Origin of the sequence: Pseudoalteromonas sp. MMG005 (assembly GCF_018101015.1) — a bacterium.
In the GTDB taxonomy this organism is placed as follows: Bacteria; Pseudomonadota; Gammaproteobacteria; order Enterobacterales; family Alteromonadaceae; genus Pseudoalteromonas; species Pseudoalteromonas aurantia.
In genome coordinates this window covers 57,672-173,014 of record NZ_JAGJEK010000012.1, presented here as the reverse complement: position 1 = coordinate 173,014, position 115,343 = coordinate 57,672, and the positions used below count along the sequence as shown (strand labels likewise).

Below are 115,343 nucleotides of genomic sequence, written 5' to 3'. Positions count from 1 at the left end.
ATCAAAATCAGTTCGTGCAGCTAAGGGCGCAGTTGATGCAATTACCAACGCAGACTTAGTTTTAATTGGACCTGGTAGTATTATATCGAGTGTAATGCCACCACTATTAGTTAAAGAAATTGGTGATGCGATTGAAAATACCGCTGCATGTAGAATTTTTATTGAAAATATTGCAGAAGAAAATAGCGTTGCTCGGTCTCTTAAAGGAGAAACGATCATCGACTGGATGCAAGAAAAGCTAGGTTATCAATTCTGTGATTTAAGTATTTCTCCACAGGCAATCGAAGAAATAGTTGTGCACTGTGACGAGCTAAATGATACTCAGAGTACGCAGCATAACATAGAGCAGCTAAGCCATGTTTTCTCTCAGTTGCTAAAACTGCCACTTAGCACTAAGGTTAACTCAACATGTACCATTAATTAACTTGTATGCATCAGTAAACGTGACGGTACTTTGCTGATGAGCAGCTGCAATCAAAGCTGTAACTTCATCACAAACACCGACAGTTTTTATCTGATGCTCAATTTTTTCACATAGTTCGGCTAATTGCAGAGCACCATAACTTCGACTACTGCTTTTTAAACTATGTGCTGTAATTTGAAGTAGGTCGCAGTCATTCGATGTAGTCAGCCTTTTTATTAAAACTTGCGACTCACTTAAATAAACACCTAAAAGTTGTGCGGCAAGCTCTTCGCCAACATCAACTTGGAGTTGAGAATAGGTCGTTAAATCTATCATGTATACCCCTGGAGTTAGATATGAAATATGACGTTGTATTATTTGTTGATTCTTCAATATTCGGCGGTATTGAGTCTCACTTAGTAGAGCTTGCTAAATTATTACAGCGCAAAGGCGTTATATGCAAAGTCCTATTTTACCAAAACCACGATAACCAACTATTTTACAATAAGCTAGAATCTAACAATATTCAATTTGAATTTTTAAATGGCTCCATTTCAAGTTTAAAATCGGCATTTGCGAGTTTTTCAAATGACACCGTAGTTCACACCCATGGGTACAAAGCCGGTATATTGGGCAGACTAATGTGTAAGTATCTAAAAGTACGTTGTATCAGCACTTACCACGCAGGAGAAACGGGTCAAGGAATGGTTAGGCTTTATAACATTTTGGATAAATTAACCGCACGACTTTCTATTAATTTCGCTGTATCAAAACGAATTAAAAACCAGTTAAAAGAGGCGGAAGTACTCGACAACTTTATTGAAACGACCCCATTGGCAGTCACAAGCTCTACTTATCACAGCGCGAACAAGCTAAAAGTAGGTTTTGTTGGGCGGTTTTCATACGAAAAAGGCCCAGACAGGTTCATTGAAGTTGCAAACCACATGGTCAAACAAAACATGATCGAGTGGCATATGTTTGGTGATGGAGATATGCAGAAAACACTTGATATACCAGAACATGTTGTGTGTCATGGAGTGGTCCCATCTGAAAAAATTTGGAAAAATATTGATGTGTTATGCGTAACCTCGAGACAAGAAGGATTACCAATGGCTATTTTAGAAGCAATGAATCATGGCGTTATGGTCATTAGCTTAGATGTAGGTGCTGTCTCAAACGTCATTACAAACAACCTAAGTGGTTGGGTCATGCCGGCCTATGATGTTGATTTATTGACAAGAAAAATTGACGAAATAACGAAAATCGCCCCAGAAAATTTGATTATGATGAAACAATATGCACATAGCATTGTGGCGCAAAGATTCTCGGGCCATGCACAGTGGACACTTTTACATGAAGCGTACTCAGGTCAGTGCCCATCCCGCATATAATCATTATGCCTGTGCGTCTTCCCAGCCCTTGATTTTACGATAAATTGTAGAAGGGCTAACATCTAACAAGGCTGCTGCTTTTGGAATATTGCTTTGGCAAAGCGCTATCGCTTGCTCTATATACCGCTTTTCTATAACCCATAGAGGTTCAATATCTTGCATCGATCCCAACGTCGTTCGCTGTTCTAAACTTGAATTATCAACGCTTCTAGTAGTTGGTGCTAACGGAGCCACATTAAGGGCCGATTGCACCAAAGGTTGAGCATTGGTGTTTTGCGAACTCAGTAAAGCAGGCACCATATCCAGATCAATCCATTCATCTGGGTTGAGCACTAAGGTATTACGTACGGTGTTCTCCAATTGGCGAACATTACCAGGCCATGTGTAATCTAAAAAAGCCCGCTTAACATCGTCAGAAATACCTTTATAGGGATGTGATTCTTCTTTACTAATTTTAAAGAATAACGCCTCAGCAATTTCAATGATATCTCTTCCCCTCTCTCGTAAAGGGGGCAAATTTATCGGGATCACGTGAAGACGATAATAAAGATCTTCTCTAAATCGACCCGCTTGTACCTCTAGTAATGGATCCCTATTTGTGGCACAAACAAAACGAACATCTACCTTAGTTTCTTTTTCACTCCCAACTTGCTGATAACAGCCCGTTTGTATAAAGCGAAGAAGTTTGCTTTGCAAATTTATATCCATTTCACAGAGTTCGTCTAGAAATAAAGTCCCTCCATTCGCTTGACCAGCAGCTCCTTCTCTATTTGCTATTGCACCTGTAAATGCCCCTTTTAAATGCCCGAATATTTCGCTTTCTATTAAGTCTTTAGGAATTGCGGCACAGTTGAGAGCAATAAAGGGTTTACTGGCCCGAGGTGATGCTTGATGTACCGCTTTTGCACATAGCTCTTTACCTGTCCCGCTTTCTCCGGTTATAAATACGGTTGCTTTACTGGCTGCTGCTGAATTAATGATTTGATAAACGGATTGCATGGCGCGAGAACTGCCTATTAAGTCAAAAAAGCGTCCATTCTCATATGTTGCTTGATATTTTTCGACCGTACTTTTTAGGTCTTTTAACTTCAGAGCATTATTTATTGTGATCCTAAAGCGGTCAGCTTCTATGGGTTTTTCTAAAAAGTCATTGGCGCCAAGCTTTATGGCTTGTATTGCCATTTCTTTAGTCGCATGCCCCGTTAGAACTATAACTTGCGGCTGATCATCACCTTGTAAAGAAGAAAGAATATCCAGCCCATTCATATCTGGTAGCATGACATCTAGTAGAATAAGATCAGGCGTAAATTCAGCAATGGTAGCCAAAGCATCTGCACCTGTGGCTGCAACCCGTGTTGTCATCCCTGTTGGGATTAAATACGACTGGTACATCAAAGCCAGAGACTCTGTATCTTCAACTATTAGAATTTTTGGCGGCATAGGCAACTTCCTTCTTTTTATGCTTATGAATTTATTATAACTAATTAATAACGATTAGCGATGCATCGTCAATCTCTTTTGTCAAACTAACTTGAGAATTGTGCCAAAGTGTAGATGCAAATTCGCTCTGACTCAAAGATAGATTAGGTAAGATTTGTTTAAGTTGCAGTAACTCGCTTTCATCTGTTTCTCGATTATCAAACAACCCATCGGTATAAACCAAAATATGTAATACATCCTTTAGTGACACAGAGTAAACTTCGTACTGATGTTCAGATGACAATCCTAATAACGGGTCTACACCGGCTAACTCACTTAATGTCCCATTTGACTTTATTACTATCGGCGGCGGGTGCCCTGCATTCAGCCAATAAAAATGCCCGTTTGAAACATATCCTGCAAGCAGAGTGACCAAGCTATTTTTACATAACTGCTCTTCATATAACGCTTGATTAAGCGTATTGAGCAATTCATTACAATTTGGTTTGCTTGCCAAAAAACCGCGGACAAACCCTTTAATCGCAAAACTTTCTTTTCTCGCTTGAATGCCGTGCCCCATCATATCACCTAAAATAAATCCATTTTGTTGATTTGGGATAGGCATAAAGAAATCACCGCCATCACCTACCTCGATTGAGCCAAATAAATGGGCATTAAGGCCCTCATTTAGTCGGTAATTATCGATACTACGTGGCGCTTCTATTTGATACTCAAACGCTTTAACCCTATTCGTCACTCGCTCTAAACTTTGCAGTAATCTAATTTTTTTAACTGGCTTCACTAAATAATCGTCAATACCCAAACGGTTTATACGGGTAATCGTATCATCAGAATCTGTGCCTGTTAGCATGACTACGGACAGTGTACTCCTATGATCAGAACCATTTAACTTCGTAAGCAATGGTTCTGATGTTTGCTTTTGTAATTGGTAATCCAAAATCAATACCTGTACATCATGCAGTGTGATCGCTTGCCAAGCCTCACTCAACTCTTGGCAAACGATTACGTCATAGTCGTCTTTTAGGTATGCATTTATTAATGCCAGTTGAGCAAGATCGTCGTCAACATAAACGGCTTTAGGCTTATTCTTGCCTTGGGTTAGTGGTATAGAAAAGTGGTTTTTACTACGCTTGCTCGTGTATGCCGCTTTTGGAAAATAATGCCTTATAAGCTCAACACCCATTCCTCCCTCAACTAGTATGCCGCTGTTAATATCCCAATCAGATTCATTACATGCAAATAAATCGTAAGGCGTTAAATTATCAATCACTTCTAATGTGTAATCTCCTGTTTTGTTTCGTGTTATGAGTAACACAATCGTTTCATCTTCTCCCTTACTATGCCGTAAAAGGTTCGTTAAATACTCAGTTATAACGAGCCCAGCAGCATCAAGGTCATCACTTAATACGGCTAACCCACTCAAAACATGTTTAAGAACGTGCCGGATCTCAGTAACAGCGGGTGCGATTAAACTGAAGCGTCTGTGGTATATTGGTTCGTTCATGATTGACTTATAATTAGTGTGGATGAAATAGCCAAGTTTGACGATTTACCTTGTTAATTAAAAATTGTGTTATTCTTGGCCAACGGTTTCGGTGTCGCTCTAATGCGTTAATGAGTTTTTCCCCTAAAGGTGCGAAATGATGTTGCGTCACTACGACTCTTACGTGTTGATGTCCACCTTGTTTAATATTTTTAATACTGGTGCATAGCGACTCTTCATCATTTATGCCCAAACCAACGGTTACAATTGTCATATCACTACACAAGCTCAGCGCATGTAACGGCACGTTTCCCCTATTCATTTTTGTCGCCGGTGACATATCTAAAAGAATATAATTATACTCTTGGGAAAGTCGCTCGACGGCTTCTTTCATAACTTGTTTATTTTTTGCAGACTCCAAATTAGATAGATTTTGCATGGTTAGCAAGTCGACTTGATTATGCTCAATAATATTCAATTGACAGGTAATATCGCTGAAACACCATTCAGGACCCGTAGGTTGCGCAATTTCATCTAACTTTAGGGGGTTTATTGGATTTAAATCGATAATTAATACACGGTGTCCGTTCGCTTTAAACCGTTGAGCTACACTTGCGCATACAGTTGAAGAGCCTGAATTGCCCTCAAGTGAAATAAATGTGACACATCGAGCGTTGTTATCAATAATTTCATTACCAATATCTTCAACTTCTTGATATTGATGAGGAATAAGGTTCATAAGCCCACCACTAATGCTATAATAGTTATAAAATCAACAAAGTTATCTTTAAACTGACTCATTAAGTCTTGGCCTTTATCTGGTATGTATAGCGTATCTCCAGCTCTGAGTACCGGTATATTTACTGAGTTTGGATTTTTCACAAAAGCTTCTAAGTCAAAAACCCGTGAACGCTCTTTACAACATGAATGATTCACAACCACTATTTTGTCAATTAATGCAGACCCTGTTGGCCCGCCAGCTTCAGCGAGTATATCTAACAAAGTCATGGTGTCATCAAAATTATAGCGCCCTGGCTTTTGAATTGCCCCCATAATTCTTACCACTTGTTCCTTTGGTTTTCGCAACCAGTCTTTAGTTTTTTCAGGGACAAAAATAGTGTCTCCAGGTAGAACATTAGGAAACAGAGTTTCATCTCCTGTTTCAAAATATAATGCTAAATCGAGCTTACTCACTCTGGCTTTATCTTCATTTCTATGTGTCACTCTAATGTTTTTTATATCCGCGTTGCCATTTGGTCCATCGGCCGCTGCCAAGATGTCTATGAAGTGCATATTGTGATTAAATGAATATCGCCCTGGAGACCCTACCTGACCCATAATATATATTGACTTGCTTGACTCTTGACGGATCCATTGTGATTTATTATCAGCAGGATCTACCGGTAATTCTTCCACAATCACTGTGTCACCTGCTTGTAGACTGGGTAAGGGTGTTTTCCCATCCGATATCGTGTACTTTTCTAAGTCAAATCGCTTCGTTACCTCTCCATTTCGTACTATTTTAATATCATTAATGTTGGCACCTTTTGTTGGGCCTCCTGCATGACCTAATAGATCTGTAAAGTCCATCTCCTGACTCCACTCATATCTACCTGGAGAGAAAATTGCGCCAATGATTTTAATAGCCCGACTCGGCGGAATTTTTAACCAACTTTTCTCGTTTAAATCTGTTTTTTCCGGTACAAAAATAACGTCTCCAGGGTTAAGCAAAGGGATCTCTGCTGAAACAATCCCTTCACTGTATCCTTGCAAATCAAATAAAATATTTTCTCCAGCAGGTGTTAAAATTCTAATTTGTCGGGTTTCTGCAAACCGTGTTGGGCCGCCTGCATTCGCCAATATATCGAGGAAATTGATATTATCGGGTGCTTCATACGCCCCCGGCTTCTGGACTTCCCCCATAATATAGACTGTCCGCGCAGTGGTATTTACATCATCCACCATGATAGGAACGTAAATGGTTGAACCTGCTTTTAAATCAGGCATATTGTCTTTATTTGGTTTATCTAAGTATGCTTTTAAGTCAAATACTTGAGGGGTCTTATCGACAATAACTCTGATTTTTGTAACATCAGCATATCGAGTAACGCCTTCGGCTCGCATTATGGCGTCTAATACACTCATATCGTCTTTAAATGAAAAGCTACCAGGGTTATGTACTTCCCCCAATAGGGTAATTGCGCTGCCTGCGCTAGCATCCCCGGTTGCACTGAGAGTTTGCGCATCAAAGTCTATTTGCACATTACCAAGTAAAGGGGATACCGGCACGAATACGATATCTCCACTTTGTAAATTAGGGAGTATCTTGACATTGCCCGAGTCTAAGTAAGCCTTATAATCAAATTCAATAATAGACTCACCGCGCCTAATTTGAAGTCTATCAAGCTGCGCTCCTGGTTTTAACCCACCCGCTTTCGCTATTACAGTTTGAATGTTTCCATCAAAAGGGATGCTAATTTGTTCTGGTGCATTAACATAACCCAACACTGTTATGAAAATATCTTTGGCTCGTAGCTCTATATAAAAGTCATCCATTGCCCTATAAACATTTCCAAGCGTTATTTTCATCTCATTTTGGAATTGTTGAACTGTTTTACCAGAGGCTTGCACACGACCTACTTCTGGTAATACAATTGCCCCGTCTTTACCGACTTCAAACACGGCTTCAAATTCAGCTTCACCTGGGACGTAAAGAAATAACTTATTACCAATTTGAATTGTATCTGTACCCTTTGAGTGAGTATTAGCAGATATTAAAAACGACAATAATAAAACTAAGCAAAGAAACAGCCGCATAACATTACTCCTTAGTTGCTTTAATCACCTTTGTCCATTCAACTAACGATCCTGCTTTGACAGGTTTACCGTTGTTGATTTCCGTCAGTGATAAAATTATTGCTTCGACACGCCGATCAGAGTGTCGTTCTGCGTCACTATTACTTATATTGTTATATGGCTGTAAACTACCTTGTGTTAACGTTGTGATCGTCTGTTGTTGTACACCATACACACCAAGCCAGTGCTTTACGGTTTCAGCCCGTTTAAGTGCGAGTTCATAGTTGTTATCATGGTTACCCACTTTGTCTGTGTGTCCAACTAATAATATCGAAATATCAGAGACTTGCTTAATTAAATCCGCTGCTTGGGCTATTCTTCCCATATATTTAGGTGTGATTTGATAGTCATCAAATGCAAACTGGTTATCACTATTCAATAAGTCTGTTATTTGATTTTTAACTTTAACAGGCACTTCTTTCACGACTACTACATCATTATTAGGGGCACACTTCGTCATCGCTTGTACCATTTCAAAATGCCCTGAAAGTTGATTAAGACCATGGTAGTGAATGAGTAAATCATGTTCCGCATCGGCCCACATTTGTGCTGAAATTAAGCGGCGAATGCGATTTTCATAGACTTGTGCTTTTAACAGTTGTGCAGGCATACAATCACGGATCCCTTGAGCTTTTAGCAAATCGAGTTTCATCACAAGGTGCTCAAATTCGTTAGTAACAACATTTATGTCATCAGAAAATACGTGATCCGTATCACCCAAATGCTTTTTACCGTCCTCACTTTTATGCTGACTGTAATGTTCTGCCCAACCTCCTTGCCCTTCTTCAGGCCAAGAAGCACATCCGCCTATCATGACTATTACCGATAAAAATAGTGTTATGTGCTTCATAAATTCTCCTTGCTTACAATTCAAGCTGCTCAATGAAAGGAATCGTTTTGTCGACCCTTAGTAAACTCATTAATTTGAAGGGCTGCCCATTTACTTTTAACAAAGCAAGATTTTGTCCTTTCTTTTCAATTCGTTTGTATAAGAAAACCATAGCCCCTATACCTGAAGAATCAATAAATTCCGTTTCTGAAAAGTCTAAAATGATGTTTGTATTGTCACAAACAGCGAGTTTTTCAAACTCATCCCGAAAGCTATCCACAGTAAAGCCTGAAAAGTCGCGAGGTAAAGGTAAAACACGAGGGGTATTTGAGTAAGTTGCTTTAGTCATGATCATCACCAAGTTTATAATAGAAGTTATGATTACTATTACAACTATAGTGCCAACTTTGTACTTTAAACAATATGTTGTTTTATAAATAAATAATTGATAATTACTGCAAAATGCAAAGGAATTTAATAAAACTATTGCATTTTGCAAAGCAGATTGTCGTTACTGGCCTTTTCCTAATACAACAACCTGTATGGTTTTAAATAGTATGGTGAATTCCATTTTAATCCAACTCAAAGGTGATGACATACTTAATACATAGGCATAATCCCAGCCAATTTTACTTCTTGCATCTTCCACAGATTCATCATAACCATTCATTACTTGAGCAAGACCTGATATCCCAGGTTTCAACCCATAAGTTCTATGGCAAAAATACGGTATGGATTTCTCTAATTTAGCATAAAAAACAGGTCTTTCTGGTCGAGGACCAATTAAAGACATCTCTCCGATCAGCACATTCCAAAGTTGAGGTAATTCATCAATTCTCGTTTTTCGTAGGAACGAGCCGATGGGCGTTATACGAGGGTCGTTCTTACTGGCCCATACCGCGCCGCTTTTCGCTTCAGCATCCACCACCATAGAGCGAAATTTATATACATAAAATAATGACACAAATTCATCGGTGCTTTCACCGACTCTTAGCTGTTTAAATAATACCGGGCCTTTAGACGATAATTTAATCGCCATAGCTGCACCTAACATAATTGGTGACACAAGCAGTATACCGACGCTGGCTCCAATAATATCCAGTACCCTTTTCGCACACTTAACACCATTACATCTCGTTGTGGCGCTCGATACTCGTTTCCAAGGCGAATCAAAATACCCATATTCAAATTTCACAATACCTATTAAAGCTATCCAATAACTATTTAGTACATAAGCTATTTGGTCCAAAATGACCAATCGCTTTTTAGTGTTAAATAGAAACTTGAACAAACTGGTTAAATGGACAGCTAGCAGCCCACTGCTGACGATCATAGACCATTGTGTTTGATATATTATCACCTCAGCTATCAATGCAAGGTACATCCCTAGAAGGAGAATTGGCATCAAACCTCGTAATACTTTATGGGATAGGAAGTTAATACTTGTCCATCCTAACTTGAAGTTCATTAAAGGCATCAACAGTTTAATTTGTTGCCAATTCCCAGCTCCGACCCTCTCTCGGCGAGTGTAATCTTGTACTTGGTCGTCACAGTCACATTCGTACATGACCACCTCATCATTGATTATTGCATTGCCTCCGTGAGCCAATGCTCGCATCGACAATATAAAGTCATCGTTGATAGCATTTGGTTCCAGCACAGTCACTAATTCTGAACGCACAGCAAACATCGCTCCAGGTACTCCAATCACAGCACCTACATTAGACTCAAGCCTTTTTAGGGTATTTTGATATTGCCAGTAGGATTGCTGCGAAATTGGCGCTGAATCTTGTAGCGTATACTGACCCGTTGATACAGCCACGGCATTATCTCTAAAATCCTGCTCTATTTTATTCAGGGCATCAATACTTAACAGTGCACTAACGTCAGTAAACACCAATATATCGTATCTATCTCTAGTCATAGAAATCAACGTGTTTAAACCCGCGGTTTTGCCTTTATTCTCAATTTGCAAATGCAAATTGCAATGCACATTGTTAGACTCTAGCTGATATGAAACTGATTTCGCTAACTCATACGTGTTATCAGTACAACCATCAAAATAGATATGAATATCATATTTATGATTAGGGTAAAGTAATGACCCCAAATTATGTAGCTTTTCTTCTATATATTCAGCCTCATTATAGGCACACATCAAAATAGCAATAGTTGGTGTTTCAGTCTGGTTATCGCTAGGTTTAACTTCCCCCACACTATTATTTTTCATACTATTCATTAGTTTAAGTACAGCCATATACCCTATATGGTGATATATGGCCATCAGAATTAACACGAAAAACACAATTGCAAATATTGACATATTATTTATTCCTTATGCATTAAGGCCTCGGTATAATTGGTCGTACTGCGAACTCATTTGAGAAACATCCGCGATTGCGATTGCATGTGCTCGAATAGATGGACCACGTTCTAACTTTATCGCTTTAATAAGAGCAAATGGCAGGCCACTATGTGCTGTAGGGCTTAATAAAATTCCTTGTTTAGGTGTTAGGACTTCATGAATTCCTCCCACATCACTGGCAACAATAGGAAGCCCGCAGGCCATAGCTTCTAAAATTGACAGAGGTAACCCTTCTCGTTCAGAAAACAAACAAAAAACATTAATTGCTGAATAAAAAACCTGCATGTTTTGAACGTTACCTAAAAAGTGGACGCGTGATTCCAAGCCTAAAGAGGTAACGTGTGTTCGTAAACTTTGCTTTAAGCTCCCATCCCCCGCAAGTACTAAATGATAATCACTAGGGAGGTCTTTTAAGCTCGATATTAGCGCTTTATGACCTTTACCCGGCTCTAATCTAGCCGCACAACCTACGAGCTTGATAAACTTAGGTAACCCAAGTTGATATCTGGCATGTTCCATATTGATTGCAGCGAATTGAGTACAATCAATGCCATTTAAAATGGTGTTTTGTGTTGATATAGCAGTTCTAGACGTAAAATCATCGGCAACCACTTGCGCGTCTGCAACCCAATGGATAGCACATATACGATTTAGTAACTTTGTGATCACGCGTTGCTTGAAATTATTTAAGTACCATGCATCATGAATTGTCGATACATGTCTAACCTCCTTACGCTTTAAACAAGCTAAACTTGCATATAGCATAGGTCCAATATGATGACTGTGGATCACTTCAATTTTTTTCTCTTCGATGACCTTTATCAATTTATCTACGACTGATAACTCAAACTTTGGGTTTTTATCTAAAAAAATTAAATGCTCTTCCATTTCTTGTAGTTGTGGCCAATTAGCCAAAGATTCTACTTTACTGCCTTGTAGGGCGACAATCACACTGTTTTGTGCAAAACAACTCTTTTGCATTAATGTTACTGCCATTTTCTCCAGCCCACCAATTTTCAAATGTTGTACTAAATGTAATACTCTCATGATTCTTCACCTTCTATCTGTCGACTAACCACCTGACCATTTACAATCTGGTCTTGATCAAGTCTGATAATGGGTAACACCGTCAACACAGGTTGAGCGGCGAGCTTTTCAATCGTCGCCAAGTCTTTCAAATGACTATCACAAAGTGTTGCAACAAACACACAAGCAAATCCGGTAAAAATACCCAATATGACACCCACAATTGCTGATACTGATAACGCCGTGTTTATGGCTTTAGTAGGACTATATGCTCGCTCGATAGTTTTTACTTTGTCAGGTCCCTCATACTTCACTAACTTTCCTGTCACTTTCGCCATTTCATAACGACTTAACATGTCTTTATATAATGTTTGTTTTACATCATAATCACGCTCAAGCTTTCGTAACTGCTTTTCTATATCACTGGTGATAAGCAGCCGTTGACTCAACTTAGAAGTTTGCTCTGTTAACATATCAAACTCTTGTTGATGCTGTTGAACCATGTTTTTTGCGTCTTCAAGCGCTAAGATTTGCGATACTAATACTGTACTTTCTCCATTCGAACCGGTGGATAAAGTATTTGCCATTTGCCATAGCTTATCTAAGTCCGTCACGTCTAAGTCGGTTCCATGACTCAACAATGTTTGCTGGCGTTGTTTTAAGTTGGCCAACTCCCTTGTCTTTTCGATAACTTTACTGTGTTTATCGGTATATCTTGTTTTCAATAAGCTTAAATCTGACTCCGAGCGAATGATTTTTTCTTCAAGACGTCCCAAAATTGGGTTTGCTTGCCCTAATTTACTCGCGAGTGCTTTAAGTTTTGCTTCAGCGCCTGATAAAATGACAAACTTTTGCTGTTTATCATTTATGAGCTTATCCAGCATTTGGCGGTTGCTATTTAATACGTCAGGCAACGTATCACTGTAGGTGACTTTGAACTTAGCTAGCTCGTCTTCTGACTTTTCTAATTCGCCTCTTAAAGCATCTAGCTGCTGGTAGAAAAACTGTTCAGAGGTATCTAACGATGCTTTGGTTGGCGCCAATAAACGCTCAATGAATTTTTCCACTACTTTTTCTAAAATAAGCTTCATTTGCGAAGGCTCGTGCCACTTTAAGTGTATACGGACAAGTTCATCTCCTACCAATGAAAGGGACAATCCTTGTGATAGTTTTTGCTGCACTAAATCAATTTCATGAGAAGTTGGATCGTCAGATAATAAATTAGCTTCTTTTGCTACAGAAGTGAGTACTTTTCGACTTATGACCAAGGTACGAAGAGCTGCCATTCTATTGGATAGCTCAAACGAGAAGGATAAATCATCAAGAAAGGGGTTCAGTAATGATGATTCTTCAATTAAAATCGTTGCATGGTTGGTATATTGTTTTTGTGCTGTTGCGGCAAAAAAGAACACAACAAGAGGCACAATCAGTAAAGGCACAGCAAAAAGCTTCGCTCGGCTGTATAAAGCATACAGTGCGAGGTACATTAGTCTTTTTATTTGTTCTTTTACTAGCATGACTCCCTACCTATTACTTTTGCAAATTGCAAAGCACGATTGTCGTTCTATTCGCATAATGAGAAAAATATCCAATTCTTCGTGCTTCCCTTGTAATATTGCAGAGTCTAGACCACTTTTTATTGCTCACCCTGAAATGCAATTAATTGTTGTTCTACTGAGCGTGCTTTAGCACTCCAGCTATGATTTTTCGCCAAAGACGATTGTGTTTCTTTCCAACTTTTATTTAAAACTTGATTTAACGCAATTGCGGAATCAATACGCTGTATAAAGCCACTATAGGTTGAAGCAACCAATATCGTTTCTAAATATTTGTTAACAGCGGGAAAATTGGTAGATACTACAGGAGTACCTGCAGCTAAGTATTCTTTGAGTTTGAGTGGGTCGCATGCTTGAATTTGCTGGTTATCAACAAATGGTAAAATAGACACATCCCAATGCTGAGAAAACTCAGCAAGTCGTCGGTGTTCAACAGCTTCTATGTGCGTGACATTGTTAAATGACAATAATGAGTCGATGTTATGTGTGATAGTACCGACTAAAATCAATTCATAATTGGGTCTTTCCGTTACCAATTTGGTCAACAGATCAACGTCTAGCCATTCATTTATAGAGCCATAAAAGCCAACTTTAAACCGTGTAACATGTTTTATTTCGTGCGCTATGGTGGTTGGTTTTGTGAATAACTCGAAATTTACTCCATGGGTAAGCATATAAGTTTTATGCTTTGGCATCTTGTTATATAAATGCTCGCTGATCACATATATCAAGTTTGCTTTGGCAATCAACTTTTGCTCTATAGGCGCTATCATCTTATGGTCCACGCCGGCTAACGCTGAAAAATCATCGCCGCAATAGTAAACAACTTTGTCAATAGGCCGCACATTAATCATTGTGATCGCAGTTGGGACGCTAATCCAATACAAAATAGGCTCGTTTGAATCAAAACGCTTTTTAGCAAATACAAACTCGTTGAATGATTGTACGAAAATATTGTCATGCCATGGTAGTACCGCCAAGTTATAGACAGACGGCTGGTCATTTCTACTCGCAGCAACCCCGACCTGCGCTCCACCCTTTGATTGCCTGAAAAAATTCTTTGCCTTATTGAATACACGAGACAAATCTGTAAACCTTAGACTAGGTTTTCGCATCCCAACAGAATTTATCCAGTGAACGTCATGGTCTTTAGACAATTGCTTAAATAGATGCTGAGTGCTACTTGGATGAGCGCCCCAATCTTCTCCGAAAACGACAAATTTCATACTGTTACCTCTTGCGGGATCTGCTTCACTATTTTGGCTGGATTGCCAGCTGCAATGGTAAATGCAGGAACATCTTTGGTAACAACACTGCCTGCCCCAATTATGGCCCCCTCACCAATGGTTACGCCAGCAAGCACAGTCACTCCAGTACCAAGCCATGCCCCTTTCTTAATAATAATAGACCCTATTTGTGACTCACTATCAGGGAGCCCTTGAGCCCGCGCTTTAGCATCTATAGGGTGTCCAGGGAAGCCAGCTAGAAAAACACGACCCGCGAGTCTCACATCGTCATGTAGTTCGATAGTGGTACCGATTGAGAATGCATTTTGCCAGCCTACGTCAACGTTATTACCAATTTTCAAAGTAGCGACATGAGAATCACAGTAACGACCACAAAATGTACTAATACCAGACATTCGAACATCGTCACCGATATCAACATTGAGAGGGCCTAGCATCTGCGGCAATCCACAATACAAAGATAAGCGTTTTTTACTACCACCTACCTGACTTTTAAACAAAGGCGTATAATAAAAAACCCTTAAGAGCTCAGAAAACAGTATAATAAGAAAATGATGCAGCTTAAAAAGTAAATGGTGTATACCGGGTATAACAATCATTTGAGGGTTTCGGACTTTTTTTGCTAATTTAAATAGTTGTTTAGCTAATGCACTGTCACTATTTTTAAGCCATGTTTTGAGAGAAATTACCATAATCCTTTTCCTTAGCGTTGTCAGTAGCAAGCTTTTCTAAAGCAATAGTTAAAGATAAAATAATGTATAATGGCCAAGTAAATGCCTGAGTCAAAAATGTACCGGAGACCATAAACCCAATTAGCCCAGCTTTTAAAGCGTAGGCATTAATAGCGATTTTTGGGTCAAAGTTCAGTGAATTTCTAACAATTGTTCTGTTTAAACTTCTATAAATTCCCACAATTACCAATATAAACACCATAAGGCCAACAAATCCGGTTTCACCTAAGACTTGAAACCATGTGCTATGCACCGCATGATTTTTACCATCCCAATGCGGACTATAAAAGAAGTAATTTGAATAAAAATTATTCACCCCAACGCCTGTTAACGGGTTGCTCAAAGCCATATTAATTGCAGCTTGCCACGCATAAATACGGCCCATTGCCGACGCATCGACTCCTCCTTCTGCTGCACCGCCACTTTGTCTGTCTGTAATACCTGCGAAAATGACCATGACTAACATACCAACCGCACCGATTGCCCCTACAATTATGGGGTTTTTAACTTTTTGATAGACAAAAAAACTCAGAACGGCTGCTATACCCAATAACCCTCCACGACTTTGCGTCGCGATCACGCCACTGATCACTAAGACTAAACCCGTACAAGCTAAGATTCTCCGCCATTTATGGCCATTGCTATCAAATAACTCAGCCGCTAAAAACGACACAGGAAACATTAACACCAAAGATAAGTCATTTGGATCTCCCAACTGAGAGCGAATGTCTCTTGAAATTGTGACCCGAGTACCTTCAACCAGCCCGATGCCATTGGCCTTATTTTGCAACGCAACCAGCGCAATAGATGTTCCGGATAGCATAATACCAATACGAACTAAGTTGAAATGAGACAAAGTTGTCATCCACCAACTAATCGCGAATACCATAATGAAAACTTTGGTCAAAATTCCAGCCCAGTACTCTATTGCGAGCCCTCTGTTAGATGCCGCAAAAACACAGACAGTTAACCAAATAAAGAGAGCAAAAAATAAAATATGGCAGGAGTTCCAGTGAGGTTTCAATTGCTTTGTTATAAATAAGTGCCAAAAAATTCCGAGTAATGATGCAAGCGCCAACAATTTTGGGATCTTAAACGGCATAAGTACTGGAAAAGCTTCATGTAACCTGAAGTAACTAAATAAAATGAAGAGAATAACAAAGGCTGTGCTCACTCGTACTGCTGTAAATGCAGCAAAAGGCATGACAATTATGGCAAAAGCAGCGATGGGACCTATCGTTTTATACAGTACAAGTACTAATAATGCCGCCAACCCGCCACTAATTAATAGCTGATTTGCTTTTAACCAGTCAGACATAGGCTCCCCTTTTGGGAAGGTGTTTTATACACTGAGTCACTTCCGCGCTGTATTGCTTTGCCACAATGACAAGTAATACAACGATAATTACGGCCTGATAAGCGTAAATAAAAGTTGGTTGAATATATGATAAGCAAGTTAACGCACCTAGACTTAACCAAACAATAAATAAAGACTGAAACCTATAATCAACATACTCTAGCCTTTGACTCACTAATATAAAGGCAAAACAACGGACCACTTGAACTAAGAGCAAAGAGCTCACAACCCCGTCAACTTTATAAATTGGGATCAACCAAGAAAACATACTTACCACTAATACAGCACTTATCGCATTGATATACGTGACCCAAACCCCATTGCGATATTTATAGCATGCGATATTGAATATATCGCTATGATGGCGCAGCACGACAACTAAAATTAACCCTGTAAGCCACATATCATTGCCATAATAGCTCGCAGGTAACGTGACTTTAAATATAACTGGCACTACAACCATCATTAATGCACAGAGAATTAACCCTAAATTTAGACTTCGTAGCGCCATATATCCATACTCATTTGGTTCATTAGCGAGCACATCAAATCGTTTTGCAAACCACCACATTCTAATTGGTTCAAATGTGAATGACGTCATTAACGCAAATTGAGCAGCGACAAAATAGACTGCTAATGCTCTTTCGCCTTCTAATGCAACGATGAACCAATTTTCAGCACCATTAGATGCGTATAGGCACAGAGATGAAATTAAAATCGATGTTAAAAACAAGAGATGTCGAGATTCGATTTGCCATTTAAACTGCGTCAGTGTCTTTTTTATAAGGGGAATTAATAACCATAGTGCAGCAATTAAGACTAAAGAAGCAGATATTGCTCCCGAGAGCATCACTCCCGTTACCCCAAAACCCATAAACAACAACCCAATACTTAATCCAGTCTGAAATACTCCATGAACAACAGCCAAGTAACAATAGTGTTTAGCATTGCCAACTAATCGATAATAACTGTATGGAATAGCTAACACGGACGAAGCAAACAGGTTAACAGCTAACAATCTTAAATTCGTGAGGCCCACATTACCTGGTAACAAGTTCGTTATACTTTGAGTGAATACCAAGACCACAATCAAAAAAGCGAAGCAAACCCCTATACTCACAAGCAAACAATCGCGAAAAAATGCTATTTTTTGATTATCATCTTGGTAATGCTGACGAAATAAAAGCTCTGGTAACCCTAAACTTAAAAGTAGGGAGCACACAGCTGAAATTGTAACCAAAAAATTCAAACTTCCATATTCTTGTTGCGTTAATAAACGAGTAGCAATCGGCAGCATCAAAAAGCCCAAGCCTTTCAGTACCAACATAGCAACACCATAATACGCAACTTGCTTTAGTCCACTCATGCTTATTCCTTACTGCTACTATTAATCACTAACTTATAATGCCTGTACCCAATGAGAGAGCTTTTCGGCCTGTGCTCTAGCGTTAAAATGCTTAGTAACGAAACGCTTACCGTTTTGACCCATTGTAAATCGTTGGTAAGGGGAAAGTTCGCAAAAATCTGTCACTATTTTAGAAAGGCTCATAATATCCGATGGTTTACACTTGAACCCCACTTTCTGATTGACGATTTCTTTTGCTCCCATCAATTCTGTTGTTAGGACTGCTATACCGGAGCCCATTGCCTCTTTTAAAACGAGCGGCCCAGTATCCCGATCCCCATTTTTTGCAATACAAAACGGAGCAACTAATGCTGAATAGTTTTTTGTATTTTTAGCAATCCAAGCTGGCGGCTTACGACCTAAAAAGTTTACATTTTTTTCAATACCCAATGCTTCAGCCATAAATTTCAGGTCATTCATTAAGGGCCCATCACCCACTATGTCCAAAGTCACTTGATGCTGTACCAATACATTTTTTAACGCGGGCATTAAAAACTGTAATCCTTTTTTTTCTACCAACCGACCAATAAATAATAATTTCACATCGCTGTAAGCCGATGAAGGTGATTGATTGAAGCACTCTAAATTTATACCGCAATGAAGGAGCTTAACGCGACTCTGAGCATACCGACTAAATTGATTCGCCATATCTTGACAAACTGCCACTGAAAAATCACATAGAGAGAGCTTTTGTGGTATATCAGCTTGGTTGACATAAACGTCGTGGCCATGACCAATCGACGATACCGTAATGTTCGCAAGTTTTGCCCCCACTATGCCGTAGGCGAGTGATCCATGCATGAAGTGGCAATGAAGATGTTCAATCTCTGTTAACTTTATTATTTGAGCAATACTATTGCCATAAGCAAGAAGTGATGGCGTTGGAATGGATGCCATTTTCGATGCAGAGATATATCCCCGATATAAAGCTGATAAGTTGAGACAACCCATAATCAGTGATTGGTGAGAAGGCTTTGAGATTTCTACCACATCAACGCTTGGGCTTAAAACATCAGATTTTCCCATATTTTCAAATGTGACTACCGTTACTTTATGTCCACTCTTGACTAACGCATTGATCTCAGTAACCACGAATGTTTCAGAAGCGACTGGGAAGCTTGGAACCAAAATACCAATATGTTTCATAATTTACCCTCCAACTAGGTCATGCTTTACATACGCAATTGCCATGCCGTACTTTAATCACTAATAACCTCACTGAATTGGCTATTAATTGCAATCACATTTGCAAAATGCAATGCATTCGTAGAATCTGAGATAAAAATGAACGGTTAAAGAGCAAATAAAGTTGGCGTCTTACTTGCGTATACAGGAATACAATTAATGTGGAGTGCAAATAATGAAGCCTGATATTTCTGTGATAATTCCTAACTACAATTGCAAAGCGTATCTGGGTAAAGCGTTAGCAAGCGTAATTAAGCAAACCGATGTTATATTAGAAATCATCGTTGTAGATGATGGCTCAACTGACGGGAGTGTTGAATGGCTTGAAAAAGCATCGCAAACGTACTCTAATTTAATATTGGTAAAACAAATACGGTTCGGTGTTGTTGCTGCTCGAAATAAGGCAATTTCAATTGCACAAGCAGACTATATTGCATTTCTCGACGCTGATGATTACTGGAACGAAGATAAGCTTGCCACACAACTGGCTTATATGAAATCTAACCAAAAATGTACGTTGAGTTTTACAAACTATATGCACGTTGATGAACAGTATAACAAAATCATAGATTGCTTTTCTTACTGGCCCGAATTTTATAATAAAGAACTAAAAGATACGACAAAGTATCAATATCTTAGTAATAGCCAAGATATGCTGCTTTACGCAAATGTGATTGGTACTTCTACCGTTATGGTAAAGCGTGATGCAATTCAATCTGTGATGTGTTTTGATAACGAATTAAAAAGTGCAAGTGACTGGGATTGTTGGCTAAAGTTAGCATCTGTAGGAGAAGTTGCGTACACTTATCAATGCGCCATGGATTACTTAATGCGTTCGAACTCAATTACATCAAATAGAATAAAAAGAATTGATGCTATGAGGTTGATATTAAAACGATTTGTTAGTTCTAATAATGTTGGGTGGATAACCCAAATAAAAGCAGGTGCACGCTTGAATGAGTGTTACGGAGAATATTACAGAGAAATGGGGCAAAAAGTTCCAGCGTTGATATGGGCGTTAAAAGCGTTTTTCCTATACCCCCACAGACGCAATTTAAGACACCTATTACATGATATAAAAAGCTTAACCGCATAAATTAGGAAGCACTATGCATTCGATTTTGATAATAGACGATGAAGAAGCAGTATTGAGAGCACTTGGCCGTTTGTTTAATAGAGAGTATCAAGTAGAGCAACACAGTGATCCTCTGACAGCTGTTGAAAGTATGAAAGTAAATGACTTTGACTTGGTTGTATCCGATATTCGCATGCCAAATATGGATGGCTTCGCTGTATTGAAACACTTCAAAAAACATCAGCCTAATGCAGGGAGGATACTTGTAAGTGGATATGCTGATATTGAAGACTGTCAAAACGCGGTACATGATGGACTTGCACATATGATAGTGTCAAAGCCATGGGATAATTTTGAACTTAAATCTGTTGTTAAGTTAGTCCTAGAGAATAGTGAGCTGAAAAAGAAAAATAAAGTATTGCTGACACAGTTAAAAGCTTAATTTATAGGTCAGTACAGAATGGTCACTGCCAGTAAAAGGGAAGACATCAAACTCATTGATATTTATTTCTCGACTTACTGCACAGTGATCAATTGCTAACCCACCTATAATAGCGGGTATACTTTCAACGCTGCGCCAGGTCGTGTGATAACCTTTTGTAGAATAACACCACTTCCCCAACGTGGTGTTTAAGTAACGCGACCAAAAAACAGTATTGAAATCTCCCGCCACTACCCAAAGGCTACCTAGTTCCTTTAACAGTGCTCCTACTTCAGTCAACAACTTGTTACGTTGTTTCCACAGCTTTTCATTGCGGGGGGAAGGCGGATGCAAGACGACAATGTCTACAATTCTATCAGTAACCAAAATTTTTAAATGAACGTATCCAACCTTTGGACCATCAACTTGGACAAACTGCCTGTATACAATTGGATATCTAGAAATCACAGCGACCCCCATTGGGAAACCTTCAATTTCTTTGTAACCATATCGAGAAAACAAAGGCTTTATTTTAGCAAATTGTGTTCGGTTTTTATCTGAAAACTCCAACAATATAAATAGGTCTCGGTCATCAGAGTTAAAATCAGTAAAGTGTTCAATTAGATTATTATTTGTATAGCGCAAATTAATTTGCTTTACACTTAATACATCATTTTTAACTTTAGGATCAAAGCCTAAGCTATAAAAATAATGTGAAGTGGTCAACAAACCGGATATGACTAAAGCCACACTACCTAGATATCTATTTTTTATCTGTAAAAGTACTGCTAATAAAATACAGCTCAGCAGCAACTGCCCTCTTAAGCTGTGTAAAAGGTCACCTACATAAAATGAATCTAAAGCACCATACGCTATTGCACACACTGAAATATAAACACTACACAAAAGAACGATCATAGAATCTCCTATATGGTATATGATTAGCTTTAAATTAACGTTGTGCAAATGTGAAGAGAGATTTAAGTTAAGATAAATTGTATGATGTGTTCTTTCGGTGTTGAAAGAAGGGCATAATTTTATTAACTCGAGCCCTTCCTACATCTTTTTAATTAAACCCGTCTAACATTTTTTGACATACGACAGGCGTAGGTCGATGATTGTCGTCTACCGCAACAAATGTAAAGCTGCCCGAAATAGCCAAGTGCTTATCATCTTTATGCATTCGCTCTAAATAGATTTTTACTTCAACCTTTAAACTTGTATTACCAACATGCACTACTTTCGACACTAATTCGGCAAATGTTCCTGCTGGTATAGCTTCTTTAAAGTCAACACGATCAGATGATATCGTCACCAGCGGTTTTCTACAAAATCGAGTTGCAGCAATGAAAGCAGCTTCATCCATCCACGCGAGTGCATCCCCGCCAAACAAGGTGTTGTGGTGATTTGTTCTACCCGGAAAAACCGTCTTAGTAATGGATGTTATCGACTCTTCGATACGCTTTACAATAATATTTTCTTTCTCTAAATCTGTCATTTTTTACTACTTTTGTTCGCCAGTGTGTTAATCATTAATAATTGAGGGTCTAGCCGTTCTCCAAACCAATTGAAACGCCAATCCAAATGAGGGCCTGTTACACGTCCAGTAGCACCAATGTCTGCAAAATGCTCTCCTACAGATATGTTATCTCCAACTTTTACATGTATTTTATTTAAATGAATATAGGTTGAGGTAATTCCATGTCCATGGTCAATGATGACCGTTCCACCACTGTAATAGAGATCATTATCAGAAAATACAACCGTTCCATTTAATGGAGCCCAAACAGGCGTGCCAGTCTTATTTGCAATGTCTAACCCATAATGTGGATTACGAGGCTTGCCATTAAAATACCTTTGACTGCCATAAACTCCAGAAATACGACCTTTGGCTGGCCTTAATACCGGATCTAAAAAATACACTAGGTCGGAGCTTTTGGCTCTTGCAGCTCTCACCGACTTTGCCTCAGCTCTAATACGCTCTAATACCGAATCAGGAGGAGAGACGTACTTTTTCTCGACACCAGTAATTCTATCTATATTGAAAGTTCGTGATGTAATTAGCAGTTCTGTGGAATGTAGTTTCTCATCAGTTGTTACCCATGACAATGTATGTGTTGTGGGTGCATTTCGTCCGAAGCCAAAAACAAACTGACCTTCATTCGTAACTTTTATTGCTTGTCCGTTCAACTCAACAGATTGAACTTTTTCTATTTTACCAATCACCATACCACCTTGAGTGAGGTGACCCGTTAATTCTAACGCACTTATCGTACAAGTGCTCAGTAATGCACCAGTAAAAAAGAATGCCCGCTTAAGCATATGCAATCGCTCCTTTCCCAACTCCTTCATATGCTTTAACCATTACTTTTTGCATTGGATATGACTTTTTAACTTGGGTAGCCAAATAATCAGCAATACATTCAACGGTTGTATCGCAAGGCAGAATATCACACCTGTCTTTACTTATGGCTAATTCAAAGTACCCCTGTGCGGCTTCATAAGCAAAGCAATAATCACTTGCAAAAGGCGCTACATATTTTACAGCTGCTGAATCAATCTCATCTTCTTGTGTACCTAAGTAAATATCTTCCCATTTAGCCGCCCATTCCTTCTGAAGTCTTGGCATACTGATCCCATCTAAAGAAATCCCGATCAGTGAGCGGTGCCCATGAACGATTCGCTGACAATTGCCATCATGTTTCTTTAATCCATGACTGTAATGATAGTAGAAACTCGTCGCAGGCTCTGGTCTTAACTCAATACCTATATCTTTAACGTTATTAGGCATAATCGGCATAATAACCGACTTTAAAAATTCAATAACAGACTCTTCGTTAATCGTTTTACATGGAAGCAAGCACACAGCTTCACTCGGGGCACTCATTGCTAAATGATGTTGCCCACCAAAAGTGCAGTCTAACTCTACTCGCCCATTGATATCATTAACATGCCCTTTGACATCAAGACTTGCTATCGCAAGCTTATGATCTATTGTTTCATCAATAATTTTTTTTATTTGCTTTTTAACTAATGCAAAATCTAAAACCATGGACTCATCATTGAGTTTACCATGAAGGGTTAAATCAACGATCCAGCTTTCGCCTACTGCACCTCGTTGATTACACAAGTAAGAAAAATCGATCACGGTTAGAGCATCTACAAAAAGGATCATAAACTTCCGATAAATTAGTTTAATTCTGGCGATATTATAAAGATTTTTGAGATAAAAATCGCCTATATAAGTGGTTAGAATTCAATTTAAATGCGAATTATTCTTATAGAAAATTGAAATTTAACTGTTCGGAGTTGTCTAGCGTACAAGTGTACGCTAGAGTAGCGTGGATTTTTAAGCAAAGATTGTGAACTATGGAACCAAAAAATAGCTATACAAAAGAAGAATTAGTACTTTGTGGTCAAGGCGAGATGTTTGGCGAAGGTAACTGCCGTTTACCTAGCGACAATATGCTTATGATGGATCGTATTGTAGAGATCAACGATAATGGCGGCGAGCATGGCAAAGGTCTTATCATTGCTGAACTTGATATCAACCCTGATTTGTGGTTTTTCGACTGCCACTTTAAAGGTGATCCAGTAATGCCTGGTTGTTTAGGACTAGACGCTATGTGGCAGTTAGTCGGTTTCTTCCTAGGTTGGTCCGGTGGACCAGGTCTTGGCCGCGCTTTGGGTGTGGGCGAGGTAAAGTTCACGGGTCAAATTTTGCCTAACGCAAAGAAAGTGACATATCGATTGGATATGAAACGCGTTATTAAACGTAAGTTATTTATGGGTATGGCTGATGGCACCGTTGAAGTTGATGGACGAGTGATCTATGAAGCAAAAGATTTGAAAGTCGGTTTATTCCAAGATACCAGCGCTTTTTAAATTTTTGTTTATAAACAACAAAGCCCCATATAAGGGGCTCTGTTGTCTCATGAATTCTATTTATTATGTTTTAAACATATTTCTATTATCTATGGCTTCTCGCCATCCACCAAGCCACTCAGAACGTGACTCTATTTGCTGGTATGGACATAAATCTTTAGACCGCCCCGATAATCCAGCTTTAAAACCTTGAGAATGTGCTCTTTCTAAACGGTCTCTTTTCTGTCTCTTCATAGGTAAAAATCCTCACCTTTCATATCTTCAATGATGCTGCTATCAAATTCGACAACAACATTTAACGAATAGCTAATAACGCCATAAATATCAAACTTATTCCAATTGTTAGTACATCAACTACACCTGGTTTAATGACTTTATAAGTGCTAATAATTTTTCATTCGATGTGTACCTTTCACACCTTTTATTGTTGAATATTTTAAGACTAGTGGCTTATCAAACTATATTTGATTACCTCTGAACACTGCGTTCAGCCTTTTCTAACTGAAGCCTTTACGTAAGCTCAGTATTAAATAAATCATATTCCATCATTCGGTGCAATGTCATTAACCGCAATATTTATTGCTCAAACCCAAAAAGGGATAAAAAACACAAAAACACACAAACAACCAGATAAAAGAGAAAGAAAAAGCAATACTGGAACATAGTTTATCCAATATGGTTCGTAAAAAAACATTCATCTTTTTGTCATGCATATTTCACTTAAAAAGCATTTCAATAACAGTATTTTATAGTTTTGTATCGGCTATAACGATCTCATCTTGTTTAATAAAAGCGTACAGACACTAATATTATCGCTACATCTGAGTACTTGATTTCATAACGGTCAGCGTCATGACTTGTTACTAAAGGAGAGCAAGAATAAACATAACCACTTGATATTTCTGCTGATTTTTTATTTTTTTAACTGTTGAAAAAGGCACTAATATTCTCTAGTGCCTTACTGCTTTATTTCATGAAACACGTCATCCTTGGGATACACTTCCAAATCGCTCAATAATTAGTCTAGCGTAATTTAGGCATTAGCACCATATAGAGAATTCAATTATCTTACCTCAACGTTAAGGTAACTTTAGACGACCAAAATCTATAGATTTAATGCGCTGATGTTTAGATTTCTCGAAAGTTTATACCGTATTCCAAGTAAATTTTTTATAGTTAGCACATCTATATGTAAGTAATTATCACCTGAGTAAACGTCTCACACCATTCGTGTGTTTATTCGCTAGCTTCATGTCGCTATCCACTCTATATTGTAACTTGTACTCAATCCTCATTTCCTTCTAACCGACCTCATTGTACTAACTTACAGTTTACCGCCTGATACATCTGCTATGGAGTGATGCTCAGCAATTGCTTGATTATTTTAAACCTCGATTTTGCTGCACAAATTGGTTTCTCATACTTTCACCTACTTAATTCGCACTATTGCCACCATTGCGCAAGTGGCTTAACTGGACTTCCAAACTTCTGATGCCTCGAACTTTCCATTCACGCTGTTCGCCATAATGCCGTGCGTACGTTTATATTAGCCAGCTTTATTACCAGCCTAAAATCAACTAATTAAATTCGTATATTCAAGGCATTTATGTGGAATTGAGTATGGAATTATATTTTTATTGGATCTTATCGTGAAACTTAGTCACTTTTTTTGGTTGGCATCCGGCGCTAATATTTCATTAATTTACCGGACAGGTCCCTTCGAGAGGGCGCTTAGTGACCTTCTATCTTATAATAAAAAAGCCGCGACCAAACGGTACAACGGCTTAACAATCAGAATTTAATACTTACCTATTTATTTTATAGTGCACTTTCTAATTCAGGTAGTACGTCAAACAAATCCGCTACCAAGCCGTAATCTGCAACCTGAAATACAGGCGCATCCGGATCTTTGTTGATAGCAACAATCACTTTGGAGTCCTTCATTCCTGCTAAATGCTGAATCGCCCCACTTATCCCAACGGCTATATATAAGTCAGGCGCTACAATTTTACCTGTTTGGCCTACTTGCATATCGTTCGGTACGAACCCTGCATCTACGGCAGCTCTTGAAGCACCTATGGCAGCACCTAATTTATCAGCAATACCATTCAGTAGCGCAAAATTCTCACCATTTTGCATACCACGGCCACCTGAAATAACAACTGGTGCTACATTTAATTCTGGACGTTCTGACTCTGTTTGCTCGACACTCACAAAGCTCGATAAGGTATTATCTAACGCCAAGGATAATATTTCGACTTCACATGCACTTTGTTCAGACTGACTTTCAAAAGCACTTGCTCGAACCGTGATAACCTTTTTAGCCTCGTTCGACTTAACCGTTGCAATAGCATTACCGGCATAAATAGGTCGCTTAAATGTTTCGCTGTCGATAACATCTATGACTTCTGATATTTGCGACACATCCAATAGCGCCGCGACACGTGGCAGCGTGTTCTTACCAGTAGTAGACGCGCTTGCTAAAATATGAGTATAGCCACCAGCAATCTCTACAATCAGATCAGCGGTATTCTCTGCTAATTGATATTCAAATAACGCATTATCAACAACACGTACTTTTGCAACTCCGGCTATGTTGGCTGCTGATTGGACAACATCATCAACATTATAGCCAGCAACTAATACATCAACGCCTCCCGCCACTTTAAGGGCAGCATTAATAACCTTAGCGGTCTCCGCTTTAAGCTGACCATTTTCATGCTCTGCAACGACTAATACACTCATGAGATCACCTTTGCTTCATTTCTAAGTTTAGATACGAGTTCTTCCACACTGTCAACAATCACACCGGCTTGTCGTTTACTTGGCTCTTCAACTTTTAATAATTCGATTCGAGGTGTAAGGTTAACACCTAATGTGTCAGCTTCAATGACCTCTAACGGCTTGCGCTTTGCTTTCATGATATTTGGCAAAGATGCATAGCGCGGTTCATTAAGCCTAAGATCAGTTGTGACGACTGCTGGTAGTAACAATGATAAAGTTTGTAGGCCTCCGTCAACTTCTCTTGTAACAAGCGCCTTGCCACCATCAATGACCATTTTCGACGCAAATGTTCCTTGGCTACGTCGTGTTAACGCTGCCAGCATTTGTCCAGTTTGATTATTATCGGAATCAATTGACTGTTTGCCTAAAATAACCAATTCCGGTTGATGTTCATCAACAAGTTTGGCGAGAAGCTTTGCCACATGAAGAGATTCTAATTTGGCGTCGGTTTGAATATGAATTGCTTTGTCTGCGCCAAGTGCCAGTGCTGTACGTAATTGCTCTTGGCATGCTTTATCACCTATTGAAACCGCAATAACCTCGGTCGCAGTCCCCGCTTCTTTTAACCTTATTGCTTCTTCTACCGCAATTTCACAGAATGGATTCATTGCCATTTTTACGTTAGTTAAATCAACATCAGTGTTATCTGGCTTGACTCTTGCCTTTACATTGTAATCAATCACGCGTTTGATTGGCACAAGTACTTTCATAGTTACTCCATCATCTGGTTATTCATAACGCTGACGCCAACGTCAACATATTTATTTTATAGATTCAGACTACTTCCTGTTGACGTAAACGTCAACCTAAAATAACCTTAGTTTAACTTTATACAAACTAAAGTCCTGCTTTAGTTAAAATACCGTCAAAGATAATGAGGTAATTATGGTTGAACGTGAAACCATGGAATTCGATGTAGTAGTTGTTGGCGCAGGCCCTGCGGGACTATCTTGTGCAATTAGACTTGCACAACAAGCACAGGAAAAAGATCAAGAACTCATGATCTGTGTCGTTGAAAAAGGATCAGAGGTAGGCGCACATATTTTATCTGGTGCTGTATTTGAAACAAAGGCTCTTGATGAATTACTTCCCGACTGGGAAAAAATGGGCGCACCAATCACCACAAAAGTCATTCAAGATGACATTTATCTATTTAAAGATGAGCAAAAAGCCTTATCCATTCCACACATAGCAGTTCCTAAAACGTTTAAAAACCATGGGAATTATATTGTTTCTATGGGCAATGTATGTCGATGGTTAGCTGAACAAGCTGAAAACTTAGGCGTAGAAGTATTTCCTGGGTTTAGCGCACATTCGATTATTTGCGAAGATAACCAAATAAAAGGTATTATCACTGGTGATATGGGCGTTGACAACAACGGACAACCTAAAGACAGTTACATGCCTGGCATGGAATTACGAGCTAAATACACAGTGTTTGCTGAAGGATGTCGCGGTCATTTAGGTAAACAACTTATTAAACAGTTCAAGCTTGACGAAAATACCAGTCCACAACATTATGGACTTGGGTTTAAAGAGATTTGGCAAGTTCCACCTGAACAACATAAGGAAGGTACTGTTGTCCATGGCACTGGCTGGCCACTTACAAGTGATACCCATGGTGGTTCATTTATGTACCATGCAGAAAACAATCAAGTTGTTGTTGGACTCATTGTTGATTTAAACTACTCCAACCCTTACCTAAGCCCATTTGATGAATTTCAACGTATGAAGCACCACCCAGTATTTAAAAACACGCTGCAAGGCGCTGAGCGGGTTTCTTATGGCGCGAGAGCAATCGCCAAGGGTGGCTTTCACTCATTGCCAAAAATGCATTTCCCTGGGGGATTACTCATTGGATGTGATGCTGGTACCTTAAATTTCGCAAAAATAAAAGGCAATCACACCGCAATGAAATCAGGTATGATTGCAGCAGATTCAATCATTGAAGCCCTTGCTTCTGAGTCACCGGCTTCTGATCTCAGTACCTTCACTGAAAAATTCAAATCGAGTTGGCTGTATGATGAGTTATATCAATCTCGGAATTTTGGCCCTGTGATGCACAAGTTCGGCAAAATTATCGGTGGTGCATATAACACGTTAGATCAAAACTTATTTTCTGGGGCATTGCCCTTTACGTTCAAAGATAATCTCGCTGATCACGATACTTTAAAGTCAGCACGAGATTCAGTAAAAATTGACTATCCAAAACCCGACGGCACACTCAGTTTTGATAAGCTTTCCTCTGTGTTTCTTTCCAATACGAACCATGAAGAGTCACAACCATGTCACTTACAATTACACGATCCAGTGATCCCAATTAAGGTCAACTTAGCGCAATTTGACGAGCCGGCACAGCGTTATTGCCCTGCTGGGGTATACGAGATAACCGAAAACGATAGCAATGAACCTCAATTTGTTATTAATGCTCAAAACTGTGTACATTGCAAAACATGCGATATTAAAGACCCGAGTCAAAATATTACATGGGTGACGCCCGAAGGTGCGGGTGGCCCAAATTACCCAAATATGTAAACCCATCTTCAAAATTCCAAACTGCGGGGCCTAACGGCCCTTTTTTATGCTCAGATGAATTGACGCAAAAATTCAAATTTTGCATATACTTAAATAATAATTTAAGTCTCAGGGGCATAAAATGGACAGTAAATCAGAAGTGGTTTTTCGGTTTTTAGCAGAACCTACCGACGTTAATTTCGGCGGGAAAGTACATGGTGGCATTGTAATGAAATGGATCGATCAAGCAGGCTATGCGTGTGCGGCTGGTTGGAGCGGCAGTTATTCAGTGACTGTGTCGGTCGCGGGTGTACGCTTTAAGCGCCCTATTTTAGTAGGCCAAATTGTAGAAGTCTCAGCAAAAATTGCCCATACAGGCAAAACGAGTATGCAAATATTTGTGCGAGTAAGGTGTGGTGACCCCCAGAAACAAGTATTAACCGAAAGTAACCACTGTATTATTAGTTTCATTGCAATGGATCAAGCTGGCTACCCTATTCCCGTCCCTCTGTTTGAACCCTCCACAGAAGACGAAAAAAAGCTAGAGCTTTATGCGATAAAAATGAAAGAAATCGCGATAGAAACAGAGTCTTTGCTACATCGCACGATAGAAGACGAGTAACCTTCTTATCTATACCTTATAGCCGTGTCAATCTTGTGCGGTTATTTAGTTAATCTCAGGTTTGGATAAGGGTTTTGGAATAGAAAATGTTTTGTAAACAAACTTACGTGCAACCCAATGATGATATTTTGTTCAATATCAAGGCGCTTTTATGCAGTAATAGCAGGCTATTACAAATGAAAGCAACGCCGAGAGTGAGAAAAATAACTTTATTGGGCAAATTCGCTTATCCAGAGCTGAGGTTAGTTACTAGCAACGCATATTGGGTTAACCATCGGTATACTTCTGTGCAATTTCGTAAAATTCGGTTTCTATTTCAAAGAAGGCGTCAATCATGTCAGGATCAAAATGAGACCCTCGACCCTCTGCAATTATTTTCATTGCTTGTTCATGGGTCATCGCATCTTTATACACCCGCTTACTAATCAGTGCGTCATAAACGTCAGCAATGGCCATTAACCTCGCACTCAAAGGGATTGCTTCCCCCTTTAATCCATCAGGGTAACCGCTTCCATCCCACTTTTCATGATGATAATGTGCAATCTCTTTCGCTACTTTCAAAAACGTATCATCTGCCCCCATTTCCGACTCAGCATTTTCAATGGCCTTAAATCCAAAGTCGGTGTGTTGTTTCATCACCTCAAATTCATCAAAATCTAATTTTCCGGGTTTTAATAATATATTGTCAGGGATCCCAACTTTACCAATGTCATGTAACGGCGCAGATTTATAGAAAATATTGATGAGCTTAACGGTTAACTGGTCTTTATATTTATCCTTTTTATGCAGTTTATCAGCAAGTAACTTTACGTATAACTGCGTACGACGAATATGATTACCAGTTTCTTGGTCTCGGGTCTCTGCCAAACTCGCCATCGCAGTGATAGTCGCATCTTGAAGCTTAGACATTTCTTCTGTTCTTTTTATTATCTCTTTTTCTAAAAAGGTGTTTTGATCTTTCAAAAAATCTCGAGTCCGCTTATTTTGTATGTGCGTTCGAACCCGTGCTTTTACAATGGGTGGACTGATTGGCTTGTTGATATAATCACACGCGCCTAATTCAAACCCTTTTTCCTCATCTTCAACACTGTCTTTGCCCGTTAAAAATATAACGGGCAAATCTTGTAAAGCATCTTGAGATTTTATATGTGTAATTACTTGATAGCCATCCATATTTGGCATAACAACATCTAATAAAACAATATCTATTTTTTGTGAAGTAAGTAGCTGTAACGCTTGTTCTCCACTTTTAGCAACTACAACCCGGTAGTCTTCTTTCAGAAGTTGCGACATTACTGCTAAATTTTCCTTCGCGTCATCCACAACCAGTACAGTGTACTTATCTGACATTACTGAGCCTGCTTTGTTTACATATTATTAGCCAATATCATCATATTAGGTCTATTCTTGTGATCGTGCCAAAAAGTTAGGTTATTTTCTATGATCAGTGTACGTACTTTATTTATATCTATATTTTCAGTGATGTTTAGTATCAGTGTCGCAATTCAATATATTGCATATTACATGCAGGAAAAGGAAACATTAGAGCAACATGATAGCAAACAACTGTTGGAGCTAAGTGAGCTCACACAAGAACTAAAACAAAGCTCTGATCAACTAACTAACTTCGCCCGAACTTACGCTTTAACAGGAAACACACGTTGGTATGAGCTATTCCAGTATGTCCTCAATGTTCGAGATGGTAAAGCGCCTCCACCAAATGAATTAAGCTTTAGTTATTGGGATGCTTTGGCATCCCCTTATGCCTCCCCTCCGGATATCTCAAGTAGCTTCAATGGCCCATCAATTATAGAACGTTTTGAGATAGTTGGAATTGATGATTATGAACTCAGCCAAATGAAATTAGCCTTAGCGACATCTGATGCGCTTGTCAGTATGGAGCGTCACGCATTTTATTTAGTTGCAGGGATGCAACAAGACATATTCGGAAATTGGACCGTTCAAGGTGAGCCCAACTTGCCAGCGGCACAACGTTTACTTTTTAGTGATGAGTATTTTATCGAAAAAGCTAAAATTATGGCTGCCATAGACGATGCTCATTGGCATATGGCAAGCAAACTAAAAACCCGAATTATCAATAACGCGAATGATTTAATATGGGCGCATCAACTACAAAAAATAATGAGTATAATTTTAATAGTCAGTATTGCATTATCGTTCTACTTACTTTGGAAAATGTATATCAACCCTGTTTCTAAGATGCAAAAGAAGGTCGTCTCCCACGTTGAAGAAGACGACTATGATTTTAAGCTTGATACTCAAACACAGGGGGAGCTCGCAAACTTTTCACGCGCAATGAACACGTTACTTCACAACATTTCTAAACAACTGCAATTTAATACCATAATGAAAGACTTTGGACTTGCGCTAAGAGGAAAAAACTCCGCCAAAGAGTTAGGTGAAGAGCTCATGCAGTTTCTTGGCCGTAGGCTATCCGTTCCTCTGCTTGGACTCTATGTCTTCAACGATGCCAAGCTATTTCGCGTCGCAGGTACTGGGTACTGTAAAAAATCCCCTACTTATTATGATAACTATGATTCAATTCATTTTCATGTACTCAGTAGCAAACAAACTTATTCTATGTCGTTGCAAGAGTCTCAATATGCTATCGAGCTCAATGGAGAGAGCTTATACCTGTCTGAACTCTATTACTTCCCTCTGATGGTCAGCAATGAGTGTGTGGGGTTACTTGAATTAGGTAGTCTAAAGCCAGTTTCAGAAAAAGATTTTGAATGGGTTGAATCCGTTATTCAAGATTTGGCCATTAGTTTGCAACTCACTCAAAATATTGAATTACAACGCAGTACAGAGAAAAAAGTGCTAGAACAACTTGAACTTAATCGGCAGATCATCGATGCAATTCCAAACCCCATGTATTATCGCAATCGTGATGGCGAGTATTTGGGTGTAAATTCAATTTTTCATGAATTCATAGGTACGTTTGACGCTGATGTAATTGGCGCTGTTCCCAGTGAGATTTTTAGCAAGAATATTGCACAACAGTTTGTCGAATCTGAGCAAGCTCTATTAAATGAACCTGGCAGCCATAACTATGAGTTAACTTTAATTAATATCGAAGGACAACCTAGAGATGTGGTGATTTACGAGGCGACCTTTTGTAATGCTGATGGTGAAGTAGCTGGCATTGTCGGCTTAATCTTAGATGTGACCGAACGTAAAGAAATGGAACAACAATTAATTGTTGCAAAAGAACAAGCTGACCAAATGAGTACAGCTAAAGGCGAGTTTCTTGCCAATATGAGCCATGAAATCCGAACTCCAATGAATGCAATTATTGGAATGAGTCATTTGGCACTTAAAACAGACCTTAACACGCAACAACTCGGATATGTCACAAAAATAGATCAAGCCGCGAAAAACCTGTTAGGGATCATTAACGATATTCTCGATTTTTCTAAAATAGAGTCGGGTAAAATGACCGTTGAGTCGGTTAGCTTTCTGCTTGATGAAGTAACAGACAACGTAGTGACAGTTAATGCTGTCAAAGCACAAGATAAAAACCTAGAGCTACTGCTTGATGTCGCCCCTGATATACCAATAAGCTTAATAGGAGACCCTTTGCGATTAGGGCAAGTCTTAATAAATTTGTGTGGCAACGCCATTAAATTTACTGAAACAGGCGAAATCGTTATCGCAATTACAGTTGCGAAACAGAACAACGATAATGTTGTACTGAGGTTTAGCGTTAAAGACAGCGGCATAGGTTTATCCCAAGCACAACAAGAAAAGCTATTCAGTGCGTTCTCTCAAGCAGATGGTTCAATTACCCGTAAGTATGGCGGTACTGGTCTCGGTTTAAGTATTTCCAAAAATCTCGTTGAGCTTATGGGCGGGGAAATTGGGGTAATCAGTGAAGTCGACAAAGGCTCGGAGTTTTTCTTTACTGTGCAATGCGGCCTCCAAGAAGCGAAAGTCAGAAATTTTGTTTGTCCTGAAGCTAATCTCAAAGATAAAAAAGCTTTGGTAGTAGATGATAATGACAGCGCGCGGGCTATATTATACAACCTGTTAAAAGCTATGGGTCTGACGGTCAATAGCGTAAGCAGTGGAAGAGAAGCGGTGAGTGAGTTAGAAGTCGCTAAGTATGACTTAGTCTTTATGGATTGGAATATGCCCGGCATGAACGGAATAGATACCATAAAACATATACGTAATATGGCGATTGCAGAGCAGCCAGTGATCATTCTAGTGACCGCCTATGGAAAAGAAGTGGGCATGAATAAAGAAGTATCCACCCTACTGGATGGGTTGATTATTAAACCTGTTAACGCTTCCATACTACTAGACACAATAATGGAATGTTATGGCTTACAGCGACCATCAGAGCATCATGTTAGCCCAGTTTCTGAAATAGAAAATGTCGGTTTTTCAGGTCAACGTATTTTATTAGTTGAAGATAACATCACAAATCAAGAAGTTGCATACGAAATGCTGCAATCCGTCAATTTACATATAACGATTGCCAATAATGGCCTCGAAGCCCTGAATATGGTACAAGCGCAACCGTTCAATTTAGTGTTAATGGATATGCAAATGCCAGTTATGGATGGGCTCACTGCAACGCAAGAAATTCGTAAAACCAAGCCACTTGATACACTGCCCATAATCGCAATGACAGCAAATGCAATGCAAGAAGACATACATAAATGTACCCAAGCAGGTATGAATGCTCATATTGCAAAGCCGATAAACTTTGATACGATGCTAGCAACTATCCACGCTTGTCTAGAACCCACACAAATACCACAAAATATACCCCCAACTGGTACTATTGATAACGTTGAAATAGAGACACAAAAGATAGCAGTAGAATCGTTTACATTGGATGGAATTGCCTATGCGGAAGGTATTAAACGTATTGGTGGAAACGAAAAAGCCTATTGGTCAATTTTAACTAAATTTATTAAAAACCAAATAGAAGAAATGATTAATTTAGAGCAAGCACTGATAATTGGTGATACAGAGCACGCATCTCGGATTGCACATTCGTTAAAAGGATCTGCAGCCAATTTATGTGCGACTCGTCTCGCTGATATTGGTGGGTTATTTGAATCAACAATCGACAGTGGTGGTAGCGTAAATATGAATGATATTCACGACATTATTGCCTATTTAAAAGAAATATCTATACGCTTAACTAAACGCCCTAATTATGAGGCAAAAAAACAAGAGCCTGAACCAACCGATAAACTAAATAAACCCCTAATAATCCAACGTTTAAAGTTGCTTACTGACCTGATAGACTCTAACGATGTCGAAGCGATTGAGACCGTTAATGAACTAAACGGCCTTCAGTTTATGTCTAGCGATGACTCTTGTGAGCTAGAAGAGTTAATTAACGACTTTGAGTTTGTCCAAGCGAAAGAGTTAGTTATTAAGATAACAGATAGGTTCAACGCAAATTAATAGGTTAATTTCAAATTTTTACCGTCAGTGTTTATTAATTTAGGAATATGCGTACTGTAACGCATTGCGTGCTAACCCGTAAACTGTATGATTAAGCATTGGCGCAATATCGCTAGGCGCTTTGTGCTCACCTTCCATATTACACTGCAGTTTGTTTTTGGTTAATTCGAGAATTTCTTCATAGCTTTCAGCAGATGTATCTGTACTTACAAATACGGTATATAGCTCTAACAACTCATTCTTGTATTCTAATAAACTTAGGTAAAATTCATATCTAGCTTGCACAGAGTATTGCTGTAAGCTAGATTCACAACAACTAAATAGTAGCTTTTCGAAACAATCGACCTTATTTTGGCTCGTTCTTATCATTTTGACTTTTCAACGCTTCAGTTAAACTCTTGCTTTGGGAAAGTAAATTACGTAGCTCATTTGCTCTTCCTCCTAACAACTCGATGTAACTATCTTGTTCAGTCTCGACATGGCTAGGAAACTTTAACGTTGGTTTTTTGTTCTCTGTCATAATCTAATTATCAGCTTTAAATCTACTTGTCTGCATTGGTTATAAGATTATCCGCATATAAAGAATAATGATATTACATGGCATTACGCCCTATTTCACATTGGTTAATTTTTTATTCCCAAGTACAATAGTGACAGAACTATGACTTAGATAAAAACGAACCGAGAACTTGTGGACAATTATCAAATCGTGCCTATTGGCCATATAGAATCACCTTACAAACAAAAATTTGCCATTCCCCGTCAGCCTAGGTTAGTGCCACAGGCAAAAGCAAGACTCATTTTCACCAAAGACTTTAACCGAGAAGAGTTTGTTAGGGGCATTGATGAGTTTAGCCATTTATGGCTGTTGTTTCGGTTTCACGAAACCGCCGACAAAGGTTACTCCGCATTAGTACGTCCTCCTCGCTTAGGCGGAAATGAAAAAAAAGGCGTTTTTGCTACCCGCGCAACATTTCGACCTAATGGTATAGGTATGAGCGCGGTAAAATTAGAAAGTATTGAATATAAAAATGGCCAACTTGCTTTGCAGCTCTCTGGTATAGATTTACTTGATGGCACCCCCATTATTGATATAAAACCCTATTTGCCGTATTCCGATGCAATGACTGACGCAAGTGCTGGTTTTGCTGATACTCGCCCTGAAACCCAAATGACAGTGGCATTCAGTGAACAAGCTGACTCGTACATTTCTCAGCAACAGCAATACCCTGAATTACGTGCTTTTATAACGAATGTGTTAAAGCAAGACCCCCGTCCAGCTTACAAAAAACAAAAGCAACAGACCCAGTTTTATGGTATGACTTTATACGATTTTAACATCCGCTGGCAGGTTGATGAAAACCACAACCAGGTCATTGAGATTTCCAAACAATAGCGACATAGAATAATTACTTGTCTGCGCCGTCAGCGCTGTTAAACTACGCGGAATTAACACGAAAAATAAATACATTACGAACGGAACAACCATGCGTACTAGTCAATATATTTTAGCGACTCTAAAAGAGACGCCTTCGGATGCTGAAATTATCAGTCATCAGCTTATGCTTCGAGCGGGTATGATCCGCAAATTGGCTTCAGGCCTCTATACTTGGCTTCCTTCTGGCTTGAAAGTTTTACGCAACGTAGAAAAGATTGTGCGAGAAGAAATGGATAATGCGGGCGCGATTGAGATGCTGATGCCAGTGATCCAACCAGCCGATCTTTGGCAGGAATCTGGGCGTTGGGAACAGTTTGGTCCAGAACTTCTGCGTATCACAGATCGAAATAATCGCCCTTTCGCACTAGGCCCAACACACGAAGAAGTTATTACAGATTTCGTTAGAAAAGAGATCAATAGTTACAAACAACTTCCGATCACGTTGTATCAAGTACAGACCAAGGTACGTGATGAAGTCCGCCCTCGCTTTGGCGTAATGCGCGCACGCGAATTCACCATGAAGGATGCTTACTCTTTCCATTTAAGCGAAGAGTGTTTAACACAAACCTATCAGCGAATGCATCAGGCCTATTGTAATATTTTTGAACGCTTGGGACTCAATTATCGTCCAGTACTCGCAGATACAGGCTCAATCGGTGGAAGCCTATCACATGAATTTCATGTTTTGGCTGAATCGGGTGAGGATGCTATCGCATTTAGTGATGCAAGTGATTACGCAGCTAACATTGAAAAGGCAGAAGCATTAGCACCAAAAACAGAAAGAGCGGCCCCATCCAAAGAGCTAAACTCATTTGCTACGCCAGAAGCCAAAACGATCGCTGAATTAAAAGCCAACCACGGTGTAAAACCACACCGTGGCGTTAAAACGTTAATAGTTTATGGTGCAGCAGATGAAAACGAGCGACGTGAATTGGTTGCGTTAATTGTTCGCGGTGATCATGATTTGAATGAATTAAAGGCACAGTCTCACGACCTAGTCCATTCACCTCTTGAAATGGCAAAAGAACAAGATATTATTTCCGCTATTGGTGCCCGGCCTGGTTCTTTGGGACCTGTCGGTTTAAATATGCCTGTTATCGTTGACCATAGTGCTGCTGTCATGGCTGACTTTGTGGCTGGAGCCAATAAAGATGGTGAACACTACAGTGGCATAAACTGGGGTCGTGATGTAACGGACTATGTAGTTGCTGATATTCGTAACGTTGTTGAAGGCGATCCAAGTCCTTGCGGTAATGGGTCACTACATATCAAACGCGGTGTTGAAGTCGGTCACATTTTTCAGCTCGGCACTAAATATTCAGAATCAATGAATGCTGGTGTGCTTGGTGAAAGTGGTAAAAACCAAATGATGAGCATGGGTTGCTACGGTATCGGTGTGTCACGTATTGTCGCCGCAGCAATTGAACAAAATAACGATGACTATGGTATTAAATGGCCATTGGCATTGGCGCCATTTTCGCTTGCGATTGTGCCTATGAATATGCATAAATCTCATCGTATCCCTGAAATTGCTAATAATTTATATTCAGAATTTAAAAAAGCAGGGATCGATATACTCTTTGATGACCGAAAAGAACGACCTGGTGTTATGTTTAATGACATGGAGTTGCTTGGCGTACCATATACACTCGTCATTGGTGAACGTAACCTTGATAATAATCAAGTTGAGCTTAAAAACCGACGTACGGGTGAAAAACAGATGTTAAGTATTGACGATGCTGTTACCGAAATTTGTGCATTGATTAACTCACAATAAGCTACTTTAAATAATCGCAGTAAATTATTTGTCGCGAGTGGCTTATTAGTCACTCGCTTTTTTATAATTAGTATTCCAAAAAGTATATACCTGAATGACTGTCATATTCTCTTCTTTATCTCGTCGTCGAATTGTCACTTTCTAACACTATGCTTGATTTTATTACGCTAGAGATAAGAGCGAATGAAAGCAACGTACTATCCAAGTATTTGGATTTCAGATACCCACCTAGGCTACAAAGACTGTAAAGCTAGCTACCTACTTGATTTCTTAAACCGAACAGAATGCGATGTACTTTATCTCGTCGGTGATATCGTCGACCTATGGTCAATGAAACGGCAATTCTATTGGGATACAAGCCATTATAAGGTGTTAGAGTGCATTCAAGAAAAAGCGGAGGCTGGCACAAAAGTAATTTATATTCCAGGGAATCATGATGAAACGTTCAGGCAGTATGCCGGTCACACCCTATTTAATGTAGAAGTCCACAAATCATTTATCCATACCACCTCAGCAGGGAAAAAATTCTTACTGCTGCATGGTGATGACTTTGATTCTGCAACTCGATACAACAAATTAATCAGTATTGCCGGAGATGCTGCCTACGATTTTTTGCTCTTTCTGAACCGTTGGAGTAATCGTGTAAGGCGTTTATATGGAGGCCATTATTGGTCACTCGCCTCTTGGCTTAAAAATCGAGTCCATAAAGCGAGAGAAGCAATTGCGGCATTTGAAGCGGCAGCTATTCACGAAGCAAAAAGACAAGGCGTGGATGGTATTATATGCGGACATATTCACCAACCCGCCTTAAAAGTATGCGATGGAATCATTTATTGTAATGACGGTGACTGGATAGAAAATTGCACCGCATTAGTTGAAAATAAAGAGGGTAAAATTGAACTATTACATTGGTCAGATATTCAACATGTTCTTAATGTCGTCGCATTAGATGAAGGTCTACAAGGTATGCCATCCCAAAATACTTCTGATGAAGCGGCATAGTACAATGAGCGCGCTCATTAAATATAAATGAGCGTGCTCATAGAATATCAATATAAGCCGCTATTACCTAAATAAAACGGATTCTTTGTTAAACCACCTTACACAGCTCAGTAAAAGTAAACTTGCCAATGCAGCTGATGCAATAAAGATAAGTGCAATAGCTCCCTGATCAACAGTGCCTTTTACAACCTCCTTGATAGCCAATGCAACATTGGTTATTGGAATAAGCGCGGTAACGTTATCAAGTTCCATGTTTGGCAATAGTGAAACAACAATAGGCACAAACACAGCCATACTCAATGGACCCATATAGTTTTGTGCCTCTTTAAATGTCCGTGCATATATTGATATCGCCAGAACCAATGAAGATAACATCGCAGCGACAGGCAACAACAACGAAAATATAAGTATAAAGTCCCAAGCAGTCACGCTATTAAATGCGGTTTTGACCGCCTCTAAACTCACAAAACTTGACGCTACGCTCACCCAAATAGCCAAACTCGCAACTGTAATCAATGTACATGCTATTGAACTTGCCAATACAGTAAAAAACTTTCCTAGGACTAACTCTGAGCGCGTCACGGGAGTTAATAATAATGTTTCTAAAGTCCCTCGTTCTTTTTCTCCAGCCCCCAAATCGATTGCCGGATAACTTGCTCCCATTAATACCAAAGGTAACAACAAATAAGGGATCAATGCGCCCAACTTTTCACCGTAGTTTTCCCGCTTGTCGGCCGTATCGACTTTGCTGATCGTAATGGGAGTAAGTAACGCGGGTTGATGCCTAATATCAACACCTAAATCCTTTAAAGCTCGGGTTCTTAACTCATTCGATAATTTACTAGCGACGGAACGCACACGATTAAAAATGAAGTTAATCGCTTTTGCATCGTTAAATACGATTTGCCACTGGCTCTGCTTTCCTGCTTGCATTGCAAGTTCTGGGTCGTTCGGAATAAATATACCAACATCAATGATCCCCTCTTTAACTGCCTCAGAAAGCTGTTCTACTGAGTCAAACTGCTTTTGCCCTGCATATTTTTTAAAGCTCTTGTGGTAGAATATTTCCTCTGAAAAAGCCGTCGAAAATTGCGTGTTAACAATATAATATGTGTGAACCTGTTGCTCGGCTTTTAAACTTGCTTGAGACGTTAAAAATGCCACAAAGCCTAAAATAACCGGGAAAATAAGCATTGGTAATGCAATGATAAAAAAAAGCGTTTTCCTATCCCTCAGTAATTCTATAATTTCCTTTTTAAAAACTTCAAACATGCTTATTCCCACTCAATAGATTTAGAAAGGCCTGATTCAACTCAGTACTGCCGCCCTGTTTCATAAATTCGGTTACAGTACCATCAAAGCAACTTACCCCTTGGTCAATCACCGCTATTTTGTCACACAACAAGGCAACTTCATCGAGGTGGTGTGTTGAAAAAATCACCGGTATCCCTTGTGCTTTTAAAGAACGAATGAATGAAATAACCGTCTGAGTCGTCATAATATCAAGCCCTGTTGTTGGCTCATCTAGAATGACCACTTTGGGGTTATGTACGACAGCTCTGGCAATATTTGTTTTTTGTTTCATTCCTGTCGATAAATGCTCTGCCCGTTTGTCCAAGAATGTGGTCATGTCTAGCATGCTAAACAACTCATCACACTTTGCTTTCAGCGCATGTCCTTTAAGGCCATGCAGCTTGCCAAAATACTCAACATTTTCTCGTGCCGTCAAGCGACCATATAATCCAGTCGAGCCAGATAAAAAGCCAATCGCTTTGCGTCCAAGTAATGGCTGTTTAACAATATTATCGTCTTCAATTACTATTGACCCGTGATCCGGTTTCAAAGCGGTAGATAACATACGTAATGTCGTTGTTTTTCCCGCGCCGTTTGGACCTAAAAGCCCCAATACTTCACCATGATCACATGTAAAACTGACATTTTTTACCGAGTGAAAATAACCATCATATTCTCTACTGTCATGATGTTCCTTGTTTTTCTTATGCTCTTTGGTTAGCTTGAACCGCTTCGCTAACTTATCAACTGCAATCATGATTGATCCTTTTCTTAACGCCTTTTTGCTCTGAAATAATCCGTATTATCATAAAACTTTGCATCTTCATTTTCCTCACACCACCCGGGTATACCCAATAACGGTAACGGTGACATTTGGCTGTTGTCTTTTAAAACTCCTTCATATGCAATTCGCTTATAAAGTATGTCATCTAAGTACGCGTACTGTTGTTGTAAGGTTAATGTACTAAAACTTGTTTCCACTACAATACACAGTACTTTTCCGGTAAGTCCGATAAAAGGTTGAGTGAGCATCTCATAATTTGCGTGCCCAAATATGAATGGCTGTATAGCTTTGCCCCACTGTGTGCGTTTTGATACAAATACGCTATGCCAGTTGTGGGCTCGTAAATCAGTTTTTATCTGTTCGTCGGTGATGGCCATCACTACACCACACTCATCAAACAAGGTTAAGGCATTACGATGTTTGCTACGTTGTTTTAAACCATACTGGTCAATATCATCAATATGACTTTTATTTAACAATGATTTAGTCTTTGGGAATAAACACCAAATTAATGCACCAAACAAGTCGTGCCAATTCTGCTCTCGAGTTGGAATATGACCCGTTTCGTAAATGATCTGCTCGTAGTAACGCGTTTCTTCTTGAAACTGTGAATCAGGTACAAAACTAACTTGTTGTCCATTGCTATTTTTAAGATGTGCGAGTCCATTTAGCCATGGAAAATCAGGCCAGCCAGACTGGTTGCCTAGACCAAATAATGTATTAAGGTGGGCAAATGCACCGCCTCTCAATAACTGTGGGTCATAATGCTCAGAGGGAGTAAATTTCTTCATAAATAGAACAAGTTCAATATATTTTCATTAGTTTACCTTAAGTCCTGTTGGCGTCCAATTAAAGCAGCCCCAACTGTCGCAGTTACTCGAAAAAAAACCAAATTTGTGTTTATACTTACGTGTCTTTAATACATAACAAAAGAAGCATTATGAAACTTAAAATGACTCTAAGCGCGCTTACAATAGCGGTGCTCAGCGGTTGTGTTAGTACCTCAAACACCCCTGAAAATGTAAAAACTGCCTATGATAGTATCAACACACAACAACTTGCTGAGCATATTAAAACTCTCGCATCTGATGAATTTGGTGGCCGAGCTCCTTCTTCAAAAGGAGAAGAGCTGACCCTTGCATATTTAACCAAGCATTTTAAGTCTTTGGGATATGAGCCTGGTAATGGTGATAGCTTCTTGCAAGAAGTAGACTTGGTTTCTATCGAGGCTGATGCCAATATGGCGCTTAAAATCGGTGGTAAAGACTACCTATATAAGAAAGAAATGGTGATGGGCACAAGTCGGATCAGCCCACTAGAATCGATCAAAGATTCAGAGCTTGTATTCGTAGGCTATGGGGTTAACGCTCCTGAATACAATTGGAATGATTACGATGGCTTAGATGTGAAAGGCAAAACGGTTGTTATGCTTGTTAATGATCCAGGTTTTGCAACGAAAGATCCGAGTATGTTTACAGGTGAAGCCATGACCTATTACGGTCGTTGGACATACAAGTACGAAGAAGCAAGCCGCCAAGGTGCCGCAGGCGCTATCATTGTCCATGAAACGGCCCCAGCATCATACCCTTGGAGCGTAGTCGAAAACTCATGGAGTGGCGAACAATTTGGTTTCCAAAAAGCCAATAAAAATATGGATCGAGTCGCTGTCGAAGGTTGGGTCACTGTCGATGTTGCAAAAGAACTATTTGAAAAAGCAGGTTTAAACTTTATTGATGCAAAAACAAAGGCTGCCAAAGGTGCTTATCACGTCGATATGGGTGACTTAACAGCATCTATTACCGTAAAAAGTAAAATTAAAACGTCCACTTCTTACAACTTTATTGCTACCTTACCCGGTAGTAAGAAACCAGATGAACACATTATCTACTCTGCTCATTGGGACCATTTAGGCACAGATAAAAATAGAAAAGGTGATCAAATATACAACGGTGCTCATGACAATGCCACTGGCACCGGTGGTATGATAGAAGTTGCTGAGGCATTCGCAAAACTCCCAACAAGGCCTGATCGTTCAATGACATTTTTGGCTGTTACAGCAGAAGAACAAGGTTTATTAGGCTCAAAATTCTACGCCGCAAATCCAGTTATACCTGCAAAGAAAACGGTTGCAAACATTAATATGGATAGCTTAAATTTATTAGGTAAAGTAAAAGATATTAGTGTTGTAGGTATAGGTAAGTCTGACCTTGACGACATGCTAGCCAATGCAGCTAAAGCGCAGGGACGTGTGGTATCTGGTGACCCAAGACCAGCATCAGGCGGCTATTATCGCTCTGACCACTTCGCATTTGCGAATATGGGAGTGCCGGCCATGTATGCAGGCGGTGGTACTGAAGCCATTGATGATGCCACCGCTAATTACCGTAAACGCATGAGTCTTGTGCTAAGAGGCTGCTACCACCAACCTTGTGATCGCTACAGAGATGAATGGGACTTGAACGGTGCAGTGCAAGACCTACAACTATTTTATCAAGTCGGTTATGACATCTCACAACAAGCTGAATGGCCGCAATGGAAAGCAACATCAGAGTTTAAGAGAAATTAAATGCAAATGATATTGCTTTTCATTTAGAAAAAAACTAAAGTGCAACTGAGTTTATCAACCGGTTGCACTTTATGCTCTCACAGTCCGTAAATTTTCCTTCCCGCTTAGTGCATTTGCTAAGTACCCAACTAACTAACAAACGTTTGTTATTGCCATTGCTTCTCGGTTTAGCGTTAGCGTACGAGCCTATTAGAGCTATAACACTTCCAACGCTAGCGGATGCGTTTTTTCAAGTAACCGCATTCGTTGCTGGTACGCTTTTCATATACTATTACCTTGTAGATAAGTTGCCCCAACTAGAATTGAGTTACTTAAAAGCAAAGTCTCCAACTCTTGAGATAGTATTCGCAGCAATTCTTGGCGCATTGCCTGGGTGTGGTGGTGCTATTATTGTTGTCACTCAGTTTACAAAACGTCAAGCGAGTTTCGCATCGGTAGTCGCTGTACTTACCGCAACAATGGGCGACGCTGCGTTTTTATTATTAGCAAAAAAGCCGCTCGAAGGATTATTGATAATTGGGATAGGTGTAGGTGTAGGAATTATCAGTGGCTTAATTGTCAGTGCAATACATAAACAAGAGTTTTGCCAACCCGATGTACAAGAAGCCAATAATCCACATTGTGCTAAGCCAAATAACGTAGTCATAGCCAGCACAAAAGTCTGGAAGATTGCCCTGCTGCCAAGCCTTGTAATTGCTTTTTTAATTGCCTTTAACGTTGATCTAGGAGCATTTGAAGCATCAATTACACTGGTTGGCGCGGTTATGGCGATTTTTGCTGTGCTTGTGTGGGCACTATCATCAGAGGGGAAAACTTATAAACAAATTACCGCAGAAGATGAAGAATTTGAGCCTCCTTCCAAGTTTGCTAGAGTACTACAAGATACACACTTTGTAACTGCATGGGTGGTTGCTAGCTTTATGCTTTATGAACTCGCAGTGACACTATTTGGCCTGGATTTAAAACAATGGTTCAGTGAGTTTGCCGTATTCGCCCCGCTTATTGCTGTTCTCATTGGATTACTACCTGGATGTGGCCCACAAATCGTGGTCACTACGCTCTATATTCAAGGTATCATTCCATTTAGTGCCTTAGCTGGAAATGCAATCTCAAACGATGGTGACGCGCTATTTCCTGCGATTGCAATGGCGCCAAAAGCCGCGATTCTGGCAACCTGCTATTCCGCTATCCCTGCGCTTCTAGTGGGCTATGGGTTATATTGGTTAATGTAAATTCGGTCAGTTCAACTTAATAAAGTTAGTAGCGTAACGTACTACTGGCTTTATTCCTCGGGGTTTTCACTGTGTACTGATTGCCCTGGTGTGTGATAAATGAACTTACAGCCGTTATTTGCAGACGGCTTGTGCCATACCCCCTTAGGGACAACAAACGCATCTCCGCTGTGGGCAACATACGTTGATGACAAACCCTCCCTTAATACGGTCATTTCAAATTCTCCATCAATGATATAAAAAAACTCATCCGTATCTGGATGCATTTCCCAAACCGGTGACTCGCCAGTAATATCACACGTACTAAACGAAGAAGCGTTAAAAGGCAGCATTGGAATAAATACGCCTTCATTCTTTGACGATAAAACCTCTAACACATTGACAATTTTCATCATAAACGCCCTTAGTTACCGAATTAATAAGTATATAAATACGCTTTGACACGTTGAAAGTCACGTCGTTTTGATTGCGATACTATTCAGGATAGAAGTTTACTCGCCACAGAAATCAAATTAGCCCATTATAATTAGGGTATAAAGATAAAAGGGTTATCCATTGAATAATGTGTTCATTTCTATAATTACACAGAAAGACAGCTAGCGAAGAAACACGCTATAATTATAGGGCATTAAATCGTAGGCAATAGGAAAGTATCAATGAGTCAAATTAAATCTAACTCGATAGCGGGTGCCTGATTTAATTTAAGCAGGCACCCGCAAAATTTATGCAATAATTAGAGTGACAAATTGCTTAAAATATCGTCATCCACTAAGTTTGCTAGCGTCACCTTTAACTTAGGTGTACGAGCCATTTCACGCTTAATCGCAAAATTAGCCTCTTCATTACGTGCCCAACTGCGACGCGCTATGCCATTGTTTACGTCAAATAACAGCATAGATTTTAGGCGGCGTTCAGCACTATCAGTGCCATCTAACAACATACCAAAGCCGCCGTTAGTTACTTCTCCCCAGCCAACGCCACCCCCGTTATGAATCGACACCCAAGTTGCACCACGGAAACTATCACCAATCACATTGTGAATGGCCATATCAGCGGTAAATCGGCTACCGTCATAAATATTAGATGTTTCACGAAATGGTGAATCTGTGCCACTAACATCATGATGATCACGTCCTAATACAACGGGGCCAATATCACCTCGGCTTATTGCGTCATTAAACGCTTTAGCGATTTCCATTCGCCCTTGTGCATCCGCATAAAGAATACGTGCTTGAGAGCCGACCACGAGCTTATTTTGCTTCGCATCGTTGATCCACGTAATATTATCCTGCATTTGCTGCTGAATTTCTTCAGGAGACTCTGCCATGATTTTATTCAAAACCTGCGCGGCAATTGCATCAGTTTTATCTAAATCTTCAGGCTTCCCTGATGCACATACCCAGCGAAATGGTCCAAATCCATAGTCAAAACACATTGGCCCCAGGATATCCTGTACGTATGATGGATATTTAAAATCAATACCATTGTCAGCCATGACATCACCACCCGCTCGTGATGACTCAAGTAAAAATGCATTGCCATAGTCAAAAAAGTAGGTGCCTTTTGCAGTATGTTTATTGACTGCATCTGCGTGACGTTTGAGGGTCTGTTGCACTTTAACTTTAAACAGCTCAGGTTCTTCTCTGATTAACCTATTTGACTCTTCATAACTAATATCTACAGGGTAATACCCACCTGACCATGGGTTATGCAATGACGTCTGGTCAGATCCTAAATGAACGAAGATGTTATGTTCATCAAATGCTTCCCATACATCAACCACATTCCCTATATAAGCAATGGAGACGACTTCATCATTTGCTTGAGCCACTTTTAAACGTGAGATCAGATCATTCATATTATCAATTAGCTCATCAACCCAGCCTTGTTGATGACGCTTGATTGCTGCTTTAGGGTTAACTTCTGCACAAACGGTGATACATTTGGCGATATTACCGGCTTTAGGTTGTGCACCACTCATGCCACCTAATCCTGCGGTAAGAAATATTTTCCCTTGAGAGCTTTCACCTTTGTTGAGTACTTTACGGAACGCATTCATAACCGTAATTGTTGTACCATGTACAATACCCTGAGGCCCAATATACATGAATGAGCCAGCTGTCATTTGACCATATTGTGTTACGCCTAAAGCGTTGAACTTCTCCCAATCATCAGGCTTAGAATAGTTCGGGATCATCATGCCATTTGTCACAACTACGCGTGGCGCATCTTCTGATGATGGAAACAACCCCATTGGGTGACCTGAGTAAATATGCAACGTTTGATCTGAGTGCATTTCACTTAAGTATTTCATCGCTAATAAATATTGAGCCCAGTTTTGAAAAACTGCGCCATTTCCACCATAAGTTATTAATTCTTCTGGGTGCTGCGCAACAGCAGGGTCTAGGTTATTTTCAACCATAAGCATTATCGCAGCTGCTTGTTCACATTGTGCTGGATACTCAGACACAGAACGGGCTCTCAGATCATAATTTGGTTTAAAGCGATACATATAGATACGACCGAAGTCATTTAATTCTTGTGCAAATTCTACCGCCAACTCTTGATGCCATGCTTTGGGGAAGTAACGTAACGCATTTCTTATTGCTAACTGTTTCTCATCCACGCTCAAAATATCTTTGCGTTTTGGTGCGCGATTCGCATCAGCTGGATAAGGTTTAGCAGCCGGTAATTCAGATGGAATACCTTGTTTTATCTGTTCTTGAAAATTCATCACAACTCCCTCTTAATTTACTGTAAACGCTTGTGACTTAACCAATGTTATCATCGCATCAATATCGGGCTTTAATAGCCTATCTTCTTCAAGTTTTGCAACTTTAGCTCTAATCACTTTTAAATTTTGCTCAATTAATTCTGAGCACTTATTTGGTCGTCTGAATTCAATAGCTTGGGCAGCATACATCAACTCAATGGCGAAGATTTTTTCAATGTTACCTAAAATTTGGTTAAGCTTTCTACCGGAAATACTCCCCATAGACACATGGTCTTCTTGACCCATAGAGGTAGGCACACTGTCCGCCGACGGTGGGAAACATAGAGACTTGTTTTCCGTTACAAGTGCAGCAGTTGCATATTGAGGGATCATCATGCCTGAATTCAATCCGCCAGAACTTGTGAGTAACCGAGGTAAGCCGTGCAGCCCTTCTAAAAGCAAATAACAGCGTCTATCAGAAATATTGCCTAACTCAGCTGCTGCTATTGATGCATAGTCTAATACCATAGCTAACGGCTGGCCGTGGAACCCTCCCCCTGAGATCGCTTCTTCTGCACTGACAACGATAGGGTTATCTGTCACTGAGTTCATTTCAATTTCAGCCAACTCTTTCAAATGGTAGTACGCATTACGAGATGCACCATGCACCTGAGGGATACAACGCAGCGAATAAGGGTCTTGAACACGCTCACAGCCTTGGTGAGCAGCCATATTTTCCGAATTTTTGAAAAAGCGTCTCATACGAGCAGCAACTTCAACATTACCTACAAATGCACGAATTTCATGTAGCTCAGCTCTAAATGGCGATTCACTGCCTTGCATACCTTCAATACTCATAGCACCCGTGACATCAGCAAGATCGAGCAAATACCCCATTTTTGTTAATGCTGTAATCGCATGCGACAAAATGAATTGGGTACCATTAATGAGCGCTAATCCTTCTTTTGCATGCAGCTCAAGCGGCGCTAAACCGTGCTCACGCAACAGAGGTGCCGCTGGGACAACTTCCCCATTTTGCCAAAACTCTCCTTCACCAATAAGCGGTAAAAACAAGTGCGATAGAGGTGCTAAATCACCAGATGCACCAACTGAACCCTGCTCTGGTACCACAGGAATGAGATCAAGATCGATAAATGCCAGCATTCTTTGTATTACTTCAAGGCGGATCCCAGAAAACCCCTGACTTAAAGCATGAACTTTGGTAATCAACATTAATTTAGATATTGGTTTAGCTATTGGTTCACCAACCCCAACAGCATGGGTGATCAATAAGTTTTTCTGTAATAAGTGTGTTTCTTCTGGAGAGATCTGTGTATCACATAAAGGACCGAACCCGGTGTTGATACCATAAATTGCTTTATCAGAATTCGCCATTTTGTCGACGTTTTGTCTGCTTTTATTTACTTTATCTAATGCTTCTTGACATAAGTGTGCTTTAACACTGCCATCTGCGATTGCATTTACAATATCTACATTAAGGTGATCTACACCATACTTAAACGTCATTTCACTCTCCAAAATCAACTTCTTATGTACTTTTATACTGATAATAACGTTATCCTAGCTTGCTCTTGATGTTTCATAAATGCATAATAATCGGTATTCATTCCAGTATTATCAAACTTATTAAGCGAGATAAAGTGCAAGTTCATGACGTTGATTTAAGATTGCTAAGAATATTCGTTGCAATTGTTGAGTGTGGCGGCTTATCAGCTGCCGAATCACGCTTAAATATTGGCCGTTCCACGATCAGTTCGCATTTATCAGACCTAGAAGTTCGCCTTGGGATCAAGCTGTGTAAAAGAGGCAGAAGCGGCTTTGAATTAACCGAACCCGGCAGAGTCACATATCAAGCATCGCTTGAGCTCCTGCAACAGTGTGAGGCTTTTACCACCACCATTGCCAGTTCAAAAAATGAACTGTCTGGTAGAGTCACTATTGCTACAATAGACACTATGGTGAGTGATCCACGCTGTGGGGTTGCACGCGCGATTTCAGCGCTGAGAGCGCAAAGTGAACATATCCAATTTGATATCAATGTGTGTGAGGCCAAAGAAGTCGAAACATCGGTCATGAATGGGCGTTCTTTAGTCGGGCTTGGCGTCAGCAGGCATCATATAAGGGGTCTCGATTACCATCCACTGTATAACGAGAATAACTATTTATATTGTGGTGTTGGCCACCCTCTTTTTGCTTGCAACCCATCAGATGTTGAACGGCATCTACAAAATGCAGAGGTTATTACCAGTAACTATACACGGGATAAAGAAACAAGAAATGATGGTCTCAACTACCAAAGTACGGCTATTGCCTATCACGATGAAGGTATTGCGCATTTGATCCTATCGGGTGATTTTATAGGCTATTTACCAGAGCATTACGCCAGTTATTGGGTAGACAAAGGGCTATTTAAACCAATTCTTCCTAGTCGATACTCATATCAGATCCCTGTTGTGATGATAACGTCAAAAAACAACCTAGCCTCCCCCTTAGCCAACGCCCTCGTTAAAGAAATTATACGTTGCCATAAAACTGACCAATAATTTGTTATCCTCATTTTTCCGATATGTGGAAAATACGTACTTTTGATTAAGTATTTACCACCATTCGAATTCGTAAACAGAGTAATCTTAGCTACACTCAATAAAAGTATATGCAACAAGCGGTTTCTTGAATGAAAGAATGTTGTGGTTTTGTGATTTCTCTTTTTTTGGCGTTTTATCCACTTTTTACAACCGCTAAGATGTCAGATGAGGCATTTAGTGAACTACGAACACAAATTAGTACTGCCAGTAGAAAGTCTCCACTAGCCGGTATTGTTAAAGTGGATGAACTCATGGTACATCACAGCTTAAGCTTGGTGCCAGCTCAACGAATCAGGTTGCTATATTTAAAGTCTTGGTATCAAATTAACGCCGATCGTATCAAAGAAGCAATGAATACATTAGCTCAAGCACGGTTACTTGCCAGAGAAATTGAAGAGCCGGGTATTTTGTATAGCTACTACAGTATTTCGGCAAGTGCGTTTTCCAATGTAGAACTTTATGAACTTGCACTAGAAAATAACTTAAAAGCCTATGAAGAAGCCCCTTTATTAAAAAGTACTGAATTTATTCATCAGACAGAAAACAACATTGGCCATATTTATTTAAAGCTTGGTTTATTAGACGAAGCACAAAACTATTTTCAACGGTTTTATGAATCAGCATTAGCCTTAGATCAGCCTTCACAACAAAGCACAGGGCTTAATAATCTTGGAGAAGCAGCATTTTTAAAAGGTGAATTGGATAAAGCACTTGACCTTCATACTCAAGCTTTAGTGATCCGTCAGACCCATGGCTACGAGTATCATGAATCATGGTCACTTTACAATTTAGGCCGTGTGTATATAAAACGAGAAAATTACCAACAAGGTGAAAAATACCTCACGCAAGCAATTGATAACTGGCGCAAGCAAAACGCCGTATCAAAAACGATTCAACCCAAGCTTGAGCTCGCTAAAGCATACATACAACAACAAAGAACTGATGAAGCAATCAATATGCTTAAAGAAGTGGTCGACATCGGCTACCAATACCAACAATTTTCAGCGCTACAAGAAGCGTTAATGTTACAAAGTAAATTGACGCGTAAAGAAGGTTTATTGGCTGATGCCCTTATTGCACTTGATAAATATAATCTTGTGGCGAAAAAGTTTACACAGAAGCAAGCCTCAATAGGGTTAGCTTATATGGTATCGCAAACTGAATTACAAACAAAAGAAACTGCGCTTAAACAACTAGAACAACAACACCAGTTAACGTTATCCATGGCACGTGCGCAACAACAACGAGATTTCATATTGCTGATCAGTGCTGTAATAATTATTCTTATTTCAAGCTTTTTTTTATATCGTCTAAATAAACGCAAGCATCAATTACAGACATTAGTAGAGCAACTGGAAGCAACACAAGACAAATTAATTGAGTCAGAAAAAATGCGTGCTATGACCACCTTGGTCTCTGGTATGGCACATCAACTCAATACGCCTCTTGGTTTAGTCATCACTGCAAACTCGACTCTGCAAGCCCAAGTAAACACTCTCACTACCCAATTTTCGGAGCAAACCCTTACACAAAAAAAGCTTGCTGATTTCATTGGCGGCTCTACTGAATTGTTAGCCCTTAGCCAAAATAACACTGAAAAAGCGGCTGATTTAATTCAGCGCTTTAAAATGATGTCTTCAAAATTACAAATTAGCGAACTCAGCACGTTTACCTTGGTGCCTTTCTTAGAAGATAATATCGCAAGTTTGGTAAAAATTCATAAACACGCATTTTCGTCTCATGTTAATGGAGCTGACATAGAAATAACGAACTACAAGTCGGTGCTATTAAAAGTTATCACACAACTTGTCGAGAACTCCGTCAAACACGGCTTTGGCAATACAGTCACACCGCGCATCGATGTGCAAATCGTTCATATAGATGATAACAAAGTTGTGATCCACTACAAAGACAACGGTTCGGGGATCCCTAAGACCAAGCACAAACAAGTATTTGACCCATTTTATACGACTAGGCTCGGAGAAGGCAGCCTAGGACTGGGCCTCAATATTATTTATAATTCTGTCGTCCACATTATGAAAGGCGACGTAGAATGCACTGATGACAGCGAAGGCGCTCATTTTGTGATTAGTATCCCTGTCAATGTACAGCGCACAAGCTTAGTTGATTCATCAGACTCTGCACAGCTGTAACCTTTACCTCATCAAGGTTTGTTATTAATGTGATTTATGGTATCAAGTTTGACTTTTCAGCAAGAATATTCCGTTGTTCTCTTTTCATTGCAGCTGCTTCATGTGCCACTAACTGGCTGAGCTTATTCGCTGGCAGTGCAAAACTGCCAGCTGAAGATATCTCAATACTACAATTAGTTAGAACACTTTTAAACACATAGCTAGCCCGGGGCATATGAAAATCGGAGGTAACTAATATAATATGATAAATTCGAGCCTTTTTAAGGATACGCTGCGATAATGTGGCGTCTTCATATGTATATCGACTCAATGCATTTTCCAAAAAGGCCTGCTTAGGCACACCTTTTTTAACCATGTAGCGGCGCAGGTACTCAGCATGTGCAATGTTTGTTCTATTAAAATGATCGCCAAATCCGCCAGTACACAACAACTTATGGCTTCGCTTTGCATCAAATACAGTCAATGCGTGATCACAGCGCGAAATCGCAATCTCTGAAAGACTACCATCATCATTATTTGGGCTACCAAGCAAAACAATCGCTGAATTCATTTAGCCTCCTCTGAATAGTTTATAAATGTTCAATCGCTGCCCACATATCATGAACTAATTCACCGCAGACAGACAAAACCGAGACCAGTAATAGCGTAGCCATTATGTAGTTAAAACATCGCCGATGCTTTTTAGTCTGCAATGTTTTCTTTAATAAAGTGCCAAACATAAGCCATACTCCAACACACGGAAACGCAATAACTAAAAAGACTAACGCAATCAACACATTTTGCGATAAATACGCATCTCCTGCATTCGTAAAAGCCACTATTGCCCCGCTGGCGACTACCCACGCTTTTCCATTAACCCATTGAAACAATGCACCGTTCATAAATGTTAAAGGCTTAGCACGTGTTATTGACTGCATATCAGTATTAGATTTTGCAATGAGCCAAGCCAGATACACTAAATACACAACCCCAACACACTTTATAAATAACTGTAACGAAGGAAATAGCACAAACAACTGCCCAAACCCAAATCCAACGAGTAACAACATTGTTGCAAACCCGACGCTTATCCCTATTAATAATGGCATACTCCTACGTACACCAAAATTAACACCAGAGGTAAGGACTAATACATTATTTGGTCCAGGTGTAATCGAAGATGAAATAGCAAATAACGCAACTGCTAATAAGTTGTCCATGTGAGGCCTTACAAAATTCAGATTAACGACAAGAAAGCGTCATATATAGACATTCATTGTATGGAATTGTGCCAGGGTATGTAGCAAACCTAAAACCCGCTTTTTCATACGCACGAATAGCACTAAAATTATGCATTAACACAAACAAAGATACTTCTTCTAAATGAAAAAGTGTACGTCCTTGTTTTATGAGTAACGAGATCAGATGATTGGCGATACCTTCGCCTCTATGTTGTGGCGAAACACTTAAACGTCCTAAATGACATCGACCAAGCCGTTCATAAACTTGACCGAATGCGAAACATTCTTCTTTATTATCAACCAAAACATAAGATGACACTTTATTAAGGTTTAAATTTTCCTTGAATGATTCAAAATTAAATGGAAACGGAAAACTAGGGCCAGCCCACTCTCGAACAGCTTGCTCATCTTCAAACCACAGCATAAGTGTACGTAACTGTTTTTCAGCTGGTATTACTAATTCCATATTTTTATCCAACTTGCATCATATCGTTATAAATCACTTGTGTTTACAAAACATAATGGCCTAAAAAAAAGATCCGTGATCAATGGGCCTCATTAAGACTATATACTGCGATTCATGAAAAAATCAAACCGTGACTGCGTGGCGCACAGTAAAATGAGGAGTGTTATACCGTACCAAAAATTTTGTCTCCAGCATCACCAAGTCCTGGCACAATATATCCCTTTTCATTTAAGTGACTATCTAACGATGCGGTATATATTTCAACATCTGGGTGTGCACTGAGCGTTGCATTAACGCCTTCCGGAGCCGCAACCAATATCACCGCTTTTATTTTCTTACACCCGGCTTTTTTAAGCATATCTATCGTCGCAATGAGTGAACCACCTGTTGCTAACATCGGATCAATCACCAAGCTCAAGCGTTCATCAATTTTACCCACCAACTTCTCAAAATACGGTACCGGTTCAAGCGTTTCTTCGTTTCGTTGTAACCCTACAACACTTACTTTTGCCGCTGGTATTAGCTCCATAACGCCATCCATCATGCCTAACCCCGCTCGTAATATAGGCACAACCGTGATTTTTTTTCCATGTAACTTAGCAACTTGAATGTCACTGCCTTCCCACCCTTTTATTGTTTGAGTTTCTAAAGGGAGATCTTTTGTTGCTTCATACGTTAATAAAGTGCCAATTTCAGCAACCAATTCGCGGAAGCTTTTCGTGCTGATCCCTTGCTGTCGAAGCAACGCAAGTTTATGTTGAACTAGAGGGTGATTAATTGTGTGTAAAGCCATCAAATTTTCCATATTTACAGTAATGACATTATTATAGAGGTAATTAGTAGGCCATGTACTTTACACGTAAAAAATATTTCCAAAGAAGGTGGTGTAAAATACACAATGGTTTGTGCTAACAGACCATTGTGATTTTTTATTATAGGGATTCGAAAAACTGCTCTGGTGTACTTCTAATTGGCTTAGTGCAAGTTACAGTAGGTGTACCTAAATATAAATACCCTACAATCTCATCTTCTGCTTTCATACCTAAAAGCGTTTTAACTTTTGGGCTTTGTGCAAAATACCCTGTGCGCCATACACCAGATAAATGCTGTGCGAATGCAGCTTGTTGCATAGCAAACACGCTGCACGCAGCACTTTCTATTTGTTCGATACGCGGCACCTTTGGGTGCTCTTGAAATGGGCAAATGGCAATAATTAACATAGGCGCTCTTTGAGGAAGCTCTCTAGCACGATTAATAATGCGCTCTTCCTGCTGCTCTTCAACAGCGGCCTGATAATATATGTCACCCAGTTTATCCCTATCATCACCTTCAACAAGAATAAATCGCCATGGCTTAAGTGAACCATGATCAGGCACTTTTAACGCTGCTTTTTTTATTATCTCTAGTTGTGCTTGTGATGGCCCAGGAAATGATAAATTGCTATCTGATTGGCGCGTGGTTAAGAGTTCAATGGCATCCATGATAACAAACCTTTAATGAGTAATGAGTGTTATTTAGGATACCATCATATGTGTGGCTGGGCTATGACAACTCGATATAAATCATTTATTTATATCCTAACAAATCCCTATTAATTACCCTTATTGACGAGTTTACGTTTCAACCAAAAATCAACACTCACAAATCGCCCTCCACCACTGAATATCAGACTAAGCAACATCGCAAAATAAATCGCAGCAAATTCTATCCCATTGTTAAGTACAGCTATCGACCCTTTTTCATACAAGTAATCTGGGAATCCATGCTCACTAACAATGCCCTTTATTCTATCTAATCGCTCCCCGACCTCTAAGCTATTATCTAAACTATCTTGAGCGCCTGGTATGTTCAACCACTCAAATACTTGAGCGGCGCTTGTATCAGGGTTCGTAGGAGCAATAGCAAACCAGCCATTGTGCCAATGCACTGTAGTTGCAGCAATAAACATTGTAAACATAAGTGGAATCGCGGCAATTCTTGTAAAAAGGCCGATTAAAATTAGCCAGCCACCTAAGAATTCAGACCAACCTGCTAGAAATGCCAATAAGTCAGGAAACGGTAATCCTAACCCCCACTCACTATTGCCAAACCATGCCACAACATTTGAGTCTGGCAACAAAGTACTTGGAAAACTTATATCCTCATTCGCTAAATTCAATTTATTGAACCCAGCTATAATCATGATTGGGGCTAGTATCAGCCGAAATAATAACGGGGGGATCCCATCTAAAACGTGTATTTTGTCTAGAATTTTTTGATAAAGGGCGTGAATTTGTAACAGCATGTGCGGCCTTCTGATAGTTATATTTAAAACTTAGTTATCAGTGTAGACCGCATTTTGAAAAATTTTATTGCACAAGAATAAAGAAAAAAGTATGAGTTTTATCTTTATATCACCCTAGCAACCTGTAGCGCTTCATAAATCGCTCGTTTAGCATCTATTGCGCTTGCCAATTTGGCGCCGCCGATAACATGTTGATTATCGGGTAAAGCTTCTTTGTTAAATAGCTTATCATTTGATACTTGCCCGATACACGCAATGACAGTATCAACCTCTAGCCAAGTTTCTTTGCCATTAACACTTACCAACAGTCCCTTATCTGAAAAAGCAACATATTCACACCCAGCAATTTGCTCAACATCGTGGTGCTTTGCTACTTGTCGATGTATCCACCCCGTTGTTTTACCTAAATCACTGCCGAATCGACCGTCACTGCGCTTTAACATATAGAGCTTGCGAGGGTCTTTGGTTTGGTTTGCTTCACATTCTATTCCCCATTGCAGCTTAAAATCATCAATTGACTGCTCGGGTGTTTCTGCTAGAAACGCCACCATATCAAACCCAATACCACCGGCACCCAAAATGGCGATTCGCTCGCCAAGCTCCACCTCACCTCTAATTACCTCATCGTACGCATACACCTGTTTCCCGTCTGTACACTGTATAGGAGATAAACGAGGCGTTACACCGGTTGCAAACACAACATCATCATATTTGCTGAGCATTTCTTCGCTATATGCGGTATCAAGCGTCAAATTTACCTTTAGCCGTTTAAGTTCAGACAAGTAAAATGCCAATGTCTTTTTAAAATCTTCTTTACCCGGAATTTGCATAGCAAGATTGAACTGACCACCTGGGTGCGTATTCTTATCAATTAAAGTGACCTTATGGCCTTTTTTTGCCAAATAGTAACTCACCGACAACCCAGCTGGACCTGCACCGACTACTAATACGTCCTTCGGCTTTTCAGCGAGTTCTAATGGATAATCTAGCTCAAACCCAGCCTGTGGATTTACCAAACATGTCGCACGCTTTCCTTTAAAAACATGATCTAAGCACCCTTGATTGCAGCCAATACAAATATTAATTTGTTCACTGTGATTATTGCGGTATTTGTTAAAAAACTCAGGATCTGCCAATAGTGGCCGAGCCATTGAAATTAAATCGGCTTCGCCATTTTGTAATATATCATTGGCAATATCGGGCGTATTAATGCGATTAACAGCAATGACAGGAATATTTACTACATCTTTCAAGCGCTTTGATGCTTCTTTAAATGCGCCTGGTGGAACCATGCTCGCTATCGTTGGAACACGTGCTTCGTGCCACCCTATCCCAGTATTGAGAATATCAACACCCGCCGCCTCGAGCGCCTTTGCTTGAGTTGTTACCTCTTCAGGCGTTGAACCATTCGGAATTAAATCCATCACTGACAGCCTAAAAATGATCATGAACTTATCGGATACATTTTCCCTAACTGCTTTGACTATCTCAATCGCTAAACGCATTCTATTGTCTAAGTTACCACCGTATTTGTCACTGCGTTTATTGGTATGACTGGCCATAAACTCATTGATCAAATACCCTTCCGATCCCATTACTTCCACTCCATCATAACCGGCTTTCTCCGCAAGTTTTGCCGAATGTGCGAAAGCTTTAATAGTGCTTTGGATCATGTTCAATGACATGCTTTTAGGCTTATATGGATTAATGGGCGCCTTTACTGCGCTTGGTGCAACATTAAAAGGATGATAAGCGTAGCGGCCTGCATGTAAAAGTTGCAGACAAATTTTAGCCCCATGTTGATGAACTGCACGTGTGTAGGCTCGGTGTTTAACAACATCATAGTAGCTATTAAAAGAAGAAGAAATTGGCGTCAACTTTCCTCTAATATTAGGGCTGTACCCTCCAGTAATAATCAGTCCAGTGCCACCTTTAGCTCTGGCCTCATAAAATGCACTTAAACGCTTTCGGTTATGCCATCCCTCTTCTAACCCTGTGTGCATTGAACCCATAACTAAGCGATTACGTAATTCAGTGTGTTTTAATTCTATTTTTTTTTCTAACATTACCTGCCCCGGCTAACTGGTCTAACCTGTGCAACATTATCAATTTCCCATGAATTAGCAAGTACCTTAAGAAGTAAATTAATTGTTTATTTCCATTAATGACGTTTTATTGCTAAGTTTCTCACGCTATTGATACATTTTTAGGATGTTTAGACGTCTATAAATACTTCGTTACGTTTTTATCGTTACACCTTTATATTTTCTGAGGTAATATCACAATAGCGAACATTTTAGGTACTCCTATATATTGAGGTCTGATTTTGAATTTAATTGGTAAACTTTTTAAAGGGCTATGGCATGGCCTTAACTTTTCTCGCCGCCTTGTCTTGAATTTGTTATTTTTAGGCATAATTGTTGGCGTTGTGATAAGCGCATCAAGTACAAAAGATGAAGTTGTTATTGATGACAGCAGCGTACTTCGACTCAATTTACAAGGTGCGTTAGTTGAAGAGCTTACATATGTTGATCCCTTTGACGCAGCATTAAATGATGCAACCAACTCTAACGATCAGCCTAAAGAAATTTTATTGGATGACGTTTTACGTGTGATCAATGAAGCAAAGCATGATAACCGCATTCAAGTCTTATTACTTGATTTAAAAGGCTTGCGAGGTGGGCACTTAGACAAACTACGCAGCATTGCAAGTGCAATAGAAGCCTTTAAAGAGTCGGGTAAACAAGTTTTCGCCCATGGTTCATATTATTCACAAGGCCAGTATTATTTGGCATCAAAAGCAGATTCCATTTCTCTACACCCATATGGTGGTGTCGATATTCGCGGTTTTGCAACATACCCACTGTATTTTAAAGATGCATTGGAAAAATTAAAAGTAACGCAACACATTTTCCGCGTAGGTACATATAAATCGGCTGTTGAACCTTTTATTCGCAACAACATGTCTGAACCCGCAAAAGAAGCGAGTAAACTTTGGCTAAATGAACTTTGGACACAATACAAACAAGACATTGTCGCTTCTCGATCATTTGATGTGTCAAACTTTGATGAAACAACAGAGCAGTATTTAACAAAAATAGAGCGAGTTGATGGTGATTACGCACAGTATGCACTGTCAAATGGCTGGGTCGATACATTAAAAACCGATCAACAATTGCAACAAGAACTGATTGAGTTAGTCGGTAAAAATAAATCAGGCAAAAGCTATAAACAAGTATCATTCAGTAAATACCTAAACTACATCACACCAGCAGTTGATATGGTAAACCCGGTCACCGAAAAAGTGGCAGTTATCGTAGCAAGGGGTAACATTGTTGACGGTAAGCAAAAAGCGGGTCGTATTGGCGGAGAGTCAACCGCTGCATTACTCAAAAAAGCACGTCTTGACGACAAAGTTAAAGCTGTTGTACTTCGTATTGATTCCGGTGGTGGCAGTATGTTCGCCTCTGAAATAATCCGTAATGAGGTACTTGCTATTAAAGAAGCAGGGAAACCGGTTGTCGCCTCGATGGGGTCTGTGGCTGCATCTGGCGGTTATTGGATAGCCACATCTGCAAACGAAATTTGGGCATCACCAAGTACAATTACTGGGTCCATTGGCGTATTTGGTTTAATAATGACCTTTGAGAATGCACTAAATGATTTAGGTATTTATTCTGATGGTGTAGCAACTACCGAGTTACACGATATTTCACTGTCACGCGGTTTAAACCCGCAACTAGCGCAAGTACTCCAACTTGGGGTAGAAAACGCCTATGACAAATTCATTAGTGTGGTGGCAAACTCTCGAGGCCTTGAAAAATCGGCTGTTGATAAAGTCGCACAAGGGCGTGTTTGGACTGCAACACAGGCGAAAGAGTTTGGTCTTATTGATAACTTAGGTGACAAAAAAGACGCTATTTCTGCCGCAGCCAAGCTCGCAAACTTAGAGTTTTACGACATCATCACTATTGAACAAACGTTATCTGAGAAAGAGTTATTACTAAGAGAGATTTTTGGCTCAGCCATGGTTCACGATACACTCAGTGCACTCGCGCCACAATCGAGTTTATTAAAATTAATAGAGCAAGGATTTGGCAATATAAGCACTGATTTAAGTCACCATCTCACGACGTTATCACAAATGAACGACCCTAACGGTATCTATACACAATGCGTGGTATGCCAGATAACATATTGATCATTCGCTGCAATAATTAGCGACACTTGATATACTAAGCCCAGAATCGATTCTGGGCTTTTTAATATGAAAAGAAAAAAAATATACATCGCTTATACCGGTGGTACCATCGGTATGAAGCAATCTAGTCGTGGTTATATACCTGCCGAAGGCTATTTAACTGAAACGGTAAAAAGTAACGCTGAGTTCACGCGTGAAGAAATGCCGCTTTTTGATATTCATGAATATTGCCCGTTGATCGATTCTTCTGATATGTCACCTCATCATTGGCAATTGATTGCAGATGACATTAAAGCCAAATATGATCAATACGATGGATTCGTTGTGCTACACGGTACCGACACCATGGCATATACCGCGTCAGCTTTGTCTTTCATGTTTGAAAATCTAACCAAACCGGTCATTGTGACAGGCTCACAGATCCCTTTATCTCAACTTCGTTCTGATGGACAAGTGAACCTCTTAAATGCAATGTACTTGGCGGCCAACTATCCAATTGCAGAAGTCAGCTTGTTCTTTAACAATAAGCTATTCAGAGGCAATCGCGCCACCAAAGCACATGCAGATGGCTTTGACGCATTCTCTTCTCCTAACTTGCCCCCCCTGGCACAATCAGGGATCAACATAAAACTAAAAGAAGGTAAGTTAAGCCCTTATGTAGAGCAAGCACTGCAAGTGACGCCTATCACACCTCAACCTGTGGGCGTGCTCTATCTTTACCCTGGGATCAATATAAATATTGTCAATAATATCCTTGACGGTGATATACGCGCACTCATTTTACTGAGCTTTGGTGTTGGCAACGCACCACAACAACCACCATTTCTAAATGCTTTAAAAGCAGCGTATGACAGAGGCGTCGTCATTGTAAACTTAACTCAATGTATTCAAGGTCAAGTAAATATGGGCGGTTATGCTACAGGAAATGCCCTTCTCAACTGTGGTGTGATCAGTGGCTATGATATGACATTAGAAGCGTGTATCGCCAAATTGCATTATTTATTCAGCCAACAGTTAGAAATTGAAACTGTCAGGCATTTAATGCAAGACAATTTAAGAGGTGAAATAACTCGGTAACTGTGTGGATATGTTAATAGGCTGGTTATCATTAAGCGTAATGAATAAGAAATGTTTAATTCACAAGCAGTGACACGACGGCTTATCAAATGCAAAGACAGTGTTACTGGGACTCCATTGTCTTTGTTATTAGAGTGCCCTGCTTGATAAAGTGATCATTTTGCTTAACTGAGCCTTTCACTAACTGGACGAATGAGCCATCTCCTTGAGTAGCGGCTAGATTAAGGTGAACCGCGATGAATGTGTAATGGCCGTAAACTATTTTGACAGCTAACCGACATAGCGAAATTGAATAAATTTAAAGATTGCTGAAACAAATTAGTCTAAAAAGAATCAGGATGCTTTTGGCCTGAGAAGGTTCACATGTGTATGCTCATGGCGTATTCAGCACAGCCAGTATGCTCACAAATGTGCTCATTATCTACCTCAAAACCTTGAGAAAGATAGAACTTGTAAGTCGCCTCATTATCTTTGTATACGTTTAAAGTCAATTCCAAACACTGCTCTTTAGCATGTGCCATTAACTGCTTACCTACACCTTGACCTTGATGTTCAGGTGAGACAAAAATTGCTGCTAACAGGTTTTCATATAGTGAGTAGAAACCAATGACGTCCCCATCAATTTCAAACACATAAGTTTTCGATGCTGGGATGTAGATTTCACGCATGTTTGAAACTTGAGATCCCCAAAATTCTGCTGCGACAAAATCATGAGCTTTAGTTGATGCTTGAAGCCAAATATCGAGAACTAACTCACTATCTTCTTGTTTATATTGTCTGATCATCTTCGATTCATCCATCGTGAACTATAAAAATATTAAGTCACATTATGACGGCCCCAACGACCAAATAATTGAAGATTTACGACAACTCACATTAGCTTGGGAAATTTGTGCCTGTCCTTTTTATTTTTGTTATTTTTGTCGTCCTATCTGAATCACGCCCCAACGCATTGCCAAACGCATCGGCTAGCTTAAATATCTAGCCTAATTGCGTTGGGTGTAATTTTTAATTTATTTAATTGCAATATTTAAGCGTTATTTCTTTTTTCTACTTTTAATATGCAAGGAATATCCAACGGTCGCCTTTCTCCCTCAACCATTGCTGTAGGCCCTTCTCCCTTTAGCCAAAGATAATGTATTCTGAGTTCATCTCCTAGAGATAGATGTTTATAATTTGTTATATTCTTACCGCAACAACCACTAGGCGAGTAAGTAACTGGCCTAGGCCTAATCGTAAGACCCCGATTTTGCATATTATACAAGACCAATGAGGCAGTAATAACGCCGCTTCTACCTTTATAACATTTAACCTCATTCTTTACTGTTTTTTGGTGTAAAACGAGTTTACTCCGAGTTAAAAATGAGGGAGTGTGTGTTACTTCACTCGAATAAGATTGTATGGCATATTGAGAATGCGCATATGCCCCTCACTTTGCTCTACCTTTCTCTACTTTATCTTGTCATGCAGCGGCAATGGTGTGTTCAATGAATCCATACGCCATCAAAAACATCAACCCATTACCACTTTTATAGCAAAAAGCTGCGATTAAACATTCACATAGCGAAAGAAATTCATTAGACTAGCCTCGAATTCTTTATTGAGACCTTTATGCTTCAACCATTTTCAAAAATACTGGTTATTTTTATGATGATGATTGCCTTTTTTGGGCAAGCTGCAGCGTATAGTATTTCTGTAACAATGAATGTATCAACTGACGCTCATTCGGTTATTGATACCGCCAGCATTTCTGCTGATAGCTTAGCCACATCAAACAGTTCAAGCGATGATTGCTGTGACGTTGAATGTTGTGAAGCTGAATGTATTTGCCCAGCCAATACATGTACAACTACCCTATATTTGCCGAATGAAGAAGCTGGCGCTGAGTGTGCTGCTTCATCGCACTCAATCTTTCCTCATAATACTCAACGCCCCACTCCCATAGTGAAATCACTTTTTCGACCGCCAATTGTAACCTCATAAGAGATGAGCACAGCTTATTCTTTTTAAAAGTTAAAAATAATACAAATCAGTGCATTGCACACAATTTTTAGCGTTCTTTGAGGTCAAAAATGCTTCCTAAATATACCAAATTGGCAACAGCAGTGTTGCTAATACCTTCGCTTACGTACGCCAGTGAGCAGCATAATGAACATGAACACCATGAACATGAGCAAAAAAATATAGAAAAAATTCAAGTAACAGCCTCTCGATTAGGTCGTATTGTTACAGAGTCAGCCACTCGGACTGAAATCATTAATGGTGAAGAAATTCAAGAGAAAGCACTGATGCGACCAGGGAATATTTCTATGTTGGTGGCCGAAACTGGAGGCGTAAGAGTACAAAATACCTCGCCAGCACTCGGTAGTGCCAACATTCGGCTGCAAGGGTTGTTTGGTAGATACACTCAACTACTGAGCGATGGGCTACCCTTGTACGGCGGCCAAACCGCCTCTATTGGTTTGCTACAAATTCCTCCGACAGACCTCGCAAATGTAGAGATAATTAAAGGCTCTGCGTCTTCCCTGTATGGCGGCTCTGCACTTGGTGGAGTAATCAATCTGATTTCGCGAACGCCCTCTGACAAGTTTGAAGGTGAAGTGCTTCTAAATGCAACCTCAAGAAATGGCCAAGACATTACATCTTATTTTTCATCTCCATTAACTGATTCACTGAGTGCATCGGTCACAGCAGGGTTGCATCACCAGCAAGAACAAGACCTTGACAATGATGGTTGGATAGACCTAGCTGGATATAAAAGGGCGAGTGTGCGCCCTCGAGTATATTGGTATGATGACAGTGGCGCCAATTTATACCTTACGTTTGGAGCAATGACAGAGCAGCGAGAAGGCGGCACATTGCCTAATGCAACCGTACCTGATGGAAACTTCTTCTTGCAAACACAAGACACCCTCAGAGTAGATAGTGGTTTTGTGTTTGATAAGCCGCTGGATGATGCTCTTAATATGAATATGCGTGGTTCCCTTACTCGTCAAGAACACCAGCATGAATTCGGTCAAGCCTTAGATGACGACACGCACGAGAGCTATTTAATAGAATCAAGTCTATCAGGGTATCACGATGCAACCGCTTGGGTTATCGGAGTTGCGTATCAAGCTGACAAATTCAATTCTATTGCGTATCCAGAGTTTGACTACCACTACGAAGTCCCTGGGTTATTTTCACAACTTGACTATGATATTAACCCAGATACAGCGATATCATTGAGTGCACGCACCGATTGGCATAATGAATATGGCACCCAAGTAAGCCCCCGTATTTCAGTGCTGTACAGCCCTGAAAATTGGCTGTTCCGAGGCTCATACGGGCAAGGCTTTTTTGCCCCTACCCCATTTATCGAAGACATTGAAGATGCCGGATTATCTCGGCTCGCTTCATTTGAAGGCCTTAATGAGGAGCGGGCCTCTACCGCTTCACTCGATATAAGCTATATCCTTGATAATATCGAAACCAGTGTGACCTTATTCGCTTCTGATATCGATGATGCAACCGAGCTGCACACCATAGAGCAAGCTCAAAAGCAAGTTCGTATTATTAATGCGATTGGTCAAAGTGAAATTCGTGGAGCTGAACTGTTGCTGCGCTATCGTTGGAGAGATATTAAATTTACCGGCAGCTATTTATACACAGATGCAAGCAAACAAGGGCAAACTGCCTTTGAGCGTACCACCTTAGCACTCACACCGGCACACTCTGCGGGGTTAGTTGTTATGTGGGAAGAACACGGTAGTCATTTACTTGGGTTTGAAGCTTACTATACAGGAACCCAGCACTTAGAAGGCAACCCTTATCGGGATAAAAGCGACGCGTACTGGCATTTAGGCTTGTTAGGCCAAATCACCCTTGGTCACATTAGCTGGTTTATTAATGCCGAAAACTTACTAAACATTAGGCAAACCAAAGAAGACACGCTGATATTACCTGAGCAATCACCGAGTGGTCGATGGACAACCGATATTTGGTCAAGAAATGATGGTTTTACGATCAATGCAGGTGTTCGTATTCAGTTTGGAGGTTAAACCCAATGTGAATGAAAAAAGATAGACATAGAATACATTTTTCCTGTGTCTATCTCATTTTAACTCGTATTTAAACCGCATTATGCCAAACCTAGGTTGCTGTGCTCAATCGTAATTTCACTCATCGGTAACATGATAACCGTTAACTTAAATTAGCCAATGCGCTCGGTGACTCCCAGCCATAAATAAACTCTTTCACTTTATTTCCACAAGGGGTGTGCCAGTATCCATAGTCAATATTTTGTCCACCATGGTACTTGTAAAACCGAATTGCCTGCTCATTACATGCGAGTACTTCAAGATACAAACCATCATTTTTATAGTTTACAAAGGCCCATGACGCTGCCGCTATCAGCAATTTAGTACCTAGCCCTTTGCCTTTGCAATTTTTTGCAACGTGTAGATTGTCAATAATCGACCCATATTTAAGGTGCTTGCCACCATACACACAGATAAATCCACAAAACCCTGTATTATCTTCAGCAATAAGTACATATTGATTTGGCGACGGTTTCATCAAGCGTTTCGTCCATACAGCGGTTCTTTCAACAAGAACTTGCTGATTTAAGTAATCTGCTCGCAATACATCACCGTAAGTTTCCCGCCAACTCTGTGCATGCAATCGAGCAATATTTGATAAATCTTTAAGACTCGCTTCGCGAATGTCCATGTTTACACCTAGATCCTTTGATTATTTCATTACTTTTTTATAAGCCAAAGCATGTCATTTATCCAACACAGTCGACCTGCAATCTATGTGGCTAAATAAACACAGCTAAGCCACCATATTTACTCAGAGCACTCATCACTTTTTTGCTGTTAGGGTATTCATTCATCTTTAAACCGCCTGTCCAGTTTTCTTTTTTTCTTTTTTCTATACGGTTGAATAAATAAAATAATGCCGGTTATGGAAATAATAAGAACAACTAGAGAAACTGGCAGCATGAGCCAGATGTTGGCATTTTTCTCGAAGAAAGTGCCATCATGAATTGACTCGATTAACTCTGAGTTACGTTGTGCTACGTGAAGTACCTTACCTGTCGTGCTATCAACTTGAATCTCTACACTATTGTGACTACGTATTTTCGTTATACCTTTACTCGGCCGAACATCTAGTCTGCGAATATCGTCCCAATCGGTTATATTGGCACTCTCTACTGATTTAGCCACCGTCAGTATTTGCTCAAATGTCATTGTTGGCACCGTAAACTCCCCCTTAGCCGTCGGGGGTTGAATAAAGCTAAACTCTTTTTTGACCAGTAGCAAAATACCGGTGACTAATACCACAAACAGCGGTAATGAAATAACAATACTCGCCCATTTGTGAATGCTTCTATTGGTTTTATATACACTCATTGCGCTTCTTTAAAACTGCCAGCTGGTTGATAATTTGAAACTTCGTTTAGGTTGAAATGCAGCATCTTCATCTAAACTCGCGTAATATTCTTCATTGGTTATATTATTCACACTTAAACTCACACTGTGATGCGCATTCAATTGATGCTCTAGAGATAAATCCCATACTATAAAGCTATTTCGTACCTGCTCAGAGTTACCGACTTGGTTAACCTCTAAATAGTAGCTATAAGAATTTGTTAATGACCACCGTTCGAAAGTAAGGCGTGCTCTCCAGCTTAACTTTCTAGGGTGTAAATCAGCTAATACTTGCCCTGAGTCATCTTCGCCAACTTGCTGCTGGTAACTTACTTCATGCTCGATGCTATCACTTTGGTACCATCGCAACTCACTCTCAAACCCATAAACCTGTGCTCTACCTAAGTTCCGATAGCTCAGTTGGACATCATTAAGCGTGTAACGCTCAATGTAATTGTTTAATTCATAGTGGTATAATGCGGTGTGGACGCTAATATGCTCTAGTGGATACCAAGTCACAAACAGTTGAGTGCCAACGCTGGTTTCAGGCCTTAATGTTTGCTCACCAGCAATAACACCTCTAGGCGTTTTACCATAAAAAAATCGCTCCGTCAGCGTTGGATAGCGAAAACCGTTGCCAATATCTAATCCGGCCTTGAACGTATCAGACAAAGGGAGCTCGATGCTCAGTGATGCATTAAAGTGATTATCAATAGAACGTTCAGCTTGCTGACTGTGTTGCATCAACCAATCATACCTTAACCCCAGAGCAAGTTGCACATCCTTCCAGTGCCATTGTGTTTTGCCATACAGAGCAAAGTTATCTTCTTTGCCCGTCATCTCATTGCTGATCAAGCTATAACTTATGCCCTCTTTCTCACTATGAAGATGGTAATCACTGGTAATTTTTACCCCTTTACGTGATAGCCAGTCAATACCCCAATAACTTTCTTGCTCTTTGAGTCTGATCTGATGTAGCCACTGCCCACCAAGTGTGTGGCTTTGATATTGCGTCAACCCATCGTACTGATCAAACCTGTGTGTTTCGCTATCCCAATTTTGATAGTGATGAAAAAGTTTAACTGACCACTTATCATCAGCACTTACTTGAAGCTGTGCCAATGAATGTTGTTCTTGCGGGTAACTACTGACTTGTCGAATTGGATACTTGATATTACTTTTGCCAATATTCTTGCCAATGCTTGGCAACCAAGAAGCCGTCGCTGTATACTCATCGAACTGATGTTTGTACCTTAACAGTCCTGACACACGTTCAAACTCAGTATTTAACACGTCACCATTAACAGCTTCGGCATCATTAGCCTGTTGATAAGCGAGAGCTGAAGTAAAATTATCATCTTGATGATTTACCGCCACACTTATTCCTTGGTCAACACTTTGTCCAGATACCCTTAACACAGTTTTATCCAGCGACTCAGTACTCAGGCTCACTACGCCCCCCAACGCTTGAGAACCATATAAAGCGGAACTCGGCCCTTTAATAACCCGGCCTGTACTGAATAGCTGTGGTGCAACAAAAGAAGCCGAGTTACCTGCACGTCTGTCAGTAATAATAGGAATACCGTCTATTTCAGTTCTTATTCGACCTCGACTAAAGCCACGAATAGAATAGCTTTGAAATTGGCCTCCTTGTCCACTTAGGTTAACGCCCACCAGTGTCGACAGTTGATCAGCAATGGTGCGATTTAGGGTATAGGTAGACCTATCATCTATGTACGACATGGCGTGCTCTGATCCGGCGATGACCAAAGGTTGTTTGGGCACTAAAATCTCAATGACTTCAAGCTCACTACCTTGCGCATAGACGAACAAAGAAGCCGACATCAATATAAAAAAACTTATGGTTTTCATTGTAGAGATACTGCTTTATTAGCTGGTTATTAAATAATGATTTAGTAATTAAATTACACTGTGATCTTGTCTACTCTCAAACCCAGTTAAAAGATAAGCAACACTGTAACAATGACAGTGTTGCTCATTATTGCATGTTACTTAGTGATTAATGGTGCGCCCTTACTCCATGGACCACCCGCGTCAATAACTGACTTCTGAAGCTCAGGTATGGTCGTTTCTTGCAAACGTTTAATGCGCGTACTTACATTGTCTAAACGTTTAATTGCATATGAAAACTGCTCTTTATGCTGCTTTGTTGGCCCATAAGAAGACCAATCTGCTGTCATCGCATAGCCTAAACGGCTCGAAATATTAGCAGGCTTAGTGCCCATTCTATCTCGCGCATTCAACCCATTAAGTTCAAGATTAATCGCATTAATTTCTGTTTGAGCTTGCGCATAACGTGATTCCAATGAGGCAATATTGTTTGGCGTACGATCTATCGCCGTACGCAACGTCTGCATTGTCTTATTCAATTCACTCAGTACAGCATTCACAGCAGTGATACGCTTTTGCGCTACCGCTATTTCTTTGCCGAACTTAAGTACCTCTTGATTAGCTGTAGGTAACGCACTATCAGTAATCGGTTTTAGCTCAAACTCTACCGCCTCAGCAAGTTGTGAAACAGCCCCATTAACGCGTTTATGCAAAGTCGCCGTATATGTTCCAGGAATTGCCATTAAGCCAGCATTAAATGGGCTCCAACCTGATGATTCAACTCCTGTTACTGCTTTGCCTGTTGCATACGTCATATCCCAAGTTACACGATGTAAACCTTTGGTATTTTTACCCATAACTCGATTCACAAATTTACCCGCAGCATCTCGAATTTCAAGGTATACCACCGGCTTAGCTTCTTGATTCTCTTTTTCTATATCTTCCCAAGCTGGATATTTTGGATAATCCTGTTCTTTAACCATGTCTTTTTCGACCTTTTGACGAGCCTCTTTAATGGTTAATAAGCTTTCTTTCAAGAAGTAGGTTAAGGTTGCGCCATGCGCTGGATTTTTCGCTGCAAAACGATCATCCCCATCCGTATTCGTATGATTCGTATCTAACTGAAACCACTTAACTGGGCGACTAGGAGCTATGAGAAGTGCATCTTGCTCCATCGACTTTTCTGTTAATGCGCGCAGTGGTGCATAGTCATCAAGAATATAAATACCACGACCAAATGTACCCGCTACTAAATCATTTTCACGGCGTTGTATTTTTACATCACGCGTTGCAATGGTCGGGATCCCACCGTCTAATTCGGTCCATTTCTGACCACCATCAACAGTAAAGAAAATACCAAACTCAGTACCAATGAACATCAGGTTTTTGTTTACATGATCTTGAACAATGCGCCAAACCAAATGTTTTTCAGGTAAAGTACTTGCGAGTGACTGCCAGCTTTTTCCTAAATTAGTTGACTTGATTAAGTAAGGCTTGAAGTCTCCATATTTATGATTATCAAGCGCGACATACACAGTGTTAGAATCAAATAAATCAGCTCGAATGTCATTTACATATGCGGTGTCAGGAATATCATCAATGGTGCTAAGATCAATTTTTTTCCAGCTCTTCCCTGCATTTTTTGTCACTTGAATAAGACCGTCATCAGTGCCTGCCCATAAAACCTTTTCATCAACGGGGCTTTCCGTGAAATTAGCAATGGTATGGTATTCAGACATCGCATAAATATCCCAACCAGCTTCGACTGACCACGTTCTCCCCATTACAGGCATATGCATTCGATTACCATTTTTAGTTAAGTCACCTGATATTGGTTCCCAACTGTCGCCTCGATCATCCGAACGCCATACTCTTTGTGATGCAAAATAAAGACGCTTGGCATCATGACTTGAAACATTAATTGGCGCATCCCAATTGAAACGCTCAGCCGGCTCGCCTGGACGAGGTTGAGGTTTAATGTATACGCCTTCTCTGGTTTTCAAGTCATGTCGCGTCAAGTTACCTTGCTGCCACTGAGAATACATAATGTTAGGGTTGCCAGGCTCTACAGCGGGTTGATGACCATCGCCACCTAAGGTTAAAAACCAATCTTTGTTTTTAATCCCTTCTTTACGCGTGGTACGAGATGGGCCGCCTTGTGTTGAGTTATCTTGCGCACCTGCGTATACCGTATAGAAAGGTTCAGCATCATCAGGCGCTACTTTATAGAATTGAGTCAACGGCAAGTTTGCCATAAAGCGCCAGTTTTCCATGCGGTCATGCGACATATAAATACCGCCATCAGAGCCAATTAAGACAAAATCAGGGTCGGTGGGGTGAAAAGCAAAGGCATGATCATCTACGTGTTTGCGCTTTGTATTGATTGGTATCCAAGTTTTGCCACCATCGTTAGAAACTTTGCTGTAATTACTGGCAATATAAACTCGATCGAAGTGGTGTGGGTCTGCAAAAATTTCTTGATAATAGTGTGGCCCAGTACCACCACCTACTTCATCAGATACTTTAGTCCAACTTGCCCCTCGGTTTTGTGAGCGGTAAAACCCTCCTTTACGGTTATCTGTTTCAATTGTCGCGTAAAGAACATCAGGATTTATAGGAGAAATTGCCATACCAATTTTACCCATATTACCCGTTGGTAAACCTGTTTTCAGCTCAGTCCAAGTCTCACCACCATCATCGGATGTGTGAATACCTGATCCTTCACCTGTTCCAACATAGGTAGCAACTGTTCTTTGCCGAGACCAGGTTGCTGCATACAATTTTTTCGGGTTTCGCGGGTCTATTAATAACGAAGTGACCCCAGTCCATTCATTTTCTGGTGTCAGTACTTGCTTCCAGGTTTCTCCACCATCTATGGTTTTATATAACCCGCGCTCGCCGCCACTACTCCAAAGTGGGCCTTGAGCTGAAACCCAAACTGTTTTTGAATCTGTTGGGTGAATGATAATATCTGAAATGCGTTCAGACTCTTTCAAGCCCATATTTTTCCATGTTTTTCCGCCATCTTCAGATTTATAAACGCCATCACCAAAACTAATATGACGTCCGCCATTATTTTCACCGGTACCCACCCAAATAATATTGGAGTTGCTCGGGTCAATCGTCACATCACCTGTTGAATATACTGCTTGTTTGTCAAAAATAGGCGTCCAAGTCGTCCCTGCATTTGTGGTTTTCCAAACACCACCCGAACCAACAGCTGAGTACCAAGTTGATGGGTTATTTTGATCCACCGCAATATCTGCTATTCGCCCTGACATATAAGCAGGCCCAATATTACGCAGTTTCATTGCTTCGAAGGTTTTGCTACTAAAAATTGATTGTTCTTCATCAGACTTTGCTGCCAGCGCGTTAGAGGCAGCCAACGCTAATGACACAGCTAACGCTGTTTTTAGGAGAGTTTTCATTTTCACACCAAAAGTTGTTTTTATTGTTTCCAATAGAAACATTACCCTAACATACGTCTAAACAGTGTAAAAAATCGCTCAAATTACAAAAAACAGAGTTTAATGAGATATTGTAACAATATATGTAATTGATGCATTCCCTCCTTTTTATGTTGCACCACTAGAACGTATCAATAGTAAGCTCAGTACAAAAATAATGTCGCTATCTATCCTGTCCGACGACGGAACAAGAAAGTAAATATACTAGGGGCTATTGATCTTTGCTGTTCTACTTTTGCTCTCTTTGAGCGTGCTTTTATCGCGGCGCTTAATATGTGGCCTAGTGATCTAAGCGAATATTAAGCAACAAAGAGAAAGGGGGGCTCAAAAGAATCGATAGACAGCGCTTGATTGGCGTTTCTACTATGTTATCGGCTGACTCACATGGAATAACCATGCTACGCAGCCTCTGAACTATATAAAATACAATCAAAGTGCTGAAAAAATGAACCTAAAAGATCAATAGCCCCTAGCATCATGCGTAATTTACCCCACATATCATATTTTAAGCGAGTGCAATAAAATCGTAATTACTTCGCCAATATGATCTGCTATGGTCTTACTGGTTTTAAAAAAACAACAACAAGGACTTGATATGTATACTAAAACGATTAAAGCACTTTTATGGGGAACATTCATATCCCTCACAACTCATTCTCAAGCACAAACTAAATCTGAAGAGGCTCCTCTGCTAATTATTGGTGCTTCATTTGCAAACGCTAACATGCCGTATTACAGCGATCTTCAGGCACCACTTAATGGTATTGCCATAAACTCTGGTCGCTACCTATCTTTAGGCAACGCCCTTATCAGAGAACGTAGGCTATCGGGTCATGTAATTAACGAAGGCCAAGCAGGTGCAACAACATTTGACAGATTAACTTGTTTTCCTGGACCAGAATGTGTAGGTCCAGGTTGGGAAGGCTATGAAAAACAGTTTAGTAAAGCTTTAAGCCGCGTAACTTCATTTTCAGGAGAAGTTGCTGCTGAATATATTGTGATTATTCGTGGTAATGATTGTAATCATCCCGATGCATTTGGCATTCCTATGGCACAAACGAGCGAATGTACCTTAGAACAAATGGAGTCATACATCGATACCTTTGTTAGCGTGGCTAACCGAGCGCTGGCTGCCGGGATCACACCTATTTTTTCGAAAGCGCCAACCTATGAAGCAATTGATTGGGAAACAGTACGAGGTCGTTTCAACTGGCCATGGATCATCAGTAAAGATAATTATGAGATTTTCTCTGATCTAAGGTTAAGCAGGTTACGAGCAGAAGTACCAAACGCAATATTTTTAGATGTTTGGCAAGGCTTTGAACCAATGGCGGACGGTTTACACCCCAATAGAAAAACAATGCAAAGGGCTGCAAAGCGAATTGCAAAAGCGATTAAGAAACATCGTAAAGAAAAAAGGAAATAGACCTTTCTATCCATATTACATTGGACGAGGGTTACCCATTATGCATAAACCATTAAAGTACATCAAAGCGATGCACTGTATTTTGGGCCAACCCTCGTAGTATCGCGGTCTATTTGTTTTTCTCAACACCGCTCTAAAGGCACAATCTTAGATTCATTTTCTAGATCTTTTACCTCAATAGAATCGCTCTTTTCGGTAAACATTACATGTCCTATCAGTTATGAAGTGTGACTGATACATAGCCTGCCTTGGCTATAAATCCTACACCCTGATCTTTTTCCGTATTATCAACATTTATAGATAAGGTTCGTCACTCTAAATACGCGTTGAATCTAACCAATAGAAAAGGAGCAGCTCAAAACAAGCGCCATCAACCTCTCTTCATTTACTTAATTCACGCCATATTTCATTATAATTTTTACAGTAAATTATTTTATCCTCATATTCATGGATAAAGTCTAAGATACGAACCATATTGTCTTGGTCAAATCCTTGATTCCACCAAAACATTTGCAGAAATGAGGCTAGCGATTCTTTTTGATAGTGACCCAACACAAACTTTCGTTTCAAAAAGCGTTTGAATATACGCCATTGCCTTAAAAGCGTGGGGGGATTTAAAATAACAATGAGATCAGCGTCACGAAATGAGCTTGCTAACCATTTGTAATAAACGCCTTCAACGATCCAATTATCGTGGGATCATAAATGATTTAGCTTTTCTGTTCTTGCATGTTCGCTTGAACGAACATAAGCAAATTCATTTTTCTCCCAAAAGACGCTATCCAGATCAAATCCATTCAAGCCTGTTACCTGTTGAAGTTTCGCAGCACTAAACGTTTTTCCGCTGCCTGGGCCACCAATAATATGAATTTTACGATACTGCAAAACGACTCCCTCTATTTAACATTGATGTTCGATCTACATGTCTGCTATCAGCTGTAACCTACTATTCCGTATTGTATTGACGTTCAACCCGCCGGCTTTTTTAACTTCGAACATAGCCAAAAGCAATAAGCGACTCTGTTATTAGAATGCGTCAATTTCCTCTGTACCAGTACAATAATAAGACAAACATAAGGTGACATATGAACATTAAAATCACACAAACAATACTCATACTTGTAACATACTGGCTATCCTCGGTTGTATACGCAGTTGAATTAAAAAGCTTCACACTCAGCACCAACGCCAATCCAATTTCAGACGTAATTGTCACAATCAGCGGCAATAGAATAAAAAGTGATAAAAACGGAAAATTTAGCCTCTCGTTAGCTCCCCAAAAGCGCTATCGTCTCGAGATTAATAAACATGGCTACTACCAAACCATTCATACTTTCGAACACACAGAGCTTGCACGTTATAACTTTACCATTCCCCCCATTGAAGTGGTTAAGAAGAAACCAGGTCGTGTCATGTTTGCATTTGCCGGAGATACTATGATGGGCCGACGTTATTACGCACCCTATTTTAACGAATCGCCCCTCATTCAACAGAGTCGCCGTCTTCAAGACAGCAAAAATCTACTAAAAATCATAAAACCTTACCTATCTCTGGCAGACTTTACATCTGTTAACCTAGAGTCACCCATTATAGAATCATTACCCTCAACGAGCGCCGAGAAATCTGTCACTTTTTATTCTCACCCTGATACACTAGCCAGCCTAAGCTGGGCTGGGGTTGATTACGTCTCGCTTGGCAATAATCATACATATGACTATTTACAAACTGGTCTTAAACAGACTTTAACTTTATTAAAAAGCTCGCCACTTGCGTTTTCAGGTGCCGGCATCAATGAAACACGAGCATTACAACCGCACATTGCTAAACTAGCAAACAATAAATACGCTCTGTATGGTTTTGTCGGTTGGAAAGGAAGAAAACCACCGTGGCAATCAGCCACTCCTGTGCAAGGCGGTGCAGCACTGGGGAACTCTGACAATATTGCAGCGGTGATCGAGCAGTCCGTTAAAAGTAATGTATTTCCTGTGATCCAATATCATGGCGGTTTAGAATACAGCCACACGCCCTCACTCGTCACTGAGCAGCGCTTAAAGAATGCAATTGATAAAGGCGCTGTACTCGCCATAGGCCATCACCCGCATGTGACACAAGGGTTTGAGGTATACAATAATCAATTTATTGCTTATTCTCTGGGTAACTTCATGTTTGACCAAAACTTTCCGGCTACCCACAATAGCGTACTGGTGTATGTGTGGTTAGATCAAGGCCAGTTCTTCCGAGCAGAAACCGTCCCCCTTTTCATTCAAAACTACAGCCCCACACCCGCGGTGGGCCAACAGCGCTTTACTGTTCTCAAACGGCTGAAACAACTTTCCGCACTCAAAGGCACCGATATTGTACGCTCTGGGGGCCACGGTGTAATTAAAAGGTCATCAGCGAACGTATTGTCAGCCGTTGAAAATAACCAGGCTTTGCATACCCAAAATACGATTCAAAATTTATATCAAAATAATGATTGGGACAAGCCATTACCGCTCAGCCTACCTAATCATAGCCCATTACGCTACGGGACAAATATAATTAACTCAGGTGATTTCGAAAGTTATTCAGATTGGTCTGCGATTGACCGTACTTGGATTTTCCACAATACAGAGGCAAAGCTACGTACTCAGCAAAATTTCAATCAATATTTAAGGTTGTCATTCGGGGGCGACCACATCACCTTCGGCACCAAACACTTCAATCGAGTATATATACCCGATAACCCAACTTCATTGCGAGTGAAATTACGAGCACTGAGCAACGTTAAAATATCGGCATATTGGCAAGGCAGACAATTAAAGCAAACGCTGCAAGCTGCATTTATGCACCCGACTACCGAGCTTATTGATAGCAAAACTCTGGCTGCATCAGCACATTGGCAAACGTTACGCTTTGATTTTAACTCACCTCGGGTTGGGTATAAAAGTTACCGAATTAAGTTTGTTATTGAAAGTAAACTCGGCACACAGCTAGGTTCGTCGCACTATATTGATATTGACGACATTGAACTCGTTCAGTGGCAATCCGCTTTTTCTAAAGTTCTGCATAACACCAGCGCGCTTATTCAAACCACACATCGTGAAGTAAAGTGAAGTAAACAGCCTTCAATGTACTAAAGCGAGTACATTGCTTGCTTTAGTATGACTTCTCACTAATTAACTTAACCTCAGCTCTGGATAAGCGAATTTGCCCAATAAAGCTATTTTTCTCACTCTCGGCGTTGCTTTCATTTGTAATAGCCCGCTATTACTGCATAAAAGCGCCTTGATTTTGAAAAAATATCATCATTGGATTGTAAGTAAGTTTGTTTTCAAAACATTTTGTATTCCAAAACCCTTATCCAAACCTGAGGTTAATTAGGATAAACATCAGAATTTGTTAATGACAATAAAAGCTGGCGTTATTAAAAAACGAAAATACATAATCGAAATATCCAGTTCACCAAAGCACACACGTAGATTCTTCATATAAAAAAAGCCCAATAAGGGCTTTATACTTGCTTAACAATAGAAATTTTAACGCACCGTTAGCGCCTTACATCGAATAAACCTATCTCGGGGTTCTCATGAGGACCGCCCCAAAGCGACCAATCTAGGGCCGTCAGATACCCCGCTATAATATCGAACTTGTATGATCGGTCCTGTGCAACCAATACTGGGCCGTCTAAATCAACATATGTTGCATACTGCGCCACAATCATGGCTGGCGCCATGGCAAGAGAGCTGCCTACCATACATCCAACCATAATATCTAAGCCCAACGAACGTGCTTTTTTCACCATGTTTAACGCTTCACTAAGGCCACCAGCTTTATCAAGCTTAATGTTAATAACACGGTACCTATCAACCAAACACTCCAACCCTTCAGCTGTATGGCAAGACTCATCTGCACATAACGCAATTGGTGAATCGAACTCCGATAAGGCCCAGTCTTGAGATTCTGCTAACGGTTGCTCAATTAATACCACATTAAGTTTAACCAGCTCTTTTACATAGCTTTTTAATTGTTCAAATGACCAAGCTTCATTCGCGTCAATAATAAACTGGCTATGTGGAGAAGCGGCATGAATTGCGCGCATTCGCTGTAGCACAGCATCACCATCAAGCTTCACTTTAATCAATGGCGCATCCATTAAATTCAAGGCCGCTTTCGCCATCTCATCTGGGCTATTGATGCTTAGGGTTTGTGCGGTTATCACCGACGTAATTTGGGTCAGTTGAGGCTGCAAAGGTGGCAATAAATTCAGCACTGTACTGTTGCTCAACTTTGCTTGAAGATCCCACAATGCACAATCAAGCGCATTTTTTGCAGCGCCTGAATCTATTCGGTTAATCGCATTTCTTAAGTCTGATAAACAGCTGCTGCGGACCACCACATCATGTATTTGTTCAACTGCCTGTTGGTAAGATTCACCATAGCGCTTATATGGCACGGCTTCTGCCCAGCCAGTGTGTTGTTCAGATGACAGTGTGATCACTAGCACATCAGCCGCTATTTTCGCCCCTCTTGAGATCCTAAAAGCAGTTTTTAGTGGTACTTTTTGTGCATAAACAGTTAAAGTATATACATCATTTTTATAGTGATATAGCTCAGATGTGATCACAATGGTAAACCTGCCACTAAAGCGCCAACGCTCATTCTAAGCGGATCTACACATGGCATCCCTAACGCCTCAGTCAAACGTTCGCAATACGCCACGCCTTCTTCTTTACTGACACTTGAGGTATTCACTGACACTCCAATGACTGTCGCATTCGGATTCGTCAACCGTGCCGCCTGCTCATTATTCGCGATGGTTTGTTGAATGGTTGGTAAACTCTGTTCAGGTAGCCCCCTCATGTGGCTTCGGCCTAACGCATGGCAAACAATAAGTGCATCTGGTTGTGCTCCGTGCAACAAGCCTAGACTTACACCCGCAAACGCAGGATGAGATAACGAACCTTGCCCTTCAATGATATCCCAATGGGCCGCTTTCGTGCTAGGAGAAAGCTGCTCAACCGCTCCTGAAATGAAATCAGATGCCACACAGTCTATAGCAACTCCCTCGCCTGCGATTAATATTCCACACTGTCCTGTCGCTTTTATAGTCGCAGAGACACCCGAAGCTTGTAAGTGCTTTTCAATCGCTAAAGACGTATACATTTTACCAACTGAACAATCGGTACCTACCGTTAACAAACGCTTACCAGAGCGTTTAACGCCTGTGCCGGTTTGAAATTTAGCTTGGGGGTGACGAATATCTATCAACTGTTTGTTCAACTGTGTTGCTAGCAGCCTAATATCGTCAATATCGATCAATCTATCGTGCAAACCACTCACCACATCCATCCCTGCACGCAACGCAGTTCGGATATAAGGGAGCCATTTTGGTTCTAAATAACCGCCACTATTTGCAAAGCCAAGCACGAACGTTTTGGCTCCAAGGCTCGCAGCTGTAGTTATATCCATCTGTTTCAACCCAGTGGTGACACTGCATCCAGACACAGACATTTCTCCAACACAATGTTGTGTTCGCCAATCCGCGACGCCTTGTGCCATCTTAATTGATAGCTTGTCTGTGGCATCACCCAAAAAGACCAGATATGGTGCTTGAATTATCATTATTCTCTTCCCAATGGTTTAAAATCAATCAGTCATTGAGCATATCTAATCTTCCATTATTTTGAAGTTAGAAGGTTTCTATAAGTCATAACCTTAACGCATACCTATATCTAACCCTCTGAAAGTGTTTCACTTAATAAATCTATAAACTGCCTAGCTACATTAGAAAGAGCATGATTTTCTAAATACACCGCTTCTACATCAAAGCTCAGTGACCTATCAAAAGACGCCATTCCCATTGTCTCATCCATGTTGCCAAGCGCAGTAAACTTATCAACTACGCACAAGCCGACACCTTGCGCAACCAAGCGTACTGCAAAAAAGTAGGTTTGCACCCGTATAGTCGAGGTCAACGAGACATTCTCTTCCATCAAGCGTGCCCATAGTAAATCTCCAAGCGGACCACTATCGCCAATATCAATAAACGGTTTATCTCGCAATTGGTCTAAAGATAACTGCGTAGGTTCACCCGCAAACATTGACTTAGGATATACGATCACCAATTCTGACTTAGCTAATGTAATTGAGGATAACCCTGGTCTAATATTCGGTGAAAATAAGCAAGCAACATCACATTTTCGCTCTAACAACGTTTGTAAAATAGCTTCGTTATGAACAGTTTGCAGCTGAAAATTGACATGCGGACTCTCAATTTGGAATGCTGCAACCGCTTTTGGTACATATTGGAAACCCAATGCCGGTGTGATCCCTAAATTAATATTTCCATATTCATGTTTCTTTATATTCTCAGAGGTATTTTTGACAGAACGCAGCTGGTGATAAATTTTATCAACCTCAGAAAAAAGCATATCAGCTTCTTTCGTTGGTAACAGCCGCCCTTTCAATCGTTTGAATAACTGAAAACCGAGTTGCATTTCAGCGTGACCTAACACCTTACTGACCGATGGTTGAGACACATGTAATATCTTAGCGGCGTTCGTAATTGAGCCTGTGGTATACACAGCATAAAATACTTCGATATGGCGTAAACGCATTAATGGCTCCTAAGTAAACAATATAACACTGGCAGTCCACAACACAGCCGCTGCGCTCATTGCAAATGTTGCGGGCACAATCTGTGATTTTACGTGATCCATCAAATCACAGCCGGTTGTCATCGCACTCAAAATAGTCGTGTCTGAAATAGGCGAACATTGATCGCCGAAAATACTGCCATTGAGCACAGTTGCAAAACAGATCATCATATACAACTCAATATTTTGTAGGCCGTGCACATGCCCAACAGACCACGCTAGAGGCATTGCCAAAGGAAAAGCAATGGCATAAGTCCCCCAGCTAGTCCCGGTTGAAAAGGCTATGACCATACTTAACAGCAACAACAACAGCGGTAGCATCCAATACTCTATACTCTCTCCTAATAAATTCACCAAATACAATCCTCCACCTAGCTCTTTGCTCAGTGTCCCTAGCACCACCGCGAGCATCAAAATAACAGAAGCTAATACCACCCCTTTTAACCCGTTACCCAACCCATCAACTACATCTACCAACATCATACCTTTACCAAGTGCAACCCCAATACTTATTAACAACGCAGCAGAAAACGCCCAATTTACTTCAGGAGATCCTGAAACAACGAAAGTGCCTACGGCAATGCCAATTAACGTTATGAGCGGAAACAAAAACTCCATTGCGTGAGGCCTATAACCTGGTGGCACATCTGTAGAGTGAAGCTCTCTAGCACTTAATGGTGTTGCGCCGTCAGCATCTAACTTGCCTGTTTTTAGTGCACGCTGTTGAGCCATTCTAATTCTTTTACCGGAAAACCGAGTAATATTAAAACTCAATAACAATGTGCCAAAAACGGCAAGTAGACCGTAAAAACTAAAAGGGATACTCGCAAAGAAAAATGCGATACGCTGAGATTCAGTTGCTAAAAAAGCCACCCCCGGCACAAAAATTAATGCTTGTACGTACGCTGGCCACGCATTGAAGGCTAATACCGCTGCAATAGGTGATGCCGTTGAGTCTACGATATAGCTCATTTCTTCGTGACTGACGTTTGCTTTATCGGCAAATGGCTTTACCGTCGTGCCGACCAATACGGTGCTCATTGTGCCACCTTGAAAAAACAGTACTCCCAATAACCACGTAATCACTTTTGCAGAACGCGGGCCTTTTACACAATGCCGAGTCATTAAGTTAGCAAAAGCTTGCGCCGCACCGGTCTTTGACCATACCCCCAATAACCCTCCCAATAACCACAAATATAATATCAACAAACCAACACTACTTTGATTTGCAAGGTAAGGTATGATCACACCATCTGTGATATCAAATAGACCCAAGCTAAACGCCCCCGTAACTATCCCTGAAAATAATGCGCTTAGAGGTTCTCTCGTTAGTAAGCATAAGGATATGGTAATCACAGCAGGCATCAACGACCAAAAACCAAAATGAAACACCGGCTTTAACTGTGCAATATCACCATTATCTAACTCAACCCACTGACTGGCGATGGCTGGCTTCTCAGTTAAATTATTTAAATGTTCTTGCGTCAAAACTGAGTCTGCATAAGGTGTTATCTGATCAATTATCTGCGCTTGCCCTTTAAAAATATAACTCGGTTGCCCTTGTTTATTTTCAAACACATCATAATGATAAATTTGTTCAACCCACTGTTTTGGTATAAACGCATTAACGTATAACCCCACTACAATGGCCATCAAAAAGACCCCCCCTGAAAGCACACTTTTATACGCTATTTTATTCATAAACTTTGCCTTATTGTTGTTATTATCAATGCTACGAGTATTCCCTAAAATAAACTTAACATGCACACAGTCATGCTGGTTTTTATATTATTATCCGAGGTCATAACCAAAGGTTATGACATGTAAACGAAGTGTCAATTGTAAGTCTTCTAATAATTCGCCAATGTTAGTAGTCAAGAAACAACAACAATGACATAAAGTGTACAGGGGCTATCATGATAAGAAATAAAACAGAGCAAAACTCAACACCTCGCTTAAGCTATATAAGTGTCTGTCTTCTCGCGGCTATCGTGCCAAACACCTCCTTCGCAAACAATAATAACCAGGCTGACATTGAAAAAATTTCGATAATTGGCTCCAACATCAAACGCACCGCAGATGTCGGTGCACTGCCCGTTACAACACTGACAGATATTGACATCCAAAACAGTGGAGCAATGACTGGAGATGACTTAATTCGCTCTATTCCACAAATGGGACAAGTGAACTTTGGTGCATCAACGGGTAACGGTGGTGTCAATGATGCCCGAGGGGATGTGTCTTCAATCAACCTTCGAGGCCTTGGTACGGGTAACACTCTGACCTTATTAAATGGAAGAAGACTTGTTACACATCCAGGTACTCAATCAGAAAACTTTGTACCCGTTAGCACTGTTAACTCAAACACTTTGCCTGTAGCAGGCTTAAGATCACTACAAATTCTACGCGACGGCGCTGCGGCCATATACGGCTCAGATGCAGTGGCAGGCGTTGTTAACTATCAACTTAAAAGCGACTTTGAAGGCAATAGATTTACTGCCAAACATGGCATATCAGAAGGGACTAACCTCAATGAATCAACCATCAACTTTTTAACCGGCGTTAACTTTAATGCCAACGCCTCTCACTTTACAGGATCTGTCACCTTATATAACCGAGACGGTATGATGGCAAATGAACGGGCATATTCACAAAGCCACGACTTACGTAATTTTTCAACATTACCAGAAGAATTTATTGGTGATACACAACTAGATAATCGCACAACCTCAACCCCATGGGGGGATTTTCGCTCTGATTCGTTAGGCTTATTTCATCTGAGTCCTGCTAATAACAATGCGTGCGAGAAGAAGGTATCAGACGCAGTCTGTGCGAATTCAGGTGGCATCCCCCGAACACTCCGATTCGACCGCGCTGCTCATAGATCATTGGTTTCAGATGTGCAACGACTTAACTTATATGGCCATTTCACTCATGAGTTCTCTGACAATTTGTCTTTGTTTTCAGAAGCCATTTACTATCAAGCACAAGCAAAACGAGTGAGAGAGCAAACCCATAACCTCACAGCTCAGCGCTTTGTAATAAGTAAGGATGCTGCATTTAACCCATTTAATGAAGAAGTAAAACTGAATCGGTACCGTCCGTTAGATGCAGGCCCTAGAAATATAAAAGTAGATGACACAAGTTATCGCATTTTGATTGGTTTACAAGGGCAATATACAAATTGGGACTGGGAAACAGCCCTATTTTACAGTGAAGCACAAACTAACGACCTTGCCAATCGAGTGCAAGCAAGTAAGTTTCAACAAGCAATTAATAGCCAAGACACAAACCTCGCATATAACTTGTTTTCCGGAGCAGATCCAAGCAATCCAAACACAGCAGACACCACGTTGAATAATAGTGCTGTAGTATCATCATTTATGAGTGACATTTCACGCGATTCCAAAACCAGTTTAACATCCTTTGATTTCAAAGTGAGTAATGGACAACTCTTTGCTTTGCCTGATGGTGATGCTGGTATTGCTATGGGAATTGAGTTCAGAAGAGAAACATTTGATGATGACCGTGATAGTTTATTAGATGGGAGCCACCCATTTATCGACCAAATCACAGGTAAACAATTGTCTGGCAGTGATGTATTAGGCAGCAGCCCAACACCTGATTCAAGCGGAAGTAGAAATGTGTTCTCAGCATATGGAGAAGTATTGTTGCCACTCATTGACTCTGCAGAACAAATATTAGAGCTACAAATTGCGGCACGATACGAGCATTTTTCAGATGTTGGTGATGCACTAAAGCCTAAAGTGGCCGTTTTTTGGGAGCCTATCGACTGGATCAGTTTACGTGCATCTTACGCTGGTGGGTTTAGGGCTCCAGGGCTCCCCCAAGTCACCGCTGAAGCCGTGCCTCGTAGTAACTCACTCTATGACCCAATTCTAGATGACAGTTATGGTATTAGTGATATTCGTAGCGGTTCTAATGACTTAGAGCCGGAAGAGTCAAGTAATATCTCTTATGGGTTTGTGCTTGCCCCCACAGACTCCCTCACCTTTACTGCAGATACATGGCGCATTAAACAAAAAAGTCTCGTCGGTATTTTACCGGGCGCTTCCCACTTACTTTATGATGGCCTGTTGCGTAGTCAGGGCAGTCAAAATGACGCTGTTGTTCGTGATCCAATAACGCGAGAAGTCATTCATATCAACAACACTTATATGAATTTAAACACTCGAGAAATTGAAGGTGTTGATTTGTCTTTCGTGTATACAATTGACACTCAATGGGGCCAATGGGAGTTATTAGGAAATGCCGCCAAACTACTTAAATTTGAACAAGTCGCAGATCCTATATCGACACAAATAATCGCGGCTCAGCACGCGGGTAATAGTGCCGTTCCGGCTGATCGTAATGTCTCTGGTGCCGGTGATTTATTATTACAAAATGGCCGTCCCAAATTACGCGCTAAAATTGAGTTGAATTGGCAAAAAGACCAATGGAATGCAGGGATCAGTTACAATTACACGGGACCCATCACCGATACCAGTACCACAGCAGAAGTTGGCGGCGAGGTGCAAACACTGCCTGTTAAAAGCTTCAAAACTTGGAACTCACATGCCAGTTACAAATTTTCAGAAAGGTCACAGTTAAGCGGTACCAAGATACAACTTGGCATAAGAAACCTATTTGACGCGCAACCGCCAATTGCTGATGAGTTAGCACATGGTTATTTTGGCAGCCTACACTCCAACCGAGGTCGGTATTTATATGCCAGTATCAGTGCATCTTTCTAGTTGATTCAATAATAATGGCGGTCCTCGTAAGTGCCGCCTTAAAAAGTAGGCCTTTTATGAACAATTATTTTTTCTTTAGCGCATGTGTCTTATCAGCTTTGAGCTTACATGGTTGTAAAAACATTACAAATAGTATTGGGGCAACAGCCCACGCTCAAACTTGTCAGTTTTCTCAGGTTAAGTTTGACCACAATTTTCCAATGGGACGATTAGATAGATGCGAGCAACTTTCTAAGAACACTTATAAACTAACCCTTATACCTGAGAACGAGCCCATAAATAACAGTCCATGGTACGCGTTCAATGTTTCATCTGTTTCTGCTCACACAATTCATATTGAAATGCATGTAGAAGGAGGCACTAACCGATATCTGCCCAAAATGAAGGTAGATGTACACAACGCACCGACACAATGGCAGCCTCTTCCCGTTATACACGATAACAAGGTAATGAAATTCGACCTAAACATAACCGACAAACCGACTTACATTGCCGGACAAGAAATCATTACCAATGCCAATTACGACACATGGTTAGAAAAAGTCTCGCAAAATTCTGCTGCTAAAGTAATGACTATTGGAAACTCCGTTGCCAAGCGTCCAATTAAAGCGATTGTTCAGTCTAATAATTCTAAACAATGGGTTGTGATACTTGGTCGACAACACCCGCCTGAAATTACAGGTGCCTTGGCATTGTTTCCATTTACTGACACTTTACTGGCTAATACTGAACACGCACAACATTTTCGCTCCCAATATAATATTTTAGTTATCCCAAACTTAAACCCCGATGGTGTTGCGTTAGGTAATTGGCGACATAATGCCAATGGCGTTGATCTAAACCGTGACTGGAAAACATTTAAACAGCCAGAAACACAGGCAGTACACCATTATTTAACTCAATTAGTTAAACAGGGTCACAAAATCGCTTACGCAATTGACTTTCATTCCACCCGAAAAGACATTTTCTATACTATGCCACATAACTATCAGGTAACTAACCCACTACTGACACAACAATGGTTAGACAAGTTGGCTCACGCACTCCCCGATTTTAATGTTATACAAAAACCTGGTAACAATCCCGATAGAGGCGTGTTTAAGCAATATATTGCTGATACGTATCGAGTACACGCTGTTACCTATGAAATGGGTGACAACACCGACCGAGATAGAATCAATGTTATTGCACGTACTGCGGCTAATACGCTTATGAGCACATTGCTAAACCCAGAGGCGCTTTAATATGAGCATAGTAAGATTACTGCCACTGTATGCCGTATTGCTCTGTGGTTGCACAACCGCGCCATTTGAGCCACAAAAAAGCGTGGATATTTTGATCCAATCAGGCCTAGTATTTACAGGCCAAGAACAAAAACTCAAACAACTCGATATTGGAGTATGTGGTAATACAATATGCGAAATACACCCAAGCGGCACTCATAATGTGAAAGCTAAAACCATTATCAATGCGCAAGGGTTAATCGTGTCACCAGGATTTATAGACCCCCACACTCATTCGTTATCAGAACTCAAAAGTAGCGATAAAAATGCAAATTTAAATTATTTAACCCAAGGGGTCACAACCGTTGTGAACGGTAATGATGGTGGTGGGACATACAAAATAACACCGTTAGTGCAACAGTTGACAACGCAAGGTATTGGCACAAACACCGCTTTTTTCGTCGGCCATGGTAGCGTCAGAAAAGCGGTAATGGGCAAAGCAAAGCGTGCAGCAACCCAAGCTGAAATAAGTGAAATGCAATCACTGGTAGAACATGCCATGCAAGCAGGGGCACTTGGATTTTCAAGCGGTTTATACTACGTACCTCAAACCTATGCTGATACACAAGAAGTTATTGCGCTCGCTAAAATTGCCGCTAAATACGGCGGGATTTACGAAACACATTTAAGAGATGAAGGTACATTCTCGATAGGTATTGTACAAGCCGCTAAAGAAGCAATAACCATTGCTAAATCAGCCCAATTACCACTGCATATTGCGCATATAAAAGCGTTAGGCGTAGATGCCTGGGGTCAAAGTGTTGCAGTGATCAAACTGATAGAGCTAGCGCGTCATAACGGCCTTAGAATCACCGCAGATCAATACCCTTGGTTAGCATCTGGTACAAAATTACATAATGCAATTATGCCTAAATGGGCTATGGCTGATTCGAAACAGGCGTTTTATCAAAGGTTAAATTCAGCAAAGTTGCAGGCTCGGTTACACCACGAAATAGCGGAGAGTTTGCGCATGCGTGGCGGGCCAAAGGCGCTCTTAATCACTGAATGTAAAAGCACCCAGTATGTTGGTAAAACCCTCGCTGAGGTTGCCAATATGCTTGCCATGTCACCTATCGATGCAGCCATACAGTTAGTGCAGCAAGGTGATGTACGTGTTGCGTCATTCAATATGGCTGAGTCAGACTTAACTGCATTTATGACCCAACCATGGGTCGTCACTTCCTCAGATGGTACGAATGGGCATCCGAGGAAGTTCGCATCATTTGCACAGAAGTATCACCAATATGTTAAAGAGAAAAAATGGCTCACCTTAACAGAGTATCTAAACCGCAGCACAACGCTGACGGCGAACATACTTGGGCTGGATAATAGAGGTAAAATCAAACTTGGTTTTGCCGCAGATATAACCATATTCGACCCAAATACATTTCAAGGTGAGGCCGATTACCAACATTGGGATGCTATTTCAAAGGGTGTTCATACGGTTATTGTGAATGGCAAGATTGCCGTTCACAATACCATTCACACAAACGCGCTTGGTGGGCAAGTTCTGCTTAAAAACAACTAGCATTCACCACAGGAAGGCATTACATCTATAAGCCTTCCTGTGATTTTATTGTCGCATGCCCGTACGCTGTAACCCTACAAGCCGGCTTTAGCCTCTCATATTGGCCTCTATGCACTTTTATCCTGATGATAAGTCGGGTAATCACTGTAACCCGCCTCTGTACCACCATACATAGTAGTAGGATCCACTTGATTCATTGGCCAATTATTTTTTATCCGTTCAGGTAAGTCTGGGTTAGCGATAAATGGTCGTCCAAATGCAAAAAGGTCGCCATAGCCTTCATGTAATATTCTTAGTGCTTTTTCAACCGTATATTTACCTGCGTAAATGATCTTGCCTGAAAATAGCTGACGAGCGGTCTGATAGAACGCCACTGGTAAATCAGGGGCATTTTCCCAATCAGCTTCGGCAATCGATAAATATGCCAATCCGGCCTCTTCTAATAATCTAATTGCAGCGGTGTAGGTCTTTAACGGATCTGGTTCAACCAACCCTAAATACACCCGCTGCTCAGTGGTACTTTCAAATAACGGCGCAAAGCGAACCCCTACTCGGCTCGCGCCAACCACCTGACTGACAGCCGCAACGACTTCTTTTAAAAATCTCAAACGATTTTCAAGCGAGCCACCATATTCATCCGTACGTTGATTTGTATGTTCAGAAATAAACTGATTAATCAGATAACCATTGGCACAATGTAACTCAACGCCATCAAAGCCCGCATTCAGTGCATTTTGTGCCGCAGCTGCGTACATGTTCACTAAATCTTTTACTTCGGAGGTTTGCAACGCGCGAGGCTCGCTGGGGTTGGCCAAATCCCCCTCACCTGGCGCTGTTTCAACAAAAACCTTAACGGCATCGGCAGCCATGGCCGATGGTGCAACAGGCTTACCATTGTTAGGTTGTAAACTTGTATGAGATACGCGACCTACATGCCACAGTTGTGCAAAAATAATCCCCCCATTTTTGTGTACTGCATCGGTTACTAGTTTCCAGCCTTCCACTTGCTCTGGTGAATGAATACCTGGCGTCCAAGCGTAACCTTGCCCTCTTGGTTCTACTTGTGTGCCTTCAGTTACCATAAAACCCGCTCCCGCTCGCTGCGCGTAGTACTCAGCCATCAATTTATTTGGAATATTACCCGGCTGAGAGCTTCTTGAACGCGTTAATGGCGGCATTACAATGTGATTTTTCAACTCGTACGGGCCCAAAGTGGTGCGTTCAAAAAGAGCTTGAGTGCCAATATTTTCTTTTAACATGCCTATTCCTACTTATCTACTCAGCCTGCGTAACATCTTACTTAGACCAATTTTTTAATGCTGCCAAAGCTCGATAAAACACGCTGTAACACAGCCAATTTGATTTGAGCCGCTAGCTTAGCTGCGCTAAGATACAAACAGAAACAAGGTTTGTTTGTATAGGTAACAAATATGAGTGGTTTGCATAAATTAGAAATAAAGCAATTACGCATTTTAAGTGAGCTACTCGCGCTACAAAATTTGAGTAAAGTGGCACAGAAGATTGGGTTAACCCAGCAAGCGATCAGTGAACAGTTAAAGAAGTTAAGGGACATTCTGGACGACCGTCTATTTGTTCGCCAAGGTAATAAAATGGTACCCACCCCCAGGGCACTCGCATTAGAAGCCCCTATAGCAGAGGTGCTGGTTCAGCTCGAGGACATTGTTAAGCCAGAGCATTTTGAGCCTGCAACCTATCAAGGCGTATTTTCTATCAGTGCAACCGACTACGCTACTCAAGCTTTATTACCTGAAGTGTTAAGTATTGTTAGGGCACAAGCGCCAAGTTTAAAACTCATTGTGCAAGACTTTGCAAGTGACAATGTGGTTGAATTAATGAGTTCGGGACAGTTGGATTTACTGATCAGCTTTCCTGACTTTATCCCTGATAATTTACCTTATGAATTGTTATTCGCAGAACAACATTTATGTGTGGCAAGCCGGCAGTCGTCGTTGAACCAAAACACCCTGAGCATAGCCGATATCGCGAAACAACCCCAATTAGTAGTCTCACCATCGAGGGCAAATCTAAAAGGTTCGCACGATCAATGGTTTGCTAATCTTGGACTAAAAAGAAACATCATCATGTCTGTACCCAACTTTTCATCCGTGCCTGATTTATTATATGCGACGGATTTAATCGCTTTTTTTCCATCAAGATTACTGCCAAACAACAAGGTATCAATATTGGAAGTAGAGGCTCTGCCACCGCCCTTTGAAGTCATTGTTGCATGGCACCCTCGCAGTAGCCAAAGTAAAATCCACCAATGGCTTATCGAACAGTTACGCTTGGTCATTAATCAACCTCGCGCAATGGTACAAAATTAGTAAAATGATAACTACGCGAGATTTACAAACGTAAGGCATATAGGTGCTTAAGACAACCAACTCGCTGTAATTCCTTTGTTCAATCGAGTGCAAGTCTAGGAAGTCCAGTCCTTGATGAAATTATACTGTTTCAAGATCACTAATCAATATCATATTAGATAATTAGCTGTTGATCCCCGCCGATTTTTTTGGTTAGCTTAATAACTCTGCAACATGAAGAAACTATATAAACACCTGATATTTGGTTTATTCTTCTCAAAGGATTATTTATGAAAAAAGTTTTCAGCTATATTTTCAGAGACAAACGAGCGACAGTAAAAAATGCAGCTATTGGCGTAATATCTGCCGTTATACTCGCTGTTTCACCTTTAATAATAGAATTTATAAAAGGAAAACCTGAGCCGAGAACACAAATAAACCAAAATGGTGGAAGTTCTAACACTAATATAGTATCCCATAATGGAAACGTAAGTTACAACAATCCTAAAACGCTTCAAGAGTATCGTACTTTAGGTGAGATTGAAGGATATAAAAGCGGGTTCTCAGATGGCTTTAATACTGTAGCAGCAGATAACCATATACCTGTTGTTCCAGAAGACATTCTGAATAAAATGTTTCCTCCAATCAGAGGCTTTACTTTCGCCGCCCGAAGAGCCAAAGTCAAAGAGTTATGTACTAACGGTAGCTTAGCAGAAATGGATGCTTGCAGGGCTGAAGTGATGTTTGGAATGGTCAGTAAACATGAAACAGGCAAAGTTAGTACTGAAAAGTTAGAAAAGAAAAAGTTAAAAGACCAAGAACTTGCTAAAAAAGGGATGGGAACACTTGTAATAAACTATAGTTTTGCTTTTCATCCTAAATTAGACGGCACATTGGGCTCCGAGGAGATTTACCTTCGGAGTCATAAGACGCTATTTTTACTGTGCTCAAAAACAACAGGTTGTGAGATCGTAGATTTTGATAAATATTTCCCAAACATGTTAAAATATCTTAACGGCCGTAAATTAGTCAAAGGTGTAAGGCCAATCCATGGAGAAGCATTTACAGAATACCGAATAAGAATGACTTCGTTATATCTTCAATCAAAAATCATCCCTATTTCCGATTTAGAAATTGTAGCAATGCTAAAAAGCCTGAAACTTTAACAATTTTCTAAGGCTTATTTAGCTTAAACCATTTTCCCTCGACAAAACGTACCCACCTCCATTCATCAAAAATAGAAGAAATGGGTGTAACTATGATGGCTATCATCAACACAAAGAAAGCACATCACGTCATAAAGTTATTGTGATTAAATAAAACCAAACACCATGTATGACTGGTATTGTTACGGCCTTCAATAAACGTACTAAATTTGGCCACACGGGCTCAGTACACCCCATGAGTTACAAAAACCACCCAAGTGGGAAAAAAGGTCATCAAACCTCTTCTGCTCTTGAATTATAAACTCATACGTCACTTTACTTTTTACCGTCACCGAGACATACCCTGATTCATCTCCTTCTTCAATCGAATCTTCATCAGGGTCTACAAAACTCGCGTTAGGCAACAGTTCTAAAATTGCAGCTCGCTGACCTTGATTTAATGGCCAAGACTCAACGTCATGTACAGCGCTGAAGTCAAAGTTTCTTTCCTCTAACAAACGCAGTACATCTGCGTCGGAATCAGTCGGCCAACTGTTTTTCTCTATCATTAATGAAATCTCTTTTGTCTATCATTGCAATGCAACTTATCACACATGATAATTATTTGCATTAGCAATCAAGGTTGAATTGCTAGAGATTTCGATATCAATAACCCACTTGTATACCGATTTAGTACATTTTTTATTAAAACAACAAATTGACGTGACTTAAACATAAAACAAACAATATCAGACAATTAGCTATAGATTTTAGTCTCACCTGGCAAAGCTGCTCACATTTGATGTCAACCTAAACTGAACGAACACGTAATGGCGTCGCCAACCTCTTTCCATAGACAGTGTTAAGGTTAACCTAGGCATGCCTTGACTCTGGAGTCTTGCAATATCCTTGTTTTTACAATTTATACAGTCAACTGGCCTCATCCATTCAAAAGTATTATTTTTATTGTAAACACTTTCCTTTTATTCGCTTCGTTTTATTTTACAATAGATAAAAACCACAAACACCAATTTAACATTCGTGACTTTTAAGATAATAAAGTGTATTTTGTCCCTGTTATATTTTTAAAATAATAAAAAGCAAATACTTAACTTTTAGCTGTATTGCCAAAATAATGAAAGGAAGCAAGGAAACGATATGAGTTATATCGCAGACACCAGTGCGCAAGATACAACAATAAAAAAATCCCGTTCACTAAAGAAGTTGATTGTGCCAGTTTTTGGCGTCGTTATCGCGGCAATCCTATTTTATCTATTTATACTTCCGCCAATCATCAATTGGACAAAAGGCACAAGTGCCGTACACAAAGAGAAGCTTAATATTGCGACTGTTGAACAAGGCCTATTTGTTAGAGACCTTTCAGTACAAGGCAAGGTCACTGCGGCGCGTCGACCTACATTATACAGCCCCGCACAAGGTACCGTAACGTACTTAGTTGAAGCAGGCGACAGCGTCATGTCACAACAAACGGTTGCCATCATCGATAGCCCCGAATTAAAGAGTGAATATAATCAACAACAAGCAAATTTGATTAGACTAAAAAATCAACTTGAACGTGAAAAGATTCAGGTAAAGAAGTCAAATTTAGAACAAGAGAACCAAATTGGTCAGGCACTAGTCGCACTCAATGCAGCCAAAAGAGAAATGCGACGCGCTAACGAAGCCATGAAAAATAAAGTGATCAGTGACATTGATTATCAAAAAGCCAGTGATGATTTACAAAATGCCAAGCGTGAATATGAACACGCAGTAAAAGAAGTTGAATTGGTAAAAGAAAGTCAGAAATTTGAAATTAAAACCCGTGAATTAGAGTTGCAATCTCAACAAGTCAAAGTGACTGAATTGAAACGTCAGGTTGATGGTTTAAAGGTCACATCACCTGTGACGGGTCTAGTAGGAAATTTAAATGCACAACAAAAAAACTCCGTGGCTAAAAACCAATCTCTTTTGAGTATTGTTGACTTATCTGAATACGAACTCGAAGTGCAAATCCCTGAGAGTTATGCGGATGACCTCGCCTTAGGCATGGAGGCCGAAATTACCCTCAACCAAAGCATGTATCAAGGTGAATTAGTCGCCATATCTCCCGAAATCACTCAGGGGCGTGTTCAAGGTAAAGTACGTTTTAAAGACTCGAATTTAACTGGGCTGAGACAGAACCAACGCTTAACAACGCGGATTATTCTAGAACGCAAACATAATATTCAATACCTCCCTAGAGGTCAGTTCTTAAAAACCTATAACGGGCAATTTGCTTATGTTGTAACCGATAATTCAGCAGTTAAAACCGCCATAAAAATAGGCTCACGTAGTCTAGGCAAAGTAGAAGTAATATCTGGCTTAAAAACAGGTGATACCGTGGTGATATCTGATTCAGATATTTTCAAAGACGCACCAAGCGTACGTATTTTACAATAAAAAGGAATAGTAATGTTAAAAATGAAGAGTTTATCAAAAGCGTTTGTAACGGATGCAATAAAAACGCAAGCACTTCACCCATTTGATCTCACCATAGAACAAGGCGAATTTGTCAGTATTATTGGTCCTTCAGGTTCAGGGAAAACAACCTTTTTGAATATTGCAGGGTTATTAGAAGAACACTCCGACGGTCTATATGAGCTGGATGGGCAAAATGTTGCGCAGTTTACCGATAAAAAAAAATCCGCCTATCGAAATGAAAAAATTGGTTTTGTATTTCAAAGCTTTAATCTCATACCAGAGCTAAACCTCTACGATAACGTTGACATGCCTTTACGCTATAGAAAGTTTAACCGTGATGAGCGGCACAAACGTATTATGCAAGCACTTGAGCAAGTCGGATTAGCGGGACGAAAGAGTCATTACCCTACACAACTCTCTGGAGGTCAACAACAGCGTGTTGCGATTGCTCGCGCTATAGCAGGTACTCCTTCCGTTATTCTCGCAGATGAACCAACGGGTAATTTAGACTCTAAAATGGCTGAAGGTATTATGTCCTTACTGAAAGACATCAATGCAGCTGGCACAAGTATCATCATGGTGACCCATGATAATGAACAGGCAGCCCAGGCTAACCGCATAGTACAAATTAAAGACGGTCACCTATCTGAATACACACACAATAAAAAAGCCATCGCGTAAGGGCATAACATGTATTCTTATTACTTCAAGCTCGCCCTGCTCAGCTTACGTAAAACGCCATTACTAAGCCTTTTAATGGTGATAATGATCGCGATTGGCATTGGTGCAACCATGACCACCTATACTGTCAGCTACATGATGTCTCAGGATCCTATCCCAAATAAAAGTGCAAACCTATATCAGGTTCAACTAGACAGTTTGGATTACGAGTTTGCTGATGGCGATACATTGCCTATCACTATCTCATATCAAGACGTCCAAGCATTATTAAAATCTGACATACCAAAAAACCACGTTGCACTGAGTGCCATTCAAGAAGAGATCCGCCATATAAATAACAAAGATATAGAGCCTAGAAGCTTGGAAGTTCGCTCAACTACCAGCGACTTCTTCAATATGTTTGAAGTTCCCTTTTTGTTTGGCGCAGGGTGGAGCGAACAAGATGGCAAAGATGCTGCCCAAGTTGCCGTGCTATCCAAAGAAACTAACACTTGGCTTTTTAATGGTGAAAACTCGGTTGGCAAAACATTTTATTTCGGTAAAGACACGTATCGTGTCATTGGTGTATTAGACGATTGGAACCCCTTACCCAAGTTTTACGCCCTTCAGAATGAAGCGTTTAAGAAACCAAATGGTATATTCATTCCCTTCAATACCCAAATTCAAAATGAACTGCTGACTTTAAAGTTAATGAACAATTACTGCTGGAAAGAACCGGATGATCAGTCCTTTGCATCTTTACTGGTATCAGAATGTATGTGGGTCGTTTTCTGGGTTGAACTCTCGAATAAGAAAAGCCATGATGAATATCAAACATTTATAGATAATCATGCTAAAGAGCAGCAATCTTTGGGGAGATTCCCACGTCGTATTTTCAATAAACTTTTACCATTGAAGCAATACTTGATAGTTGAAGAAATTATAAGCGATGATAGTAAACTGGCCGTGTGGTTAGCAGCCCTATTTCTGTTGGTCTGTTTGCTTAACTGTATGAGCCTCATGATAGCCAAGTTTGATGCCAAATCAGGTGAAATCGGATTACGTCGTGCTGTCGGAGCAAGCCAACAGGATATTGTCAAACAATTTGCAATTGAGTTATCAGTGATCGGTTTCGTGGGTGGGTTACTGGGATTGTTGCTTGCAAAGCTTGGGCTTATTGCCGCAGCCAACACATACCATTACCTGCACTCAGGGCTAATGCAAATGAACTCTCAACTAACTCTTGGCACAGTACTATTAGCGGTTATATCGAGTTTAGTGTTTGGCCTTTATCCAATCATCAAAGCAAGTTACATGCAGCCCTCCAGCCAACTTAAAAGCTTATAGGATAAAGAACATGCGTGATTTTTTACCCATAGTAAAAACATTTAAAAAGAAAAAAACGACCCCTGCTTTATTGGCATTTCAAATTGCTGTTACATTCATGGTACTTGTCAATGCCATTTATATGATTTCAGAACGAAACGACTTAATCGCAAGCCCTGTCGGCGTCGACATTAAAAATACACTTACCGTTATTACTAATTTATCTGACGAGCACGGGAATTTAGTCAATCAACTAGAAGACGATTTACTTGCATTAAAGAATATTCCTGGCGTCATCAACGCTGCGCCAATGACAGCGCTTCCGCTTGAAGGCTGGGGGTCTTATATTGAGTTTAAACTCGTACCCGATGAAGAATATGTTGCCTTTGGCGGATACTTTGGCTCAAACGAGGACGTGATTGATGCGTTAGGGCTTACCTTAGTCGCTGGTGAAAACTTCTCCCCTTCTGATATTCAAACGGCTGAGCGAGATGGTATATATAAATCCGCAAAAATACTGATAACCAGAGCCTTGGCTGAAAAAATATCTCCCGATGATTGGCGAGACATACTCGGTAAAAATATATACTTCTATAAACAACCTCACGAGGTGATTGGTATCATTGAGCGATTGCAAAATGCATGGAGTTCTTGGAGTGCAGTTGAATACACCGTAATTTCGTCGGTACGTGAGTCAAACCATAGCCAACGTTATATAGTTCGCGTTGAACCTGATCAAATGGACTACATCATAAAAGCGATACCAGCAGCTTTACTCACGCATGCTTATAAACGCATAGAAACAATTGAGCCTTTAAGTGAAGTGAAAAAACGCAGTTATCAAGAAGACTTAGCAACCAACCAATTACTCACATCGGTCTGTATTGGCCTCACCATCATTACCCTATTTGGGATCTTAGGTCAGGCTAGGTTTACAATTAACAGACGAGTAAAACAAATTGGCACACGACGTGCGCTTGGTGCCAGTAAATCTCAAGTAGTGCGTTATTTTATGCTAGAAAATGCCATCATCTCAACCATAGGTGTGGTAATTGGTATACTCACCGCCATCATATTAAACAACCAATTTGTGGAACTACTTGCAATCACACCCGTCCCGCTAAACTTTTTACTGTTCGGCGCTATTGCGATTGTGTTGCTTGGACAAATCGCAGTCGCTTACCCTGTTAGTCAAGCGGCCAAAGTGTCTCCAGCAATCACAACCAGAGGTGCGTAAACTCTCTCCCCTAGCAGCTTTAATTATGCTAGGGGAATGCGTTTTTTTAATGAGAATTCAGTTTTTGAAGTAAGTGCAGTTTTTTTGAATATATTCAGCGTACTCTTACTATGCCAGGATATGGTATTAACAATACCTCACAAATGAAAAGCTAAGGATAATAGCCTTATTGTATTTCATATTAGCACAGTTTGTTTCCTGACCAACAAATAGTGCATACACTAAACTACCCACGACCTATACAGTTAACTTCTTTACTAGGCTTGTTGTAGCACATATCTGTCGCTGGCGCATCTAATGACGTTGATGTTGCAATTACATTAAATGGCGCATGTGCCCTTCAGTCATTTAATGATGTACAGTGCTGGGATGAGTTACCCGTTTCAACAGACCCTACTGCCCCCAAAACAACATCACCCGTTAAAGTCATATTTTAACGAGTGATATGAATGAGAGACTATAAGCCACATACCTCGAATGTGGCTTATTAGATGGTATGCACCGTGATGGAGCTAACAGGCAAAAGCAAGCAGAGATAGCAGCTAACGGTGAACCACAGTCAGTGGACTCACCTTTAGCTCTTGCTAACACCTTTAGTCTCAGTTGCGCTAAACGCTAATATATCGCCAGGCTGGCATTCTAAATAGTGACAAATAGCCGCTAATGTTTCAAAGCGAACCCCTTTGACCTTGCCGCGTTTAAGTAATGATAAGTTAGCTTCGGTGATCCCGATGGCTCTCGCTAACTCTTTAGAGCTAACTTTTCGAATCGCTATCATCACATCTAAATTTACAATAATTTCCATAAGCTAAATAAACTCTTTATTTTCAGCTTCGATTTCTTTGGCTGCTTTAAGTAAATACACAATCACTAGCATCAACAAAATAGTGGTAATCTCATTGAAATCAACCGTAAGCTCAATACTGACACTGTCTTGAAAATGTCGCGCGTAATTACCTATCAGTAGCGTATCAATAATGCCCAGTATAAAACTCGTCAGTTTTAACCACACTAACCATAAGTAGCAATGCATTGAATCGGGTCCAAAAAATTGCCCTTGTTGATAATGGCTCAGTAATTTTTGCAACCAATAAACACCAAGAAGAAAGCTAAGTAGTAATGGCAGTTTCGATGCCAGCAGAAAGGGTTGACTCGCTGACGGGTTATCCCAAAGCGCAAAGAACAATGCACTAGAATTGAAATAAACGTTATCGTCTATAAAGTAACCATAAGCAAGATAAAAAATCACAGTGGTTGCTGCCAGTAATATTAATACTCTTAATAACCCGCTCATTCTCATAAGCTTTTGCATACTTACATTCATTTATTGCTCTTTATTCCTCAAAATACTTAAAGCAATAGTACCACACAATAATAAAACATTACAAAACAACATAAAATTATCGTTTTACAATAATTATTTTTCGTGTAACTATACTTACAAGTTACTTATCACTCTTTCAACATGAGTTAAAACAGCGAGAACCTAATTATGATCACCAAATACTTATTACCAAGCTTAATCATCGGCGCTTTATCTTCAGCCGTTACTCCACTGGTTTATGCCAGTAACATAGAAGGTAACATTACTAAAAATCAGGTAAATACAACGTTGATCCCGATGGCGGATTTTTTTAATAAAAGTTTAGTAAGTAATATAAAATTGTCGCCATCAGGCCAATGGATAGCATTTTTTCAAGAGTTAGATGGCGCGCAGAATATTTTTCTTGTGCGTAAAGGGCAACCATTAACACACGCTTACGCAGTGACTCAGTCTAAGGATCCCATTAATAGTTTTCAGTGGTCAAAAAATGATGACAGCCTATTCTTTACTCAAAATGAAAATGGTAATGAAAAGGATCAAATTCATCATTTAACATTTGGCAAAAACAAATCTCAAGAAGAAGTGCATCTTAAACTGCTCACTAAAAACAAAGATGCAACATACGCTTTGTTAGGCCAAGTTAAAGACATGCCTAATCAACTAATCGTGATGTCAAATCAAGATCAAAATGGTCAGCTAGATATTTTTCATTTAGATGTCATAACCGGTAAGCTAAAAAAAGTACTTGAAAACAAAAAAGGATTTCGTTCACTGTCATTTAACAGTCAAGGTATTCCAATGATTGCCGTCAGCGCCAACAGCGACAATACCAGTACACTTTATGTAAAAAATAAACATGAATGGCAAGCGGTATTTGACACCGCTTTTGGCGAAAACATGACTTTATTAAAATATGATGAAGCTAACCATAAAGCCTATTTAACGGGTGACATTCAAGAAAGGGATAAGCAAGAGCTCTTATCATTTGATTTTAAAACACAGTCATTTACCACGCTTCATCAAGATCCTGAAAATCAATCAGACGTATATAAGGTTCAGTTTAATGATGATAACCAGCCCATAGCCGTGTCATATTACGGTGGACACTTACGTACTTACCCATTAAGTCAAGCGTTTGCTCAACATTGGACTAAAATCAACAGCTATTTTAACGACACGGTTGAAATTAGTGTTAAGTCAATGAATAAAAAAACGGGGCAATGGCAAATTACCGTCGGCAGTGATATTAAAACCGACCGTGATTACAGCTACGATGTGAATACGCAAAAACTGCATGCGCTCCTAAACCAAAAGCCAACAATTGCCCCTGAACGTTTATCAAAACGCCAATCAATCAATTATAAATCACGCGACGGTGTGAACATTCAAGCCTATTTAACTTTGCCTAAAAACAAACTTAAAAACCTACCCACGATTATATTGCCACATGGTGGACCTTGGGCTCGAGATTACTGGACATTAAGTTCAGGGTATTTCAACCCGATAGCGCAGTTGTTAGCCAACCGAGGTTATGCGGTATTACAGCCAAATTTTAGGGCTTCAACAGGTTTTGGTAAAAAATTTCTAAACGCAGGAAATAAAAACTGGGGGCTTGGTAATATGCAGCATGACTTAACTGATGGCGTTAATTACTTGGTTAAACAAGGTATCACAGACAAAAGTCGGGTTGGCATTATGGGCGCCTCTTATGGCGGATACGCCACATTAGCAGGTATCACGTTTACGCCTGATATGTACAAAGCAGCCGTATCATACGTAGGGCCTTCAAGTTTGATTACCTTACTTGAGTCTTTCCCGTCGCATTATCGCCCTTATTTAGGCCAGTTCTACAGTGCCGTTGGCGACCCTGAAGTAACCGCTGACCGAGCACAGATGAATAGCCGCTCGCCTATTAACTTTGTTGATAACATTAAAACGCCATTACTTATTGTACAAGGTGCAAACGACCCAAGAGTTACCCAGCTTGAATCAGACAATATTGCTCGCGTAATGTATAAAAAAGACCTACCTGTTGAATATATTTTGGCAAAAGACGAAGGCCATGGCTTTCTTAAGCGTGACAATAAACTGGCCTATGTTATGGCAATGGAGCAATTTTTCGCTAAACATTTAGGTGGAAAAACCAGTAAAGAAACATCAACAGAGATCGCAACGCACCTTAAGACATTAAAAGTTGACCTAAGTAAATTATAATCTAAAAACAAAAACTACAGACATAAAGCTACCTTTATGTCTGTTAAATCTCACTAGTCCGTTAACTATGTGTCGCGGGCCAAGTCATTTTGACTTTATAAAATAGCGAATATAAAACCGGCAATAAAATCATTGTTAACACAGTACCAAATGACAAACCTGCCATAATCGCGATAGACAGCCCTTGCCAAAACAAATCTGGAGCCAACGGAATGACGCCTAGTACGGTTGTAGCTGCCGCAAGAAATACTGGCCGTATACGTGAAATGGCAGCATCGGTAATTGCCTGTTGTGTAGATTTTCCTTCACCTTTTTCAACATTTATTTGATCTATCAGTACAATGGCATTCTTTATCATCATTCCCGATAAACTCATCACCCCCAATAAAGCAACAAATCCAAAAGCAGCCCCACTGACTTGAAGCCCGAAAGAAACACCAATCATTACAAAAGGTATTAACAAAATAATAATTATCATGGGTCGTACTTGGTTAAAAAGAGCCACTAAAATAAATAAAACGAGTGCCAAAGCAGGAACTACACCGGGTATTAGTGATTTTTGAGAGTCAACAGTACTTTTGAATTCGCCAAACCATTCAAGTTTATACCCTTCAGGTAATTCAATTTTATTAAAATCCTCTAAGACAGTGTTTCTTAATGTCGAAACGGTCACTCCAACAGGCGTTGCTTGAACCGTAATAGCTCTATGACGGTTATAACGCCAGACAACAGGGTTTACCCATTCTGCTTTGATAGCATCGGTCACTTGCCCTAAAGGCACGGAATAGGATTGATTTAACGGTTCAACCTGTAAATTATCGAGGTTATTAATGTTTCTTTCCACTACATTTTCGCGAACTATGATAGGCAGCAATTCATCATCCCTACGATACACCCCTACTGTATAGCCATCATAAAAACGCTTAGTAGTGGTCGCTATGTCTAAACGTGAAACACCCGTTCTTCGCCCCTTGACCTGATTGTACTCGGGTACCAGATCGATAACTTGTTGCCGCCAATCTGTTGATACTTCTTTAGCTAAAGGAGAGTCATTAAGAATTTTCATACCTTGCTCCGCTAAATGTCGCAGTACTGCGGGGTCCGCATCTGCTGGACCAATAAACCTCGCTTCAAATTCCCATGTTAGTGCTGGACCCACTGTATATTTTCTAATTCTTGTCATGGCATTAGGTACATTCTGATCCATCCATAACTGAAGATCATTAACGACTGATGCTAAATCATCTAATTCAGATACATTAATAATAAGCTGGCCGTAAGAAGAGTTTGGCTTTTCAGGGTCTACTGGCAAATAAAACCTTGGTGAGCCTTGACCTATGAATGTAGAGACAGTTTTAATGCGAGCATCTTGCAATAAATACTGTTCGATCGGTTTGATTCCTTTCGAAGTTGATTGAATCTTCGTGCCTTCTGGAGCCCAATAATCAACCATAAACTTTGTCATTGAAGAGCTTGGGAAAAATATTTGCTTAACATTGCCAAAGGTTCCAAGTGCTACAGCCAAAAGTACAATCATACTTACTATTGTAAAAACTCGATTTTTCAATGAAAACTCTAGTGTTTTTCGAAACCCAGAAAGCAACTTTCCTTCTGAGTTACTTGGCTGTGCTTCAGGTTTTAGCATATACATACATTGTAAAGGGGTTATCGTCAAAGACACAAACCAGCTTACTGTGAGTGATATTGCGACCACAATAAATAGCGCTCGGCAGTATTCTCCTGCCCCCTCCATTGAGGCGAATATAGGGTAAAAAGCCATAACAGCAATAATCGTGGCCCCTAATAACGCGAATGAAGGACCTTTTGCTGCATCAATTGCTGCTTTTTCTCTTTCAATGCCTTTTCCTATTTTTACCACATACCCTTCTGCCACAACAATGGCGTTATCCACCATCATTCCTAAAGCAATAATAAGAGCGCCTAAAGACATTCTGTGTAGATCTATTCCAAACAAAGCCATAAAAATAAAGGTACCAAGGATGGTTAGCGTAAGCGCAGTACCAATAACTACCCCCATTTTCCAACCCATAGCAAGTGTCAAAACAATTAACACAATGCCCACTGCTTGGACAAAATTAATCAAAAAATTATTTACAGATTCATCAACTACTTCAGGCTGCCAATGAATAGGAATTGCTTCTATACCAATAGGTAACCTCATGTTAATTTCATTCAGTTTAGCAGCTACCCGTTTTCCCAACTCTACAACATTGGTCCCTTCTTGAGGCGAGATTGATAGCACAATTGCGGGTTCACCATTTAAACGCATAAGCTCACTTTCTGGCTCAATATAACCTTCGCTAATGGTTCCTATATCACTGACCCTAATGAACTCACTGGCATTGTTTCTTGATTGAGCATGTATTAATAAGTCGCCTATGTCATCGGGAGATTTAAAACTTCCTGATGGCCTGACACTTAAGCGATAGCTATCTAACTCAACATGGCCTGCGTCAATCACTTTATTCTGGTTACTTAGAAGGCTGTTTACTGAGGCACCTGAAAACCCTAAGCTAGCAAGTTTATTCTCTGAAATATCAATATAAATGGCAGGTTTTTGCTCTCCCCAAAGACCAACCCTTGCCACGCCCTCTAATAAACCTAACTCTTTCTGCAAGATTTTTACATACTTGTACATTTCAGAATAATTGTAACCATCACCTACGACTCCAAACATTAGACCGTATACTGCACCGAAATCATCGATAACCTTCGAGGTACCGGCCCCTTTAGGCAATTCTTCCTGAATATCCCCAACTTTTCGTCGTAACTTATCCCAAACCTGAGGCAATCTATCAGACCAATATTCACCTTTTATTTCCACCGTTATTAGTGAAAGCCCTGAAGTTGAACGAGAATGAAGGGAGTTGACCTCTGGTATCTCTTGTATCGCATTTTCAATGCGGTCTGTGATTTCTTGCTCTACTTCTGTTGAAGTAGCGCCATAATAAGAAGTCATTACTAACGCATTTTTTATTGTAAATTCAGGGTCTTCTAATTGCCCTAAATTAAAGAAGCTAAATAGCCCTGCAAGTGTTAACAAAACTGTACTAAATAATGCAACCACTTTGTTTTTCATCATAAATTCAGCCAGGTTCATATTTTAGTCCCTTGATTATCGAGTAAACGGACTTTTTGACCTTCTTTTAAGTAATTCACACCCGCGGTTGCTATCCAATCGCCAGCTTTTAACCCATCAATAATTACTATCCCTTGATCTAGAAGCGTACCTTTTTGAACTGGGTGCTTTTTTACGGTTTGCATTTCAATGTCATAGAGCCAAACGAAAGTCGTTTTAGAATCGGAAGAGCTAAATATTGAAGACAGAGGGACCACAACTTGAAAAGTATCTTGTTCCGGCCGTGCAACGTCTCCTGTAGCGTAGCCTGACATCCCTGGCAAAATATCGATTCCATCAGGTGGCGTCATTTGCAGCCTTACTTTATAAGTACGAGTTGATTGAGACGCCTCATTACTAACTTCTTTAATTGTCGCTGGTATTACTAAGTCAGGAAAAGAATCAAACCGCACTCTTGAATTTTTGACGTAGGGTAAATTTGATATTAAATTTTCAGGTATGTTTATATCCATTTCAATTTTAGATATATCCACTATTCTAATAACTGAAGAATTACTACTAATATCCTGAAAGTTGTCTGCGTACCTTTGAACAACTACCCCATCAAATGGCGCTTTTAATGTGGCATAGCTTAGTCTATCTTTAGCTGCATTTAATAAAGACGTAGAAGATGCATATGAGGCTTTAGCTTGATCATATGTTGCTTTTCGAGCATCTATTGTGGATTTACTCACGGCACCTGCGTCTGTTTCTTGGATTCTGATGACCCTTTCATATTCTATTTTCGCGTTACTTAATTGCGCTTTTGTATTAGCTAATCCTGCTTCAGCATTCGCCAACTCCACTTCAAAATCTCTTTTGTCTAGTACAGCTAATACATCACCTATACGTACCTCTTGCCCTATTTTTACGGGTATATCGTTCAAAGTACCTGATACTCTAAACGATAAATCAACCTCCTGTGTTGCCCGTGCTACCCCTGGAAATTTTTTGTCTGCTATATGTTTTGCAGAGCCTATTTTCATTGCTTTGATTGGACGAGTTGACTCGACTTCCTCTTTAGGTGAAGGGTGGCAAGCGGTCAATAGTATAGATAAACTCAATAGTAAAAATGATTTTGTGAACTTTGATTTTTTTAGCATTTTTATCTCCTACAAGAAGCTAATTTATGAGACGTGAACTGACCTATCTAATTGCTCTGTTTAGTTGCTAAGGTACCCGTTCGCTGGGTGGCGACGACCACCGTTTCAAATAAGTGTGGAGAAGCGACCGCTGAAGATTGCTCGGTTGCTAACAACTCCATTAATGAAGCGATTTCATCCAGAGGTTTAATTTCAAGCATTGTCTTCTTCTTTGTTTTTAGTAAATGTGGAAGTTGGATAACGCTGTTTGGTCTTGCGTGACGCTTATTCTTTACGCTTGTAGAACCACATTTTCGATAAATTGCCATTTTTCAAAACAAAATGGTGATAGAGTGCAGCGAGTGTATGAAATACGATTAGTGCGGTTAATAGCAACGTTAATACCCCATGTATTCGCCTAGCAGGTAGTTCAGGTAAATTTTCAGGAAGTGTTTCGCCAAGCCGCATAATTTCAAACATGTCAATTTGTATTGACATTCCGATCCCCGACAACACAATCAAAAAAACTAATAGATACAATGTCCGATGAGTAAGAGAAGCTAACTTATGTATTAAAAGACTACTTTCATTCTCTTTTAACGCTCCCATAGAAGTTGATGTCATTCTCACTATGAGCCTAATAACAAATAATGCGCCAATAAAAACTCCAGCCGCAGTATGAACTTTGATCCGATCAACCTTTAATTCTAAATCGTTTGACAGTGATGCAATATCATTTCCCATAAATAGTGCAATTAGTATGCTTGGCACCAATATCCAATGAAGCAACACAAGTAAGTTTGAGTAGGGTTTCATGGTTTCACCTCTTCACTGCTAACACGACGAAGCATATAATTGATAGCACCAATAATTTCTGCGTTAGAACACTTTTTGCAGCCCCCTTTAACCTTGTGCTCTTCGGAGCCTTCGAGCACGATCTGTTTTATTTCATCAATAGAATGTTTTTCTAGATACTCCAACCAAAGTTGTTTGTCTTCAATACTGGGCGCACCTGATATAAACCCCTTAATCCCACCGTTGTGACATGAGCTACAAACCTTGTTAAAGGTCTTATTTTCACCTTGTGCATAACAAAAAGATGAAAACAAAAGAAAAATCAATATGCTTATATTTGTTGTTTTATACCGCATGTGAAACATTAGCCCCCTTTCTTTTTACCTGTTAGTTTTTTGCCATCTCTAATATTTAAAAACATTAGTGCGCCATTTACTGCACCTACAATCAATTCGATGATTTGAATCGCAACAAAAGTTGTATCAAATGCTCCAGCTGCCGCTTTGTAGTTTAAGAACATCGCCGCTGGCACCAATACAAAAACCCCATTTATTGCAATAAATGGCATGCGCTTTTTCTTTCCATCAACTACCCGCCCTTTTTTTGTTTTTGATAATGCAGCCCCTGTTGCCCCCGCGGTTGCTATACATGGCACTAAAATAAAAAGCCCGGGGAAAACAACCAAAGATTTCACTAAAATTATTAACTCTTTAGACCCAAAAACTTCGGCGCTCACGGTTGAGACAAAAAAAGTCACCACGCATAAAAAAGCAGAAACCGCAGCTATTCGATGTAATTTATGTATCATTTTTTCTCCACTACAAATCCAAAACTTGACAACATAATGTCAAGATTAGTATGGTGACAATATGTTGTCAACATGTATTATAGATAATAATTTATGAACGAATCACCGGAAGATGCTTTTACTCAAATAGTTTTAGAGATTTTTAAAGTCAGCGGAATGCTTAATACTGAGGGAGATATCATGGCAGGCGAATTCGGGCTAAGCAGTGCAAGGTGGAAAGTGCTAGGGGCTACCGCGCAAGCAGAGCATACTCTAACAGTTTCTGAAATCGCTCGAATTATTGGCCAGTCGCGCCAAGCAACTCAGCGACTTGTAGATGCCATGAAAAAGGATCTGTTGCTCACCGTGGCTGACAACCCCAAACACAAGCGATCGAAGCTCGTAATACTCACTAACAAAGGCGAAAAAATATATCGGCAACTATGGAATAAACAGCTCCCTTGGGCTGCTGCAGGAGCTGAAGCTTTAACGAAAAGCGAGTTATATTCAACTTTGTCAGCAATGAAAAAGCTTTCGCAGCATTTCGCTGGTAATTAAACTCTCACAAGCATTTGTGGGACTCGACTTTTTGATCCGATTTACATAATTCTCATTCAAAACTCGAAATAATTAACCGTTAAAACTATTCCTAATTTAACCAAAAAGGTATTATGGAAATAAATTTAACAAAAAAATTAAGATTGAGTATAGCGATGAATCACACATCCGAAGGGGCCTTGTTAACTAACATAATACTGGATATTTTTAAGCTAAATGGATTATTAGTCCAAGAAGGCGATAAACTTGTTAAAGAGCTTGGATTAACCAGCGCTCGATGGAAAGTATTAGGTGCGCTATCTTCTTCAGAAACATTTTTAACTGTTTCCGATATAGCTAGAAAAATGGGGCAATCAAGGCAGTCAGTTCAAAGGTTAGCCAATGATTTAGCAGATGAAGGGCTATTAGTCGGTCTTGATAATCCGAATAATAAAAAAGCAAAGCTATATTCACTTACCAATGATGGAAGTGACGCTTTTACACAAGCAATGAAAAAGCAAAGCCTTTGGGTAAATGATATTGCTCGCGGAATGTCGGAAACTGAATTACACAGCGCTTCCACCTTGTTACGAGAACTCACTTTAAAATTGGAATAAATAACGATAGCTTTAAATGAAGATTTACAATCTATATCTTAAACATAGCCTAGTAGAGTATCTTTACGCCCATATGAAATAAAGTGCAACTTTGTGTACTGAGTTTGGCATTTTTTGTTTACCTGATAGACTTAATAGCAAAATGAGATCATGTTAACTTGCATAATATGCAGTATTCACCCCACGGTTGCTCCAAAATCAGAATTGAAAACAATGTCTTAATTTTAGAATTGGCAGGTAGTTTCAATAAAGAAGGAGTTAAGCTTGTTCACAATAATGTCCAATCACTTATTAGCGAACAATCACCTAGTAAGTGGAGCTTAATTATCTTTTTGGAAAGACATACGCTTCTGACGATGGAAGCAATAGAAGATACAAGGTATTTTTTCCTTTGGAGTCAGAAGCATGGGTGTGAAAAAGTCGCATATGTTGCAATTAGTAGCATACAAATAGACGCCACAAACCTAATCTTCAATAACATAAATATAGAAAAGGGTTTCTTTAAAAATATTGAAGACGCGAAAAAGTGGATATAATCTAAATTAACAATGAATTTTGATCAATGGGTTTTATGAGTGATGCATTTAGGTATGGGCATCATTTCGGAGCATTGAACGTACTAAATGACTTCAACCTATCAGCGTTAGGCATTGAAGTCTGTTCTACGCGACTAAATCACGACTTTTTCCCTTGAAAGCTTACTTTATATCAATGTAATCATCATGAAAATATTAGCCGTCGTACTTAAGGTTTTCTGTTACATCTAAATTACACAATGTCAAAATCGTCGATTTAAGGTAAAAACACAGTCGTAAAACTACGGTATTTCATGCCTACTCAACATCCTTCACCTTCTTTTTCCTAGCATCATTGGCTGCGCCAAAAAAAGAAGCTAGAACACAACCTAAGCGGCAATAATATATTCCTGATATTCAAATAAATACAGTACTATAAAACAAGCTATAAAAATCACTCTGTAAAAATTCACAGATTCATTTCGGAGAACAATAATGATCAAACTTTATGAACTGACGGGCAACAACAACCTTATTTTTAGTCCTTACTGTTGGCGAATTCGCTTAGCTTTACTCCATAAAAAAGTGCGTTTTTCGAGTGAAGAGACCGCCTTTATCGACATCAAAACGATACCTAACGGCAATTTCAAAACGGTGCCTGTTCTGCTCGATAACGACACTGCAATCAGTGACTCTTATAAAATCGCCGAATACTTAGATGCCACTTACCCAACTCAGCCTTTATTATTTAACTCGAAAGAGCTTTGCGCTTTTTCAACATTCATCGAGGGATGGGCAAACGCGTTACATTCAGACATTGCTAAAATTGCAATTGCTGATATCTACGACCATTTACAAGAAAAAGATAAACCATATTTTAAAACATCACGTGAAGCATTTTTTGGTGATACGCTAGCGGAAATTCAATCCAAGAACGGAGATACTGCCAAAATAACTTTGCTGGCCAAGCTGACTGTGCTGGATAAATACCTCGATAAATTTGAGTTCCTCGGCGGGACTGCCCCCCTATATTCAGACTTTATTGTATTTGGCACTTTACAATGGCTATTGTCTACAAGTAACACATTTCAAATATCTGACTTTAGCCCCACAGTCCAATCATGGTTTCTTTCTTTGAAAAAAATCTACGATATAAATGACTAGCACCAACAATGCTCACATCTATAAAGGGTCAAAGATGCAATTATCTCTCAGACCCTTTATTAAAGCATTATGTTTAAATACACCTATTTTCGATTAACCAATCCGTAATAATAGCTTAATCGGATTTTCAAACGAGTGGCTTGTATTTTGAGAAAGATAAACAGATATGGTTTATACCTTTCTCACCTTATTTTTTATCTCATCACTTCTTCTTTAATTTGTAATCGTTCATTTACTCGCAGCAGTGAGCCATACAGTATTTGCTGCTCTGTTAATCTCTTAACTCGCTCCCTAGCCGGCGCCGTAACACGCTTGAAACCGAGAAGTGATAGCGCTCCAGCTATCGCGTCTTGTTCTTCGATAGTATATGCATCACGTACGGTAAGTAGCACTGCGTTAACTAACTCTGCATCACAAATATTATCGAGTTTACGATAATTATCAGGTAAGAACTCCCAACTCCGCAACGAAACAGATTGATTGTCAGCAGTAAAAATGACGCCTTTACGAACAACAATATGCTGAGCAGCTTTAGCTTCATCTATAGCAATTTCTACTTGCCGTTTCACTCTAGAACCTGCACGGGCAAGTCCTGCGGCACTAGCAAGTCGAGCAATCAATAAAGATGGAAGAATGGGGCTCTCGCCATTAACAAGTATACGGACTGCATTGGCAAGAGTTCCCGTTGGGATAGCACCAAAATCATCAACTTTAGGTAATCCTAACTCTGAATCTCCAACCATCCTATATCGTGGTACATAAACCATTTCGTCTTCAAGGTCAAAAGCCTCTCGTTCTATGCTAGCACCTATAGGTACCTGTTTATTGGTATCAGCAAGTGTTATAGTATCGCTAGCTGGCTCTTTTGATTTTATTTGTGCATCAATCAGTACCTGCTCTTCCAATGCTTTTTCGATAACCTCTTTAATACGCTCAATCTCAGACTGCGCATTGCGGTACCAGTCGGTACTCCATACACGATGTTGACGCCAGCCTAAACCATGCAATATAGAAGATCTTAACCGATCACGCTCTCGAACAGACGCGGCCTTTTGATAGCTAGTTCCATCACTTTCTATTGCCAAGATATACTGCTCTTTGTCTTCAGGGTTTTTTATTGCCAAATCTAGATGGAAACCTTGACGCCCTACACGTTGCTCAACAGGATAACCTAAGGCTGATACAGCTTTATAGAGTTGTTGTTCAAGTGGATCAACTTCTACTTCATTTGTGCTGTCCCCCTGTTCAAAACCACCAACTTCCGCGTAACGTAAAAAAACTTGCAGTGCTCTGATGCCATAAGGTGAATTGTCGTTAACTCGTAGCTCATCAGCAGTGAAATTGGCAAAAACTTCCATCGCTAAACGTGCACGAGAGATCAATACATTCAACCGGCGCTCACCTCCCACTTTGTTGATCAAACCAAAGTTTTGATTAATTTTACCATCGGCTTTGCGACCATAGCAGATACTAATAAAGATAACGTCCCGTTCATCACCTTGTACGTTTTCAAGGTTTTTAATAAAGAACTCATCTCCGCCTTCATGGTGCTGAAAGAAACCTTCGAGATCCGGATTTTCACGACGAAGCCGTTCGACTTCCATCATAATCAATTCACGCTGAACAATGCCAAAGGCAACCACACCTAATGACAATTTTGGTGTTTGTTTAGCATGAAGCATAACTGCTTCGGCAATAGCTTTTGCCTCTCCCCAGTTAGAGGATGTACCTCCTTCACCATACAAAGTATCGGGTAAATGGTTAAACGTTAAACCTTTGGCTTCTTTTTGAGCACCAGAGCTTGGGAAAGCTAATAAGCGGTCATCGTAAAATTGGTTGTTAGAAACGGCAATCAATGAATCATTACGTGAGCGATAGTGCCAACGTAACATAACCTGAGGCACACCTTTTGCTTCCATCAAGGAAAGGATACTTTCCATCTCTGCTGTTACGCTATCTTCAACATCATCATCGGTTAGCTGCACTGATTTCCCGAACAAGTCGCTCGGTGGCATTTGTTTACTATCACCTACGACTATGACTTGTTTACCACGCATAAGAGCACCAAGTGCGTCTGGTGCAGTAATTTGGCTAGCCTCATCAAAGATCACCAAGTCAAAGTCCACTGCCCCTTGCTCTAAGTAGGTTGATATAGACATCGGGCTCATCATGAAAATAGGTTTGATTTGCTGAACTGCGTTACCAGCTTTGGTTAATAACTGCCGAATGGGCAAATGTCGACTCTTTTTACCCAACTCACGCATCAATACTTCCATCTCACCTTTGGCATGGCGCTTAGGTAAAGATTGATATATATAATCAGCAAGCCGCTCCTGCGCATAGCCTAGACTATCTGAATCAAGTTGACGAAAATCACTAAGCAGCTTTTCATGGCCGAGGCGATCAAAGCGTTTAATCACCTCATTACTATCATAAGCGGTAGTCACTAATCCCTGATAATAGCTTAATTTTAGTATAGTCAAGAGAAGAGCATTATCTTGTCGCCAATTTTGGCTATAATCCGCCAGCAGGGTTAGGTTGTTTTCTTTCAATGCATCAATCAGTTGGTTGTAACGCACATACTGGTATAGACCATCAATATCTTGCCAATGAGATAAAATATCTAAAAGTATTTCAAAAGTGCAAGTTGACAGGTTATTTAATGGATCATCTTTAGCTATGCTAACTGTTGCTGCCAGTTGATTTAATTGCACATCCAATTTGGTGGCCAGAGCATGACTTATATCAAATCGCTGTTTGTGTTGAATTAGGTCGGAGTTGCCAGATAAAAACTGTGCCAGGCCTCTAGGAATATCACCTTTACCAATCTGTTCGTAAAGATCTATTATCCATTCTGACAGAGCACTCAGCACACTCCAGTCAGATTTAGTGCCTTGCCACTGAGCACCAAAAAGTGCAGACAATAACAGTTCATGCTCTTGAAAATGTTTTTGTTGCTTTTGGTAATCCAGCAAATCATCCACCCAAAGCAACCAGTCATTAGGATTACCGGCTAACGGGTCTTTGCATAAGGTAGCTAAACTCTTTTTAGCGCGGCGGTAATCTCCTGATAATATCCGCCACCATTTGTCTGTACGACCAATCAGCCCCTGCCGAATAGTTAGTAGTTCAGCATCAAAAGCTTGGTCAACAAACCGTGTTTCGTAAGAGTCATACAACTTAGTCATTTTGCAACCAGCAGCAAGGCCTTCTCGTATTGTCTCTCTACGAATTTGCCAATCATCTGTGTCTACATTAATACCACTAAGTTTTGGGGCTTCTAAAGCGCGGGCAGCCGCTCGATTTATTATCTCCAGCTCATGTATTGTCAAGGGTAAAGGTAAACCCATATCACTAGCTAACGCGTTGCCACATTGGATAAGCTTATCCAAATCTTCATAGCAAATTGCTGATGTCTCGGAAATATATTTTTGATCGACCGGCGATATCTCACAGCGATCTGACATGCTAAATGCGTTATCTTCAGGAACCCCCATATGATCAAGGTGATCTATTAGACTTTGGACAATTTGTGTTGCAGTAGTAAATTTTTCTACATTCCAAGCCTTCATTACGTCAAATGGCAGCTCTGGGAGTACAGTATTTTCTCTTTGGCTATCCGCTTTCTGCAAGAAACCTAAAGCGTCGACATAGTTTACACCACTATCGAGAATTGGCTTTTCAATTGCGGCTACGTAAGCATTTAGACTGTCCTTGGTTCCTGACAACTGTTTATAGGACATCGTGCGATCAGGAATACTTGGTTTACCCTGCTCCATTGCCTGCGCCAACGAAGATAACACAGCCTTCTTGGTGCTTTTGTGGCTGTGGAGTTCTAGTACTGCATGACCTAGATGGCATTCATCCAAACGTTTCTTTACGACCTCTAAAGCTGCCATTTTTTGGGCAACAAACAAGATCTTTTTACCACGCCCCAGTGATTCGGCAATGATATTAGTGATTGTTTGTGACTTACCTGTACCAGGTGGTCCCTGAATAATAAGGTCTGCTCCATTTTGCGCAGCAATAATCGACTCTAGCTGACTAGAGTCAGCATCCTTTACCAAAGGAAGAGTTTCTGGAGACTGGAGTGTTTTGTGGTTAGATGCTTGTTTTACAATTACTTCGCTTTCATCAAAGCCACTTTTCAAAAGCCGGTTCAAAAAAGGGTTTTGCGACGGTGCTTTTCCTTCAGGCCAACTCAACGGTTCAAGATCCATATACATTTGGAACTTGCCAAAAGAGAACAGGCTCAACGAAACTTTGTCTTCCATAACCTGCCAACGGGGCATTTTTTCGATGGATTCACTAACGGATTGATAATAGCTAAGTGGATCGAATTCTTCGTTAAACAATGGTAGTTTAAAGTTGTATTCACCGTTTAATTTAGCGGCTAAGGTAAGATTAGGTCCAATATCTTCACCTGTATATCTTAGCTTGAAACCTTCCCTTGCAGAGGTTCTAATTAACTCAACAGGCAGTAGTACCAACGGCGCATAACGCGCAGTTTGTGATCGCTCATCTTCGTACCACTTTAGAAACCCTAATGCTAAGTACAGCACCTCAATACCCTGCTCTTGAAGCAAGTTATGGGCCTCTGTCTCTATACGTAGTAGAGATTTATCTAACTTTTCTGGAATGAGACCTGTTTGTAGGTGCTTATCAGAGAACCTTGCGTCTCCTTTTTGTTCAGCTAGATGTACATCTAAGGGAGGAAGTTTTACCTGCTCTGGCTGTTCGAAAGTAAAACTACGATCTTGCTCATCCACTTCTTTTTGTTGTTGATAAACCTTAGGAATAGGTAAAAAGCTCATCTTAGCT

At 40.1% G+C, this 115,343-nt stretch carries 93 protein-coding genes (2 of these 93 cut by a window edge); 34 read left to right on the top strand and 59 right to left on the bottom strand.

The features are described 5' to 3' along the window. Positions 1-424, top strand: partial view of a uridine diphosphate-N-acetylglucosamine-binding protein YvcK gene (yvcK, locus tag J8M01_RS11275; RefSeq protein ID WP_192507549.1) — the final stretch only. It extends 467 nt beyond the left edge of the window; the window shows 424 of its 891 coding nt (coding positions 468-891); its start codon lies beyond the left edge, outside the window; its stop codon occupies positions 422-424. Here the strand turns inward: yvcK and J8M01_RS11270 are convergent. Then, complete coding sequence (locus J8M01_RS11270; protein WP_192507548.1) at positions 404-739, bottom strand: Hpt domain-containing protein; 336 nt, start codon at positions 737-739, stop codon at positions 404-406. The genes yvcK and J8M01_RS11270 overlap by 21 nt on opposite strands. Before the next feature lie 20 nt (positions 740-759). Between J8M01_RS11270 and J8M01_RS11265 the strand changes: the two genes are divergently transcribed. Continuing rightward, complete coding sequence (locus J8M01_RS11265; RefSeq protein ID WP_211058053.1) at positions 760-1,794, top strand: glycosyltransferase family 4 protein; 1,035 nt, start codon at positions 760-762, stop codon at positions 1,792-1,794. A gap of 3 nt (positions 1,795-1,797) precedes the next feature. On the opposite strand, the gene J8M01_RS11260 is transcribed toward J8M01_RS11265, so the two are convergent. The 14 genes from J8M01_RS11260 to J8M01_RS11195 form a co-directional block, all read right to left on the bottom strand. After that, positions 1,798-3,234: a sigma-54 dependent transcriptional regulator gene (locus J8M01_RS11260; RefSeq protein ID WP_211058052.1), complete on the bottom strand. Its 1,437-nt coding sequence runs from the start codon at positions 3,232-3,234 to the stop codon at positions 1,798-1,800. 40 nt (positions 3,235-3,274) lie between these two features. Continuing rightward, the gene (locus J8M01_RS11255; protein ID WP_211058051.1) at positions 3,275-4,738 is read right to left on the bottom strand and encodes a SpoIIE family protein phosphatase; all 1,464 of its coding nucleotides are present in this window, start codon (positions 4,736-4,738) and stop codon (positions 3,275-3,277) included. 13 nt (positions 4,739-4,751) lie between these two features. Next, positions 4,752-5,456, bottom strand: a complete 705-nt coding sequence (locus J8M01_RS11250; RefSeq protein WP_211050975.1) for an AAA family ATPase — start codon at positions 5,454-5,456, stop codon at positions 4,752-4,754. After that, positions 5,453-7,534 (bottom strand): SLBB domain-containing protein, encoded by a 2,082-nt coding sequence (locus J8M01_RS11245; protein ID WP_211058050.1) that lies wholly within the window; start codon positions 7,532-7,534, stop codon positions 5,453-5,455. Before J8M01_RS11245 ends, J8M01_RS11250 begins: the two co-directional genes overlap by 4 nt. A 4-nt stretch (positions 7,535-7,538) precedes the next feature. After that, complete coding sequence (locus J8M01_RS11240) at positions 7,539-8,423, bottom strand: OmpA family protein (protein ID WP_211058049.1); 885 nt, start codon at positions 8,421-8,423, stop codon at positions 7,539-7,541. A 13-nt stretch (positions 8,424-8,436) separates the two neighbouring features. Beyond that, positions 8,437-8,751, bottom strand: a complete 315-nt coding sequence (locus J8M01_RS11235) for an STAS domain-containing protein (RefSeq protein WP_211058048.1) — start codon at positions 8,749-8,751, stop codon at positions 8,437-8,439. Between the two features lie 162 nt (positions 8,752-8,913). After that, positions 8,914-10,725, bottom strand: a complete 1,812-nt coding sequence (locus tag J8M01_RS11230) for a sugar transferase (RefSeq protein WP_211058047.1) — start codon at positions 10,723-10,725, stop codon at positions 8,914-8,916. Between the two features lie 12 nt (positions 10,726-10,737). Next, a complete protein-coding gene (locus J8M01_RS11225; RefSeq protein ID WP_211058046.1) occupies positions 10,738-11,814 on the bottom strand; it encodes a glycosyltransferase in 1,077 nt (358 codons plus the stop codon). Beyond that, positions 11,811-13,310, bottom strand: a complete 1,500-nt coding sequence (locus J8M01_RS11220; protein ID WP_211058045.1) for a sugar transporter — start codon at positions 13,308-13,310, stop codon at positions 11,811-11,813. The genes J8M01_RS11225 and J8M01_RS11220 overlap by 4 nt, the downstream gene beginning before the upstream one ends. Before the next feature lie 119 nt (positions 13,311-13,429). Then, positions 13,430-14,575: a glycosyltransferase gene (locus J8M01_RS11215; RefSeq protein WP_211058044.1), complete on the bottom strand. Its 1,146-nt coding sequence runs from the start codon at positions 14,573-14,575 to the stop codon at positions 13,430-13,432. Further along, a complete protein-coding gene (locus J8M01_RS11210) occupies positions 14,572-15,288 on the bottom strand; it encodes an acyltransferase (protein WP_211058043.1) in 717 nt (238 codons plus the stop codon). Before J8M01_RS11210 ends, J8M01_RS11215 begins: the two co-directional genes overlap by 4 nt. Then, complete coding sequence (locus J8M01_RS11205; RefSeq protein ID WP_211058042.1) at positions 15,260-16,645, bottom strand: O-antigen ligase family protein; 1,386 nt, start codon at positions 16,643-16,645, stop codon at positions 15,260-15,262. Before J8M01_RS11205 ends, J8M01_RS11210 begins: the two co-directional genes overlap by 29 nt. Next, positions 16,638-18,050, bottom strand: coding sequence for an oligosaccharide flippase family protein (locus J8M01_RS11200; protein ID WP_211058041.1), 1,413 nt, complete (start codon positions 18,048-18,050; stop codon positions 16,638-16,640). The genes J8M01_RS11205 and J8M01_RS11200 overlap by 8 nt, the downstream gene beginning before the upstream one ends. A gap of 33 nt (positions 18,051-18,083) precedes the next feature. Next, positions 18,084-19,235 carry a glycosyltransferase gene (locus J8M01_RS11195; protein ID WP_211058040.1) on the bottom strand — a complete coding sequence of 384 codons (1,152 nt, stop codon included), beginning with the start codon at positions 19,233-19,235 and terminating at the stop codon, positions 18,084-18,086. A 214-nt stretch (positions 19,236-19,449) separates the two neighbouring features. On the opposite strand from J8M01_RS11195, the gene J8M01_RS11190 reads away from it, so the two are divergent. Together J8M01_RS11190 and J8M01_RS11185 are read left to right on the top strand one after the other, a co-directional pair. Then, positions 19,450-20,370, top strand: coding sequence for a glycosyltransferase family 2 protein (locus J8M01_RS11190; RefSeq protein ID WP_211058039.1), 921 nt, complete (start codon positions 19,450-19,452; stop codon positions 20,368-20,370). Between the two features lie 13 nt (positions 20,371-20,383). Then, positions 20,384-20,791 carry a response regulator gene (locus tag J8M01_RS11185; protein WP_211058038.1) on the top strand — a complete coding sequence of 136 codons (408 nt, stop codon included), beginning with the start codon at positions 20,384-20,386 and terminating at the stop codon, positions 20,789-20,791. On the opposite strand, the gene J8M01_RS11180 is transcribed toward J8M01_RS11185, so the two are convergent. The 4 genes from J8M01_RS11180 to J8M01_RS11165 form a co-directional block, all read right to left on the bottom strand. Continuing rightward, on the bottom strand, positions 20,780-21,688 hold the full coding sequence (locus tag J8M01_RS11180; RefSeq protein WP_211058037.1) for an endonuclease/exonuclease/phosphatase family protein: 909 nt from the start codon (positions 21,686-21,688) through the stop codon (positions 20,780-20,782). The genes J8M01_RS11185 and J8M01_RS11180 overlap by 12 nt on opposite strands. Positions 21,689-21,836: 148 nt before the next feature. After that, positions 21,837-22,268, bottom strand: coding sequence for an acyl-CoA thioesterase (locus tag J8M01_RS11175; protein ID WP_210997544.1), 432 nt, complete (start codon positions 22,266-22,268; stop codon positions 21,837-21,839). Further along, the gene (locus J8M01_RS11170; RefSeq protein WP_211058036.1) at positions 22,265-23,092 is read right to left on the bottom strand and encodes a M23 family metallopeptidase; all 828 of its coding nucleotides are present in this window, start codon (positions 23,090-23,092) and stop codon (positions 22,265-22,267) included. The genes J8M01_RS11175 and J8M01_RS11170 overlap by 4 nt, the downstream gene beginning before the upstream one ends. Further along, positions 23,085-23,945: a 6-carboxytetrahydropterin synthase gene (locus tag J8M01_RS11165; RefSeq protein ID WP_211058035.1), complete on the bottom strand. Its 861-nt coding sequence runs from the start codon at positions 23,943-23,945 to the stop codon at positions 23,085-23,087. Before J8M01_RS11165 ends, J8M01_RS11170 begins: the two co-directional genes overlap by 8 nt. 194 nt (positions 23,946-24,139) lie before the next feature. Between J8M01_RS11165 and fabA the strand changes: the two genes are divergently transcribed. Beyond that, positions 24,140-24,655, top strand: coding sequence for a 3-hydroxyacyl-[acyl-carrier-protein] dehydratase FabA (gene fabA / locus J8M01_RS11160; protein WP_192507527.1), 516 nt, complete (start codon positions 24,140-24,142; stop codon positions 24,653-24,655). Positions 24,656-24,718: 63 nt separating this feature from the next. Here fabA and rmf read toward each other — a convergent pair whose 3' ends face one another. The 3 genes from rmf to J8M01_RS11145 all read right to left on the bottom strand — a co-directional run bounded on the left by rmf (position 24,719) and on the right by J8M01_RS11145 (position 28,149). Next, positions 24,719-24,889: a ribosome modulation factor gene (gene rmf, locus J8M01_RS11155; protein ID WP_192507526.1), complete on the bottom strand. Its 171-nt coding sequence runs from the start codon at positions 24,887-24,889 to the stop codon at positions 24,719-24,721. 1,584 nt (positions 24,890-26,473) lie between these two features. Next, positions 26,474-27,400, bottom strand: coding sequence for an FAD-binding protein (locus tag J8M01_RS11150; protein WP_211058034.1), 927 nt, complete (start codon positions 27,398-27,400; stop codon positions 26,474-26,476). Further along, a complete protein-coding gene (locus J8M01_RS11145; protein WP_192507524.1) occupies positions 27,397-28,149 on the bottom strand; it encodes an electron transfer flavoprotein subunit beta/FixA family protein in 753 nt (250 codons plus the stop codon). The genes J8M01_RS11150 and J8M01_RS11145 overlap by 4 nt, the downstream gene beginning before the upstream one ends. A 175-nt stretch (positions 28,150-28,324) precedes the next feature. Between J8M01_RS11145 and J8M01_RS11140 the strand changes: the two genes are divergently transcribed. Next, positions 28,325-29,974, top strand: a complete 1,650-nt coding sequence (locus J8M01_RS11140; protein ID WP_211058033.1) for an electron transfer flavoprotein-ubiquinone oxidoreductase — start codon at positions 28,325-28,327, stop codon at positions 29,972-29,974. Positions 29,975-30,095: 121 nt separating this feature from the next. Beyond that, entirely contained in the window at positions 30,096-30,575 is a 480-nt protein-coding gene (locus J8M01_RS11135; protein ID WP_192507522.1) for an acyl-CoA thioesterase, read from the top strand. A 267-nt stretch (positions 30,576-30,842) separates the two neighbouring features. Here the strand turns inward: J8M01_RS11135 and J8M01_RS11130 are convergent, their stop codons facing one another. Then, positions 30,843-31,925, bottom strand: coding sequence for a two-component system response regulator (locus tag J8M01_RS11130; RefSeq protein WP_211050941.1), 1,083 nt, complete (start codon positions 31,923-31,925; stop codon positions 30,843-30,845). 90 nt (positions 31,926-32,015) lie between these two features. Here J8M01_RS11130 and J8M01_RS11125 point away from each other — a divergent pair, with 90 nt between their 5' ends. Then, positions 32,016-36,023: a hybrid sensor histidine kinase/response regulator gene (locus J8M01_RS11125; RefSeq protein ID WP_211058032.1), complete on the top strand. Its 4,008-nt coding sequence runs from the start codon at positions 32,016-32,018 to the stop codon at positions 36,021-36,023. 39 nt (positions 36,024-36,062) lie between these two features. On the opposite strand, the gene J8M01_RS11120 is transcribed toward J8M01_RS11125, so the two are convergent. Both J8M01_RS11120 and J8M01_RS11115 read right to left on the bottom strand, forming a co-directional pair. Then, complete coding sequence (locus tag J8M01_RS11120) at positions 36,063-36,392, bottom strand: hypothetical protein (protein WP_211058031.1); 330 nt, start codon at positions 36,390-36,392, stop codon at positions 36,063-36,065. Beyond that, positions 36,370-36,543 (bottom strand): hypothetical protein, encoded by a 174-nt coding sequence (locus J8M01_RS11115; protein ID WP_192507518.1) that lies wholly within the window; start codon positions 36,541-36,543, stop codon positions 36,370-36,372. The genes J8M01_RS11120 and J8M01_RS11115 overlap by 23 nt, the downstream gene beginning before the upstream one ends. A 171-nt stretch (positions 36,544-36,714) precedes the next feature. Between J8M01_RS11115 and tsaA the strand changes: the two genes are divergently transcribed. The 3 genes from tsaA to J8M01_RS11100 all read left to right on the top strand — a co-directional run bounded on the left by tsaA (position 36,715) and on the right by J8M01_RS11100 (position 40,240). Then, positions 36,715-37,419, top strand: coding sequence for a tRNA (N6-threonylcarbamoyladenosine(37)-N6)-methyltransferase TrmO (gene tsaA, locus J8M01_RS11110; protein ID WP_211058030.1), 705 nt, complete (start codon positions 36,715-36,717; stop codon positions 37,417-37,419). A 91-nt stretch (positions 37,420-37,510) separates the two neighbouring features. Next, positions 37,511-39,238, top strand: a complete 1,728-nt coding sequence (locus J8M01_RS11105; protein ID WP_211058029.1) for a proline--tRNA ligase — start codon at positions 37,511-37,513, stop codon at positions 39,236-39,238. Between the two features lie 183 nt (positions 39,239-39,421). Beyond that, positions 39,422-40,240: a UDP-2,3-diacylglucosamine diphosphatase gene (locus J8M01_RS11100; RefSeq protein WP_211058028.1), complete on the top strand. Its 819-nt coding sequence runs from the start codon at positions 39,422-39,424 to the stop codon at positions 40,238-40,240. Between the two features lie 63 nt (positions 40,241-40,303). Here the strand turns inward: J8M01_RS11100 and J8M01_RS11095 are convergent, their stop codons facing one another. Genes J8M01_RS11095 through J8M01_RS11085 form a run of 3 tightly spaced genes read right to left on the bottom strand, consistent with a single transcriptional unit; the run spans position 40,304 to position 43,108 of the window. Then, positions 40,304-41,512: an ABC transporter permease gene (locus tag J8M01_RS11095; RefSeq protein ID WP_211058027.1), complete on the bottom strand. Its 1,209-nt coding sequence runs from the start codon at positions 41,510-41,512 to the stop codon at positions 40,304-40,306. Next, positions 41,505-42,290 (bottom strand): ATP-binding cassette domain-containing protein, encoded by a 786-nt coding sequence (locus J8M01_RS11090; RefSeq protein WP_211058026.1) that lies wholly within the window; start codon positions 42,288-42,290, stop codon positions 41,505-41,507. Before J8M01_RS11090 ends, J8M01_RS11095 begins: the two co-directional genes overlap by 8 nt. A 14-nt stretch (positions 42,291-42,304) precedes the next feature. Beyond that, positions 42,305-43,108: a DUF3025 domain-containing protein gene (locus J8M01_RS11085; RefSeq protein ID WP_211058025.1), complete on the bottom strand. Its 804-nt coding sequence runs from the start codon at positions 43,106-43,108 to the stop codon at positions 42,305-42,307. A 149-nt stretch (positions 43,109-43,257) separates the two neighbouring features. Between J8M01_RS11085 and J8M01_RS11080 the strand changes: the two genes are divergently transcribed. Continuing rightward, entirely contained in the window at positions 43,258-44,883 is a 1,626-nt protein-coding gene (locus tag J8M01_RS11080; protein WP_211058024.1) for a M28 family metallopeptidase, read from the top strand. A 71-nt stretch (positions 44,884-44,954) separates the two neighbouring features. Further along, positions 44,955-46,115 carry a putative manganese transporter gene (locus J8M01_RS11075; protein WP_211058023.1) on the top strand — a complete coding sequence of 387 codons (1,161 nt, stop codon included), beginning with the start codon at positions 44,955-44,957 and terminating at the stop codon, positions 46,113-46,115. A gap of 50 nt (positions 46,116-46,165) precedes the next feature. Here J8M01_RS11075 and J8M01_RS11070 read toward each other — a convergent pair whose 3' ends face one another. From J8M01_RS11070 to hutH, 3 genes are all read right to left on the bottom strand, one after another. Continuing rightward, positions 46,166-46,510, bottom strand: coding sequence for a cupin domain-containing protein (locus J8M01_RS11070; RefSeq protein ID WP_211058022.1), 345 nt, complete (start codon positions 46,508-46,510; stop codon positions 46,166-46,168). Positions 46,511-46,848: 338 nt separating this feature from the next. After that, a complete protein-coding gene (locus J8M01_RS11065; RefSeq protein WP_211058021.1) occupies positions 46,849-48,849 on the bottom strand; it encodes a urocanate hydratase in 2,001 nt (666 codons plus the stop codon). Between the two features lie 12 nt (positions 48,850-48,861). After that, a complete protein-coding gene (hutH, locus tag J8M01_RS11060; RefSeq protein WP_211058020.1) occupies positions 48,862-50,355 on the bottom strand; it encodes a histidine ammonia-lyase in 1,494 nt (497 codons plus the stop codon). 134 nt (positions 50,356-50,489) lie between these two features. On the opposite strand from hutH, the gene J8M01_RS11055 reads away from it, so the two are divergent. Both J8M01_RS11055 and J8M01_RS11050 read left to right on the top strand, forming a co-directional pair. Continuing rightward, positions 50,490-51,392 (top strand): LysR family transcriptional regulator, encoded by a 903-nt coding sequence (locus tag J8M01_RS11055; protein ID WP_211058057.1) that lies wholly within the window; start codon positions 50,490-50,492, stop codon positions 51,390-51,392. A 131-nt stretch (positions 51,393-51,523) separates the two neighbouring features. Continuing rightward, positions 51,524-53,587, top strand: coding sequence for a tetratricopeptide repeat protein (locus J8M01_RS11050; protein WP_211058019.1), 2,064 nt, complete (start codon positions 51,524-51,526; stop codon positions 53,585-53,587). Positions 53,588-53,621: 34 nt separating this feature from the next. Here the strand turns inward: J8M01_RS11050 and J8M01_RS11045 are convergent, their stop codons facing one another. The 7 genes from J8M01_RS11045 to J8M01_RS11015 all read right to left on the bottom strand — a co-directional run bounded on the left by J8M01_RS11045 (position 53,622) and on the right by J8M01_RS11015 (position 59,623). Further along, the gene (locus tag J8M01_RS11045; RefSeq protein ID WP_211058018.1) at positions 53,622-54,137 is read right to left on the bottom strand and encodes a YdcF family protein; all 516 of its coding nucleotides are present in this window, start codon (positions 54,135-54,137) and stop codon (positions 53,622-53,624) included. 19 nt (positions 54,138-54,156) lie between these two features. After that, positions 54,157-54,786: a LysE family translocator gene (locus J8M01_RS11040; RefSeq protein ID WP_211058017.1), complete on the bottom strand. Its 630-nt coding sequence runs from the start codon at positions 54,784-54,786 to the stop codon at positions 54,157-54,159. Positions 54,787-54,808: 22 nt separating this feature from the next. Further along, positions 54,809-55,273, bottom strand: coding sequence for a GNAT family N-acetyltransferase (locus J8M01_RS11035; RefSeq protein ID WP_211058016.1), 465 nt, complete (start codon positions 55,271-55,273; stop codon positions 54,809-54,811). A 163-nt stretch (positions 55,274-55,436) separates the two neighbouring features. Beyond that, positions 55,437-56,066, bottom strand: coding sequence for a uracil phosphoribosyltransferase (gene upp, locus J8M01_RS11030; RefSeq protein WP_210997567.1), 630 nt, complete (start codon positions 56,064-56,066; stop codon positions 55,437-55,439). A 139-nt stretch (positions 56,067-56,205) separates the two neighbouring features. After that, on the bottom strand, positions 56,206-56,754 hold the full coding sequence (locus J8M01_RS11025) for an NAD(P)H nitroreductase (RefSeq protein WP_211058015.1): 549 nt from the start codon (positions 56,752-56,754) through the stop codon (positions 56,206-56,208). 110 nt (positions 56,755-56,864) lie between these two features. Next, positions 56,865-57,557 (bottom strand): DoxX family protein, encoded by a 693-nt coding sequence (locus tag J8M01_RS11020; RefSeq protein WP_211058014.1) that lies wholly within the window; start codon positions 57,555-57,557, stop codon positions 56,865-56,867. A 104-nt stretch (positions 57,558-57,661) separates the two neighbouring features. Then, positions 57,662-59,623 carry an NADPH-dependent 2,4-dienoyl-CoA reductase gene (locus J8M01_RS11015; protein ID WP_211058013.1) on the bottom strand — a complete coding sequence of 654 codons (1,962 nt, stop codon included), beginning with the start codon at positions 59,621-59,623 and terminating at the stop codon, positions 57,662-57,664. 260 nt (positions 59,624-59,883) lie between these two features. Between J8M01_RS11015 and sppA the strand changes: the two genes are divergently transcribed. Together sppA and ansA are read left to right on the top strand one after the other, a co-directional pair. Further along, positions 59,884-61,758, top strand: coding sequence for a signal peptide peptidase SppA (sppA, locus tag J8M01_RS11010; RefSeq protein ID WP_211058012.1), 1,875 nt, complete (start codon positions 59,884-59,886; stop codon positions 61,756-61,758). Between the two features lie 66 nt (positions 61,759-61,824). Then, positions 61,825-62,835, top strand: a complete 1,011-nt coding sequence (gene ansA, locus J8M01_RS11005) for an asparaginase (protein ID WP_192507496.1) — start codon at positions 61,825-61,827, stop codon at positions 62,833-62,835. Between the two features lie 359 nt (positions 62,836-63,194). Here ansA and J8M01_RS11000 read toward each other — a convergent pair whose 3' ends face one another. After that, positions 63,195-63,620: an N-acetyltransferase gene (locus tag J8M01_RS11000; RefSeq protein WP_211058011.1), complete on the bottom strand. Its 426-nt coding sequence runs from the start codon at positions 63,618-63,620 to the stop codon at positions 63,195-63,197. 826 nt (positions 63,621-64,446) lie between these two features. On the opposite strand from J8M01_RS11000, the gene J8M01_RS10995 reads away from it, so the two are divergent. Together J8M01_RS10995 and J8M01_RS10990 are read left to right on the top strand one after the other, a co-directional pair. Continuing rightward, complete coding sequence (locus J8M01_RS10995) at positions 64,447-64,818, top strand: hypothetical protein (protein WP_211058010.1); 372 nt, start codon at positions 64,447-64,449, stop codon at positions 64,816-64,818. An 89-nt stretch (positions 64,819-64,907) separates the two neighbouring features. Beyond that, a complete protein-coding gene (locus J8M01_RS10990; protein ID WP_211058009.1) occupies positions 64,908-66,875 on the top strand; it encodes a TonB-dependent receptor in 1,968 nt (655 codons plus the stop codon). Positions 66,876-67,017: 142 nt separating this feature from the next. Here J8M01_RS10990 and J8M01_RS10985 read toward each other — a convergent pair whose 3' ends face one another. The 4 genes from J8M01_RS10985 to J8M01_RS10970 all read right to left on the bottom strand — a co-directional run bounded on the left by J8M01_RS10985 (position 67,018) and on the right by J8M01_RS10970 (position 73,528). Further along, positions 67,018-67,545 (bottom strand): GNAT family N-acetyltransferase, encoded by a 528-nt coding sequence (locus tag J8M01_RS10985; protein ID WP_211058008.1) that lies wholly within the window; start codon positions 67,543-67,545, stop codon positions 67,018-67,020. A gap of 158 nt (positions 67,546-67,703) precedes the next feature. Next, complete coding sequence (locus J8M01_RS10980; RefSeq protein WP_211058007.1) at positions 67,704-68,231, bottom strand: PepSY-associated TM helix domain-containing protein; 528 nt, start codon at positions 68,229-68,231, stop codon at positions 67,704-67,706. 9 nt (positions 68,232-68,240) lie between these two features. Then, positions 68,241-70,121 (bottom strand): TonB-dependent receptor, encoded by a 1,881-nt coding sequence (locus J8M01_RS10975; RefSeq protein WP_211058006.1) that lies wholly within the window; start codon positions 70,119-70,121, stop codon positions 68,241-68,243. Positions 70,122-70,258: 137 nt separating this feature from the next. Beyond that, entirely contained in the window at positions 70,259-73,528 is a 3,270-nt protein-coding gene (locus J8M01_RS10970) for a glycosyl hydrolase (RefSeq protein WP_211058005.1), read from the bottom strand. 634 nt (positions 73,529-74,162) lie between these two features. Here J8M01_RS10970 and J8M01_RS10965 point away from each other — a divergent pair. Continuing rightward, complete coding sequence (locus J8M01_RS10965; RefSeq protein WP_211058004.1) at positions 74,163-74,993, top strand: SGNH/GDSL hydrolase family protein; 831 nt, start codon at positions 74,163-74,165, stop codon at positions 74,991-74,993. 699 nt (positions 74,994-75,692) lie between these two features. Here J8M01_RS10965 and J8M01_RS10960 read toward each other — a convergent pair. Next, positions 75,693-75,878 (bottom strand): hypothetical protein, encoded by a 186-nt coding sequence (locus J8M01_RS10960; protein WP_211058003.1) that lies wholly within the window; start codon positions 75,876-75,878, stop codon positions 75,693-75,695. A gap of 200 nt (positions 75,879-76,078) precedes the next feature. Here J8M01_RS10960 and J8M01_RS10955 point away from each other — a divergent pair, with 200 nt between their 5' ends. Beyond that, positions 76,079-78,088, top strand: coding sequence for a CapA family protein (locus J8M01_RS10955; RefSeq protein ID WP_211058002.1), 2,010 nt, complete (start codon positions 76,079-76,081; stop codon positions 78,086-78,088). A gap of 434 nt (positions 78,089-78,522) precedes the next feature. Here the strand turns inward: J8M01_RS10955 and J8M01_RS24355 are convergent, their stop codons facing one another. From J8M01_RS24355 to J8M01_RS10935, 4 genes are all read right to left on the bottom strand, one after another. Then, positions 78,523-79,599 carry a dipeptide epimerase gene (locus J8M01_RS24355; RefSeq protein ID WP_348772743.1) on the bottom strand — a complete coding sequence of 359 codons (1,077 nt, stop codon included), beginning with the start codon at positions 79,597-79,599 and terminating at the stop codon, positions 78,523-78,525. Then, the gene (gene dgcN, locus J8M01_RS10945) at positions 79,596-80,597 is read right to left on the bottom strand and encodes an N-acetyltransferase DgcN (protein ID WP_211058001.1); all 1,002 of its coding nucleotides are present in this window, start codon (positions 80,595-80,597) and stop codon (positions 79,596-79,598) included. The genes J8M01_RS24355 and dgcN overlap by 4 nt, the downstream gene beginning before the upstream one ends. A gap of 110 nt (positions 80,598-80,707) precedes the next feature. After that, positions 80,708-81,592 carry a LysR family transcriptional regulator gene (locus J8M01_RS10940; protein WP_211058000.1) on the bottom strand — a complete coding sequence of 295 codons (885 nt, stop codon included), beginning with the start codon at positions 81,590-81,592 and terminating at the stop codon, positions 80,708-80,710. Between the two features lie 9 nt (positions 81,593-81,601). Further along, positions 81,602-83,332 carry a Na+/H+ antiporter NhaC family protein gene (locus J8M01_RS10935; protein ID WP_211057999.1) on the bottom strand — a complete coding sequence of 577 codons (1,731 nt, stop codon included), beginning with the start codon at positions 83,330-83,332 and terminating at the stop codon, positions 81,602-81,604. A gap of 215 nt (positions 83,333-83,547) precedes the next feature. On the opposite strand from J8M01_RS10935, the gene J8M01_RS10930 reads away from it, so the two are divergent. From J8M01_RS10930 to J8M01_RS10920, 3 genes are read left to right on the top strand one after another with little or no spacing between them, the layout of a single operon-like run. Then, the gene (locus J8M01_RS10930) at positions 83,548-86,385 is read left to right on the top strand and encodes a TonB-dependent receptor (RefSeq protein WP_211057998.1); all 2,838 of its coding nucleotides are present in this window, start codon (positions 83,548-83,550) and stop codon (positions 86,383-86,385) included. Between the two features lie 56 nt (positions 86,386-86,441). Further along, positions 86,442-87,629, top strand: a complete 1,188-nt coding sequence (locus tag J8M01_RS10925; RefSeq protein WP_211057997.1) for a M14 family metallopeptidase — start codon at positions 86,442-86,444, stop codon at positions 87,627-87,629. A 1-nt stretch (position 87,630) separates the two neighbouring features. Then, positions 87,631-89,196 (top strand): amidohydrolase family protein, encoded by a 1,566-nt coding sequence (locus J8M01_RS10920; RefSeq protein ID WP_211057996.1) that lies wholly within the window; start codon positions 87,631-87,633, stop codon positions 89,194-89,196. A 107-nt stretch (positions 89,197-89,303) separates the two neighbouring features. On the opposite strand, the gene J8M01_RS10915 is transcribed toward J8M01_RS10920, so the two are convergent. After that, positions 89,304-90,455 carry an alkene reductase gene (locus J8M01_RS10915; RefSeq protein ID WP_211057995.1) on the bottom strand — a complete coding sequence of 384 codons (1,152 nt, stop codon included), beginning with the start codon at positions 90,453-90,455 and terminating at the stop codon, positions 89,304-89,306. A 171-nt stretch (positions 90,456-90,626) separates the two neighbouring features. Here J8M01_RS10915 and J8M01_RS10910 point away from each other — a divergent pair, with 171 nt between their 5' ends. Further along, complete coding sequence (locus J8M01_RS10910) at positions 90,627-91,541, top strand: LysR family transcriptional regulator (RefSeq protein WP_211057994.1); 915 nt, start codon at positions 90,627-90,629, stop codon at positions 91,539-91,541. Positions 91,542-91,810: 269 nt separating this feature from the next. Then, entirely contained in the window at positions 91,811-92,686 is an 876-nt protein-coding gene (locus tag J8M01_RS10905) for a hypothetical protein (protein WP_211057993.1), read from the top strand. Positions 92,687-92,889: 203 nt separating this feature from the next. Here J8M01_RS10905 and J8M01_RS10900 read toward each other — a convergent pair whose 3' ends face one another. Continuing rightward, a complete protein-coding gene (locus J8M01_RS10900; RefSeq protein WP_211057992.1) occupies positions 92,890-93,234 on the bottom strand; it encodes a ribonuclease E inhibitor RraB in 345 nt (114 codons plus the stop codon). A gap of 589 nt (positions 93,235-93,823) precedes the next feature. On the opposite strand from J8M01_RS10900, the gene J8M01_RS10895 reads away from it, so the two are divergent. Genes J8M01_RS10895 through J8M01_RS10880 form a run of 4 tightly spaced genes read left to right on the top strand, consistent with a single transcriptional unit; the run spans position 93,824 to position 98,348 of the window. Next, positions 93,824-95,104 (top strand): HlyD family efflux transporter periplasmic adaptor subunit, encoded by a 1,281-nt coding sequence (locus J8M01_RS10895; RefSeq protein ID WP_211057991.1) that lies wholly within the window; start codon positions 93,824-93,826, stop codon positions 95,102-95,104. Positions 95,105-95,116: 12 nt separating this feature from the next. Beyond that, entirely contained in the window at positions 95,117-95,806 is a 690-nt protein-coding gene (locus tag J8M01_RS10890; protein WP_211057990.1) for an ABC transporter ATP-binding protein, read from the top strand. Between the two features lie 9 nt (positions 95,807-95,815). Next, on the top strand, positions 95,816-97,132 hold the full coding sequence (locus J8M01_RS10885; protein WP_210996590.1) for an ABC transporter permease: 1,317 nt from the start codon (positions 95,816-95,818) through the stop codon (positions 97,130-97,132). Between the two features lie 10 nt (positions 97,133-97,142). Continuing rightward, a complete protein-coding gene (locus tag J8M01_RS10880) occupies positions 97,143-98,348 on the top strand; it encodes an FtsX-like permease family protein (RefSeq protein WP_211057989.1) in 1,206 nt (401 codons plus the stop codon). Between the two features lie 574 nt (positions 98,349-98,922). Here J8M01_RS10880 and J8M01_RS10875 read toward each other — a convergent pair. Both J8M01_RS10875 and J8M01_RS10870 read right to left on the bottom strand, forming a co-directional pair. Then, positions 98,923-99,153: a helix-turn-helix transcriptional regulator gene (locus J8M01_RS10875; RefSeq protein WP_211057988.1), complete on the bottom strand. Its 231-nt coding sequence runs from the start codon at positions 99,151-99,153 to the stop codon at positions 98,923-98,925. Between the two features lie 3 nt (positions 99,154-99,156). Next, positions 99,157-99,660, bottom strand: coding sequence for a DUF2975 domain-containing protein (locus J8M01_RS10870; protein ID WP_247671103.1), 504 nt, complete (start codon positions 99,658-99,660; stop codon positions 99,157-99,159). Positions 99,661-99,840: 180 nt separating this feature from the next. Between J8M01_RS10870 and J8M01_RS10865 the strand changes: the two genes are divergently transcribed. Then, entirely contained in the window at positions 99,841-101,886 is a 2,046-nt protein-coding gene (locus J8M01_RS10865) for a S9 family peptidase (RefSeq protein ID WP_211057986.1), read from the top strand. Between the two features lie 61 nt (positions 101,887-101,947). On the opposite strand, the gene J8M01_RS10860 is transcribed toward J8M01_RS10865, so the two are convergent. The 6 genes from J8M01_RS10860 to J8M01_RS10835 form a co-directional block, all read right to left on the bottom strand. Further along, positions 101,948-104,989 (bottom strand): efflux RND transporter permease subunit, encoded by a 3,042-nt coding sequence (locus J8M01_RS10860; RefSeq protein WP_211057985.1) that lies wholly within the window; start codon positions 104,987-104,989, stop codon positions 101,948-101,950. Positions 104,990-105,003: 14 nt separating this feature from the next. Continuing rightward, a complete protein-coding gene (locus J8M01_RS10855; protein ID WP_211057984.1) occupies positions 105,004-106,128 on the bottom strand; it encodes an efflux RND transporter periplasmic adaptor subunit in 1,125 nt (374 codons plus the stop codon). Positions 106,129-106,175: 47 nt separating this feature from the next. Next, positions 106,176-106,328 carry a hypothetical protein gene (locus J8M01_RS10850; protein WP_211057983.1) on the bottom strand — a complete coding sequence of 51 codons (153 nt, stop codon included), beginning with the start codon at positions 106,326-106,328 and terminating at the stop codon, positions 106,176-106,178. 64 nt (positions 106,329-106,392) lie between these two features. After that, positions 106,393-106,923 carry a cytochrome b/b6 domain-containing protein gene (locus tag J8M01_RS10845; RefSeq protein WP_211057982.1) on the bottom strand — a complete coding sequence of 177 codons (531 nt, stop codon included), beginning with the start codon at positions 106,921-106,923 and terminating at the stop codon, positions 106,393-106,395. Continuing rightward, a complete protein-coding gene (locus J8M01_RS10840) occupies positions 106,920-107,216 on the bottom strand; it encodes a c-type cytochrome (protein WP_211057981.1) in 297 nt (98 codons plus the stop codon). The genes J8M01_RS10845 and J8M01_RS10840 overlap by 4 nt, the downstream gene beginning before the upstream one ends. A gap of 50 nt (positions 107,217-107,266) precedes the next feature. Then, positions 107,267-107,710 carry a hypothetical protein gene (locus J8M01_RS10835; protein ID WP_211057980.1) on the bottom strand — a complete coding sequence of 148 codons (444 nt, stop codon included), beginning with the start codon at positions 107,708-107,710 and terminating at the stop codon, positions 107,267-107,269. Positions 107,711-107,803: 93 nt separating this feature from the next. On the opposite strand from J8M01_RS10835, the gene J8M01_RS10830 reads away from it, so the two are divergent. The 3 genes from J8M01_RS10830 to J8M01_RS10820 all read left to right on the top strand — a co-directional run bounded on the left by J8M01_RS10830 (position 107,804) and on the right by J8M01_RS10820 (position 110,522). After that, positions 107,804-108,247 (top strand): MarR family winged helix-turn-helix transcriptional regulator, encoded by a 444-nt coding sequence (locus tag J8M01_RS10830; RefSeq protein WP_211057979.1) that lies wholly within the window; start codon positions 107,804-107,806, stop codon positions 108,245-108,247. Between the two features lie 155 nt (positions 108,248-108,402). Continuing rightward, positions 108,403-108,843: a MarR family transcriptional regulator gene (locus J8M01_RS10825; protein ID WP_211057978.1), complete on the top strand. Its 441-nt coding sequence runs from the start codon at positions 108,403-108,405 to the stop codon at positions 108,841-108,843. 1,010 nt (positions 108,844-109,853) lie between these two features. After that, complete coding sequence (locus J8M01_RS10820; RefSeq protein WP_211057977.1) at positions 109,854-110,522, top strand: glutathione S-transferase N-terminal domain-containing protein; 669 nt, start codon at positions 109,854-109,856, stop codon at positions 110,520-110,522. Between the two features lie 194 nt (positions 110,523-110,716). Here J8M01_RS10820 and J8M01_RS10815 read toward each other — a convergent pair whose 3' ends face one another. Next, a protein-coding gene (locus J8M01_RS10815; RefSeq protein ID WP_211057976.1) for a DUF3320 domain-containing protein crosses the window boundary here: on the bottom strand, positions 110,717-115,343 show its 3' portion. It continues 188 nt past the right edge of the window; the window shows 4,627 of its 4,815 coding nt (coding positions 189-4,815); its start codon lies off the right edge, out of view — the gene reads right to left on this strand; its stop codon occupies positions 110,717-110,719.

Bases quoted from the DNA above. Each gene is read 5' to 3' on its own strand.
- J8M01_RS11270 (WP_192507548.1), bottom strand. From the start codon at position 739: ATGATAGATTTAACGACCTATTCTCAACTCCAAGTTGATGTTGGCGAA.
- J8M01_RS11265 (WP_211058053.1), top strand. From the start codon at position 760: ATGAAATATGACGTTGTATTATTTGTTGATTCTTCAATATTCGGCGGT.
- J8M01_RS11260 (WP_211058052.1), bottom strand. From the start codon at position 3,234: ATGCCGCCAAAAATTCTAATAGTTGAAGATACAGAGTCTCTGGCTTTG.
- J8M01_RS11255 (WP_211058051.1), bottom strand. From the start codon at position 4,738: ATGAACGAACCAATATACCACAGACGCTTCAGTTTAATCGCACCCGCT.
- J8M01_RS11250 (WP_211050975.1), bottom strand. From the start codon at position 5,456: ATGAACCTTATTCCTCATCAATATCAAGAAGTTGAAGATATTGGTAAT.
- J8M01_RS11245 (WP_211058050.1), bottom strand. From the start codon at position 7,534: ATGCGGCTGTTTCTTTGCTTAGTTTTATTATTGTCGTTTTTAATATCT.
- J8M01_RS11240 (WP_211058049.1), bottom strand. From the start codon at position 8,423: ATGAAGCACATAACACTATTTTTATCGGTAATAGTCATGATAGGCGGA.
- J8M01_RS11235 (WP_211058048.1), bottom strand. From the start codon at position 8,751: ATGACTAAAGCAACTTACTCAAATACCCCTCGTGTTTTACCTTTACCT.
- J8M01_RS11230 (WP_211058047.1), bottom strand. From the start codon at position 10,725: ATGTCAATATTTGCAATTGTGTTTTTCGTGTTAATTCTGATGGCCATA.
- J8M01_RS11225 (WP_211058046.1), bottom strand. From the start codon at position 11,814: ATGAGAGTATTACATTTAGTACAACATTTGAAAATTGGTGGGCTGGAG.
- J8M01_RS11220 (WP_211058045.1), bottom strand. From the start codon at position 13,310: ATGCTAGTAAAAGAACAAATAAAAAGACTAATGTACCTCGCACTGTAT.
- J8M01_RS11215 (WP_211058044.1), bottom strand. From the start codon at position 14,575: ATGAAATTTGTCGTTTTCGGAGAAGATTGGGGCGCTCATCCAAGTAGC.
- J8M01_RS11210 (WP_211058043.1), bottom strand. From the start codon at position 15,288: ATGGTAATTTCTCTCAAAACATGGCTTAAAAATAGTGACAGTGCATTA.
- J8M01_RS11205 (WP_211058042.1), bottom strand. From the start codon at position 16,645: ATGTCTGACTGGTTAAAAGCAAATCAGCTATTAATTAGTGGCGGGTTG.
- J8M01_RS11200 (WP_211058041.1), bottom strand. From the start codon at position 18,050: ATGAGTGGACTAAAGCAAGTTGCGTATTATGGTGTTGCTATGTTGGTA.
- J8M01_RS11195 (WP_211058040.1), bottom strand. From the start codon at position 19,235: ATGAAACATATTGGTATTTTGGTTCCAAGCTTCCCAGTCGCTTCTGAA.
- J8M01_RS11190 (WP_211058039.1), top strand. From the start codon at position 19,450: ATGAAGCCTGATATTTCTGTGATAATTCCTAACTACAATTGCAAAGCG.
- J8M01_RS11185 (WP_211058038.1), top strand. From the start codon at position 20,384: ATGCATTCGATTTTGATAATAGACGATGAAGAAGCAGTATTGAGAGCA.
- J8M01_RS11180 (WP_211058037.1), bottom strand. From the start codon at position 21,688: ATGATCGTTCTTTTGTGTAGTGTTTATATTTCAGTGTGTGCAATAGCG.
- J8M01_RS11175 (WP_210997544.1), bottom strand. From the start codon at position 22,268: ATGACAGATTTAGAGAAAGAAAATATTATTGTAAAGCGTATCGAAGAG.
- J8M01_RS11170 (WP_211058036.1), bottom strand. From the start codon at position 23,092: ATGCTTAAGCGGGCATTCTTTTTTACTGGTGCATTACTGAGCACTTGT.
- J8M01_RS11165 (WP_211058035.1), bottom strand. From the start codon at position 23,945: ATGATCCTTTTTGTAGATGCTCTAACCGTGATCGATTTTTCTTACTTG.
- fabA (WP_192507527.1), top strand. From the start codon at position 24,140: ATGGAACCAAAAAATAGCTATACAAAAGAAGAATTAGTACTTTGTGGT.
- rmf (WP_192507526.1), bottom strand. From the start codon at position 24,889: ATGAAGAGACAGAAAAGAGACCGTTTAGAAAGAGCACATTCTCAAGGT.
- J8M01_RS11150 (WP_211058034.1), bottom strand. From the start codon at position 27,400: ATGAGTGTATTAGTCGTTGCAGAGCATGAAAATGGTCAGCTTAAAGCG.
- J8M01_RS11145 (WP_192507524.1), bottom strand. From the start codon at position 28,149: ATGAAAGTACTTGTGCCAATCAAACGCGTGATTGATTACAATGTAAAG.
- J8M01_RS11140 (WP_211058033.1), top strand. From the start codon at position 28,325: ATGGTTGAACGTGAAACCATGGAATTCGATGTAGTAGTTGTTGGCGCA.
- J8M01_RS11135 (WP_192507522.1), top strand. From the start codon at position 30,096: ATGGACAGTAAATCAGAAGTGGTTTTTCGGTTTTTAGCAGAACCTACC.
- J8M01_RS11130 (WP_211050941.1), bottom strand. From the start codon at position 31,925: ATGTCAGATAAGTACACTGTACTGGTTGTGGATGACGCGAAGGAAAAT.
- J8M01_RS11125 (WP_211058032.1), top strand. From the start codon at position 32,016: ATGATCAGTGTACGTACTTTATTTATATCTATATTTTCAGTGATGTTT.
- J8M01_RS11120 (WP_211058031.1), bottom strand. From the start codon at position 36,392: ATGATAAGAACGAGCCAAAATAAGGTCGATTGTTTCGAAAAGCTACTA.
- J8M01_RS11115 (WP_192507518.1), bottom strand. From the start codon at position 36,543: ATGACAGAGAACAAAAAACCAACGTTAAAGTTTCCTAGCCATGTCGAG.
- J8M01_RS11105 (WP_211058029.1), top strand. From the start codon at position 37,511: ATGCGTACTAGTCAATATATTTTAGCGACTCTAAAAGAGACGCCTTCG.
- J8M01_RS11100 (WP_211058028.1), top strand. From the start codon at position 39,422: ATGAAAGCAACGTACTATCCAAGTATTTGGATTTCAGATACCCACCTA.
- J8M01_RS11095 (WP_211058027.1), bottom strand. From the start codon at position 41,512: ATGTTTGAAGTTTTTAAAAAGGAAATTATAGAATTACTGAGGGATAGG.
- J8M01_RS11090 (WP_211058026.1), bottom strand. From the start codon at position 42,290: ATGATTGCAGTTGATAAGTTAGCGAAGCGGTTCAAGCTAACCAAAGAG.
- J8M01_RS11085 (WP_211058025.1), bottom strand. From the start codon at position 43,108: ATGAAGAAATTTACTCCCTCTGAGCATTATGACCCACAGTTATTGAGA.
- J8M01_RS11080 (WP_211058024.1), top strand. From the start codon at position 43,258: ATGAAACTTAAAATGACTCTAAGCGCGCTTACAATAGCGGTGCTCAGC.
- J8M01_RS11075 (WP_211058023.1), top strand. From the start codon at position 44,955: ATGCTCTCACAGTCCGTAAATTTTCCTTCCCGCTTAGTGCATTTGCTA.
- J8M01_RS11070 (WP_211058022.1), bottom strand. From the start codon at position 46,510: ATGATGAAAATTGTCAATGTGTTAGAGGTTTTATCGTCAAAGAATGAA.
- J8M01_RS11065 (WP_211058021.1), bottom strand. From the start codon at position 48,849: ATGAATTTTCAAGAACAGATAAAACAAGGTATTCCATCTGAATTACCG.
- hutH (WP_211058020.1), bottom strand. From the start codon at position 50,355: ATGACGTTTAAGTATGGTGTAGATCACCTTAATGTAGATATTGTAAAT.
- J8M01_RS11050 (WP_211058019.1), top strand. From the start codon at position 51,524: ATGAAAGAATGTTGTGGTTTTGTGATTTCTCTTTTTTTGGCGTTTTAT.
- J8M01_RS11045 (WP_211058018.1), bottom strand. From the start codon at position 54,137: ATGAATTCAGCGATTGTTTTGCTTGGTAGCCCAAATAATGATGATGGT.
- J8M01_RS11040 (WP_211058017.1), bottom strand. From the start codon at position 54,786: ATGGACAACTTATTAGCAGTTGCGTTATTTGCTATTTCATCTTCGATT.
- J8M01_RS11035 (WP_211058016.1), bottom strand. From the start codon at position 55,273: ATGGAATTAGTAATACCAGCTGAAAAACAGTTACGTACACTTATGCTG.
- upp (WP_210997567.1), bottom strand. From the start codon at position 56,066: ATGGCTTTACACACAATTAATCACCCTCTAGTTCAACATAAACTTGCG.
- J8M01_RS11025 (WP_211058015.1), bottom strand. From the start codon at position 56,754: ATGGATGCCATTGAACTCTTAACCACGCGCCAATCAGATAGCAATTTA.
- J8M01_RS11020 (WP_211058014.1), bottom strand. From the start codon at position 57,557: ATGCTGTTACAAATTCACGCCCTTTATCAAAAAATTCTAGACAAAATA.
- J8M01_RS11015 (WP_211058013.1), bottom strand. From the start codon at position 59,623: ATGTTAGAAAAAAAAATAGAATTAAAACACACTGAATTACGTAATCGC.
- ansA (WP_192507496.1), top strand. From the start codon at position 61,825: ATGAAAAGAAAAAAAATATACATCGCTTATACCGGTGGTACCATCGGT.
- J8M01_RS11000 (WP_211058011.1), bottom strand. From the start codon at position 63,620: ATGATCAGACAATATAAACAAGAAGATAGTGAGTTAGTTCTCGATATT.
- J8M01_RS10995 (WP_211058010.1), top strand. From the start codon at position 64,447: ATGCTTCAACCATTTTCAAAAATACTGGTTATTTTTATGATGATGATT.
- J8M01_RS10990 (WP_211058009.1), top strand. From the start codon at position 64,908: ATGCTTCCTAAATATACCAAATTGGCAACAGCAGTGTTGCTAATACCT.
- J8M01_RS10985 (WP_211058008.1), bottom strand. From the start codon at position 67,545: ATGGACATTCGCGAAGCGAGTCTTAAAGATTTATCAAATATTGCTCGA.
- J8M01_RS10980 (WP_211058007.1), bottom strand. From the start codon at position 68,231: ATGAGTGTATATAAAACCAATAGAAGCATTCACAAATGGGCGAGTATT.
- J8M01_RS10975 (WP_211058006.1), bottom strand. From the start codon at position 70,121: ATGAAAACCATAAGTTTTTTTATATTGATGTCGGCTTCTTTGTTCGTC.
- J8M01_RS10970 (WP_211058005.1), bottom strand. From the start codon at position 73,528: ATGAAAACTCTCCTAAAAACAGCGTTAGCTGTGTCATTAGCGTTGGCT.
- J8M01_RS10965 (WP_211058004.1), top strand. From the start codon at position 74,163: ATGTATACTAAAACGATTAAAGCACTTTTATGGGGAACATTCATATCC.
- J8M01_RS10955 (WP_211058002.1), top strand. From the start codon at position 76,079: ATGAACATTAAAATCACACAAACAATACTCATACTTGTAACATACTGG.
- dgcN (WP_211058001.1), bottom strand. From the start codon at position 80,597: ATGATAATTCAAGCACCATATCTGGTCTTTTTGGGTGATGCCACAGAC.
- J8M01_RS10940 (WP_211058000.1), bottom strand. From the start codon at position 81,592: ATGCGTTTACGCCATATCGAAGTATTTTATGCTGTGTATACCACAGGC.
- J8M01_RS10935 (WP_211057999.1), bottom strand. From the start codon at position 83,332: ATGAATAAAATAGCGTATAAAAGTGTGCTTTCAGGGGGGGTCTTTTTG.
- J8M01_RS10930 (WP_211057998.1), top strand. From the start codon at position 83,548: ATGATAAGAAATAAAACAGAGCAAAACTCAACACCTCGCTTAAGCTAT.
- J8M01_RS10925 (WP_211057997.1), top strand. From the start codon at position 86,442: ATGAACAATTATTTTTTCTTTAGCGCATGTGTCTTATCAGCTTTGAGC.
- J8M01_RS10920 (WP_211057996.1), top strand. From the start codon at position 87,631: ATGAGCATAGTAAGATTACTGCCACTGTATGCCGTATTGCTCTGTGGT.
- J8M01_RS10915 (WP_211057995.1), bottom strand. From the start codon at position 90,455: ATGTTAAAAGAAAATATTGGCACTCAAGCTCTTTTTGAACGCACCACT.
- J8M01_RS10910 (WP_211057994.1), top strand. From the start codon at position 90,627: ATGAGTGGTTTGCATAAATTAGAAATAAAGCAATTACGCATTTTAAGT.
- J8M01_RS10905 (WP_211057993.1), top strand. From the start codon at position 91,811: ATGAAAAAAGTTTTCAGCTATATTTTCAGAGACAAACGAGCGACAGTA.
- J8M01_RS10900 (WP_211057992.1), bottom strand. From the start codon at position 93,234: ATGATAGAGAAAAACAGTTGGCCGACTGATTCCGACGCAGATGTACTG.
- J8M01_RS10895 (WP_211057991.1), top strand. From the start codon at position 93,824: ATGAGTTATATCGCAGACACCAGTGCGCAAGATACAACAATAAAAAAA.
- J8M01_RS10890 (WP_211057990.1), top strand. From the start codon at position 95,117: ATGTTAAAAATGAAGAGTTTATCAAAAGCGTTTGTAACGGATGCAATA.
- J8M01_RS10885 (WP_210996590.1), top strand. From the start codon at position 95,816: ATGTATTCTTATTACTTCAAGCTCGCCCTGCTCAGCTTACGTAAAACG.
- J8M01_RS10880 (WP_211057989.1), top strand. From the start codon at position 97,143: ATGCGTGATTTTTTACCCATAGTAAAAACATTTAAAAAGAAAAAAACG.
- J8M01_RS10875 (WP_211057988.1), bottom strand. From the start codon at position 99,153: ATGGAAATTATTGTAAATTTAGATGTGATGATAGCGATTCGAAAAGTT.
- J8M01_RS10870 (WP_247671103.1), bottom strand. From the start codon at position 99,660: ATGCAAAAGCTTATGAGAATGAGCGGGTTATTAAGAGTATTAATATTA.
- J8M01_RS10865 (WP_211057986.1), top strand. From the start codon at position 99,841: ATGATCACCAAATACTTATTACCAAGCTTAATCATCGGCGCTTTATCT.
- J8M01_RS10860 (WP_211057985.1), bottom strand. From the start codon at position 104,989: ATGATGAAAAACAAAGTGGTTGCATTATTTAGTACAGTTTTGTTAACA.
- J8M01_RS10855 (WP_211057984.1), bottom strand. From the start codon at position 106,128: ATGCTAAAAAAATCAAAGTTCACAAAATCATTTTTACTATTGAGTTTA.
- J8M01_RS10850 (WP_211057983.1), bottom strand. From the start codon at position 106,328: ATGCTTGAAATTAAACCTCTGGATGAAATCGCTTCATTAATGGAGTTG.
- J8M01_RS10845 (WP_211057982.1), bottom strand. From the start codon at position 106,923: ATGAAACCCTACTCAAACTTACTTGTGTTGCTTCATTGGATATTGGTG.
- J8M01_RS10835 (WP_211057980.1), bottom strand. From the start codon at position 107,710: ATGATACATAAATTACATCGAATAGCTGCGGTTTCTGCTTTTTTATGC.
- J8M01_RS10830 (WP_211057979.1), top strand. From the start codon at position 107,804: ATGAACGAATCACCGGAAGATGCTTTTACTCAAATAGTTTTAGAGATT.
- J8M01_RS10825 (WP_211057978.1), top strand. From the start codon at position 108,403: ATGAATCACACATCCGAAGGGGCCTTGTTAACTAACATAATACTGGAT.
- J8M01_RS10820 (WP_211057977.1), top strand. From the start codon at position 109,854: ATGATCAAACTTTATGAACTGACGGGCAACAACAACCTTATTTTTAGT.